The 115,343-nt window shown below is 64.9% G+C and carries 101 protein-coding genes and 2 pseudogenes (1 of these 103 cut by a window edge); 26 read left to right on the top strand and 77 right to left on the bottom strand.

Annotation, left to right across the window (positions count from 1 at the left end; all coding sequences use genetic code 11):
* From TSA1_RS25550 to TSA1_RS25540, 3 genes are all read right to left on the bottom strand, one after another.
* Positions 1-190, bottom strand: the beginning of a protein-coding gene (locus TSA1_RS25550) for a molybdopterin guanine dinucleotide-containing S/N-oxide reductase (protein WP_100178739.1). The gene continues 2,132 nt to the left of window position 1, outside the view; the window shows 190 of its 2,322 coding nt (coding positions 1-190); its start codon is at positions 188-190; its stop codon lies off the left edge, out of view.
* Between the two features lie 226 nt (positions 191-416).
* On the bottom strand, positions 417-599 hold the full coding sequence (locus TSA1_RS25545) for a hypothetical protein (RefSeq protein WP_145984367.1): 183 nt from the start codon (positions 597-599) through the stop codon (positions 417-419).
* Positions 600-725: 126 nt separating this feature from the next.
* The gene (locus TSA1_RS25540; protein WP_100178737.1) at positions 726-920 is read right to left on the bottom strand and encodes a hypothetical protein; all 195 of its coding nucleotides are present in this window, start codon (positions 918-920) and stop codon (positions 726-728) included.
* An 86-nt stretch (positions 921-1,006) separates the two neighbouring features.
* Between TSA1_RS25540 and TSA1_RS25535 the strand changes: the two genes are divergently transcribed.
* Positions 1,007-1,522, top strand: coding sequence for a YciE/YciF ferroxidase family protein (locus TSA1_RS25535; protein ID WP_100178736.1), 516 nt, complete (start codon positions 1,007-1,009; stop codon positions 1,520-1,522).
* A gap of 88 nt (positions 1,523-1,610) precedes the next feature.
* On the opposite strand, the gene ubiV is transcribed toward TSA1_RS25535, so the two are convergent.
* The 3 genes from ubiV to ubiT are packed head-to-tail and all read right to left on the bottom strand — an operon-like array spanning position 1,611 to position 4,095.
* On the bottom strand, positions 1,611-2,546 hold the full coding sequence (gene ubiV, locus TSA1_RS25530) for a ubiquinone anaerobic biosynthesis protein UbiV (RefSeq protein WP_100178735.1): 936 nt from the start codon (positions 2,544-2,546) through the stop codon (positions 1,611-1,613).
* A 27-nt stretch (positions 2,547-2,573) separates the two neighbouring features.
* Positions 2,574-3,551 (bottom strand): ubiquinone anaerobic biosynthesis protein UbiU, encoded by a 978-nt coding sequence (gene ubiU, locus TSA1_RS25525; protein ID WP_174719338.1) that lies wholly within the window; start codon positions 3,549-3,551, stop codon positions 2,574-2,576.
* Positions 3,552-3,555: 4 nt separating this feature from the next.
* Complete coding sequence (ubiT, locus tag TSA1_RS25520) at positions 3,556-4,095, bottom strand: ubiquinone anaerobic biosynthesis accessory factor UbiT (protein WP_100178733.1); 540 nt, start codon at positions 4,093-4,095, stop codon at positions 3,556-3,558.
* 100 nt (positions 4,096-4,195) lie between these two features.
* Here ubiT and TSA1_RS25515 point away from each other — a divergent pair, with 100 nt between their 5' ends.
* On the top strand, positions 4,196-5,725 hold the full coding sequence (locus TSA1_RS25515) for a UbiD family decarboxylase (RefSeq protein WP_174719066.1): 1,530 nt from the start codon (positions 4,196-4,198) through the stop codon (positions 5,723-5,725).
* Positions 5,722-6,318 carry a UbiX family flavin prenyltransferase gene (locus tag TSA1_RS25510; protein ID WP_100178731.1) on the top strand — a complete coding sequence of 199 codons (597 nt, stop codon included), beginning with the start codon at positions 5,722-5,724 and terminating at the stop codon, positions 6,316-6,318. Before TSA1_RS25515 ends, TSA1_RS25510 begins: the two co-directional genes overlap by 4 nt.
* A 37-nt stretch (positions 6,319-6,355) precedes the next feature.
* Here the strand turns inward: TSA1_RS25510 and TSA1_RS25505 are convergent, their stop codons facing one another.
* The 3 genes from TSA1_RS25505 to TSA1_RS25495 are packed head-to-tail and all read right to left on the bottom strand — an operon-like array spanning position 6,356 to position 8,544.
* Complete coding sequence (locus TSA1_RS25505; protein ID WP_100178730.1) at positions 6,356-6,679, bottom strand: metal-sulfur cluster assembly factor; 324 nt, start codon at positions 6,677-6,679, stop codon at positions 6,356-6,358.
* Positions 6,676-7,185 carry a DUF2249 domain-containing protein gene (locus tag TSA1_RS25500; protein WP_100178729.1) on the bottom strand — a complete coding sequence of 170 codons (510 nt, stop codon included), beginning with the start codon at positions 7,183-7,185 and terminating at the stop codon, positions 6,676-6,678. Before TSA1_RS25500 ends, TSA1_RS25505 begins: the two co-directional genes overlap by 4 nt.
* Positions 7,186-7,197: 12 nt before the next feature.
* Entirely contained in the window at positions 7,198-8,544 is a 1,347-nt protein-coding gene (locus TSA1_RS25495) for a hypothetical protein (RefSeq protein WP_174719065.1), read from the bottom strand.
* 33 nt (positions 8,545-8,577) lie between these two features.
* Between TSA1_RS25495 and TSA1_RS25490 the strand changes: the two genes are divergently transcribed.
* Together TSA1_RS25490 and mgtA are read left to right on the top strand one after the other, a co-directional pair.
* Positions 8,578-9,246 (top strand): hypothetical protein, encoded by a 669-nt coding sequence (locus TSA1_RS25490; RefSeq protein ID WP_347338554.1) that lies wholly within the window; start codon positions 8,578-8,580, stop codon positions 9,244-9,246.
* Positions 9,247-9,394: 148 nt separating this feature from the next.
* A complete protein-coding gene (gene mgtA, locus TSA1_RS25485) occupies positions 9,395-11,935 on the top strand; it encodes a magnesium-translocating P-type ATPase (RefSeq protein WP_100178728.1) in 2,541 nt (846 codons plus the stop codon).
* Positions 11,936-11,980: 45 nt separating this feature from the next.
* Here mgtA and TSA1_RS25480 read toward each other — a convergent pair whose 3' ends face one another.
* The 9 genes from TSA1_RS25480 to TSA1_RS25440 all read right to left on the bottom strand — a co-directional run bounded on the left by TSA1_RS25480 (position 11,981) and on the right by TSA1_RS25440 (position 55,674).
* Positions 11,981-12,199 carry a DUF6894 family protein gene (locus tag TSA1_RS25480; RefSeq protein WP_100181337.1) on the bottom strand — a complete coding sequence of 73 codons (219 nt, stop codon included), beginning with the start codon at positions 12,197-12,199 and terminating at the stop codon, positions 11,981-11,983.
* A 263-nt stretch (positions 12,200-12,462) separates the two neighbouring features.
* Positions 12,463-14,307, bottom strand: coding sequence for an ATP-dependent zinc metalloprotease FtsH (ftsH, locus tag TSA1_RS25475; protein ID WP_100178727.1), 1,845 nt, complete (start codon positions 14,305-14,307; stop codon positions 12,463-12,465).
* 175 nt (positions 14,308-14,482) lie between these two features.
* On the bottom strand, positions 14,483-48,703 hold the full coding sequence (locus TSA1_RS40950) for a tandem-95 repeat protein (RefSeq protein ID WP_100178726.1): 34,221 nt from the start codon (positions 48,701-48,703) through the stop codon (positions 14,483-14,485).
* The gene (locus tag TSA1_RS25465; RefSeq protein WP_100181336.1) at positions 48,700-49,371 is read right to left on the bottom strand and encodes a hypothetical protein; all 672 of its coding nucleotides are present in this window, start codon (positions 49,369-49,371) and stop codon (positions 48,700-48,702) included. The genes TSA1_RS40950 and TSA1_RS25465 overlap by 4 nt, the downstream gene beginning before the upstream one ends.
* An 88-nt stretch (positions 49,372-49,459) precedes the next feature.
* The gene (locus TSA1_RS25460) at positions 49,460-50,077 is read right to left on the bottom strand and encodes a toxin-activating lysine-acyltransferase (RefSeq protein WP_100178725.1); all 618 of its coding nucleotides are present in this window, start codon (positions 50,075-50,077) and stop codon (positions 49,460-49,462) included.
* Between the two features lie 573 nt (positions 50,078-50,650).
* Positions 50,651-52,114, bottom strand: coding sequence for an HlyD family type I secretion periplasmic adaptor subunit (locus TSA1_RS25455; RefSeq protein ID WP_100178724.1), 1,464 nt, complete (start codon positions 52,112-52,114; stop codon positions 50,651-50,653).
* Positions 52,111-54,300: a type I secretion system permease/ATPase gene (locus TSA1_RS25450; protein WP_100178723.1), complete on the bottom strand. Its 2,190-nt coding sequence runs from the start codon at positions 54,298-54,300 to the stop codon at positions 52,111-52,113. The genes TSA1_RS25455 and TSA1_RS25450 overlap by 4 nt, the downstream gene beginning before the upstream one ends.
* Before the next feature lie 367 nt (positions 54,301-54,667).
* Positions 54,668-54,982 carry a hypothetical protein gene (locus tag TSA1_RS25445; RefSeq protein WP_100178722.1) on the bottom strand — a complete coding sequence of 105 codons (315 nt, stop codon included), beginning with the start codon at positions 54,980-54,982 and terminating at the stop codon, positions 54,668-54,670.
* Between the two features lie 26 nt (positions 54,983-55,008).
* Positions 55,009-55,674, bottom strand: a complete 666-nt coding sequence (locus tag TSA1_RS25440) for a phosphoribosyltransferase (protein ID WP_100178721.1) — start codon at positions 55,672-55,674, stop codon at positions 55,009-55,011.
* A 101-nt stretch (positions 55,675-55,775) separates the two neighbouring features.
* On the opposite strand from TSA1_RS25440, the gene TSA1_RS25435 reads away from it, so the two are divergent.
* Positions 55,776-56,084, top strand: coding sequence for a hypothetical protein (locus tag TSA1_RS25435; protein ID WP_100178720.1), 309 nt, complete (start codon positions 55,776-55,778; stop codon positions 56,082-56,084).
* Positions 56,081-56,284: a hypothetical protein gene (locus TSA1_RS38990; protein ID WP_145984366.1), complete on the top strand. Its 204-nt coding sequence runs from the start codon at positions 56,081-56,083 to the stop codon at positions 56,282-56,284. The genes TSA1_RS25435 and TSA1_RS38990 overlap by 4 nt, the downstream gene beginning before the upstream one ends.
* Positions 56,285-56,292: 8 nt before the next feature.
* On the opposite strand, the gene TSA1_RS25430 is transcribed toward TSA1_RS38990, so the two are convergent.
* The 9 genes from TSA1_RS25430 to TSA1_RS25385 form a co-directional block, all read right to left on the bottom strand.
* Entirely contained in the window at positions 56,293-57,573 is a 1,281-nt protein-coding gene (locus tag TSA1_RS25430; RefSeq protein WP_100181335.1) for a family 4 glycosyl hydrolase, read from the bottom strand.
* 612 nt (positions 57,574-58,185) lie between these two features.
* Entirely contained in the window at positions 58,186-58,932 is a 747-nt protein-coding gene (locus TSA1_RS25420) for an SDR family NAD(P)-dependent oxidoreductase (protein WP_100178719.1), read from the bottom strand.
* Positions 58,933-58,983: 51 nt separating this feature from the next.
* Positions 58,984-59,946: a carbohydrate kinase family protein gene (locus TSA1_RS25415; protein ID WP_100178718.1), complete on the bottom strand. Its 963-nt coding sequence runs from the start codon at positions 59,944-59,946 to the stop codon at positions 58,984-58,986.
* A gap of 32 nt (positions 59,947-59,978) precedes the next feature.
* Positions 59,979-60,671: a class II aldolase/adducin family protein gene (locus TSA1_RS25410; RefSeq protein WP_100178717.1), complete on the bottom strand. Its 693-nt coding sequence runs from the start codon at positions 60,669-60,671 to the stop codon at positions 59,979-59,981.
* 19 nt (positions 60,672-60,690) lie between these two features.
* Positions 60,691-61,455: a hotdog family protein gene (locus TSA1_RS25405; protein ID WP_100178716.1), complete on the bottom strand. Its 765-nt coding sequence runs from the start codon at positions 61,453-61,455 to the stop codon at positions 60,691-60,693.
* A 21-nt stretch (positions 61,456-61,476) separates the two neighbouring features.
* Positions 61,477-62,046 (bottom strand): peroxidase-related enzyme, encoded by a 570-nt coding sequence (locus TSA1_RS25400; RefSeq protein ID WP_100178715.1) that lies wholly within the window; start codon positions 62,044-62,046, stop codon positions 61,477-61,479.
* 14 nt (positions 62,047-62,060) lie between these two features.
* On the bottom strand, positions 62,061-64,373 hold the full coding sequence (locus TSA1_RS25395) for a molybdopterin-dependent oxidoreductase (RefSeq protein ID WP_100178714.1): 2,313 nt from the start codon (positions 64,371-64,373) through the stop codon (positions 62,061-62,063).
* A complete protein-coding gene (locus TSA1_RS25390) occupies positions 64,370-65,128 on the bottom strand; it encodes a CoA transferase (RefSeq protein WP_100178713.1) in 759 nt (252 codons plus the stop codon). The genes TSA1_RS25395 and TSA1_RS25390 overlap by 4 nt, the downstream gene beginning before the upstream one ends.
* Positions 65,128-65,913: a CoA transferase subunit A gene (locus tag TSA1_RS25385; protein ID WP_210421902.1), complete on the bottom strand. Its 786-nt coding sequence runs from the start codon at positions 65,911-65,913 to the stop codon at positions 65,128-65,130. The genes TSA1_RS25390 and TSA1_RS25385 overlap by 1 nt, the downstream gene beginning before the upstream one ends.
* 269 nt (positions 65,914-66,182) lie before the next feature.
* Between TSA1_RS25385 and TSA1_RS25380 the strand changes: the two genes are divergently transcribed.
* The 4 genes from TSA1_RS25380 to TSA1_RS25365 all read left to right on the top strand — a co-directional run bounded on the left by TSA1_RS25380 (position 66,183) and on the right by TSA1_RS25365 (position 71,181).
* The gene (locus TSA1_RS25380; protein ID WP_100178712.1) at positions 66,183-67,337 is read left to right on the top strand and encodes an ABC transporter ATP-binding protein; all 1,155 of its coding nucleotides are present in this window, start codon (positions 66,183-66,185) and stop codon (positions 67,335-67,337) included.
* Entirely contained in the window at positions 67,334-69,130 is a 1,797-nt protein-coding gene (locus TSA1_RS25375) for an ABC transporter permease subunit (RefSeq protein WP_100178711.1), read from the top strand. The genes TSA1_RS25380 and TSA1_RS25375 overlap by 4 nt, the downstream gene beginning before the upstream one ends.
* 26 nt (positions 69,131-69,156) lie before the next feature.
* Positions 69,157-70,251 carry an extracellular solute-binding protein gene (locus tag TSA1_RS25370; RefSeq protein ID WP_100181333.1) on the top strand — a complete coding sequence of 365 codons (1,095 nt, stop codon included), beginning with the start codon at positions 69,157-69,159 and terminating at the stop codon, positions 70,249-70,251.
* Between the two features lie 114 nt (positions 70,252-70,365).
* Positions 70,366-71,181: an IclR family transcriptional regulator gene (locus tag TSA1_RS25365; protein ID WP_100178710.1), complete on the top strand. Its 816-nt coding sequence runs from the start codon at positions 70,366-70,368 to the stop codon at positions 71,179-71,181.
* 271 nt (positions 71,182-71,452) lie between these two features.
* Here the strand turns inward: TSA1_RS25365 and modD are convergent, their stop codons facing one another.
* The gene (gene modD, locus TSA1_RS25360) at positions 71,453-72,388 is read right to left on the bottom strand and encodes a ModD protein (protein ID WP_100178709.1); all 936 of its coding nucleotides are present in this window, start codon (positions 72,386-72,388) and stop codon (positions 71,453-71,455) included.
* A 236-nt stretch (positions 72,389-72,624) separates the two neighbouring features.
* Here modD and modA point away from each other — a divergent pair, with 236 nt between their 5' ends.
* The 4 genes and pseudogenes from modA to TSA1_RS41185 all read left to right on the top strand — a co-directional run bounded on the left by modA (position 72,625) and on the right by TSA1_RS41185 (position 75,433).
* Entirely contained in the window at positions 72,625-73,377 is a 753-nt protein-coding gene (modA, locus tag TSA1_RS25355; protein WP_100178708.1) for a molybdate ABC transporter substrate-binding protein, read from the top strand.
* 5 nt (positions 73,378-73,382) lie between these two features.
* Positions 73,383-74,069: a molybdate ABC transporter permease subunit gene (gene modB, locus TSA1_RS25350; RefSeq protein ID WP_100178707.1), complete on the top strand. Its 687-nt coding sequence runs from the start codon at positions 73,383-73,385 to the stop codon at positions 74,067-74,069.
* Positions 74,066-74,746 (top strand): annotated as a pseudogene (gene modC / locus TSA1_RS41190) (molybdenum ABC transporter ATP-binding protein); the annotation flags it as partial. The gene modB and the pseudogene modC, both read left to right, overlap by 4 nt.
* A 69-nt stretch (positions 74,747-74,815) precedes the next feature.
* Positions 74,816-75,433, top strand: a complete 618-nt coding sequence (locus TSA1_RS41185) for a DUF2478 domain-containing protein (RefSeq protein ID WP_430649804.1) — start codon at positions 74,816-74,818, stop codon at positions 75,431-75,433.
* Here the strand turns inward: TSA1_RS41185 and TSA1_RS25340 are convergent.
* From TSA1_RS25340 to nifH, 11 genes are all read right to left on the bottom strand, one after another.
* The gene (locus TSA1_RS25340) at positions 75,407-75,613 is read right to left on the bottom strand and encodes a TOBE domain-containing protein (RefSeq protein WP_100178705.1); all 207 of its coding nucleotides are present in this window, start codon (positions 75,611-75,613) and stop codon (positions 75,407-75,409) included. The genes TSA1_RS41185 and TSA1_RS25340 overlap by 27 nt on opposite strands.
* A 125-nt stretch (positions 75,614-75,738) precedes the next feature.
* Positions 75,739-76,035 (bottom strand): ferredoxin family protein, encoded by a 297-nt coding sequence (locus TSA1_RS25335; protein ID WP_100178704.1) that lies wholly within the window; start codon positions 76,033-76,035, stop codon positions 75,739-75,741.
* A 37-nt stretch (positions 76,036-76,072) separates the two neighbouring features.
* Complete coding sequence (locus TSA1_RS25330) at positions 76,073-77,380, bottom strand: FAD-dependent oxidoreductase (protein WP_100178703.1); 1,308 nt, start codon at positions 77,378-77,380, stop codon at positions 76,073-76,075.
* Positions 77,381-77,397: 17 nt separating this feature from the next.
* Positions 77,398-78,504, bottom strand: a complete 1,107-nt coding sequence (locus TSA1_RS25325; RefSeq protein WP_100178702.1) for an electron transfer flavoprotein subunit alpha/FixB family protein — start codon at positions 78,502-78,504, stop codon at positions 77,398-77,400.
* Between the two features lie 19 nt (positions 78,505-78,523).
* Positions 78,524-79,366, bottom strand: a complete 843-nt coding sequence (locus TSA1_RS25320; protein ID WP_100178701.1) for an electron transfer flavoprotein subunit beta/FixA family protein — start codon at positions 79,364-79,366, stop codon at positions 78,524-78,526.
* Positions 79,367-79,560: 194 nt separating this feature from the next.
* On the bottom strand, positions 79,561-79,890 hold the full coding sequence (gene nifW, locus TSA1_RS25315; protein ID WP_100178700.1) for a nitrogenase stabilizing/protective protein NifW: 330 nt from the start codon (positions 79,888-79,890) through the stop codon (positions 79,561-79,563).
* Positions 79,883-80,674 carry a serine O-acetyltransferase gene (gene cysE / locus TSA1_RS25310; protein ID WP_100178699.1) on the bottom strand — a complete coding sequence of 264 codons (792 nt, stop codon included), beginning with the start codon at positions 80,672-80,674 and terminating at the stop codon, positions 79,883-79,885. Before cysE ends, nifW begins: the two co-directional genes overlap by 8 nt.
* Before the next feature lie 7 nt (positions 80,675-80,681).
* The gene (gene nifV, locus TSA1_RS25305) at positions 80,682-81,863 is read right to left on the bottom strand and encodes a homocitrate synthase (RefSeq protein ID WP_100178698.1); all 1,182 of its coding nucleotides are present in this window, start codon (positions 81,861-81,863) and stop codon (positions 80,682-80,684) included.
* A 144-nt stretch (positions 81,864-82,007) separates the two neighbouring features.
* Entirely contained in the window at positions 82,008-82,493 is a 486-nt protein-coding gene (irr, locus tag TSA1_RS25300) for a Fur family transcriptional regulator Irr (protein WP_100181332.1), read from the bottom strand.
* Between the two features lie 2 nt (positions 82,494-82,495).
* Positions 82,496-83,212: a nitrogen fixation protein NifQ gene (locus tag TSA1_RS25295; protein ID WP_100178697.1), complete on the bottom strand. Its 717-nt coding sequence runs from the start codon at positions 83,210-83,212 to the stop codon at positions 82,496-82,498.
* Positions 83,213-83,288: 76 nt separating this feature from the next.
* Positions 83,289-84,179 (bottom strand): nitrogenase iron protein, encoded by an 891-nt coding sequence (nifH, locus tag TSA1_RS25290; RefSeq protein ID WP_100181331.1) that lies wholly within the window; start codon positions 84,177-84,179, stop codon positions 83,289-83,291.
* Between the two features lie 392 nt (positions 84,180-84,571).
* On the opposite strand from nifH, the gene TSA1_RS25285 reads away from it, so the two are divergent.
* Both TSA1_RS25285 and TSA1_RS25280 read left to right on the top strand, forming a co-directional pair.
* Positions 84,572-85,006, top strand: coding sequence for a response regulator (locus TSA1_RS25285; RefSeq protein ID WP_100178696.1), 435 nt, complete (start codon positions 84,572-84,574; stop codon positions 85,004-85,006).
* A 10-nt stretch (positions 85,007-85,016) separates the two neighbouring features.
* Positions 85,017-85,427, top strand: a complete 411-nt coding sequence (locus tag TSA1_RS25280) for an ArsC/Spx/MgsR family protein (protein WP_100178695.1) — start codon at positions 85,017-85,019, stop codon at positions 85,425-85,427.
* Between the two features lie 186 nt (positions 85,428-85,613).
* Here TSA1_RS25280 and TSA1_RS25275 read toward each other — a convergent pair whose 3' ends face one another.
* The 3 genes from TSA1_RS25275 to TSA1_RS25265 are packed head-to-tail and all read right to left on the bottom strand — an operon-like array spanning position 85,614 to position 86,551.
* Positions 85,614-85,967 (bottom strand): (2Fe-2S) ferredoxin domain-containing protein, encoded by a 354-nt coding sequence (locus TSA1_RS25275; RefSeq protein WP_100178694.1) that lies wholly within the window; start codon positions 85,965-85,967, stop codon positions 85,614-85,616.
* Complete coding sequence (gene grxD, locus TSA1_RS25270) at positions 85,964-86,299, bottom strand: Grx4 family monothiol glutaredoxin (RefSeq protein ID WP_100178693.1); 336 nt, start codon at positions 86,297-86,299, stop codon at positions 85,964-85,966. The genes TSA1_RS25275 and grxD overlap by 4 nt, the downstream gene beginning before the upstream one ends.
* Positions 86,300-86,317: 18 nt before the next feature.
* Positions 86,318-86,551: a BolA family protein gene (locus TSA1_RS25265; RefSeq protein WP_100178692.1), complete on the bottom strand. Its 234-nt coding sequence runs from the start codon at positions 86,549-86,551 to the stop codon at positions 86,318-86,320.
* 356 nt (positions 86,552-86,907) lie between these two features.
* Between TSA1_RS25265 and TSA1_RS25260 the strand changes: the two genes are divergently transcribed.
* From TSA1_RS25260 to TSA1_RS25245, 4 genes are read left to right on the top strand one after another with little or no spacing between them, the layout of a single operon-like run.
* On the top strand, positions 86,908-87,387 hold the full coding sequence (locus tag TSA1_RS25260; RefSeq protein WP_100178691.1) for a hypothetical protein: 480 nt from the start codon (positions 86,908-86,910) through the stop codon (positions 87,385-87,387).
* A gap of 7 nt (positions 87,388-87,394) precedes the next feature.
* Entirely contained in the window at positions 87,395-87,724 is a 330-nt protein-coding gene (locus TSA1_RS25255) for a DUF59 domain-containing protein (protein ID WP_100178690.1), read from the top strand.
* Positions 87,725-87,759: 35 nt separating this feature from the next.
* Complete coding sequence (locus TSA1_RS25250) at positions 87,760-88,527, top strand: dienelactone hydrolase family protein (RefSeq protein WP_100178689.1); 768 nt, start codon at positions 87,760-87,762, stop codon at positions 88,525-88,527.
* Positions 88,528-88,541: 14 nt separating this feature from the next.
* Complete coding sequence (locus tag TSA1_RS25245) at positions 88,542-88,787, top strand: hypothetical protein (protein WP_100178688.1); 246 nt, start codon at positions 88,542-88,544, stop codon at positions 88,785-88,787.
* Between the two features lie 12 nt (positions 88,788-88,799).
* On the opposite strand, the gene TSA1_RS25240 is transcribed toward TSA1_RS25245, so the two are convergent.
* The 20 genes and pseudogenes from TSA1_RS25240 to TSA1_RS25150 form a co-directional block, all read right to left on the bottom strand.
* Positions 88,800-89,228, bottom strand: coding sequence for a group II truncated hemoglobin (locus TSA1_RS25240; RefSeq protein WP_100178687.1), 429 nt, complete (start codon positions 89,226-89,228; stop codon positions 88,800-88,802).
* Positions 89,229-89,250: 22 nt separating this feature from the next.
* Entirely contained in the window at positions 89,251-89,418 is a 168-nt protein-coding gene (locus tag TSA1_RS39850) for a hypothetical protein (protein ID WP_174719064.1), read from the bottom strand.
* Between the two features lie 15 nt (positions 89,419-89,433).
* Positions 89,434-89,883, bottom strand: a complete 450-nt coding sequence (locus tag TSA1_RS25235) for a Rieske (2Fe-2S) protein (protein ID WP_100181330.1) — start codon at positions 89,881-89,883, stop codon at positions 89,434-89,436.
* A 45-nt stretch (positions 89,884-89,928) separates the two neighbouring features.
* Positions 89,929-90,126 (bottom strand): annotated as a pseudogene (locus tag TSA1_RS25230) (hypothetical protein); the annotation flags it as partial.
* Between the two features lie 16 nt (positions 90,127-90,142).
* Entirely contained in the window at positions 90,143-90,451 is a 309-nt protein-coding gene (locus tag TSA1_RS25225) for a 2Fe-2S iron-sulfur cluster-binding protein (RefSeq protein WP_100181329.1), read from the bottom strand.
* Positions 90,452-90,485: 34 nt separating this feature from the next.
* Complete coding sequence (locus tag TSA1_RS25220; RefSeq protein ID WP_100178686.1) at positions 90,486-91,694, bottom strand: DegT/DnrJ/EryC1/StrS family aminotransferase; 1,209 nt, start codon at positions 91,692-91,694, stop codon at positions 90,486-90,488.
* Complete coding sequence (locus TSA1_RS25215; RefSeq protein ID WP_100178685.1) at positions 91,691-91,960, bottom strand: DUF6129 family protein; 270 nt, start codon at positions 91,958-91,960, stop codon at positions 91,691-91,693. The genes TSA1_RS25220 and TSA1_RS25215 overlap by 4 nt, the downstream gene beginning before the upstream one ends.
* 10 nt (positions 91,961-91,970) lie before the next feature.
* On the bottom strand, positions 91,971-92,330 hold the full coding sequence (locus TSA1_RS25210; protein ID WP_100178684.1) for a DUF3024 domain-containing protein: 360 nt from the start codon (positions 92,328-92,330) through the stop codon (positions 91,971-91,973).
* 10 nt (positions 92,331-92,340) lie between these two features.
* Positions 92,341-92,580, bottom strand: a complete 240-nt coding sequence (locus TSA1_RS25205) for a nitrogen fixation protein NifZ (RefSeq protein WP_100181328.1) — start codon at positions 92,578-92,580, stop codon at positions 92,341-92,343.
* A complete protein-coding gene (locus tag TSA1_RS25200; protein WP_100178683.1) occupies positions 92,580-92,897 on the bottom strand; it encodes a nitrogen fixation protein NifZ in 318 nt (105 codons plus the stop codon). The genes TSA1_RS25205 and TSA1_RS25200 overlap by 1 nt, the downstream gene beginning before the upstream one ends.
* A complete protein-coding gene (locus tag TSA1_RS25195) occupies positions 92,894-93,667 on the bottom strand; it encodes a 4Fe4S-binding leucine-rich repeat protein (protein ID WP_100181326.1) in 774 nt (257 codons plus the stop codon). Before TSA1_RS25195 ends, TSA1_RS25200 begins: the two co-directional genes overlap by 4 nt.
* Positions 93,660-94,190 (bottom strand): tetratricopeptide repeat protein, encoded by a 531-nt coding sequence (locus tag TSA1_RS25190; RefSeq protein ID WP_100181327.1) that lies wholly within the window; start codon positions 94,188-94,190, stop codon positions 93,660-93,662. Before TSA1_RS25190 ends, TSA1_RS25195 begins: the two co-directional genes overlap by 8 nt.
* A 13-nt stretch (positions 94,191-94,203) precedes the next feature.
* Positions 94,204-94,512 (bottom strand): HesB/IscA family protein, encoded by a 309-nt coding sequence (locus TSA1_RS25185; protein WP_100178682.1) that lies wholly within the window; start codon positions 94,510-94,512, stop codon positions 94,204-94,206.
* Between the two features lie 12 nt (positions 94,513-94,524).
* Positions 94,525-94,749 (bottom strand): 4Fe-4S binding protein, encoded by a 225-nt coding sequence (locus TSA1_RS25180; RefSeq protein ID WP_100178681.1) that lies wholly within the window; start codon positions 94,747-94,749, stop codon positions 94,525-94,527.
* Positions 94,750-94,761: 12 nt separating this feature from the next.
* Entirely contained in the window at positions 94,762-96,321 is a 1,560-nt protein-coding gene (gene nifB, locus TSA1_RS25175; protein WP_100178680.1) for a nitrogenase cofactor biosynthesis protein NifB, read from the bottom strand.
* A 287-nt stretch (positions 96,322-96,608) separates the two neighbouring features.
* Entirely contained in the window at positions 96,609-97,475 is an 867-nt protein-coding gene (locus tag TSA1_RS25170) for an SIR2 family NAD-dependent protein deacylase (RefSeq protein WP_100178679.1), read from the bottom strand.
* Positions 97,475-97,696 (bottom strand): putative nitrogen fixation protein NifT, encoded by a 222-nt coding sequence (gene nifT / locus TSA1_RS25165; protein ID WP_100178678.1) that lies wholly within the window; start codon positions 97,694-97,696, stop codon positions 97,475-97,477. The genes TSA1_RS25170 and nifT overlap by 1 nt, the downstream gene beginning before the upstream one ends.
* The gene (nifS, locus tag TSA1_RS25160) at positions 97,693-98,889 is read right to left on the bottom strand and encodes a cysteine desulfurase NifS (RefSeq protein WP_100178677.1); all 1,197 of its coding nucleotides are present in this window, start codon (positions 98,887-98,889) and stop codon (positions 97,693-97,695) included. Before nifS ends, nifT begins: the two co-directional genes overlap by 4 nt.
* Before the next feature lie 28 nt (positions 98,890-98,917).
* A complete protein-coding gene (locus tag TSA1_RS25155) occupies positions 98,918-99,211 on the bottom strand; it encodes a NifU family protein (protein ID WP_100178676.1) in 294 nt (97 codons plus the stop codon).
* Positions 99,212-99,252: 41 nt separating this feature from the next.
* On the bottom strand, positions 99,253-99,573 hold the full coding sequence (locus tag TSA1_RS25150; protein ID WP_100178675.1) for an iron-sulfur cluster assembly accessory protein: 321 nt from the start codon (positions 99,571-99,573) through the stop codon (positions 99,253-99,255).
* Positions 99,574-99,907: 334 nt separating this feature from the next.
* Between TSA1_RS25150 and TSA1_RS25145 the strand changes: the two genes are divergently transcribed.
* Positions 99,908-100,498: a hypothetical protein gene (locus TSA1_RS25145; RefSeq protein ID WP_100178674.1), complete on the top strand. Its 591-nt coding sequence runs from the start codon at positions 99,908-99,910 to the stop codon at positions 100,496-100,498.
* A gap of 11 nt (positions 100,499-100,509) precedes the next feature.
* On the opposite strand, the gene TSA1_RS25140 is transcribed toward TSA1_RS25145, so the two are convergent.
* Positions 100,510-100,914 (bottom strand): Rieske (2Fe-2S) protein, encoded by a 405-nt coding sequence (locus tag TSA1_RS25140; RefSeq protein WP_100181325.1) that lies wholly within the window; start codon positions 100,912-100,914, stop codon positions 100,510-100,512.
* A gap of 254 nt (positions 100,915-101,168) precedes the next feature.
* Here TSA1_RS25140 and TSA1_RS25135 point away from each other — a divergent pair, with 254 nt between their 5' ends.
* The 3 genes from TSA1_RS25135 to TSA1_RS25125 are packed head-to-tail and all read left to right on the top strand — an operon-like array spanning position 101,169 to position 102,192.
* Entirely contained in the window at positions 101,169-101,615 is a 447-nt protein-coding gene (locus TSA1_RS25135) for a hypothetical protein (RefSeq protein WP_100181324.1), read from the top strand.
* Positions 101,612-101,875, top strand: coding sequence for a hypothetical protein (locus TSA1_RS25130; protein ID WP_430649775.1), 264 nt, complete (start codon positions 101,612-101,614; stop codon positions 101,873-101,875). The genes TSA1_RS25135 and TSA1_RS25130 overlap by 4 nt, the downstream gene beginning before the upstream one ends.
* Before the next feature lie 2 nt (positions 101,876-101,877).
* Entirely contained in the window at positions 101,878-102,192 is a 315-nt protein-coding gene (locus TSA1_RS25125; protein WP_100178673.1) for a hypothetical protein, read from the top strand.
* Between the two features lie 25 nt (positions 102,193-102,217).
* On the opposite strand, the gene hspQ is transcribed toward TSA1_RS25125, so the two are convergent.
* The 9 genes from hspQ to nifD form a co-directional block, all read right to left on the bottom strand.
* Positions 102,218-102,535 carry a heat shock protein HspQ gene (gene hspQ, locus TSA1_RS25120; protein WP_100178672.1) on the bottom strand — a complete coding sequence of 106 codons (318 nt, stop codon included), beginning with the start codon at positions 102,533-102,535 and terminating at the stop codon, positions 102,218-102,220.
* 19 nt (positions 102,536-102,554) lie between these two features.
* Positions 102,555-102,842, bottom strand: a complete 288-nt coding sequence (gene fdxB, locus TSA1_RS25115) for a ferredoxin III, nif-specific (RefSeq protein ID WP_100178671.1) — start codon at positions 102,840-102,842, stop codon at positions 102,555-102,557.
* Between the two features lie 13 nt (positions 102,843-102,855).
* The gene (locus TSA1_RS25110) at positions 102,856-103,056 is read right to left on the bottom strand and encodes a CCE_0567 family metalloprotein (RefSeq protein ID WP_100178670.1); all 201 of its coding nucleotides are present in this window, start codon (positions 103,054-103,056) and stop codon (positions 102,856-102,858) included.
* 9 nt (positions 103,057-103,065) lie between these two features.
* Positions 103,066-103,536: a NifX-associated nitrogen fixation protein gene (locus TSA1_RS25105; RefSeq protein WP_100181322.1), complete on the bottom strand. Its 471-nt coding sequence runs from the start codon at positions 103,534-103,536 to the stop codon at positions 103,066-103,068.
* Between the two features lie 11 nt (positions 103,537-103,547).
* Positions 103,548-103,943: a nitrogen fixation protein NifX gene (nifX, locus tag TSA1_RS25100; RefSeq protein WP_100178669.1), complete on the bottom strand. Its 396-nt coding sequence runs from the start codon at positions 103,941-103,943 to the stop codon at positions 103,548-103,550.
* A gap of 19 nt (positions 103,944-103,962) precedes the next feature.
* Positions 103,963-105,345, bottom strand: coding sequence for a nitrogenase iron-molybdenum cofactor biosynthesis protein NifN (gene nifN / locus TSA1_RS25095; protein WP_100178668.1), 1,383 nt, complete (start codon positions 105,343-105,345; stop codon positions 103,963-103,965).
* Positions 105,346-105,350: 5 nt separating this feature from the next.
* Positions 105,351-107,018 carry a nitrogenase iron-molybdenum cofactor biosynthesis protein NifE gene (nifE, locus tag TSA1_RS25090; protein WP_100178667.1) on the bottom strand — a complete coding sequence of 556 codons (1,668 nt, stop codon included), beginning with the start codon at positions 107,016-107,018 and terminating at the stop codon, positions 105,351-105,353.
* A 119-nt stretch (positions 107,019-107,137) separates the two neighbouring features.
* Positions 107,138-108,697, bottom strand: a complete 1,560-nt coding sequence (gene nifK, locus TSA1_RS25085) for a nitrogenase molybdenum-iron protein subunit beta (RefSeq protein ID WP_100178666.1) — start codon at positions 108,695-108,697, stop codon at positions 107,138-107,140.
* A 76-nt stretch (positions 108,698-108,773) separates the two neighbouring features.
* Entirely contained in the window at positions 108,774-110,276 is a 1,503-nt protein-coding gene (gene nifD / locus TSA1_RS25080) for a nitrogenase molybdenum-iron protein alpha chain (RefSeq protein WP_100178665.1), read from the bottom strand.
* A gap of 349 nt (positions 110,277-110,625) precedes the next feature.
* On the opposite strand from nifD, the gene TSA1_RS25075 reads away from it, so the two are divergent.
* Positions 110,626-111,078 (top strand): SufE family protein, encoded by a 453-nt coding sequence (locus TSA1_RS25075; protein WP_100178664.1) that lies wholly within the window; start codon positions 110,626-110,628, stop codon positions 111,076-111,078.
* A gap of 17 nt (positions 111,079-111,095) precedes the next feature.
* Here TSA1_RS25075 and TSA1_RS25070 read toward each other — a convergent pair whose 3' ends face one another.
* From TSA1_RS25070 to TSA1_RS25050, 5 genes are all read right to left on the bottom strand, one after another.
* Positions 111,096-111,449, bottom strand: a complete 354-nt coding sequence (locus tag TSA1_RS25070; RefSeq protein ID WP_245448408.1) for a nitrogen fixation protein NifZ — start codon at positions 111,447-111,449, stop codon at positions 111,096-111,098.
* Positions 111,446-112,687: a cysteine desulfurase gene (locus TSA1_RS25065; RefSeq protein ID WP_100178663.1), complete on the bottom strand. Its 1,242-nt coding sequence runs from the start codon at positions 112,685-112,687 to the stop codon at positions 111,446-111,448. Before TSA1_RS25065 ends, TSA1_RS25070 begins: the two co-directional genes overlap by 4 nt.
* Before the next feature lie 4 nt (positions 112,688-112,691).
* Positions 112,692-114,008 (bottom strand): Fe-S cluster assembly protein SufD, encoded by a 1,317-nt coding sequence (gene sufD / locus TSA1_RS25060; protein ID WP_100178662.1) that lies wholly within the window; start codon positions 114,006-114,008, stop codon positions 112,692-112,694.
* A gap of 4 nt (positions 114,009-114,012) precedes the next feature.
* Positions 114,013-114,771, bottom strand: a complete 759-nt coding sequence (gene sufC / locus TSA1_RS25055) for a Fe-S cluster assembly ATPase SufC (RefSeq protein WP_100178661.1) — start codon at positions 114,769-114,771, stop codon at positions 114,013-114,015.
* A 34-nt stretch (positions 114,772-114,805) separates the two neighbouring features.
* Positions 114,806-115,343, bottom strand: a 538-nt coding sequence (locus tag TSA1_RS25050; protein WP_174719336.1) for a SufD family Fe-S cluster assembly protein, incomplete at its 5' end; no start/stop codon positions are given.

Below are 115,343 nucleotides of genomic sequence, written 5' to 3'. Positions count from 1 at the left end.
GCGCCTGGTGGCGGAGTGCGCCCGGAAAATTGCCGATGATGCCGTTGGGATCGGGATCGCCCGCATAGGCCCGGACCTCGAGGCCAGCTGTGCCCTGACGCGCGGAAAACACGCCCCAATGCGAGGTGTGCGGCTTGAAGCCGTCGGACAAGTCCAGACCGGGGTCGGGGAAGCCAATCGTGTCGTCCATGTCTGATCCTCGTTCCGGCGGCGGCCTGCAATCGGGGTGGTACTATACCGATCCGTTGCGGATATCGTCGAGATCAGCCTTGTCGGAAACGCCGGGCTGCCCCGCGCGGAGCCCGGCGGACAGCCGAATCGCGGGGAACGAAGGCCCCGGCAATTTCATTGATGTTGCAGACGGCATGAGCCGGCAAAGCTATTCGGCGCCGGGCAGCTCGTCACCGGTGGCCGCATCACTCGCCGGCGCAGCAATCCACCAACAGCTCCCAGATCCGCTGCGCCTCGCCGCGCTCGTATCTGTCCGGCACCTTCTCCCCATTGCGTTGACCGTAGCCGGCGATGGCGCGGATGTCGCGAGGCACGATCCACCGCTCCGAGATCGGGTCGTACCATTTTCCAATGTTCAGCTCAGTCACGGCGATCAGCTCTCGGATATGATCAACGGTCGAGCGAGGCGCCGGCCGCGGCTTCGTGCGAGCCATTCGGCGAGGCGTCATCCAATTTACCAATCGTGAGCGCCCAGGATCGTTCCCCTCTTGGGCTCATCCCGGCCGGGCCGGATGCTGCGTGCGCGGATGCCGCTCGTGCAGCAGCCGCGCAAGCTCCTCACGCTCGGTCGCGCGTCCCTTCATGGCGGTCTCGAACAGCGCCTCCTGGATGTCGCGCGGCATGTCGCCCCACACATCCATCGCCGCGCGTCCGAGCAGGCCCGCAAGATGATCAACTCCAACACTCATTCGGCTCTCCTGGTCTCACCACGGAATGGAACAGCTGCCAGCGTGGAGCGTTCCAGTGCCATCATTGTGAAAAGGAGGCGTCCCTTATGGGTTTCTTCACCAAGGACATCAAAACGATGGAAGACCTGCTGCTGCATGGGCTGCAGGACATCTATTATGCGGAGCAGCAGATCCTGAAGGCACTGCCCGACATGATCGGGAAAGCGACCAACAGGGACCTCGTCGCCGGCCTGAAAGCGCATCTGGACGAGACCAACAAGCAGGTCGAGCGGCTCGACAAGGTGTTCGCCAAGCTCGGCAAGGAGCCCAGCGGCACGCAGTGCCCGGCGATCGACGGCCTCATCAAGGAAGCCGACGCGACCGCCGGCGAGATCGAGGACAAGGCGGTACTCGACGCCGCAATCGTCGCCAATGCGCAGGCCGTGGAGCACTACGAGATGTGCCGCTACGGCACGCTGATCGCCTGGGCCGAAGAGCTCGGCCACGACGACATCGTGCGCTTCCTCACGACCAATCTCAACGAGGAGAAGGCTGCCAACACCAAGCTGAACACGGTGGCGCTTCGCAAGGGTGTCAACGCCAAGGCGTCGAACGCAGCCTGATCGACGTGCGATCGACACGCGATCCGTCGATCGAGGTTGAGCTCGAGGACCTGGCGGCCCGGCGCGTGGGCCGCCATGGTCTATCGAACTAGACGGCGCCGATCTTCGGCGCCACGCCTTGCATGTCGCCTGCTCGGGCGCGATGGTAGAGGTGCCCCGGCTCTGCCCACAAGAATCCATTCGAGAACGGCACACCGGGATAGGCCGCGGCAAGGCGGCGGTTGCCGCCGTCGGCATCGTCACGCCCGTTCAGCACATCACGAAAGATCCTGGCGATCTCGACCATGTCGCAATCCTGCGGCGACAGGCGCAGCGAGCCGACCTTGCTCTCGTGCAAGAGGCCGGCCTCCCCGAGCAGATTGGCGCAGGTGTGCGACAGGGTCTGCACGCCGTTGATGGTCAGGAAGTCCTGCTGCTCCAGCGTGTTCAGAAGCAGGCCATCCGGGTCCTTCTCGCAGACGAAGCGGCAATTGTCCTTGGCGAGCTTGTGCAGGCGCGCATGATAGCAGCGGGCGGAGATGGCGAGCGGTACCCTGCCGAACGCAAACATTTCGGTCGTGACATCCGGAATGGCCTTCGCGATCGCCGCCACCGAAGCCAGCGGCAATTCCGGCGGCAGGCAGATGCGTTTCGCCCCGTGCGCAACGTGAAAGGCCGCGCTCGCCTCGTTGTAGATGTTGACGAAGGGCCCGATGGCGTGCGGCCGGCCCGCGAGCGCCCTGAGGCAGGTCAGATCATTCACCTCGACCATAGCGCCCTCGACGGCAGCGAGCTCTTCGGTCTGGCGGCGCTCGCGCCGTAGCGAGACCAGGATCAGCGAGCCCAGCAGCACCTGCTTGCCTGCGTTCTGCAACCGCTCGACCACGGCCGGGATGTGGTCTGCGAAGAACGGGGAACGCTTCGAGCAGACGATCTCGCCCACGGATACGACGTCGAGCGGCGCTTCGTCGGCGATCCGAAAATAGAAATCGCGCCAACGCTCCGGCGCCCAATTGTACAGAACTGGACCGAGGCTGAGTTGCATCTTCCGGATCTCACATGTTCGACAAGATTAGCGCCAGGTCTTGCGATAGGCGCCGAGCGTGGAGGCCTGCCCTTCGGTGAACGGCTTCAGGCTCGCGATATCGGCCTCGCTCCCGCTCTCGAGTGCCGCGAGCGCATGACGGAAGTGGCGCACGACGCTTTCGACATAGGCGCGGCCGCGCTGGCGGCCCTCGATCTTGAGCGCGGTCACCCCGGCATCGCGCAAGCCCTTGAGCAGCGTCGTTGCGTCCAGGCTGACAGGGTCCTCGAAAATGTAGCCGGCGCCCTGCGCGGTCGAGAAGCGGCCCTTGCAGAGGGTCGGATAGCCCGCGGGCTCGGTCGCGGCGAACCGGTTGATGGCGAAGCCGCCGAGACTGGACTTGGTCCCCTCCGCCGTCTGTTCGTAAGTGACATGGCTCGGCGGGGAGCAGACGCCCTGCATGTTCGGCGATTTTCCGGTCGCATAGGAGGATAGCGAGCAGCGCCCCTCGGCCATCACGCAGAGGCCGCCGAACACGAAGACTTCGGTCTCGCAGGCGGACTCCCGGGTGATCTCGGCGATCTCCGGCACGCTCAGAACACGCGGCAGCACGACGCGCTTTGCGCCGAAGGTTTCGGCGTAGAAGGCGATGGCATCGGGATTTGCGGCCGCAGCCTGGACCGAGACGTGCAGACGCTGGCTCGGATGGCGCCGCGCCGTGTAGTCCATCAAGCCGATATCGGCGAGGATCAGCGCATCGGCTCCGGCACTCACCGCATCGTCCACCGCGCGATGCCAGATCTCGACGGCGGAGGCGCGCGGGAAGGTGTTGATGGCGACCAGAACCCGCGCACCGCGTCCATGCGCCAGCGCGATGCTCTTGCGCATCTCGTCGCGGCTGAAATTCAGTCCCGGAAAGTTGCGCGCGTTGGTTTCGTCGTTGAAGCCGCAATAGATCGCATCGGCGCCGGCGTCGATCGCACTTCTGAGCGCCGCCGGCGTCCCGGCAGGGCAGATCAGTTCCATCATCTCAACTGCTCGCTTGCCCGGATGAACCGATCAACTGGCCGCGGGCGGCTTCGAAGGCGCGCCTCACCGGCGCGCCCAGCGGGCCGAACAGCGAGGACACTTCAGTGGCGAGATCGAGCTGGGCGTCGTCGATCGCATTGCGCAGCGCCAGCACCGCCTCGACATCGCCCTCGATGACGAGCTCGCGCGAGAACATCAGGGCATCGCCATCGACCCTGCCTTCGAGCAGAGCCAGCAGATTGACGAAGGAAGCCGAGATGCGCGCATCCAGTCCCGACGGCAGATCGCGGACGACGGACAGGCGCGGCGGCTTCGCCTCGACCACGAAGGCAAATGGCAGATCGATCGGCCTGATGCCGAACCGCGCGCGTGCGTGAGGGCCGAGCCGGTCGAATAGTGCAGGGTTGCGCCGATGGATCCGCTGCAGGACACCGCCGAGAACGAGCTGCAACGGCAGCAGCGGCAGGGGACGCATGGCCAACGCGACGAGCGGCGGAATCGTCGGCAATTGGCCGGGCGATGCGGCAGACGGATCATTCATGGCCCCACATCTGGACGGATTGCACGCCGCTGTATTTGAGCGGGAACAATGAAGACCAAAAACAGGCCGGCTAGCTGTGATTTTTTGGGAGCCTGCTCAATTGCAACGTGATGTACCGCGCTTTCGCGACTTGTCCGACTTCCTGCGCTTCATCGAAAGCCGGGGGCAGTTGCGACGCATTCGCGAGAAGGTCTCAGTCGTCCACGAGATCACGGAGATCCACCGGCGTGTGCTTGGGGCACACGGGCCAGCATTATTGTTCGAGCGGCCCGTCAAGGCCGACGGCCGCCCCTCGGAGATGCCGCTCCTCACCAATCTGTTTGGAACGGTGGAGCGGATCGCATGGGGCATGGGGATCGCGCCCGACCGTCTCGAGCAACTCGGCGAGCTGATGGCCGAACTGCGCGCACCGCGACCGCCGCACAGCATCAGGGATGCCTTCGACAAGCTCCCGCTTGCCCGCGCCGCGCTGGCGACGCGCCCGCGCACACGCGCGGCGGCGCCGGTGCAGGACTGCGTCACCATGGGGCCCGACGTCGATCTGGCAAGATTGCCGGTCCAGATCTGCTGGCCGGGCGAGCCGGCACCGCTGATCACCTGGCCACTCGTGATCACCGTGCCGCCGGACTCCGCAACGGCCGACCAGGAGGAGAATGTCGGCGTCTACCGCATGCAAGTGCTCGGCCGCGACCGCGCCATCATCCGCTGGCTCGCGCATCGCGGCGGCGCGCGGCATCACCAGCAATGGAAGGCGATCGGGCGCGACATGCCGGTCGCGATCGTCATCGGCGCCGACCCCGCCACCATCCTCGCCGCGGTGCTGCCGCTGCCCGAGACCATGTCGGAGCTGCGCTTCGCCGGCATCCTGCGCGGCGAACGGCCCGACCTCGCGCCCTGCCTCACGGTGCCCCTCGCGATTCCGGCCGAGGCCGAAATCGTCGTCGAGGGCTTTGTCTCTGCGACCGAAACCGCACCCGAGGGTCCCTATGGCGATCACACCGGATATTACAATTCCGTCGAGGAATTCCCGGTGATGCGGGTGACGGCCATCACCAGCCGGCGTCAGCCCGTCTACCTCTCGACCTTCACGGGCCGGCCGCCGGACGAGCCGTCGCGGATCGGCGAGGCGCTCAACCGCCTGTTCGTGCCGCTGGTCCGTCAGCAATTCCCTGAAGTGACCGACTGCTTTCTGCCGCCGGAAGCGTGCTCCTACCGGATCGCGGTCGCGGCGATCAGGAAGCGCTATCCCGGCCAGGCCCGGCGGCTGATGCTAGGCCTGTGGTCGATGCTGCCGCAGTTCAGTTACACCAAGCTCCTGATCGTGGTCGACGACGACATCGACATCCGCGACTGGCAGGCCGTGATGTGGGCGGTCTCGACGCGCAGCGACGCCTCGCGCGACCTCGTGACGCTCACCGACACGCCGATCGACTATCTCGACTTCGCCTCGCCGAAATCGGGGCTCGGCGGCAAGCTCGGCATCGATGCCACCACGAAGATTCCACCGGAGACGGATCGCGAATGGGGCATTCCGCTGGCCATGGATCCCGCAATCGTCGCGCGCGTCGATGCGATGTGGGCGAGGCTCGGCCTTGCCAGCACGGCGCTGCGCGCGCCGGTCCCGACATGAGCGGGCGGCAAGGCATCGTCGTCGGTATCAGCGGTGCCTCGGGCGCTGCGATCGGCGTGCGCATCGTCGAGCTGCTGGCGGGCAATCCGCACTACGCGGTCCACCTTGTGGTTTCGCCCGCGGCGGAGCGTACGCTAGCCGCGGAAGTGGGGCGCGATGCGCTGGCGCGGCTGCGCGCGCTCGCTTTCCGCCATCACCTTCATTCAGATATCGGCACTGCGATCGCCAGCGGCTCGTTTCCGGTCGCCGGCATGATCGTCGCCCCGTGTTCGATCCGCACGCTCTCGGCCATCGCCTGGGGGCAGCTCGACAACCTTCTGACCCGCGCGGCCGACGTGCAGCTCAAGGAACGGCGCCGGCTGGTGTTGCTGGTTCGCGAGAGCCCGCTGCATCTCGGCCATCTGCGGACGATGCTGCAGGCAACCGAGATCGGCGCGATCATCGCGCCGCCGATGCCGGCCTTCTATCTCAAGCCGCAGTCGCTGGACGAGGTGATCGACCAGATCGCCGCGCGGGCGATCAACCTGCTCGACCTCCCAGAGCTTCGCGCACCCGCAGGGATCTGGTCCGGCCCGGGCTCCGAAGGCGCATAGCCGGCGGCGCAGCTTCAGTCCCGGCCACATCGCCCGATCAGTTCACCTCGGCAAAACCGAGCGACGACTTCACACCCGGCGAGATCATCGAAGGCTGCCAGGGCGGCTCGAACGTCATGGTGACGTCGACCGTATCCACGCCGGGAACCAGGCTCGCGCTGTTGGCGACTCCTTCCTTGAGAAAGGACGCGGCGGGACAGCCGCGTGTGGTCGCCGTCATGGTGATGTGCGCGGCGCCGTCGTCGATGGACACATCATAGACGAAGCCGAGATCGACGATGTTGTGGCCGAGCTCCGGGTCGATCACGACCTTGAGCGCCTGCCTGATCCGGGCGACGAGGTCCTCATCATCGATCGTCATGCCTGCACCCTCACCGTCAGTTGATAGAATTCGTTCTGCGGCGTGAAGCCGCCGCGCCATTGATGGCCGCGCTTGGTCAGCTCCCGGAACAGGAAGACCGGCTCCCGGCTGAGCAAGGCGTGGAGCGTCTGGCCCGGTGCGAGCCGTTCCAGCGCCGCCAGAATCCGAACCATCGGCTCCGGCGGATCGAGGTCGCGATTGTCGAGACGAACCGCGGGCTCCGGCCAATCGTCATCGTTCGGCGCAGCAGAAGCTGGCCCGGCCGCTTCGACCGAGCCATCGTCCGGCATGAAGCGGATCTCCCATTCGCCGCCTTCGAGCTCGGCTTCCCGATGCGCAAAGCCCTTGCTCGCCATGACGTCGAACAGAGGAATCGGCTTGAAGGGCGCGTAGAGCCGCAGTCCCTCCCCGGGCGAGAGCCGCGCGAGAGCGGCCATGATGATCGAGAACGGCTCGCCGCCTGCGCGCAGGATCGGCCGGACATCGACGTCGATGAATTCGGTCATTGCAGTCTCCTTTCAATTCCGCGAGACCAGGAGGTGAGGCGCGGCTGCTCCCGTCGGCAGGCGCAGCGGCTCCGCCACGTCCGCAAGCCGCCTTGCCCTGATGAACTCCTCGCTCAGGCCAAGCGTAGCGAGCGTCACCACCGCCACGGCGAGACGGAAGCCGAGTGCCGCGTCGACCAAAAGCATCAGCGTCGCCATCCAGCTTCCGGCAAAGAACAGCACGAACCATTTCAACGCGCGGCGCTCGGCAACGAGATCCTGCACGCGAGGCGTCGGTACCCTGCCCATCACCGGACCGTAGGTCTCGAGCCAGGTCAGGAACGGCACGATCTTGTAGAGATTGGCGAGCACAAGGCCCGTGAGCCAGCCGAACGCGACCAGAAAGGCGAGCGCTCCGACATGGGACGCGAAAGAGCCGGCCGCAACGAACGCGGCACTGAGCATCGCTGCGGCGACGAAGCTCGCCAGCGCAACGAGACTCATGCGCGTGTTGAGCTCGAGCGCACGGCGCTTGCGGGCTCTGTAAAGGCCGAGCACGTCACGGCCGTGGGCGGCGAGCGACAGCAGCGCCGCTGCCGCCGCCAGCAGCAGCGTCAGATTGAGGCCCGTCATGCGCCAGAGTGCGAGCACGCCGCCGACCAGCCCGACAGCCAGCGCGGTGATGCCGGCAAGCCAGGCGAGCCGGCCGAGTCGCGCATCGCTATCGGGCGCGAGCATGAACATCGCGAGCAGGCGATAGCTGACGCCCATGGCCGTGAATGTCAGCCATCCGCCAAGCCCCGCGAGCGCGTGAATCGGCACGCCCGAGACCAGCAGGTCCGGCCATTGCGCACCGATGGCAGTTCCGGACAGCACCAGCGAGAACAGGCCGCCGAAGCTCGCCGTGACGCAGATGCAGGCAAGCCCGGTTGCGACGAACCGCGCCGGCCCCGGCAAGGGACGCGCCGACCAGAGCGTCATGCCGAGATTGGCTACGACCAGGGCGAAACCGGCGATCAGCAGGCTGGCGCCGACGGGAAGCAGCCAGCGTGGCCCGTTGAGGTGTCCGCCCAGTGTGAGAAAGCCTGCGAGCAGAACACTCAGGCCAAGCGTCAGCAGCACCAGAGCCGGCAACGTCCAGCGCTCCGCATAAAGCGGCCTTGCGACCAGCACCGGCACGAACTGGAACAGCGCGCCACACAGGGCCGTGCTCAACCAGCCGATGGTCACGATGTGAACGACGACGAGCGTGTCCGGACCGTCGATGTCGTGATTCGGAAAACCGAAGCCGGCGACGATCAACACTTCCGCGAGCAGCAGCCAGGCGATCGCGACCGCGAAGTAGCTGATAGCCCATCTAAAGAGGCTGGTTCCGATCACGGCTTCCTTCCCATCGCCCGCGCACGACGCCCCATGTCGGCACTCGACAACGGTAAGTGGCTGCAGTCGCTACCACGTTGTCGAGGCGCAAACTCCGGCGCCTTTCACGACAATGGGATCGGCACCGGCGCGGAGGCCCTGGAAGCATTGACGCAGCGCAAGAGAACGGCCCGCGGCGCTGATATTCAGGCCTTCAATCAGCAGGGAATGGTCCGGATGACGCTGAAGAATTGGTGTGCGGTGCTGGCGATTTCGGCGGGTGCGGTGACCTCGGCGATGGCCCAATCCAGCCTTGCCCCCTCGCCGAATGCAAAACAGGATGCACCTCGTCTCGTCGAGGTCATGAGCATGGCGCAGCTTCAACACCTCAAGCTTTGGTATGCAGGCAAGGCGAAGAACTGGGACCTCGCGGCGTACGAGTTGCGGCAGTTGACCAATAGCCTCGCCGAAGCCGCGATATTCTACCCTTCTATTCCCATCAGCAACGTGACCACGATGAAGGAGCCGCTGCTCTCGGTCGCCGACGCGATCGCAGCGGGGGATGATCGCAAATTCGCCGTGTCCATGCGCGGGCTGACCGATGGCTGCAATGCCTGTCACAGCTCGATGGGCCGCGGCTTCATTGCCATCGGCGTGCCGAACGGCGGACAACCGCCCGCCAATCAGATCTTTTCGCCGTCCGGAAACGGCCGGAAAAAGTGATACGGCCTGCGCTTAACGCCTATTAAGCATTGCGCCGCGCCACCACCTGATCACGCTGGGTGAGACTGGATTGAGTTGCATCAACCCAGGGATCGAGCAGCCACGTACCTTGGCCTCGCCCCAGTGTCAGCGACAGCCGAGCCCTTGCATGATCGAACAATCTATCCCGGCCAAGGCTTTGGCCGCGGCGTTCTGGCAAATGCCAAAGGACGACCTCTATCGCGCGCTCGGTTCCGGCCCGGACGGCCTGTCGCGGGGCGAAGCTATCAGGCGGCTGGCGATCCACGGGGCCAACCGCGCCGACGCCCCGCAGAGCCGATCGGTCTGGCGCAAGCTCGGCCAGCGCCTCTGGAATCCGCTGATCGCGATGCTGCTGGCGGCGGCGCTCCTGTCCGGGCTGAGTGGCGACATCGGCAGCTTTGCCATCATCTCAACCGTGCTCTCGCTGTCCATCACGCTCGATATCGTCCAGGAACATCGCGCCGAGCTCACCGCCGAAGCTCTGCGGGAATCGGTTGCCATCCAGGCTGACGTCGTCAGGGACGGCAAGGACATGTCGATCTCGGTGGCGGCTCTGGTCCCGGGCGACGTCGTGAAGCTCCGGATCGGCGATCTGATACCGGCCGATGGCATCGTGCTCGATGCGCAGGACTTGCAGATCAATGAAGCCCTGATGACGGGCGAGCCGTTTCCGGCGTTCAAGACCGACCGCCCCTGCTCCGCGGCATTGCCGGCGGACGCCACCAACGCTCTGTTCGCGGGAACCAGCACCGTCGGCGGAAGCGGCAGGATGCTGGTGGTGACGACCGGAGGCCGGACGCGCTTTGGCGCGATCGCCTCGGCGATGGCGGCCAACGCACCGCCGACGGCTCTTGAACAAGGCGTCCGGAAGCTCGGCCTGCTGATCCTTCGGCTGACGCTGTTTCTCACGCTTTTCGTGCTGATGGCTCATCTCGTCGCGCAGCGCAACGCAATGGAGTCCTTCCTTTTCGCGATCGCGCTCGCCGTCGGCTTGACGCCCGAGCTGCTGCCGATGGTGATGACGGTGACCCTCGCCCGCGGCGCCCTGCGCATGGCGAAGCGAAAAGTCATCGTCAAGCGGTTGTCGGCAATTCACGATCTGGGTGCGATGGACACGCTTTGCGTCGACAAGACCGGCACGCTCACCGAAGCAAGGATCACGTTGGCAGCTCATATCGAGCCGCAGGGGCAATCGAGCGATCGGGTTCTGAGCCTGGCGCGCCTGAACAGCACGTTCCAGGCCGGCGTCAGAAGCCCGCTCGACGATGCGATTCTGTCAGCGAGCCGCGATGGTCTCGGCGGCTGGGTTCGGCTTGCGGAAGTGCCGTTCGACTTCGAACGACGGTGCCTGTCGGTTCTGGCGGTCCGGAATGGCGAACACATGCTGATCGCCAAGGGAGCTCCGGAATCCATCCTGTCGCGCTGCGTGGCCGTGGAGATCGATGGCCTGGCTCATCCGCTCGACGCCGCCTGGCAACAGAAGATGGCCGATATCCAGGCGCGCTATGCCCGCGACGGCTTCCGGCTCCTTGCCGTCGCCATCAGATCCATTCCGGCCGCGCAGCAGACCATTGCCGTCAGCGACGAGACCAACCTGACCCTAATCGGCTTTTGCGTGTTCGCCGATCCGCCGAAACAGGATGCGGCTGCGGCCATCGGTGCGCTCAGCTCGCTCGGCGTGACCATCAAGATCATTTCGGGCGACCATGACGCCGTGGTCGCGCACGTCGCGCGCTCCGTCGGTTTGAAGGCAGACCGGATCATGACCGGCGCCGAGATCTCCGAGCTGACCGATGCCGCCCTCATCGCCCGGGTCGACCACGTCGACCTGTTTGCACGGATCGACCCAGATCAGAAGCGACGCATCATTGTCGCGCTCCGCCATCGCAATCACGTGGTCGGCTTCATGGGAGACGGCGTCAACGACGCCCCGGCGCTCCACGTCGCGCATGTCGGCATCTCCGTGACCGGCGCGACCGAGGTCGCCCGCGCGGCCGCCGACATGATCCTGCTGGCACCTGACTTGTCCGTGCTCGCGGCCGGCGTGCGCGAGGGCCGCAGGACCTTTGCCAACATCCTGAAATATGTCCGGATGGGAACGAGCTCGAATTTCGGCAACATGCTGTCGATGGCGCTCGCCTCGATCGTTCTTCCATTCCTGCCGCTACTGCCGCTGCAGATCCTGCTGAACAATCTGATCTACGATCTCTCCGAGATCGGCATCCCCTTCGATGACGTCGACCGTGAAGACGTTGCGCGGCCCGAAGCCTGGAACATGGCAAGCATTCTTCGCTTCACCATCATCATGGGAATTGTGTCGTCCCTGTTCGACGCCATCACTTTCGCCGTTCTCCTCAAGCTGTTCGATGCGGATGCGGCAATGTTTCAAACCGGCTGGTTCGTGGAATCGATCGCGACCCAGATTCTGGTGATCTTCGTGATCCGGTCGCGCAAATTGCCGTGGCGTGCGAACCGGCCCCCCAACATCCTGATCGCGACGTCCTGCGGCGCTCTGCTCGCCGGCGTGGCGGTGGCTCTCGGCCCGTGGCGCGGCGCGTTCGGCTTTACCGTGCTGCCCGCGGGACTGCTTGCGACGATCACCGCCATTGCCGCAGCCTATCTGATCTCGGCAACCATCGCGAAGCGGCTGGCGATCTCGGATCCGTAACGCCCGAAACCGAGGCTGGGTCACCCCAAGTGCCCCGGCCAATGCTCAGGTCGCGTCCGGATAGATCCGCTCTCGGTGGACTTCCCGGCCGCTTTCGTCGAGCACGACGATGCGGAGGCCCGGATGGCCTTTCGGCTTCTCCCGGCGCACCCGGTCGGCCAGATCCTTGCTATGCGCGATGGCGGCGCCGTCGCTCACGAGCTCCAGTCCGGATCTGTCCCGGACGGGCACGCCGTCCTTGATATCGAAATAATAGGTGCGCATGGACTCATTCCCGCGGTCTCGCGCGGCTCGGTTGAAATCATCATCCCGGAAATAGAGCGGCCGAAGCGGGGGATGATCCGCGGCGACGTCGGGAAACTGCATCTTAGGGAGGCAGGCATTTCGAACTCTTGACCCGGATCAAACACGGGAAAATTCGGCAAGTTTCCGACAGGGCCGCTCCAATCCTGCGGTATCATGACAGCGACTTCACGCCATCCCATGTCATCTGACGACGGAAATCATGCTGAACGCGCCCAGCGCCGTCAGGCGGCGACCTGCTCGCTTCCACCACCGCGCTTGCCGATCAGTGGCGCGAACTGCTCGGCCGTGACCGTTTCGTTCGCGATCAGCATCTCAACGCCGGCGTCGAGGTCTGCGCGCCGGCGCTGCAGGATCTCGCGGGCGCGGAGGTCGCCCTCCTCGACCAGATTGCGTACGGCGAGATCGATCTCGCGGCCGGTTGCCTCGGCCGCCGCGACGATCTTGTCCTGCGCCGCCATGAGAAACGCCTGCGGCTTGGCTGCATAGGTGCGTTGTCCCACCGTCTCGTCCATGCCGTATCTGGTCACCATTTCGATGGCGATCTCGGTCGCGCGTTGCAGATCATCGGCCGCGCCGGTCGAGATCGCCCCGTCGAAGATCAGATGCTCCGACGCGCGCCCTCCCATCAGCACCGCGATGCGGTTCTTCAGCTCCTCGACCGTCAGCAGGAACCTGTCCTCGGTCGGACGCTGAATGGTGTACCCTAGCGCGCCGATGCCGCGCGGAACGATCGACACTTTCTGCACGGGATCGACGCCGGGCAGGCTGGCGGCAACGAGGGCATGACCCATCTCGTGATAGGCGACCCGGCGCCGTTCGTCCTTGCCGAGCACCCTGCTCTTCTTCTCGATGCCGGCGACGATCCGCTCGATCGCGGTGACGAAATCGTCGAACGTGACCTCCTCACCGCTTCGCCTGGTGGCAGCGATCGCGGCTTCGTTGATGAGGTTTGCAAGGTCGGCCCCGGTAAAGCCCGTCGTGAGACCCGCCACCTTGTCGAGGTCGACATCCTTGCTGATCCGGATCTTGGGGGCGTGCACCTTCAGGATCGCAACGCGCCCGATCTTGTCCGGCCGGTCAACCAGAACCTGCCGGTCGAACCGGCCGGCCCGCAGCAGCGCGGGGTCCAGCACTTCGGGACGGTTGGTGGCCGCCAGCAGAATGACCCCGGCGCTGGGATCGAAGCCGTCGAGCTCGGACAGGAGCTGGTTCAGCGTCTGCTCCTTCTCGTCATAGCCGCCGAACGATTGCGGCCCGCGGCTGCGTCCGAGCGCGTCGAGCTCGTCGACGAAGATGATGCAGGGCGCTGCCTTGCGGGCCTGCTCGAACAGGTCCCGAACCCGCGCGGCGCCGACGCCGACGAACATCTCCACGAATTCCGAGCCCGAGATCGAGAAGAACGGAACCCCGGCCTCTCCCGCCACGGCGCGGGCCAGCAGGGTCTTTCCCGTTCCAGGTGGTCCGACCAGCAAAATCCCCTTGGGGACATGCGCGCCCAGGCGACCATAGCTTTTGGGATCCCTGAGGAACGACACCACCTCCTGGAGCTCGAACTTCGCCTCGTCCACGCCGGCGACATCGGCGAAGGTGACCTTGATGTCTTTCTCGACGTAAACCTTCGCGCGGGACTTGCCGATCGACATCAGCCCGCCCAAGCCCTGGCCGCCTCCGATGCCGCGGCCGAGCCAGAACCAGATCAGGAAAAAGGCTAGAAGCGGGAAGATCCAGGACAGCAACGTCTGCAGCGCGCCTCCGCCGGGGACGCCGGTCACACTGACGCCCTTCGCCGCGAGCTTGTCGGCCAGGGCCATATCGACCCGCGCGGTGATGAAGGCGGATTTGCCGCCCGGAAGCGGCTCTTTCAATTTCCCCTGAATCGTATCCGTGCCGACGGACACCTCGGCGACCTTGTCCTGGGCGAGCAGCTGCTCGAACTGGCTGTAGGGAATGGTTTCGGTCGAACTGTACGTGGCAAGGCCGAACTGCAGCATGACGAGCAGCAGACCACCCACAAAGATGGCCGCCATCGCGAGGCCCGGCTTCCGTGAACTTTGATCGGACTCCAACCTGCTTCTCCCATCACCATCAGCGCCAAGCCGAATGGTAATGAGGAACAGGCGGCGTCTGCTTGATTCAGCTCAACTGCGGCCAGCTCACATTCGTGCGACCGGAACAGGGGCAAAGCCATGGTCTTGCCCCATTTCTTCCGAGGTCCGCCATTCGGCGCGGCAGCCCGCGGCGTCAGGCGAAATAGTCCATGGGATGCGTGGCCGCGTCCTTGCGCCAGGCAAGGTCTGCGGCGCCCGCATTGGTGCCGAACGCAGACATCTCCTGCCGCATCAGCGCGAGCAGCGCCGGCGCCTGGTCCGTCCCCACTCCGTTCGCGACGTGGCCCGCCCAACTGTCCGGGCCGCTGCCCACCGCTGCAACCGGCTTGTCCGGCCCCGTCATCGCATCCATCGCGTGCCAGAACTGCTCGCCGATGGAGGGCGCGGGATCTGCGGACAGGATCTCGAGCGCCGAGGCCAGCGTCTTGGCTGAGCTTGCGGCGTTCGGGTCGGCGGCGGGCGGTTGCGGCGTCGTCGCCTGTGTCAATACGGCATCGGCATAGTCCATCGTGTGTCCGTCGGTGCGGGTGTAGCTGCCGCGATTCACGACCACGGTGCTGCCGAACTCCCAGGACCCGTCCGTCGCCGACGCCGTCAGATCGATCGAGCGCACGCCTGCCGCGGCCAGCGACAGGATCTCGCCGTCCTCGACCGTGCCGTCGCCATTGCGGTCCTGCCACAGATTGAAGTCGGAGAAGCGAATGTCGCCGGCCGACAGCATTCCGTCGCGGTTGCTGTCGAAGGCACGCAGCCCTTCGAGATCGGAGCGGGCGCCTGCCACATCGTCGGCGAAGCTCAGCTCCGAGATGCCGCTCACGGTACCGTTGCGGTCGCGATCGAGGAACAGGAAGGCCTCCGTGGCCCCGATCCAGCTGGTGTCGTCGGCGGTGCCGTTGCCATCGATGTCGAACCTCGCCGAGGACTGGCCGGCCGTCGTGGTTTCCACACCCCGCCCGTCGAGATCGAGGATGATCGGCGCTGCCAGCGTGACCGTCTCGCCGTTGCGGAAGATGAGCCTTTCGATGCTGGTGAGCGTGTCGACGCCGTCACTACCATTCGCCGTGGAATTGTCGGTGACCTGAACCGACCCGGCCGACGTGACGATCGAATAGGTCGACATCACACCGTTGTAATAGGCCGTGTCGGTGCCGTTGCCGCCGTTGATCGTGTCATTGCCGGCCATGCCCCAGAACGAGTCGTCGCCGTCATTGCCGTTGAGCGTGTCGTTGCCGATGCCGCCGGCCAGGCGGTCCGCGGCAGCGCCCCCGGTGATGACGTCGTTTCCACCGGCGCCATAGATGCTGTTCGGAGCGACCGCATCGCCGACCAATGTCTCGGAGCTGGCGGTGCCCACCACCCAGCCCTCGAAGGCGTTGGAGATGGTGAGGCTGACGGTGGCGGTCGCCGTGGCGACGCCATCGCTGATCGTATAGGTGAAGCTGTCGGTCCCCTCATAACCGAAATCGGGCGTATAGCTGACGCCTTGCCCATCGATGACGACAGTCCCCTTCGGCGGCGCGCCGACCGAGACGATGGTCAGATTGTCGCCGTCGACATCCGTGTCGTTGGCGAGCAGGCTTGCGCGCGCGATGGCAAGCGTGTCGCCGTGGGTGACCGAGAACGGACCGTCATTGGCCGCGACCGGCTTGTCGTTGACGGGCGTGATCGTCAGGGTGAACACGTCGCTGGCCGTGAGCGAACCGTCGCTGGCCGTGACCTTGATATCGATCGCCCCATTGAAGTTGAGCGGCGGGGTGCCGGCGAACCTGGTGCCGGTCAGCGTCAACCAGGACGGCAGCGGGCTGCCATCCGCCAGCGTGGCGGTATAGGTGAGCGTATTGCCGTCGGGATCGGTGAAGCGGCCGGTCGGGATCGTGAACGAGACCGCGGCGTCCTCGGCCGAGTTGACGTCGGACAGCGGCACCGAAACCACCGGCGCGTCGTTCACCGGCGTGATGGTCAGCGTGAAGATGTCGCTCGCGGTCAGCGCGCCGTCGCGGGCGGTGACCTTGATGCTGACCGTGCCGTTGTAGTTCGCCGGCGGCGTGCCGGTGAAAGTGGTGCCGTCGAAGCTCAGCCAGGTCGGCAGCGCGGCACCCGTGGACAGCGTCGCGGTGTAGGTCAGCGCATCGCCGTCGACATCGGTGAAGCTTCCGGGCGGGATCGCAATCGCCAGCGGCGTATCCTCAGGTGAGGTCACATCGGGCAGCGCCACTGCCAGTACCGGCGCGTCGTTCTTCGGCGTGATGTTGAGGGTGAAGACGTCGCTGGCCGAGAGCGACCCGTCGCTCGCGGTGACACGAATGTCGATGGCGCCGTTGAAGTTGAGCGGCGGGGTTCCGGTGAACTTGGTGCCGGTCAGCGTCAGCCAGGACGGCAGCGGGCTGCCATCCGCAAGCGTCGCCGAATAGGTCAACGTGTTGCCGTCGGGATCGGTGAAGCGGCCGGCCGGGATCGTGTAGGAGATCGCGGTATCCTCCGCCGAATTGACGTCGGACAGCGGCACCGCAACCACCGGCGCGTCGTTCACCGGCGTGATGGTCAGCGCGAAGGTGTCGCTGACCGCCAGCGCGCCGTCGCGCGCCGTGACCTTGATGTTGAGCGTGCCGTTGTAGTTCGCCGGCGGCGTGCCGGTGAAATTCGTGCCGTCGAAGGCGAGCCAGGCCGGCAGCGCAGCGCCGGTGGAGAGCGTTGCGGTGTAGGTCAGTGTATCGCCGTCGACATCGGTGAAGCTTCCGGGTGGAAGCGCGATCGACAGCGGCGTGTCTTCCGGTGACGTCACGTCGGGCAGCGGCACGGACAGCACCGGCGCATCGTTCTTCGGTGTGATCGTCAGGGTGAAGACGTCGCTGGCCGAGAGCGACCCGTCGCTCGCGGTGACCTTGATGTCGATGGCACCGTTGAAGTTGAGCGGCGGCGTGCCGGCGAACTTGGCGCCGGTCAACGTCAGCCAGGACGGCAGCGGGCTGCCGTCGGCCAAGGTCGCCGAATAGGTCAACGTGTTGCCGTCGACGTCGGTGAAGCGGCCGGTGGGGATCGTGTACGAAACCGCGGCATCTTCAGCCGAGCTGATGTCGGACAGCGGCACCGACAGCACCGGCGCGTCGTTCACCGGTGTGACCGTCAGCACGAAGATGTCGCTGGCCGACAGCGCGCCGTCGCTGGCCGTGACCTTGATGCTGACCGTGCCGTTGAAATTGGCCGGCGGCGTGCCGGTAAAGGTGGTGCCGTCGAAGGCGAGCCAGGTCGGCAGCGCGGCCCCGCTGGAGAGCACCGCCGTATAGGTCAGCCGGTTGCCGTTGACGTCGGTGAAGCTGCCGGCCGGGATTGCGACCGAGATGGCGGTGTCTTCCGGCGAGGAGACGTCGGGCAGCGGGATCGCGACCACGGGCGCGTTGTTCACCGACGGAATCGTCAGGCGGAACACGTCGCTCGCCGTGAGCGACCCGTCACTCGCCGTGACCTTGACGTCGATCGCGCCGGTGTAGTTGGTGGGCGGCGTGCCATTGAAGGTGGCGCCGTCGAAGGCCAGCCACGAGGGAAGCGCGCTGCCGTCCGCCAGGGTCGCCGTCAGGGTCAGCGTGTCGCCGTCGAGATCGGTGAAGCTCCCGGCCGGGACCGGGATCGTGACGCGGACGTTCTTCGGCGAGACGATGTCGGCCAGCGGCTGCGCCAGCACCGGCGCGTCGTTCACCGGCGTGATGTTGAGGGTGAAGACGTCGCTGGCCGAGAGCGTGCCGTCGCTGGCGACGACCTTGATGTCGATCGCGCCGTTGTAGTTCGACGGCGGGGTGCCGGTGAATGTCGTGCCGTCGAAGCTGAGCCACGACGGCAGCGCGCTGCCGTCGGCCAGCGTCGCGGCATAGGTCAAGGAATCACCGTCGACATCCGCAAAGCTGCCGGCCGGGATCGTGATCGACACCGGAGTATCCTCCGACGACGACACGTCGGCGAGCGGCTGCGCCACGACCGGCGCATCGTTCACCGCCGTGATGGTCACGCGGAAGACGTCGCTTGCCGCGCGCGCGCCGTCGCTGGCCGTGACCAGGATATCGAAGCTGCCGTTGAAGTCGGCCGGCGGCGTGCCGGTGAAATTCGTGCCGTCGAAGGCGAGCCAGGACGGCAGCGCGCTGCCGTCGGAGAGCGTCGCCGAATAGGTCAGCGGGTCGCCATTGGGGTCGGTGAAGCTGCCTGCGGGAATCGCGATCGAGAGCGGCGCATCCTCGGACGAGGACACATCGGCCAGCGGCACCGACAGCACCGGTGCCTGGTTGACCGAGACGATGCTCAGCCGGAACACGTCGCTGGCCGCCAGCGTACCGTCGCTCGCGGTGACCTCGATGTCGAAGTCCCCGGCCGCGTTCTGCGGCGGCGTTCCGGTGAAGTGCAAGCCGTCGAAGCTGAGCCAGGCCGGCAGCGGGTTTCCATCGCTCAAGCGTGCGGCGAACGTCAGCGTGTCACCATCGACATCGGCGAAGGCCGACCTGTCGAGCACAATATCGAGCGCCTCCCCTTCGCGGCCCGCCTGGTCGTCCAGCGGATGGGCCAGCACCGGCGCATCGTTGACCGGCAGCACGTTGAGCTGGAAGCCGGCGGAGGTCGACAGCGCGCCGTCGCTTGCCGTGATCGCAAGCGCCAGCTTGCCGTTGAAGTCAGCCGGCGGCGTGCCGATGAGGCGGCCGTTGGACACCGAGATCCAGGACGGCAGCGGCGAGCCGTCACCAAGCGTCACGGCGAAGGTCAGGGCATCGCCGTCGACATCGGCAAACGCGCCGGTCGGCAATGCGATCGAGAATGGCTGATCCTCGGTGACGTCGACATCGCCGATCGCGCTGACGATTGCCGGCGCGTCGTTGACCGGGGCGATCGAAACCAGCAGCTCGCGCACGGTCTGCGCGGTGCCGTCGGACGCCGCGATCTCGAGCTGGATCGTGCCGTTGAAGTTGGTGGGCGGATCGCCGCTCAGCAGCCGCGTCTGCGGATCGTATTGCAGCCAGGCCGGCAGCGCCGTGCCGCCCTTGCCGCGGATCTCGACCAACAGCGCGTCGCCGTCGACGTCGCTGACGAAGCCGGCCGGCAGGGTCACGCTGAAGCGCTGATCCTCGATCCCCTTGAGCACGGGTACCGCGGAGATGACCGGCGCGTCGTTGACTGCTGCGACATTGATGTTGACCCGCGTCGTCGCGGTCAGGCCGGTCGAATCCTCGATCTCGTAGTCGAACCACGCCGGACCGTTGAAATCTGCGCTCGGTGTGATCTGGAGCTGGCCGACGCCGAGATCGGTGACCGTCACGCCAGAGGTCGCGACGATCCGGGTGAGCACGAACGCCTGCTGGTCGGCATCGCTGTCATTGGCCAGCAGCTGGCTCGCAAACAGCGTCAACGGCGAATCCTCGCGCATCTCGAGCGAGTCGGGCCGCGCGACAGGAGCGTCGGCGACCGGCAGCACGTTGATCGTGACCGTGGTCGAGACCGCGAAATCCTGCTCGTTCTTGACCGAATAGTGCAGCACCAGCTCGCCGTTGAAGTTGGCGGCGGGCGTGACGCGATACTTGCCGTTGGCGAGCAGTTCGGCGCCTTCGAGCCCGACGAAGGTCAGGGTCGATCCATCGGGCGTGACGTCGTTCGCCATCAGCGCGGCGGGATCGATGTCGATGAAGCCGTCTTCGAGCACCTCGAAGCCGGCATCCGACACCGGGATCGGCAGCGGCACGTTGGGCGCGACCAGCAGCGTCACGAAGCCGACGCTGGAAGCGCCATGGCTGTCGGTGACGCGGTAGTGGAAGCCGGCATCGCCGATATAGCCGGCGTTCGGCGTGAAGACCGCGGTCGAGCCGACGCGAACCACCGTGCCCTGGTCGCCATCGAACACCTCGACGATCTCGAAGCTGTCGCCTTCGACGTCGCGGTCGTTGGCGATCAGTGCGGCGAAGTCGATCGTGATGGCCTGGTCCTGGGTCGTCCTGAACACACCCAGGGGATCGTTGGCCGTCCCGGCTCCGTCCGGATTGGCGATCGGCGCATCGTTCACGGCGGCGACGTCGAACGTCACGGTGCCGGTCGAGGTCTTGCGTCCGTCCGAGATCGTATAGCTGAAATTGACGGCGCCGCTGATGTTCTCGTTCGGCACGAACTGCCAGCGTCCGTCGGGCAGCTCGACGATGCGGCCGTTGGCGGCGCTGCGCGACAGCGACTGGAACGTGATCGTGTCGCCGTCGGCATCGCTGTCATTGCCGAGCAGATCGGCGGTGGTGAACTCGAACGGCGTATCCTCGACGGCCTCAAACACGTCGGTCGCGGCGATCGGCGCGCGGTTGGTCGAGGCGACGTTGATCGTGACCTTGCCCGTGCTCGAGCCGTTGGTGTCGTCGGTCACGATGTACTCGAACGTCGCGACGCCCTCGAAATTGTGGTCCGGCGTGAACACGATATGGGTGCCGTCGAAGCTGACGGTGCCGTGCGTGGCGTTGGCGACGTCGACGAAGCGGATCGGGTTGTTGTCGACGTCGTAGTCGTTGGCGATCAGCGTCGCCGGATCGATCAGCAGCGGTGTGTCCTCGATCGCCGCGACCGTGTCCTCGACCGTGGTCGGCGGATCGTTGACGGCGGCGACATGCACGATGGCCGAGCCGGTCGAGGGACCTTCGTGGTCGTCGGTCACGACATAGCTGAAGCCGTCATCGCCGGAGAAAGCATCCGCCGGCGTGTAGACGACGTAGGCCCCGGAATTGCCGTCGAAGCGCTGGCTCAAGGTCGCGCTCTGGCTGTCGCCACCGAGCGTCCGCGTGAAGCGGATGTCGAGGTTCGAAGCGAACGCCAGCGGGACGTCGCCGGAGAGCGCGCCGGTCGCGCTGTCGATCGTGAGCCAGCCCGGCAGTGCCGAGCCGTCCGCGAGCGTCGCGCTCCAGACCGCGCCTTCCAGCTGGCCGAGGCCGGCGGGCGGCGCGATATTGGCATGGGCGAGCTCGATGACGAGCGAGCCGTTGGCCGGCTGCCCCAGCGACAGGATGCGCAGGGCATCGCGATCGCGGTCGAAGTCGTTGCGCAGCAGGTCGGTCACCGCAAAGCGCGTGGTTTGTCCCTCGCGTCCCGTCAGATTGTCGACCGCTGTGTCCGGCCGCTCGCGCGTCGGCTTCACGTCGTAGAAGATCAGCGCCGGATTGGCGGAAACGCCGCCCTTCTCGTCGGTGGCGTCATAGCTCAGCACCACCGTGCCGTTGAAGTCGGTGGGAACGGTGACGTTGATCTGCCCGGGCGAGACGACCGTTGAGGCCGGGAACGGCGCAATCTTGAAAGTGTCGTCGACCACGGCTTCGGTGATGATCGACATCGCCGGATGACCGTTGCCGGCGGCGATATCGAGGCGGACCGGCACGGCGCCGACCCAGTTGGCCGGCGGCATGCCGGAGAAGGTGAAGGTGGCGGGGTCGAAGCTCAGCCAGTCCGGCAGCGGCGCGCCGCTTTCGCGGGTCGCGGTGATGGCACCGGCACCCTTCAGGTCGAGCGCAAACAGGCCCTGGCCCGCGAAATAGGCATCGCCTTCCAGCGCGTGGTTGATCGCCGTCATCTGGCTCGCGAGATCGCCATGCGGGTCAACGACGAACTCCAGCGTGAAGCCGCGATTACTCGACGCATAGGTCCCGTCGGGAAGCACGCGCGGCGCCGGCGTGAACACGACCTGCAGGCGCGCCAGCTGCGCATCCGCATCCGGCGCGAAGCCGCTCAGGCTGACCGTGCGCGTCGCGGCGTCGAAGGACAGCCAATCCGGCAGCGGGCGGCCGCCGATGATCGAGGCCGAAACCGTCCCGTTCTTGGTGTCGAGCAGCGCGAGCTGGCTGTCATAGGTGACGCCGGCCGGCAGCGCGGCCGGATCCAACGTCATGCTGTCGGTGAAGATCCCTGGATTGCCGCCGCCTGCGGCCGGATGCGAGAAGGTGAGCTGGACGCTAATCGGATCCGTCGTCCCCTCGGGCGGCGTTCCCGTGAACTGCAGCGTCTGGGCGTTGAAGCTGAGCCAGGACGGCAGCACGGAGCCATCGGCGAGCTTCGCCGTGACGGTCGTGTCCGCATCCAGATCCGAGGCATCGAATTCGTAGTCGACCGCGAAGGCGGAGCGAATCTCGTAACCCTTGAGGACATCGGTCCTGGCATCGAAGCCACCCGAGATATCGCCTGCCGTCAGCTCGAACCGGGTGTTGAAGATGCGTCCATTGGAGGGATCGCTCACCCAGACGTCGACGGAGAGCGGATCCATTCCGGCCGGCGGCGATCCCGCGAACCGCATGGTGGCCGGATCGAACTGCAGCCAGGACGGCAGGGCCGAGCCGTCGGCCAGGGCCGCGCTGACCGCGTAACCGGCCGACAGATAGCGGTGGTCGACCACACCGAGCACGGTGGAGCGCTTGAAGAACAGCACGTCGCCGTCGGCGTCGATGTCGTTGCCGAACGCCTCGCCGGGGATCACGAACAGCGGACCGTCTTCCAGGCCGCTGACATAGTCGTTGCGCAGGATCGGAGCTTCGTTGCGCGGCAGGACCGTGATCGCGACATAGGCGGTCGAGGTGCCGCCATGGCCGTCGCTGATCGTGTACTGGAAGCCGGCGGTGCCGTTGTAGTCCGGTGTCGGCCGGAACTCGATCATGCCGTCATCGCGCAGGCGGACCTTACCGCCATCGGCGAACCGGGCGATGCTGTCGAGCACCAGCGTGTCGCCGTTCTCGTCGGTGTCGTTGGCCAGGATCGTCGCCGGGTCGATCACGAGGATCTGGTCCTCGAGCGTCCGGTAGCCATAGTCGTTGTAGGCCTTCGGCGGGTCGTTGAGCGGCTTGACCTTGAAGTCGTAGGTCAGCGTCGCCGCGGCGCCGCGCGCATCGATCACGTCGTATTCGATGCTCGCCTGTCCGAGGGAGGCCGGCGTGAAGGTGATGGTGCCGGTCGCCTGATCGAACACCAGGGTGCCATTGTTGGCGGGGTTGTTGTCGAGACCGCCGTGCAGGCCGACGAAGGTGAAGCCGTCGCCCTCGATGTCGTAGGTGTTGGCCAAGAGGTCGGCGACCGTGACGGTGGTATCCTGGCCGAGACGGATCCAGCGATAGGTGTCGCGATCGCGCGGTGCGTCGTTGACGGGCGAGATCGAGATTTCGACCTTGGCGGTCGAGGTCGCGCCGCTGGCGTCGGCCAGCGTGTAGACGAACCCTGCCGCGCCGAAATAGTCCGGACGCAGCTTGAACTGGATGTAGTCGCCATCCAGCCGCGCGCTCACGTTGCTGGCTTCGAACTGGTAGTCGTTATCCTTGTAGCCGTCGATCGCCTGCCCGGACGTGTTGGTCAGCGGCGCGATCGAAACGATGTGCAGCCCTTCCAGACCGGCGTCGCCATCGACGTCGAAATCGTTGGCGAGCAGCGTGTCGATCCTGATCCGCAGGATCTGGTCCTCGACGCCATAGACCAGCGCATCATCGACCGCCGTCGGCGCGTCGTTGACCGGTGCGAGATCGACCTCGACCCGGGCCGTGGACTCGCGACCGAACTGGTCGCGGACGGTGTAGCTGAAGAAGGCATCGCCGTTGTAGTTCGGCGCGCCCAGGAACTCGATCTTGCCGTCTTCGCGTACGTGCACGGTGCCGTTCACGGCATTGCCAACGCCGGCGAGCGTCAGGTTGACCGCACTGTCGGCGTCGTTGGCGAACAGGGTCGCCGGATCGATCACGACCGGCTCGTCCTCGACGCCGAGATGCACGATGTCGTCGGCGGCATTGAAGCGGCCGAGCTGCTGCAGCTGATCGATGCGATCGCGATCCCAGACTGTGCCGTTAGCGAACACGATCTCCTCGATGCCGCTCTGGGCACCGAGGAAGTGGTCGGTCACGCGCACGGTGTCGACCAGGAAGCCGTCCTGCCGCTCGAATTCGAGCAGGAGGTCGTTGCCCTCGCGGATGACCGAGACGTCCTTCGGCGCGATCGCCGACGACAGCACCAGGCGGTCGGTGTCAGTCTCGGCCCCCTGCTCGGTGATGACGTCCTGGCCGTCGTCGAAGCCAAACACATAAGTATCCGAGCCGGCCCCGCCGGCGATGGCGTCGTTGCCGCGCAGGCCCTGGAACCAGTCGTCGCCGGCGCTGCCTGTGAACTGGTCGTTCCAAAGCGAGCCGACCACCATCTCGATCGAGGTGAGCTGGTCGCCCGCCGCCTCGCCGGCGGTGCCGAGGCCGGTCGCCAGATTGACCGCGACGCCCTCGTCGGCGCGGCTGTAATCGGCGATGTCGAAGCCGCCGCGTCCGTCGATGATGTCGGCGCCGCGGCCGCCGCGGATGCGGTTGTCGCCGGCGTCACCACGGATGGTGTCGTCCTGATACGAGCCCTGGACGATCTCGATCCCGGAGAAGGTATCTCCGAGCGCATCGCCGCCGCCGGCGGCGCCGTTGGCCATGTCGACGGTGACCCCTTCCGTCGACAGCGTGTAGTCGGCCGTATCGATGCCGTCGCCGCCGATCAGCTGGTCCGCACCGCGGCCGCCGATCAGGGTGTCGTCGCCGGCATTGCCGATCAGAATGTCGTTGCCGCGACCGCCCGACAGGATGTTGGCGAGCACATCGCCTTCCAGCGTGTCGTCCGCATCGGTGCCGGTGAGGTTCTGGATGTTGGTGAGGACGTCGCCCTCGGCATCGCCGCCATGGGCGGTGCCTGACGCCAGCGAGATCGACACGCCAGTCGCGCCGAAGCTGTAGTCGGCCGTGTTGTTGCCGAGGCCACCGTCGAGCACGTCGGCCCCCGCCCCGCCGGTCAGGACGTCGTCGCCCGCGCCGCCGAGCAGGATGTCGTTGCCGCCGCGGCCCTCCAGGATGTCGTTGCCATCACGGCCTTCGAGCCGGTTGTCGCCGGCATCGCCGCCGAGCTGATCGGCATATTGCGAACCAACCAACGCCTCGACGCCAATATAGACGTCGCCTTGGGCGTAGCCGCCCTGGCCGACGCGCGACTCGAGGTCGGCGCGCACCAGGAAGTCGGAGTTCTCGAAGCTGACGGTGTCGTAGCCGTCGCCGCCCGTGATGCGGTCGGCGCCGTCGCCAGCGTCGATCCAGTCGTCGCCGGCCCCTGCATCGATCTGATCGTCGCCGCTGCCGGCCTCGATCCGGTCGTTGCCGCCGCCGCCCAGCACGAAGTCGTTGCCGCCGAGCGCCTGGATCAGATCCGCGCCCTCGGTGCCGACGAGATAGTCGGCCTTCGCCGTCCCGCGCAGCAGGCCGTTATAGCTGTCAGCCACCGACGCCATCGCAAAGCCGGTGTCGGTCGCGCCATCGGTGTCGGCGATCCGGTACTCGACCGCGACCTGGCCGGTGAGGCCGGCCGAGAAATGCACGACGATGAACTTCTCGCCGTTCCAGTCGACCACCTCCGCGGTGCCGCGCGGCACGCGCTGGCCGAGCGCGAGCGCATCCGCGTCATAGACGCCGTCGACGCCAACGAAAGTCGGGCGGGCGCGGTTCGGATTGTCGAGATCGTCGTCGATCACGCCGTCGCCGTCGTGATCGGCCTGCTCGATGTCGTAGTCGTTCTTCAGGAGATCGGTGACACGCAACACGAGCGGCGCATCGAGCGGCGTGACAAAGCCCTCGTCCTGGCCGACGGTCGGATCGTCGTTGCTGGGGACGATGATGATGTCGACATAGCCTTCCGCCGAGCCGTCGGCATCGTCGGTCACCCCATAGACGAAGCCGGAGCTCTGGCTCGCGTCCCGGTTCGGCGTGAACACCAGGTTGCCATCGGCGTCGAATTCGATGGTGCCGTTCAGCTTCTGGCCGGCATCGCCGCCGAACACCAGCGCATCCAGCGTCGTCGACAGCCGCCATCCCAGGAAGCGGAGCGGGTCGCGGTCCACATCCGTGTCGTTGGCGAGCAGCGTGGCAATCGGAATGACGGTCGGGATATCCTCGTTCACATAGATCACGTCGCGATGCGCGACCGGAGGGGCGTCGCCGACGTTCTCGAACCACATCGTGACGGTGGCGCCGTCGACCGCGCCCTCGTTGTCGCGGACGAGATAGCTGAACGACGCCTCGCCCCAGAAATCGGCATCCGGCGTGAAGATGATCGTGCCGTGGTCGGTGACGGTGATGTCGCCATGCACCGCGTTGCCGGCGCTCTCGAACTGCACCGCGAAGCCTTCGGTGTCGCTATCGTTCTTGAGCAGCTCGATGATCGGAATCTCGATCGAATGGTCTTCCGTGCCGCGCAGGATCGGCAGGCTCTGGTCGGTGTAGCTGTCGTTGCGGGCATCCGGCAGGTCGTTGACCGGCTGATAGGCCAGCGTCGCGCGGGCCCAGGCGGTTCCGCCATGACCGTCGTCGACCTGATATTCGAACCAGGCATCGCCGTTGAAATTGGGCGTCGGCGTGAACAGGACTGTATTGTTCTCGAGCAGCACGGCGTTGCCGCCATGGCTGTTGCGGACGGCGGTGAGCGTCATCGTCTCGCCGTCGTGCTCGATATCGTTGGCGAGCAGCCGATCGGCGCCGATCACGATCGGGTTGTCCTCGCGGATCGGATCGCCGTTGTCGGTCGTCTCGAACCGATCGTCGTGCAGCTCTGGCGGATCGTTGACCGGCGTGACGGTGAAGTTGACCCGGCCGGTCGAGGTCGCCCCGCTGGGGTCCGCGACGATATAGTCGAAGTGCGCGTTGCCCCAGAAATAGGCGCGCGGGGTCACGTGGATCAGGCCGTCGTCGCCGATCGTCACGGTGACATCCGCGTTGGAGATCACCGACTGCACCGAGAGCCCGTCGTGATCGATGTCGCTGTCGTTGGCGCTCAGCGTGCTCGGATCGAGCGTGAAGGCGGTGCTTTCGAGCGTCGCGTCGACGGTATCGTCATGCGCCACCGGCGCATCGTTGACCGCGGTGACCTGGATCGTCACCTTGGCCTCGGCCCGGCCGCCTTCGGGCGTGTTCGCGACATAGCTGAACTCGGCGGTGCCGTTGAAATTGGCGTTCGGCGTGAAAGTGATGTTGCCGTCGCTGGCCAGCGCCACCGTCCCGTTGACGGCCTGATAGACCTGACCGACGATCATGCGGTCGCCGTCGAGGTCGTTGGCCAGGAGCCGCTCGACGCGGATCACCAGCGAGCCGTCCTCGGCGACGGTGAAGCCCGTATCCGGGTAGGCGGTCGCGACCGGGCGCACCTTGAGATCGACCGAGGCCGTGGCAAAGCCGTTATGGCCGTCGGAGATCGTGTAGCTGATCGAGGCGGAGCCGTAATATCCGTTGGTCGCGGTGTAGTGGATGTTGCCCTGGGCATCGATCGTGGCAACGCCGGAACTGCCGGCATCGACGCCGACGATGGTCAGCGCATCGCCGTCGGCGTCGAAGTCGTTGCGAAGCAGATCGGTCGCCTTGATGACGAGCTCGACGCCCGTCGTGACCGAGAAGAAGCCGTCCCCCAGGGCCGTCGGGGCGCGGTTGCCCAGCAGCTCGCGCAGGGTCTCCTTGGTCCAGACCACGCCGTCGGCGAAGACGTAACTCTCGATCCCCTTGGCATCGGTCGAGAGCGCATCGAACACGGTCAGGCTGTCGGCGCTGTTGCCGGTGAAGCGGATGACGACGGCATCCGAGCTGCGATAGAGCTGCTCGACATGGGCGTCCGTCGAGGCGAAGTCCGCAATCTGGATCCGGTCGGTGCCGCCCGTTCCGGAATCGACGACCGTGTCGTTGCCGGCTCCGCGCTTGAACTGATAGAGATCGTCGCCGGCCGCGCCCGAGAGCAGATCGTTGCCCGCCCGGGCGGCGAAGATGTCGTTGCCGTCGAAGCCGTAGACGTTGTCATTGCCGCTACCGTCGATATCCGACAGCGCGCGGGCGCGCATCGCGTCGCGATTCCAGACCGTGCCGTCGGCGAACCGGACCGACAGGCCGAACGCGGGATTGTTGGACGGACTGAGCGCGTCGGTCAGCACCACGCGATCGCCTGCACCCGAGAAAGTGAGCACGAGATCGTTGCTGTCGGGACCGGCGCGGACGGCGGAGACGATTTCAGCGACGTTGTAGTCGGTCAGGCTGAGGACGTCGGTGCCCTTGCCGACCGCGTTGATGCGGTCGTCGCCGTCGCCGCGGCGATAGAGATAGGTGTCGTTGCCGTAGCCGCCGTCGACGATGTCGTTGCCCTTGCCGCCCATCAGCGTATCGGCGCCGTCGGTGCCGATGATGATGTCGTTGCCGTCGGTGGTGAGGCTGGCGAGGATCGCCAGCTTCATATCGGCGACGGTGTACTGCGTGCCGTCGGCGAGCGCGATAGTCTCGACCCCGGCGGAGTTGGCGGCGAGCGCGTCGACGATGACGATCTGGTCGGTCGTCCCGGCAAAGCGGATCGCGACGTCGTCGCTGTCGGCGGCGATGCGGTGGAAGCTGATCTCCGCGGCGGTGTAGCCGCTGATCTCGAGCCGGTCGGCCGCGGACGACGCCTTGTCGTTGATGACGTCGCTGCCATCGCCGCGGGCGAAGCGGTAGATGTCGTTGCCGGCACCGCCGGACAAATGGTCGTTGCCGAGACCGCCGACCATGACGTTGTTGCCGGCATCGCCGGTGAGCACATCGTCGGCAAAGCTCGGCGCCCGCGCGATCAGATCGCTGGTTCCCCACACCGTGCCGTCGGCAAAGCGGATCGATTCGATGCCGCCAGCGCCGAGCGCGCCTTCGATGGTGATGCGCGCGCCGGTCGACTTGACGATTAGCGTGAAGTCGGCCCCGTCCTCGCTCTGCGAGACCGTGATGTCGTCGGGTGCGATATCCGCCGCCAGCAGCAGCGTGTCGTTGCCGGATGTATCGGCAATGCGATCGTGGCCGCCATGCGCCGCGAAGCGGTAGGTGTCGTCGTCGGCACCGCCTTCGAGGCGATCGTTGCCGGTGCCGCCGTCGAGATCGTCAGCTCCGCCATTGCCGATCAGCAGGTCATCGCCGGCGCCGCCAGCGAGCGTATCGTCGAGCTCGTCGCCGCGAATGACGTCGTCGCCATCGGTCGCCGAGCGGGCGAGTGCGATCAGCGTCGGCGCGGTCCAGACCGTGCCGTCGGTGAAGGTGACGCGCGAGACGCCCATGCCCGGCGCCGCCGGAGAGCCGAGATCGACGCGGTCACCGGTGCCGATGATTTCGAGCACCAGATTGGCAGGCCCTCGCACGACGCGGATGTCGCTCGCCAGGATCCCGGCCGCGAAGCTCAGCGTGTTGGTGCCCGATGCGTCGAGAATGACGTCCTGGCCGTCGCCGCGGGCGAACAGATAGGTGTCGTCACCGCCGGCGCCCTGCAGCACGTCGTTGCCGGTGCCGCCGATCAGCGTATCGGCGCCCGCGCTGCCTTGCAGGGTGTCGTTCCCCGCCTTGCCGTCGAGCGTAACGGAGTTACCCTGGAAGCTTGCGGGAATCGCGAGCACGTCGTCGCCGCCAGATCCCTGAAGGGATCGCGTCAGCACGTCGTTCCAGGTCCAATTGGTGCCGTCGGAAAAGGCGATCGTCTCGATGGCGCTGGCGCCGTCGAGCGCACCGGTTACGCGAATCCGGCCGCCCTCGTTGTTGATGCGCAATTCGACGTCGCGGCCGATCTGCACGACGCTGACGTCGGCGGCCGCGATGCCCGCGGCGAATTCCAGCCGATCCGAGCCGCCGAGGTCGGAGATGGTATCGCGGCCGTCGCCGCGCGCGAAGCGGTAGACGTCCGTGCCGGTGCCGCCCGACAGCTGATCGTCGCCCAGCCCGCCCTCGAACACGTCGGTGTCGGTCGCAAAGCTGCCGTCGCCATAGCCGGTGATCACGTCATCGCCGGAGCCGCCCGACATGATGTCGCTGCCGCCACCGCCGATGATCTGGTCGTTGCCTTCCTGGCCCGCAATCAGGTCGTTGCCGAGGCCGCCGTCAATCACATCGTTGTCGGCGCCGCCGGCCAGCCGGTCATTGCCGCCGAAGCCGCTGATGACATCGTTGCCACCATTGCCGAAGATGCGGTCGTCGAGCGCGCTGCCGTTGAGGACATGGCCGGCATCGTCGTCATTGATGCTGATCGAATTGTCGATCGCGATCGGAACGCCGTCGAAATTGGCCGCGGTCAGCGTCGTGGCATTGACGCCGAGCAGGCGTACCAGCTCCTGGTCGGGCCCGGAACTGGCCCGCATCATGACGACCGCATCGCTGCCCGATTGCGCCAGGAAGATGCTGCCGCCCTCGAACGGATTGGGATTGCTGGTCATCAGGCGGATGACGTCGCCGCCCGCGCCCGCCTGGAAATCGGTGATGACGTCGGCGACGATGGGCGCCGCACCTTGCCGGACCGGCAGGTAGTAATAGGTGTCGCGGCCGGCGCCGCCGGTCAGCGTGTCGACGGAACCATCGGCGGAGATGTCGGCGAACTGATCGTTGCCGGCACCGCCCGACAGGATGTCGGCCCCCTCGCCGCCCTTCAGATAGTCGTCGCCGGCGCCGCCGGTGAGCACGTCATCGGCGGCAGTCCCGGCCAGGAACTCGCCGGTGACGGAGACGTCCTCGACCAGACGGGCGCGCACATCGGCCAGCGACAGCGTGACGCCGTCGGCCACAATCTCGAAAGCGTCGACCAGATCGCTGACGCCACTGCCGAGGCCGTTGCGGACGACGATGCGATCGGCGCTTCCGGCGAAGCGGATGACCAGGTCCTGACCCACCGCGCCGAATCGGATCTGCGACAGGCCATAGCCTTCGATCCGCAACGTGTCGTTCGTCGCATCGCCGCCGTCGGTGATCGTGTCGTTGCCGTCACCGGCGGCGAACACGTAGGTATCGGCACCGGCGCCGCCCGACAGCGCATCGTTACCGGGACCGCCGACCAGACGGTCGTCTCCCGTTCCGCCGTTGAGCGTGTCGTCGCCGGCGCCGCCAAGCAGCACGTCGTTGCCGCCGAGACCGGAGAGATTGTCGTTGCCGCCGCGCCCGTCGAGGCGGTTGGCGTCGCTGGTTCCGGTCATGGCGTCGGCGGCGTCCTCGCCGATGTACGACTGATCCCTCAGATCGTTCATCGTCCAGACGGTGCCGTCGGCGAAGGCAATGCTCTCGATGACGTTGCTCGTGTTCGCGATCACATCGGTGAGCTTGAGCTCCTCGCCGGTGTCGCGAATCCGCAGGACGAAGCTGCGCCCATCCGGCGAGGTGACCTTGATGTCGCCGGGCGCGACGCCGGCGCCGATCTCGACGCGGTCGGTCCCGCCGGTGTCGGTGAGCGTGTCGCTGCCGTCGCCGCGGCCCCAACGGTAGACGTCGTCGCCTTGCCCGCCATTCAGCGTGTCGTTGCCGGTACCACCGACCAGGATGTCGGCGCCGTTCGCTCCGGTCAGGATGTCGTCGCCAGCTTCGCCGAGCAGCGTGGCTGCGCCGAAGGCGATCAGGCTGTCATTGCCCGCCCCGCCCGCGAGGGTTTCACCGTTCGTGGTGCCGAGAATGATGTCGGCGCCCGCAGTCGGCGTCTTCCAGCGCGCCGCGATGTCGGCGAAGGACCAGACGGTGCCGTCGGCAAAGGCGAATGTCTCTATGGCCCTGCCATCGCTGGCCGAGCCGTTGTTGATGGTGATGCGGTCGTCGCTGTTGCGGAAAGTGACGACCAGCGTCGAGGAATTGCCGACCAGCGCGACGTTGACGTCGGCCGGACTGATGCCCGCGCCGAATTCGATCCGGTCGGTTCCGTTCGCGTCGGTGATGGTGTCCTGACCGTCGCCGGCCGTGAAGCGGTAGACGTCGTTGCCCTGGCCGTCGACCAGATTGTCGTTACCCTTGCCGCCGACCAGGATGTCGTTGCCGGCATCGCCGTTGATGGTGTCGTTGCCGCCATTGCCGTTGAGCGTGTCGTTGCCGTTGCCTCCGGAGATCACATCGTCTCCGGCGCCGCCCCGGATGAGATCGTCGCCGTCGAGGCCGGACAGGACGTCGTTGCCGATCGCCGAGCTCGGAACGGCTTGCGCACGCGTGAGGCTCACATTGTCGAGGGAGGCGCCGACGCCGTCCTGGTTGCCGGTGCCGCGGAAGCTGAGCTGGTTGGTGCCGGCGGCTGCCGTCACCAGCACGCTGGAGCGCACCATCGCCGTGCCGGTATTGTTGAAGCTCGCGACCACCGTGCCGTTCCACAGCACGTCGAACGAGCCGTTCCAGTCCCAGGTGCGGTTGGCGTGGTCGAACTGCACCAGGAGCGTCTCGCCCTCGGTGAGGCCGGTCACGTCCTGGGCGATCTGTACGTCGGTGCCGCCGGAACCCGTCCCGTCGAGATCGAGCCAGTAATTGCCGTCGGTTGCGGTGACACCGTTGTAGCCGGACGTCATCTGCTCGATGCCCAGCGTCGTCCCCGGCTGCGTGCTGTTGATCCGGGTCCAGCCCGGCAACGTCGTCGCCGAATAGCCCCAGCTTTGCGGGCTGGCATCCGCGGCGAGCTGCTCGAAGCTGCCGTTGACGAGCAGGTTGGCGCCGACCGGCCGCCATTGGACCGATCCGCCACCGTTGATGTCGTCCGCGCCGGCCGTTCCGGTCAGGTTGTCGCTGCCGGCCGTACCGACCATCTGTGCGCCGGAGGCCGAACTCGTGATCGTGGGCCGGTTCGAATAGGTCAGGCGCGCCTCGATGTCGGCAGCGGTCCACACCGTGCCGTTGGCAAAACGAACTTGCGAGATCACGGCGTCGTGGGCGTAGCGCGAGACCCAGACCCGATCTTCACTGCCGGAAATGGACAGATAGTAATTGCCCGAGAGATTGGAGGCGTCCGACATGACGCTGACCTGCGCCGGGTCGATCGTGGCATCGAACTCGATGACGTTGACGTCCGCGCCGTTCACCGAGTCGTAGATCCAGTCCTCGCCGAAGCCGGCAGAGAAGCGATAGGTGTCGCTGCCGACGCCGCCATATAGCTGATCGGACCCGGTCCCTCCGACCAGGATGTCGCTACCGCCGTAGCTGATGAGGCTGTCGTTGCCGCCGCCGCCTTCCATGACGTCGGCGTCGACCGAGCCGTACATGGTGTCGTTGGTGGCGCCTCCGATCATCGGAATGCCACCTTGATAGGGATGCTCGATCAGGCTCCAGCGTGCCCTGATGTCGTTGGAATTCCAGACCGTGCCGTCGGCGAACGCGATGTCGAAGTCGGCGGAGCCGAAGCCGCCACCCCAGGTGATGCGGTTTTCGGTCCCCGCGACGCGCAGGATCACGTCGGCATAGGTGATGTCGCCGTTATAACCGGCCTCGTGCTCGATGATGATGTCGCTGGACGAGATCGAGGAGTCGAAGACGATGTGGTTGACCTCGGAACCCCACTCGTAGATCTGATCCTGGCCGAATCCCGCCGAGAAGCGGTAGGTGTCGGATCCCTGGTTGCCCTGCATCTGGTCGTCGCCGGTGCCGCCAACGAGGGTATCGTCGCCAATGGAGCCGTTGAGGATATCGTCGCCGGCAAAGCCCATGATGGTGGACGCGACGCCGTAAGTGGCCTCGAGCTTGTCCCAGCCGCTGGTTCCGAGAACGTCGGTGCCCTGGTCGCCCTGCAAATTGACGCCCAGCCACGGCGCGGCGAGCGCGGCCATGTCGTCATAAGTCCAGATCGTGCCGTCCGCGAAATGGATCTCGGTGGACGCGTGCAGCCCGTTCAGCATGATCTGGTCGGTGCTGCCGTCGATCGTCAGCAGCATGCTCGGCGGGTATCCATCTCCTTCGAAAGTGAGATGGACATCCGCAGCTGCAATCGTCGCGTCGAACTCGATGACGTCGGTATCGTCTGCATAGTACGGCGTGACGTAAACCGTGTCAGAGCCGAAGCCGGCCGAGAAGCGATAGACGTCGTTGCCGTAGCCGCCGTCCAGCTCGTCGTGGCCGGCACCACCGATCAGGATGTCGGCGCCGTCTCCGCCTTGCAGGATGTCGTTGCCGGCACCGCCGACGATGGTTTCGTTTCCGGCATCGCCGTAGATTTCATCGTCGAAGGCAGTGCCGTTCAGCGTCTGATCGGTCGCGTCGCCCTGGATCAGGCTGCCCGGCATTGCCACCGCCGCCGCAACGAGCTGGCCGCGGGTCCAGATCGTGCCGTCGTCGAAACGGACTTCATCGACGCCAACGGTTTCATCGACGTAGCCGCCGCCGATGGTAATGGAATCGTCCGAGTTGATCGACCTCAGGATCAGGTCGCCGGACTGCGAGTAATAGACCGCGATGTCGGCGACCGCGATGGTCGAATCGAAAACGATCGCGTTCATCGAGATTCCGTCGCGGAAATCACTGACGTAGTCGTTGCCGAAACCGCTGGAGAACCGATAAGTGTCCGAGCCGGCATCGCCGATCAGCGAATCTCGGCCTGCGCCGCCATCGAGGATGTCGTCGCCTTCCGCGCCCCAGAGATCGTCGTCGCCCGCGCCCCCGATCAGCGTATCGTTGCCGCCTCCTCCCGCGAAGGAATCGTTGTACGACGTGCCGATCAGCGTGTCGTCCGAGATCGCACCCTGCACGTTGATGCCCGGCGTCGGCACCGCGGCGTTGATGATGTCGGCCAGCGTCCAGATCGTCCCGTCCGCGAAGCGGATGCCGGCAATGCTCTGGTAGGGGTCCGTCGCCAGCGTATAGCGGACTTCGATGACGTCCTCGGTGCCCTTCACGTGCACGAGCAGATCGTCGGTGAGGCCGCCGCCCTCGTACCGGTCATAGGGACGCAGCAGCTCAATGTCATCAGGCGTCAGGCTGGAATCGAACTCGATCCAGTCGAGCCCGGTATCGCCGGTGTCGATCGTGTCGTGGCCGAAACCGGCCGAGAACCGATAGACGTCGGCGCCCGTGCCACCGGACAGGAGATCGTTGCCGGTCCCGCCGCTCAGCGCGTCAGCGCCGTCACCGCCGTAGATGCGATCGTTACCCACGCCGCCGAGGAGCGTATCGTCGCTGCCATGGCCTTCGAGCAGGTCGTCCTTCGCCGATCCGTTCAGAGGGTTCGGAATCGGCATATCCGACGGGGAGATGGACCTGTCGTTGCTGTAGAGATCGACCGCGCGGGCCAGCATCTGCTGCCTGTCGAGCACGGTGCCGTCGGCGAAACGGATCTGTTGGATCGTATCGAGATCGGCGATCGTGATCCGGTCGTCGCTGCCGTTGAAGCGCAGCCGGGCCTGACCGAAATCGGAATTGCCGTTGCCGTCGGTCGAGACATAGGCTTCCAGCACGAAATCATCGATCGAGAGCGAGGAATCGAACACGATGATGTTATTGCTGCCGTTCGAGGTCGATTCGTCGATCGTGTCCTGGCCGAAGCCCGCGGAGAACCGGTAGGTGTCCGCGCCGGCACCGCCCGTCAGCACATCGTTGCCGGCGCCGCCGGTCAGGACGTCGCCATAGACGCTGCCCGTCAGCTGATCGTAGCCGCCGCGGCCATCCAACATGGCGCCGGTCGCATAGGCTGACGCATTGAGGAGTTCGGCGGCGTCGGTCCCGACGATGCCGTTGCCGAGCACCGCTCCGATCTGGGTCAGTCCGCTGCGGTCGTTGGCGTCGGCCAGAGCGAGCATGTCGGTGTAGTTGAGCGTGCTGCCGTCGGCGAAGCGCAGCAGCTCGATCCGACTCCAGTCGGTATCGATACCTCGCTGGACAGTGATCCTGTCCTCGGTCCCCACGATGGCGATGATCAGATCCTGACCATTGCTGGCGCGCGTCAACGAGAGGTCGGCGGCGGTGATGCCGACCCCGAACAGAATCGTGTCGTTGCCGTAGTTCCAGTCGCTGATGGTGTCCTGACCGTCACCCCGGTTGAACACATAGGTGTCGTTGCCGTTGCCGCCCCGCATCCAGTCGTTGCCGGTGCCACCGATCAGGATATCGTCGCCGTCGCGGCCATCGAGGATCGTATCGTTGCCGGCGCCGCCCGATATCGTATTGGCGAACTGGTCCCCGGCAAACGTGTCGTCGCCGCTGGTCGGTGTCAGCGAACGGTCAAGCAGCTGCGCATAGCTGAGCGTGCTGCCGTCGCTGAAGCGCAGCAGCTCGATCCGGCTCCAATCGGTATCGATACCGCGCTGGATCGTGATCTTGTCTTCGGTTCCCGCGATGGCGATGATCAGGTCCTGGCCGCTATTGCCTTGCGTCACCACCACATCGGCGGCCGTGATGCCGGCACCGAGCTGGATGGTGTCGTTGCCATAATTCCAGTCGCTGATGGTGTCCTGACCGTCCCCGCGGTTGAACACATAGGTGTCGTTGCCGCTGCCGCCGCGCAGCCAATCGTTACCGACCCCGCCGATCAGGGTGTCGTCACCTTCGCGGGCATCCGAGATCGTGTCGTTGCCGATCCCGCCCGTCAGCGTGTTGGCAAACTGGTCGCCAGCGAACGTGTCGTTGCCGGCCGTCGGCGTCAGCGACCGATCGACCATCTGCGTGTAGCTGAGCGTGCTGCCATCGGCAAAGCGCAGCTGCTCGATCCGATTGTAGTCGGCGCTGAGGCCGCGCTCGATCGTGATCCTGTCGTCGGTCCCAATGAAGGTGATGACGAGGTCCTGGCCGCTGTTGCCTTGCGTGACCACGACGTCGGCGGCGGTGATGCCGGCACCGAACTGGATGGTGTCGGTCCCGTAATTCCAGTCGCTGATGATGTCCTGACCGTCACCGCGGTTGAACACATAGGTATCGTTGCCGCCGCCGCCGCGCAGCCAGTCGTTGCCGGTGCCGCCGGTCAGGGTGTCGTTGCCGTCACGGGCATCCGCGATCGTGTCGTTGCCGGCCCCGCCGGACAGCGTGTTGGCCGAATTGTCGCCGTTGATCGTGTCGTCGCCCCAACCGCCTTGAACGGGGGTCGCCCCGGTCGCGGTCAGGGTCTGGTTGGCAACCACGGTGAACGCGGCGCCGGCAAAGTTGACGCTGGTGAGGCTCGCAGGCGAGACGTTATCCAGTCGCAACAGCAGCCGCGCGTCGGCAAAGCTCTGCGTGCCCTGCTCCGCGAAATAGATCAGCGTGTCGGAGCCGGCCGCGCGGGCCAGCAGCGTCCCAGACATTCCCTCGGCGATGGCGATGTTGAGACTGTCGCCAGCGTCACCGCTCTTGAAGTTGGTGACGACGTCGACACGGTCGCCCCAGCGCGACAGCGGCACGAACACGTCGTATCTGTTCTGCGCGGCTGCACCGGCGAGTTCCCGCGCGAACAGGCCCGAGCCGATCTGCTCGATGGTCCCGACCGTCGACGGGTCGACGCCGGCCCCCTGCAGCGTGGTGACCGAGAGGATCTGGACCCGCTGGTCGTTGGTCGCACCGCCCGTGGCCGCGCCGAAGCCGTACCACACGTCGGAATCGCCGCCGAACAGGCTGCCGACGACATCATAGGTCTTGCGTCCGATCAGCGTGCCATCGACGCTGTAGCTGAAGGTCTTGCTTGCCGCATCCCAGCTGATGACGACATCGTGCCAGGCTGCATCCTCGAGCTGGCTGAAGTCGTGCCGGGGATCGAAATTGTCGTCGCCGGCCTGGCCATTGACGACGAACTGGCTGAAATCGGTCGCCTGTCCCCAGGTGTCGAAGATGATGCCGAACGAGCCGGAGACCAGGGTGCCCATCCCGCCGCCGCCCGACCCCGTCAGTTCGGCCGCGCTCTTGTTCTGAACGGCGAAGGAGAGGCCGTCGGCGCCGCCCTCGTTGGCCCCGAAGAACATCTTCGTGGTCCAGACCACGTTCTGCGAGAGGTCGATGCTGCCCCAGACCGCGCCGACCCTGCTGCCGGCATCCGGCGTCAATTGATAGGTGCCGCCGCCGATCTCCGAGGCCGAGCCGACCACCGCAAGGCCGGTGACCGGCCGCGAGACGGAATCGTAGCGGGCAAGGCCGACGGTCGAGGATCCCAGTGATCCTCCACCGCCGGGGCCCGACCCTGCGCCCGCGAAAACCGGGTCGGCGAACGGATCGGCCGAAGGATTGCCTGGATGCAGCACGTGCTCGGCTGCATCCGGCGTCAGCGCGCGCGAGAGCAGCGTCGCCGCACTCCATTGCGTGCCGTCGTTGAATCGCACGACGTCGATCGGCGGGGCACTTGCAATGGCCTGGCCGACGATCGTCAGCCGGTCGTCGCTGCCGACGAAGCGCAGCACGATATCGTTGCCGTCCCTGACGACGACGACATCGCTCGGCACGATCCCGCTGTTCAGGCGCAGCGTGTCGCTGGAGCTGGTTGCATTGGACGCTTCGCGGATCGTGTCGCGGCCATAGCCGCGTCCGAAGACGTAGGTGGTGTCGCCGATACCGCCGGCGAGCACATCGTCGCCCGCACCGCCATCGAGCGTGATCGCGACGTCGAGCTGCGGACCGAAATCGATCGCGTCGGCGCCCGCGCCGGTCGACGCCGCCGCATGCGAGACGATGTCGGCGAGCTGCCAGACCGTGCCATCGGCGAATTCGAACTGCTCGATCCCATAGTCGGTCGCGCCGCTCCCGGCGCGGAACATGTCCTTGAGCGTCAGGTGGTCGTCGCTGCCGACGAGGCCGATCACGAGGTCGTTCGGACCGACCGAGAGGAAGCGGATATCGCTCGGCAGGATGCCCGCCGCGAAATGGACCTTGTCGACCTTGGACGCATCGGAGATCTCGACATCGGCGATCGTGTCCTGCCCGTCGCCGCGGGCGAAATAATAGAGATCGGCGCCGCTGCCACCTTCGAGCAGATCGTCGCCCTTGCCGCCGGTGATGACGTCGGCGCCCCGTCCGCCTTCGATGTGGTCGTTGCCGAGACCGCCGGAGATGACCGAGCCGATGTCGGGATTGGCGAGATCGGAGGGAACGATGACGTGATCGTCGCCGTCGGTCGATGCGATCGCGGCGGCAAGCGCCCGGTAGCTGAGGCTGCGGCCGTCGGCAAAGACCACCTTCGCGATGACCGGATCGATGTCGCCGGCGGGATCGACCAGCGTGACGCGATCATCAGTGCCGCTGATCGACAGCACGATATTGCCATCGGCATCCCGCGTCGTGACGATGTCCTCCAGCGCGATACCGGCTCCGAAGACGAGCGTTCCCTTGCCGTCGGCCGAACCGTTGCTCTCGATGCGATCCTGCCCGTCGCCGCGTCCGAACCGATAGACGTCGTCGCCGCCGCCGCCGATGATGACGTCATCGCCGGTGCCGCCGCTGAACGTCTCGCTGCGCGCGGAGCCGACGATGCGGTCGTCCTGCCAGGTGCCGACGTCGGCCGCCATGTCGCGGAGCTGGTCGAGCGTGAACGAGGTGCCGTCGCTGAAACGAACCGCGTCGACGCCGTTCCAGCCCCAGACGTAGCGCAGCACGATCTGATCGGTCGAATCGGCAAAGGACAGCACGAGCTCGTTGCGCGCCGGGTCGATCTGCGAGACGCGCAGCTCCTCGGGCCGATACCCGGTGATGGCGAGCGTATCGTTGCCCGAGCTGTCGTCGATCACGTCGCGGCCGTCGCCGCGCGTGAAATTGTAGGTGTCGTCGCCGGCCCCGCCGCTCAGCAGGTCGTCTCCCGCGCCGCCGGCAATGACGTCCGCGCGGCCGCTGCCGACGATGATGTCGCTTCCCGCGCTCGCCTGCCCGGCAATTGCCGCCTGCACCAGCGCGGCCCCGTTCCAGGTGACGCCGTTGGCGAACTCGATGTTCGGCAGGCTGCCGTTGCCGAGCGCACCCCGGACGATCAGCTGGCTTCCCGACGAGAAGGAGACGACGAGGTCGGTCGAGTCGGTCGCGACGAGCCTGACCGTGGCATCGCTGGAGGCGTAGGCCTCGAGCACGACGGTCGCGCTGGTCACGCCTGATGGCATCTCGACACTGTCGATGCCTTCCGAGGCGCCGATGACGACGCGCGAATCCTGGGCCAGGATGAGGCGGTCATGCCCGGCACCGGGATGCAGGCTGCTGGCGGCCGGCAGCTCGCGGAGGTCGACGAGGTCCTGGCTGGCGTTCGACAGGCCGTCGCGGATGATGCCGCGCACGTCCTCGATCGACAGCGTGGTGCCGTCGGCGAAGACGAAACTCTCGACCGGCCGCGCGCTGTAGCCCGACAGGATGGCGAGCCGGTCGGTGCCGTTGCCGATCGAGATCAGCAGATCGCCGTCGATATTGCTGAAATGGACGAGGTCGGAGGTAATGCCCTCGCCAAACACGACCTTGTCGACGCCGCCGGCGTCGTAGACGCTATCACTGCCGTCGCCGATGCCGAACTTGTAGGTGTCGTTGCCGAATCCGCCCTCGAGCGCGTCCTGGCCGGCCCCACCCGACAGCGTATCGTTGCGGTTGTCGAAGCCGATCAGATGGTCGTCGCCGGCGGTGCCGGTCAGCATGCGGTCGATGATGGCTTCAATGGACAGAATCCGCCCGTCGGCGAACTCGAACTGCTCGACGCGGCTGGTCGACAGCCCGTCGACGATGGTCAGGACATCGAGGCCGCTACCGAGATCGATGACGAGATCATTGCCGTTGCGGCTGACGACGATGTCCTCGAAGCGGACGGAGGCACCGAACACCACGCGATCGACGATGCCCGCCGTATCAGGCCGCTCGATGATGCGGTCGAAGCCGTAGCCGGCCGAGAACGCGTAGGTGTCGGCGCGGTTGCCGCCGTAGAGCGTGTCGTCACCCTGCCGACCATCCAGCACGTTCTCCTGATCGAGCAGGCCCGTGATGATGTTGTCGCCGCGGTTGCCGCCGGCGATCTGCAGCAACTGCTCGACGTCCGAGATCTTGATGGTCGAGCCGTCGAAGAAGCGGAACAGCTCGACGCCGTCCTCGGCGTCGCGGAACTGGTTGCGGATGCGCAGCGTGTCGCTGCGGCCGGTGATCGAGATCAGGAGGTCGTCGCCGTCCTTGGTGAAGACGACGTTGTCGCGGGTGATGCCGCCGCCGAACTGAACGACGTCGTCCACCGGCACGTGCACGCCGCGCCGGTCCGACCAGCTCGCGCGCACGCGGCGGTCGATGATGACGTCCTGGCCGTAGCCGGCGTCGAACCTGTAGGTATCGCCGCCGTCGCCGCCGATCAGCGTGTCGTTGCCGCCGCGTCCGTCGAGCGTTTCGGCGAAATTCGACCCGGTGATGGTCTCGTCGCCGTTGGTCCCGACGAGGTCGATGTCCTCCGGGTTGACGTCGAGGAACGAGACCGTGCGGTCGGTGAAGACCAGGCTCTCGACAGCATTGGTCTGGCCGTCGTCACGGACATACTGGTTCTCCAGCACGAAGCGCTGGCCGGTGGCGCGGACGGTGATGATGAGATCGAGCGCGGTGCGGGAGAAGTCGACGTCGGTCGAGGCGATGCCGGAGAGAATGACCTGATCGTTGCCGGAGCTCTCGACGATGGTGTCGTTACCCTCCCCGAGCGCGACGTAATAGACGTCGTTGCCGCCGAAGCCGACCAGGCGGTCGTCGCCGGCGCCGCCGTCGATCGAATCGGACAGTTCGTCATAGCCGTAGATGGTGTCGTTGCCGGCGGTCTTGGCGATGTCGATGTAGTGCTGGGCCAGCTTGAATCCGGTCCACACCGTGCCGTCGCCGAACTGGATGTCCTCGATGACGTTGATGAAGCCGAGAATCGGAACGGTGGCCAGGAAGTCCTGCAGCACGACCTCGTCGGTCGTGCCCTTGATGCGCATGCGCAGCGTGTCGCTCGGGCCGTCGCGCAGGAAGTCGAGGTCGGTCCAGCGGATCTCGTCGATGAACTGCAGCTTGTCGTGCTGCGGCGGATCGAACAGGCCGGGAATGGCGTTGTCGAGCACGACGTCGCGGCCGTAGCCGCGGCCGAAGATGTAGGTGTCGTCGCCCTCCTTGCCGGACAGGAAGTCGTTGCCGGCGCCGCCGTCGAGCGTATTGGCATTGATCATGCCGAAGATCGCGTCGTCGTTCGCGGTCTTGGCGTTCTCCAGCACCATCTGTACGATCGCGGTGAAGTCGAGGCTGGAGCCGTCGTCGAAGACGAAACGCTCGATCAGGTTCGGCGCGACATAGTCGAGCCCGTCGCTCGAGCCGAGCGCGTCGGAGAACAGGCCGAGGCCGGTCTTGATGCCGGCGAACTGGCCCTTGATGACCAGTGTGTCGCCGGTCGGATTGCCGTTGTTGTCGAGGAAGACGATCTGCAGATCCGGGCTCTCGCCGTCGCGGATCAGCTTCAGGTTCTCGAGCTTGATGCCGCCCTTGAAGCTGAGGACGTCGATGCCGGCCTTGACCGGCCCGAACGAGAAATTGCCGAGGTCGTCGATGACGTCCTGCCCGTCGCCGGCCTGGAACACGTAGATGTCCCCGCCGGCGCCGCCGCTCATGTAGTCGTTGCCCTTGCCGCCCCAGAGGATGTCGGCCGAGCCCGAGCCCATCAGGCTGTCGTTGAACTGCCCCGCGGCACGCTCCCGGTCGAGCACCTCCATCGACATGCGGAAGCGGTCCCAGGCGACGCCGTCGGCGAACACGATGGCGCTGACGCCGGAATCGGCCCGCTTGCCATTGCTGAGGAGTTCGTTGTTCTCGCCGAGGAACTGGTCGGTCAGGCGGATAGTGTTGGTGCGGCCGCGAATCTGCAGGATCAGATCTTCGCCGTCGCGGATCGCCTTGACGTCGGTCGACAGCACGTCGGTGAGACGCAGCTCGTCGCTATCGCCAAAGTCCTTGTCGTCGATGACGTCGTCGCCGGAATTGCGCCCGACGAAATAGTAGTCGGCACCTTTGCCGCCGCGCAGGGTCTGGTTCCCCGCGGTCATGTAGAAATAGTCGGTCGCGTCGGTGCCGTTGACAATGGTATCACCGGCAGCATGCGTGATGATGCGCTCGTCGCTGATCCCGAGCGCATGCGCGACGCCGCGGATGTAGAGATCGACGCCGACGGTCTCGAAGGCCGGCAGCATCATCTGCATGATGAAGGCCTGGTTCACCGCGAGCGTGGAGCCGCCGAGATTACCTTCGCCGGAGGGATGATAGTCCGGATAGACCTGCGCCAGGATGCCGTTCCACTGCGCGAGGTAGTCGAACACGGCATCGTCCGTGTTGGCCGCCGGCGCGCCGGCGAAGATCGCCTCGAACATCGGGGCGAGCTCGCGATTGGTCGTCGGCTTGTAGCTGTCGGAGGCGAGATCGTAGCTGACGCCGCGGAAGAAGTCCTTCAGGCCGCCCTGCATCGCGATGCGCACCGCATAGCGGCGCGAGGTCGAGATGTACTCGGTCATGACCGGCTGCAGCATGTCGATCATGGTGGCGATGCCGGAGACGTAGTGCGCCGGATCGGTCGACAGGTTGGCGCTGCCGCCGGGGCCGACCGCATAGGCGATGTGCCCGGTCGTATTGTCGAGCTGCGCCGTCAGCATTTCGGGGCGGAAGTCGATGCCGCCGAGCGAGGTCGCGAAGTGGAATTGCGCCGGCGTCAGCATCTCGACGCGGTAGGTGGAGTCGTCGGTCGAATTCACCTCGTCGAGCGTAGCGAAGTCGATCGCGTAGTTGCGCAGGTTGAATTCCCGGGAATCGCCGGTCTTCCATTCCAGCTGCAGCGCGCGGTCGAGATTGCGCGCCCAGACGTAGAACGTGCCGTCCTGGTCGGTCACCTTGACGGTATAGTCGACCGCGATCCCGTCGGTGAAGCGCACCCCGATCTTGTCGACGGGAAGGTTGGCATAGGGGTTGAAGCCGAGCTGCTCGGTCCGCCACGCGGTGCCGGTGGGATGGGCGAGCGCGAGGATGGCGTCCTTGCTGGCGTAGCTGGTGGCGGCATCGGAGGCGAGCTTCCAGCTGCCGTCGGCCTGCTTGATGCCGTAGTCGAGGATGACGGCGCGCCCGTTGACGACGCTCATCAGATAGGGCGCTGCATCGCGATCCGTCAGCGCAGCGTCGCGGTCCGACGGCGACCAGGTCTGCTCCACGCGCCAGCTCGCGCCGGACGCGGCCGCCTGCGCCAGCACGTCCTGCATGGTGGCGCGCGCGATCGGTTGGCCCTGCGCGTCGAGCACCGGCGCGCCGGAGGCGAGCCTCCAGTACCCGCCCTGGCCGTCCTCGACATAGACGCCCCGGTCGAGCAGCACGGCCTTGCCGGCAGCGTCGGTGCCGACCAGCACCGGCGTCAGTTCGCGCGTCTGTTCCAGCGCCTCGCCCCAGGCGCCGAGCACGTCGCCGACCTGCGCCACCAGCGTGCGCAGCTTCGGCGTCGTCATCGCCGCCGCCGTGGAGGTCACGAGCTCGCCGAACGCGATGTCGTTGGCGGCAGCGACTGCAAGGTTGGTCACCCGCCCAAAACCCTTGACGTCGAGCGTCGAGCTCGACTGCCAGGCCGCCCGGCCGGCCTCGCCGGCATATCTGGTGTCGGTGTCGTTCGAGGCCAGGATGGCGTCGAACATGTGCCTGACGGGACCGCTCTGGAAGGTGACGTCGCCGACGCCGGTCAGCCGCGCGCCGTTGGGCGTGGTGATATCGATCGCCGTGACGCCGAGATCGATTGTGATGATGCCGAGCTGATCGAGCGTCTTCAGCTCGCCCGTATCGGTGATGCCGTCGCGGTCATAGTCCTGCCAGACCTTCAGCTCGGACCACAGCACGTCCGCGGCCGTGATCTTGCCATCGCCATTGGAGTCGAGCTGCGAAAGCTGGGCGAAGCCGGACCGCCCGACCCCGCCGAACATCTCCGAGATATCGTCGATCCCGCCATTGCCGTTGACATCGCGGACCAGAAAGCCGTCGTCGCCCTTCAGCCAGCCGGTGCGCTCGGCGAACAGGTCGTTGTCAATGTCGAAATAGACTTGCCCGGTCGCAAGCTCGGTCGTCTCGATGCCATCGCCGTCCAGGTCGATCACCAGTGGATCGGCGTCGTTGGACCATCGCATGCCTTCCGCAAACCGCGCCGCAGCCGCAGACAGCGTCAATGCCTGGTCGACCAGCGCCATGCCGCCATACTGCGCGGCCAGCGCCATGCCGATCACGCCGACCAGCGGCTGAACCTGCTCCATGAGGTCGGCGAGCGGATTGACCGCCTTGAACACCATGCCGAGGTCGCCTTCGCCGGCGAGCTCGGCCTGGTGCTGTCCGATGAAGCTGCCGACGAGATCGAAGTTCTCGACCTTCATCCAGCCCTTCAGGATGCCCTGCGCGTCCAGCGCCTGCTGCGCCTTGTAGGCATCGCTCGACGTGCCGCCGAACACCGCGGTGAACAGCTGGTCGAACTGGTTGGTCACATACATGTCCAGCCCGCCATTGGCATTGGGCCGGAACACGTAAGTCATCCACGGGAACAGATCATCGAAATAGACCGAGCGCGCCGGGTCGTATTTTCCGTTCTCGTCCAGGGAGTTGTAGAAATTGGCCATGCCGATGGTGGCGCCGAGGAGTCCGCCGAACGCGGCAAGACCCGCAATGCCGCCTTCAGCGTCGCCGCCCGTGAGCGTCAACCCATAGAATTTGAGGACGTCGTGGTGTTGCGCGTCCTTGATGACGGTATTGGCCGAATACCAGAAATTGTCCGCATTCTCCGCCGTGTCTTCGACCTGGGTCGGCGTGGTCTTCTGGCTGCCGTCCGGATTGAGCACCGGATTGCCATCCTCGTCGAAAACCGGCTTTTCATAATAGCCGCCGACGGCGTCGCCCCAGATGATGCCGCCGTTCGAGGTGTTGTAGATCCAGTCCTTGCCGAGGCCGCCGGCGGCTATGCCGCGGTCGCCGCCGACGAGCAGAATGTCGTCGTTACCTGCTCCGCCATCGACCGTGAGCGACAGCTCCTCGGCCGCTCTCGGGCCGTCGGGCTTGGAGGGATCGATGAGCTCGCCCGCATCCTTGTGTCCGGCGCCGTAGTAGACCATGAGGTCCTTGCCGTCGCCGCCGGAAATCTTGCCGAATCCATCGTGATTGGCGGTGCCGAAGAAGCCCTGCTGGACACCGAGAAGATTGGACAGATTGCCGCCGAAATAGACGTCGTCCTTGCTGGTGAGGATGACGTTCTCCGCGCCGCGGAAATGCAGCTCGGCCTCCGGCTTGAAGAACGCTCTCAGCAGCTTCAGCGCGACCGAATTCGTCAGATCGACGATGCCGCCGGCGCCGCCGGAATTGTCCGCGACGGAACCGTTGATCGTGATGACGCCGTTGGTCCGGGCCTCGAACGACACGGTGTCGAAATCCTGCTCGCCCAGGTCCCCGCTCTTGGGAGCGCTGAGGTCGACAATGACCGGCAGCTTGCTGAGGTCATCGCTGATGGAGACGAAGTCGGCTCGCTCGCTCAGCTCCACGATGTCGATATCGATCATGATATCGCTGCTGACCCGACCGGTATTGAGGTCGCGCACCGTCAGCTTGATGCCCTTGCTCGTTCCGTAAGTGACCAGCTCGCCGGAGACGATCTGGAGGCCCTTCGCGGCGAGCTGATGCGTAACGGGATCCTCGACGCTGTAGTGAACCTTGTCGATATCGCCGGCTCCGACGAGACCGCGCAGATAGTCCAGGAAGCCCTGCACCATCGACTTGTCGAGGGTATCGCCGACATAGATGTCGCTGCCGTCGTCCTGCGAACTGTGCACCTCGCCGATCTGGTCGACGAATTCGTCGTTGCCGGTGCCGCCGAGCACCATGTCCCGGCCGCCACGGGAATAGACGACATCGTTGCCGGCACCGAGGATCAGCAGGTCGTTGCCGGAGGTGCCGTGCACTTCGTCATCACTCTGCGTGCCGATGTAGACATCGACATGGACCTGATCGCCCTTGGTCTCGGGGATCTTGTCCTCGTAGGTACGTTCGCTGAGGGTGACTTCGTGATCGTCGTCGTATCTCGCCATGTGATATCGATCGAAGATCGATGCGGACGATGCCTCCCAGAAGGCGGCGAGCTTCTTGAGCGCCTCCTCGTCGACCTTGTCGGCCAGAACTCCCGTTATCCCCGTGAGAAGCCGCGCTATGACGGACGGGCTCGTCTCGGCGGACTGACTGAAGAACGCTGCGCGGAAGTCGTCCAGGTGGACCGGATCGAGTTTGGTATCGCGGCCTAGGACGTCTTTCCATAAGATGCTCGACGTATCGAGCGCCAGGGCACTGTTGTCGTCCGAGAGCGCCAGAACGCCGTCGGTCAGATCGGCAATGTCCTTCTTGACGGTGTCGTTGTTGAAGGCCAGGGCGCCCGCATATTCGACGAGCACGTCGCCGAGGTAACCTTTGACATCCTTGAAGGCCAAAGGATCCAGGATGGTGGGATTGTAGTACAGCTTCAGGTCAAACAGCGCGGAATGCGGTCCGCCGACAACTGTGCCAAGATCATTTGCATCGCTGAAGAAGGCGCGGATAGCGTTGGTGCCGAAAGGACCCGTCTCGTCGACAGCCGTGTACGCGATGTACACGTCCATCACGTTATGCTCGTAAAATTTGTTTGTAGGGACCTCGAGGACTGACGGCTTATAGCCGATGGTCTTCGCGATCGTATCGTCCACCCAGGCCGGCCAAATATATCTCATGGCGTCGTGCCAATGCTTGTCGTCGAGCGTCTCGCCGAAAAGCAATGTCACGAGCGTTGAGGAGGTGTGGCGCCCGCCGAGACCAAGAGTGGAACCGAGGCTGCCCAATATTCCGTCGGGATCGTAATCGGAAAATGGAGTCTCGAAACCATACGGGCGCGTGGTCGACATGTAAGCCGCGACGAGCGCCGTCAACGCGGGCGGTAGACTGGGGATGGCTGCCGTCAAGCCGACTGCGGCGGCACTCAAAAAGCCGACGAGCTGCTCGATGGCCTCTCCGGGGACATAGCCCCCCTTCATCTGGCTGAAGCTTGGAAGCGTTATCGTCCCGCTTGCGCCGTACAGGAACGTGGACATGAGTTGGTCGGTACCGTCACTGTTGTGCGGACCATTCCACCCCAATTGCGCGGCCGCCCACAGATCCAGCGCCGCCTGCTCGAAGGGAGCTGGGTTGTAGAGATAAGTGTCCAGGCCGTAGATTGCTCCGACAACGCCGGCGAGGCCGCCGCCCAATGACTGCCCGACAACGACAATCTTCTTGCCGCCGGCTTGCTGCTCAATCTCCTTGTAAAACTTGATGGCTGCGATCGTCTGGCTGTCGTCGTAGCTCCCGCCGAGGCTCGTAGCCAGCCCGATCGCCACGGGATAACCGTAGTACAAATCCTTCAGCGGCCCGTGGCCCTGCGACGTTAAAGTCTGGTACCCGTACGACGCAATATTGCCTGGCTGGAGCGAGCCATCATCCGTGCCTCGGTAAGAGATGTAGATTTCATCCCCGACCGTATATGCCTTGGCGAAGAAGCCGATGCGGGGATCATCGCTCTGGGCGAAAGGTGTAGCGGTGTCAATTGCCGTTGTCTTGTTCGTGAGTTCATTATACAGGCCGCCGGGGACGTCGCGATGATAGACGTCCATGGCCAGGAGAGACGGAAGGAGCAGTTCGGATGCGTCGGTCATAGGTTGGTCTCGTCCGTTTCAATCTGCCTCGTGCGGAGCGGCTTGAAAGTTCCGGCCCAGGTAGTCACCCGACCGCTTTTTTGATCGGCTCTGATCTCGTCTAGCCATGGGGCACTGATGGCCAGCCTGGTCACCAACGGTGCGTCGGGTGCGGCCTCGATCGTGACGGATCGCAATTCGACATTGGCACCGATCGCGCCGGAGAATTCTTCCGGGCAGAGCTGCTGCGCGCGCTCGTAGGATTGGCCGGACGGGAACCAGATGAAGGCAGGACAGGAGCCGTCCGTCAGGTCACGCTTGCCTTCGCGGAGATTGGCGAGGGCCGCGGGTGCGAGGCCAAATTTGCCGGGCAACGATTCCGCAGCGAGCGGTTGTTTGCAGGCCTTGCGGCGCGCCCACGCGTCGACGTCGTAAGCCATAGCCGCCACCAGCATGCCGTATTCGCCAAGATCGATGACTGGAGCAACACCGTTCACAACGGCGTAGGTCGCCTCACCGGTTCCCCAGGAAGCTCCTCCCTTCCAGTAGCGCACCGAGATGATGCTAGAGCCTGACTTCACGGCTCCATTGACGCTAACGGAGAAGGCCAACCGATAACGGAAGGTGACATCGCTCTTGCCGCAGGCCGAGAGCACTGACGCCAAGCCGCCTGTCAGAAGCGCCAGCATGCCGCGCCGTCCCATCATCTGCAATTCCCGGTCGACTATCGGTCCTCAGTATCCGCGCCATCTGCATTTCAGCGGCGCGGCCATCGGCTCAGCTGCGCTCTTCCTTTGGCTGCGCTTCGCTGACCGGCTTGACCTTCATCTTCTCGAGCACCTCCGGATCGACCAGCTGGCTCACGATCGGGTGGATGCGGATGGGCTTGTCCTTCACCACCTGCTTGAAATTCGCCAGCACGGCGGTGGCGACTTTCTGCGAGGGGGCGATGACGTCGAGCAGCCAGGTGGTCTCGCCGCTGGTCCAGTCCTCGGCCTTGAGGCGGACCGGAAACACGCGGGCCTGGATCTGCTCGCGGATCTTGGCGTCGACCTCGTCGGAGACGCTGGCCCAGATCGCGATGCCGGCGGTCTCCTCGACCTTGCCCTCGCCGCCGGCCTTGGCGATGGCGATGCGGTCGCGCGTCATCGGCTCGACGACGAGGTGCATGACGTCGGCCAGGGTCTGGTTGCGGTAGCGCGGCAGGTTGAGCATGGCGAGGACGACCTCGCCGACGCCGGCTTGGATCCGCATCTTGAACGCGGCAATTTGCGCCAGCACTTGCGGATCGAGCGCGCGCTCTTTCGCATCCGTCGGCCCGGCCGCAGCCCCGCCCTTGATCCCGTTCAATGCCGGCTTGGCGGCGGCCGCCGTTTCGTTCGCGCTCTTTGCCATGGCTCTCGCTCCCTAGTTTCGATCCGCCCAACGGGCGCATTGCGATCATGAGGAGTGAGCCTGCCGTGGCGGCCTGCAGCCCCGTCAGGGCCGCGTGTCTGCCGACGCAAAAAGACCGGTCATCTGCATACTACCCGCTCCGGTTGCACAAAAGTGCAATACGAGAGAGCGGATGTATAGTTCTGCCGCAGATAATCGGAAGCAGCCCCACTGCCCTCCTTCGGCATTCATAGAACGTTAACCCGCATACAACTTCAAGACGAAATCGCGATACGCCCAAAAAAATGTTTCGCGATGTGTCCGTCCGTTGCGATCGGCAACGATCGAAGTTTCGGAGAATGGAACTCGGCGCGGTTTCAGGAGATTGGCGGCGGACTGCTCAGCGCACATCGGCAAGGCGCGCTGCAAGCGAGCAACGGCCGCGAACGACACTGCGGCGTCACCGTGCCGTCATGCAAACGAGCCGGTCGCCGATTTGTATTCGGCGACGGAGACTTGGCTGCCATGGCTCGACGCATGCCGTGCGCGTCGGCTACGAGCCTATGATGTCAATTATCCAGCAAGCTCGCTTGGTCACCGCTCCCTCCCGGCCTCATCCAGCGACTGGGTGATCGGCGACAGCAGATACTGGATGATGCGCCGCTCGCCGGTCTTGATCTCGGCCTGCACGGAGAGGCCGGGGCCGAGCATCTGCTGGCGGTCGCGGATGCGGATGCTGGTCTGCAACAGGCGGATGCGCGCGGCGTAGACGAGGCCGGGCTGGACCGGCCGTCCCTTGTCGTCGCGCTGCGGCTGGCCGTTCGATTGCGACAGGTCGATCGCATCGCGGCTGATGCTCTCGACGATGCCCGGCACCAGCCCGTAATCGGTGAAGGGAAACGCCTCCAGCTTGACGCGGACCGGCTGGCCCTCGCGGACGAAGCCGATGTCCTTGTTGAGGACCTGGGCTTCGACCTCGATCTCGGCGCCGTCGGGAACCACGGTCATCAGCGGCTGGGCCGGCTGCACCACCCCGCCGATCGTCGCGACCACGAGCTGCTGCACCGTTCCGGCGACGGGCGCGCGCAATGCCAGGAACTCGCGCCGCCGCGTGGTCTTGCGCAGATCTTCGGCCGCGAGCTGCGCCTTGTCACGGGCCTGGACCATCTCGGTGACGGCGGTCTTGCCGAAGGTCTCGCGCAGCTTGCGGATCTCGGCCTCGAGCGCCGTCATTGCGGCGCGCGCCCGCGCCACATTGGCGAGCTGCACGTCGACGTTCTGGACGTGCTCAATGCGCTGCTGCTCGTATTCGAGCAGCCGCAGCCGCGCGAAATTGCCCTGCTCGGTGAGCTGCCGGCGCGCCTCGAGCGATTGATCGACGAGCGGGAGCGTGAGGCGCAGCTTGTTGATCTCGACCTCGGCGGAGGTCAGCTCGGCGGCGCGCTGCGCGATCTGCTGCTGCAGGCTGGCGACCTGCGCCTCGTATTCGGCGATGCTGGCGCGGACATATTGCTCCTCCACCGCAACCATCGCCGCCGGCGCGTCGTCAGGGGCGACGAAGCCGGTCGGCCGGCCGTCGAGATAAGCGAGGAGAGCTGCGTTGCGCGCCTGGATCAGCCTGGAGGCCTGCAGGTTCTGGCGCGCCTGCGCCTCGTCGGCGGTCGCGAGCGTCGGATCGAGCTCGACCAGGAGCTGCCCTTCCTCGACGTGCTGGCCGTTGGCGACATGGATGGCGCGCACCGAGCCGATCTCCATCGGCTGGATGGTCTTGACCTTGCTCGACGGGATGATCTTGCCGCTCGCCACCGCGACGACGTCGACGGTGCCGATGACGGACCAGACCAGCGCGGCCGTGAAAAAGCCGCAGGTCATCAGCAGCAGCATGCGCAGGCCCGGGCTCGGCGGCTTCTCCATGATCTCGAGCGCAGCCGGCAGGAATTCGTGGTCAGAGCGCGGCCGCCGGTTGCGGTCGGCCTCGTTCTGCATGGTCCAGCTCGCCCGCAGCACGGCCCAATGCCGGGCGAGGGTCGGGAAGCGCTCGGCGACCCAGGCCGTCACGTCGAGCGCCCCATCTGCTTGGTGTAGAGCTGGGCATAGCGGCCGCCCGAGCGCAGCAGCGTCTGGTGATCGCCGGTCTCGGTGATCTCGCCGGCTTCGACCGTGACGATGCGGTCGCACTGACGCACGGCGGAGAGGCGATGCGCGATGATGATGACGGTGCGGCCACGGGCGATGCCGGCGAGATTGTGCTGGATGATCTCCTCACTCTCGGCGTCGAGCGCGCTGGTCGCCTCGTCGAGGATCAGGATGCGGGGATTGCCGATCAGCGCCCGCGCGATCGCCATGCGCTGGCGCTGCCCGCCCGAAAGGTTGCCGCCGCGCTCGTCGATCACCGTGTCGTAGCCGTGCGAAAGGCCGAGGATGAACTCGTGCGCGCCGGCGAGCTGAGCGGCGGCGATGACCCGCTCCATCGGCATCGTGGTGTCGGCCAGCGCGATGTTCTCGCGTACCGAGCGGTTGAACAGGATGTTCTCCTGCAGCACGACGCCGATCTGCCGGCGCAGCCAGGCCGGGTCGACCAGCGCGAGATCGACGCCGTCGACCAGCACCCTGCCCTGCTCGGGAACGTAGAGGCGCTGCACGAGCTTGGTCAGCGTCGACTTGCCCGAGCCGGAGGGGCCGACGATGCCGATCATCTCGCCCGGCTCGATTGCGAGCGTGACGCCACGCAAGGCTTCCGGCGCATCGGGGCGATAGCGGAAACGAACCCGATCGAAGCTCACCGCGCCCTTGATCGGCGGAAGGCTCGCCCGGTTGGGATTGTGATCGGGTTCGGCCGGCGCGTTCAGGACGTCGCCGAGCCGGTCGACCGAGATGCGCACCTGCTGAAAGTCCTGCCAGAGCTGGGACAGCCGCAGGATCGGCTGCGCGACACGCCCCGAGAGCATGTTGAAGGCAACCAGCGATCCGACCGAGAGGTCGCCGGCGATGACCGCTTTCGCGCCGAAGAACAGGATGGCGACCGTGGTCAGCTTGGAGACAAGCTGGATCAGATGGCTGCCCCAGTTCGCGAGCGTTGCGACCTGAAACCCGGTGCTGGTATAGCCCGCGAACTGCTTCTCCCATTTCGCCCGCATCTGCGGCTCGACCGCCATCGCCTTCAACGTGCCGATGCCGGTGACGCTTTCGACCAGGAAGGACTGGTTCTCCGCGCCGCGCTTGAATTTTTCGTCGAGACGGGCACGCAGCGGCGGCGTCACGATCACCGAGATCGCCACATAGAGCGGGATCGACAGCGTGACGATCAGGGTCAAGAGCGGACTATAGGCATACATGACGCCGAAAAACACGATGGTGAAGAACAGATCGATCACCACGGTGACGGCATTCGAGGTCAGGAACTCCCTGATACGATCGAGCTCGCGCACGCGGGCCACGCTGTCACCGACGCGGCGTGCCTCGAAATAGGACAGCGGCAGGTTGAGCAGGTGCCGGAACAGCTGCGCCGAGAGCTCGCTGTCGACGCGATTGGTGGTGTGGGCAAACAGCCAGTTGCGCAGCGCCGACAGGCCCGTCTCGAAGATCAGCACCGCCGAAAGCCCGATCGCCAGCACGTCGAGCGTCGTCAGCGACTGATGGACCAGCACCTTGTCGATGACGAGCTGGAAGAAGATGGGCGAGATCAGCCCCATCAGTTGCAGGAAGAACGACCCGATCAGCACGTCGCGAAGCGGCCCACGGTATTTCACGAGCGCCGGAATGAACCAGCTGATGTCGAAGGGGCGCGTCGCCCCTGCCATCAGCTCGCGCGTCGTCATGAGAAGCAGCCGCCCGGCATACCGGTCGCCGAAATCCTCCGCCGTCCACACTTCGGGACGCCCGCCATTGCCGCGCTGGACCAGGAAGCGCGATCCGGCCTCCTGCTGATCGACCTTGAGCAGAACGAGGGCCTCGCCGTCCTGCAATTCGGCGAGCGCAGGCAATGGAACCTTGTGAAGCGCTTCAGCCGCCGCGGGCTTCACCTTGGCGACGATCTTCAGGCGCTTGGCGATGCGGGCGAGATCCTCAAGCCGATACCGCTCGCCCGGCGAGCCATGGTCATGGGCGATCTGGCCGGCGTCGGCGGGGACACCGAGGAATTTAGCGACCAGAATGAAGGAAAGCAGCGACGCCGAAAGTTCAGGATCATTGCCGCTCGTGGTGTCCGCGGTCTCGTCCGGCGCTTTCGCAATCGCAATGGTCATGACCCAAACTTCAAACCCGGCCGAAACAGGCCGGGATCCCAACCGGGAACCACGCAGGATTTGCCGGGTCCCCCAACTCGCACAGCAGATCGAGACAACAACTTAACCACGGACTACACGATCGCTTACATCTAACGTTGTTCAATGGGCAAGCCAAGCCCCCCTTCGTCGCTCCCGACGAAGGTCTTGTGTCGATCGCCCGGGGCCAATCGACCGCGCGCTTCGGACAATCCGCTTCGGGTTTCTTCAGCAAGCACCATGTTGCACGGAGGCGAACAGGCGATCGGGGTCGTCGTCCAACCGGGCCGGCATTGTCCGGACGGCGGCGGTTCTTCCCGGCCGCAGCGCCTGTCCTGGCGCCGGTTCGTCAGCTCGACGCGCTCACCGTCTTCGACGTGATCCGCTTTCGAAACAGGATCGCCGTGTCGGCGAAGCTCGCGACATAGTCGTGGCCGCGTGCAAAATTGCGCAGTCGGGCCGCCACGACGGCGTCATCGGAAAAGCGCAGACCTTGCAGATACTCCAGCGCCTGCTCCAGCCCCGCCGCCACGAGGAAATTCCGCTGGGACCGCAGCTTGCGGACGAAGAACTCGAAGACGGTAGTCTCGGTCTGGCCCGCTTCCAGATAGGCCTGCACCATGTTCAGCTGGTACAGGTCGGTCAGGAGCGCACTTGGCGACATATCATATCCATGGGCAACCCAGGGGATCAGGAGGCTGGTGTCGCCATCTTCCTGGCCGGGAACCGCTTCAAGATTGCGATGACCTCCTCGTCGCCGACCTGAAGAAAATCACGGTAGTAGTAACCGATCGCGCCGAAGTCCCGTGGTGTATCCAGGCAGACGATCGCGTCGACCTCCCCGTGCAGTCGCTGCAACGATTCCAGTGGCGCGACCGGCACGGCGAGAACCAATTCTTTCGGCCCCCGCTTTCGCAGCGCCCGGATCGCTGCGAGCGTCGTCGCCCCCGTCGCAATGCCATCATCGACGATGATCGCGGTCTGCCCTTTGATCTCGGACCGGACGCGATCGCCCAGATAACGTTCGCGCCGCCGCTCGATCTCAGCAAGCTCCTCCTTGCAGACCGCGTCGAATGCATCCTCACTCACGCCAGCCAGTTCGATGACGTCCTGGTTGCGGACGATGAGCGGCTGCGTCCCGTCCACCACCGCTCCCATCGCAAGCTCGGGCTGCATCGGCACGCCGATCTTGCGGACAATAACCAGGTCGAGAGGCGCTTCCAACCGTTCGGCCACCTCTGCCGCAACCGGAACGCCGCCGCGGGGCAGCGCCAGGATGACCGGATGGCGGCTCCTGTACTTCACCAAGGCTCTCGCCAGCTGACGGCCGGCATCTTCCCTGTCCTGAAAGAGCATATCGGCGGACCCGCTTGAATTTCGGCCAGACTATTGCGTCGCCGCTCTGGATCGTTGATCGACGTCAAACCGTCTCGCTGCTCGTTTGGCAATAGGCCGCTATGCTGGACCGCCAGAACGAGCTTTCGACCGGGGATGCCGAGAACGACAGCGTCTCTGCCCTTCCTCGCAAGGTGGCATTCCTGAGCCTCCCCGAGACCTACACCCCCGCTCCTGGTCGCCTCCAGGCACGCGAGAGCCATCTGTCCAGGGTCTTCATGAACGGCGCGAGGGTGTACAAGCTCAAGAAGCCGGTCCGTCTTCCCTATCTCGACTTTTCGACCCTGGCGCGCCGAAGGACGGCGTGCATGGCGGAAGCCAATCTCAATCGCCGGCTTGCACGCGACGTTTATCGGGCGTCGTACCCTTGACTGAAAGTGCCTCGGGGGTTCGCGATCGATGGTTCCGGTCCGGTGCTGACTGGCTCGTCGTGATGCGCAGGCTCGACGAGGACGAGACGCTGGAGGCCAAGTTGCGCAAGGGAAGCGCCCGGCGGGCCGATGGACCAAATCGCCTCGATGTCGTCCATGGTCGCATCCGATTCGGCTTGCTCGTCGAAGACGAATCTTGAGCTGGCCATCAGATACATCTGCGAATGTAGGGCCGGTTGATCTCCCACAATTCCTCGAGCAATCCTCGGGCCGCGTCCTCGGAATTGATTACGGGATCGACCAGCAATGCCTGCAGTGCAAGCTCCTTCGAGCCCTGCATAGCCGCCTCAACGGCCAGCTGTTGAACGTTGACCTGGATGGCCATCAGCTTGCTCACCGCATCTGGCAACGGTCCGAGGGAGACGGGGTGAACACCCGCCGCGTCTGCAACAAGAGGCACCTCGACCGCGGCGTTGGCGGGCAGATTCGGAATCACGCCCTGGTTATAGACCACTCCCGACTCGATCAGCTGTTTCCGGTCATGCAGTACAGAGCAAATGATCGTCGCGGCCCGCTCACCAGAGGGCTGCAACCACCAAGGCGGCATCGCGACTCGACCGGCAAGGACTTCATCAATCAATTGCAGGAGCTTCGCGCGTTCGCGGTCGTCCCAATCGAAGTTGTAGCCGTCCTCTCCCCCCTCCCATCCGAAGGAGAAATACTCGCCGACATGACTATCGCCGCAGCCTAACCAGTAGCCGAAGGCGCGCAGCAGCTTGCGGGTCAGCGGTGCAACAGACTCCTGAAGCCTCTTTTCCTTCTCTTTGAGCTGGGGATAGAGATCCGCGCCGGTGTCGCGATCGCGAATGTGCAGGAGACACTGGAAGTGGTTCAGGCCGGCGCCCCAGACGTCCACGCGCTCCTCAGGCAAGCCGAGGATCGACGCCACCTGCGCACGAGCCAGGAAAATGCCGTGGCACAAACCAAGGCTCCGGATCTTGGTATGCTGCCCCAGCGCTAGGACGATCCGACTTTCCGGGTTTGAGAAATTGATGAACCACGCCTCCGGGCAGCGACGCTCCATCTCCCGAACGAAATCGAAAACAACCGGCAGCGTTCTCAGGGTGAAGAACAAGCCGCCTGGTCCACCATTTTCCCCCAGCGTGTGGCGAATTCCATACTTGCGGGGAATCTCGAAATCCAGTCGCCAGAGCCGATTGCGGTCAATCGCGGTCGAATGAACGACAAAATTGGCACCATCCAGCGCCGCACGCCAGTCCGTCGTCGACTCGATCTTCAGCCCTGCCCCAGTCCTCTCATTGACCAGCCGCGCAACGCGCTCGGACCGGCCCAGCCGCTCGGCATCTCTGCCAACAAGAACCAGTTGGCTACCCGTCAGATCCAGCGTCGAGAACAAGTCCCGAAACATGCTCATGCCAAACGATGCGCTGCTCGCGCCTAAGAACACGATCTTGGTCACAGCAGACATGACTGTTTCCCGGTCTCGTTCGGAACGCTTCGGTGCTTCAAAATTGCATCTCTGCCGTATCCGAAGTTGAGAAAGATCAATTGCGGAGGCTTCCGGCAGCTGACCTGCGGCGATGACCGCCGGCAAGCAAATCCGCGCCGTATCGACCATGTGGAAAGCCTGCGCTCAGTGCCATTCAGCGCCATCCGATCCATTGATCGGCTTGATGTCGACGATGTCTCCATCACGCACATGGCCCCGGATAGCCTCGACCTCAGCGGAGTTGATTTCAAGAAGCCACTACTTCCACTCCTGGGGATGTCCCTCGGGAGCGCGCCGGCCGCATACCGGTATTTTGCCAGCGCCCCCATGGCCCGTTCCATCGCGCTGCCGTCTTTCAGTGTTACAATGCACCTCATCGCGAACCTCGTCCGCTTCAACAGGCGGAAAAGATTCCGTCGCCATCGGGCCTCGCGTTGACAGGGATCAAGCTGGAGCTGGGAAACGCGAAGTCTGACGCCAAGCCGATAGTGGCCGCCGCTTGCTAGACCACGCGAACCGTACCAGTTTCGGATCAGAAACAACGCAGTGGAACGGCAAGATAGCGAGTTTCTTATGGCGATCGAGCCGTTGCTAGCTGTAGAAGATACCTCCGTCCACGTTGAGGGCCTGGCCGGTCACAAACGCAGAATCATCAGACGCGAAGAACGCCACGGGCCCGACGACGTCCTCCGGCTGCCCGAGCCGGTGCAGGTCCGTGACCTTCTCGAAATAAGCGACCCGCTCGGGATCGCGAAGATTGTTCATCCCCATCTCCGTCATGATGATGCCCGGGCATACGGCATTGACCGTGATGCCGAAGCCTCCGAACTCCATGGACGAAACCCGGGTGAAGCCGACCACGGCCGACTTCGACGCGGCGTAGTGGGACTGTCCCGGACCGCCCGTTCGAGCCGCGAGCGAGGCGATGTTGACGATCCGCCCGTATTTGCGCTCCTTCATGTGCGGCACCAAGGCCTGGGTCATCTGGAACACGCCGCGCGTGTTGACGGCGAACGTCTGATCCCAGGTCTCGGTGGTCAATTCGTCGATGGTCGCCAGCCTGAGTATTCCCGCATTGTTGACGAGGACGTCGACGTGCCCGAGCCCCCGGACCGCCTCAGCCACGGCTCGCCTGCAATCGGCGGCGTCGCTGACGTCACCCAGCACCGGGATGCAGCGGCGGCCGAGCTCCTTGACCTCCGTAACGGTCTCGAGGAGGACCTTCTCCTGGGCCGCGATGTCAGTCAGCGCGAGATCGTAGCCGCGCCTGGCAAGACCAAGCGCTATCGCGCGACCAATTCCGCGGCTTGCTCCGGTCACGATCGCATGTCGGGCCATGTTGCGTTCTCCCCTGGTGTTCGGATGAATGTTTCTTGAGGTGTGAATGGATCAGACGCGAGCGGGCTTGCGGACCGGGAGGCTGTTCATGGCTTTCACGGTCTCGTCGAACGACACGAGATTGGCGCCCGAGCCCAGGCCCGTCGCGACGATCGCGGCCGTCGCGGTCGCGAGCTTGGCGCAGTCGAGCAGGTCCCAGTTGCGCGCGAGACCGGCGATGAAACCGCCCGTGTAGGAATCGCCGCATCCGGAGGTATCGCGGACCGCGACCTCGAAAGCCGGCACCGTGAATTGACGTCCGTCACGTGTCATCACGAAAGAGCCATCCGCGCCGAGAGAGATGGCGCAGGCCCCCGCTCCCCTCTCGATGAAGAACCGCGCGCACGCGGCGGGATCATCGGTCCCGACCATGGCATTGGTCTCGTCGATGCTCGGCATGAAGAAGTCGACGTAAGGCAATAGCGGCTCGACCAGCGCCAGCGTTTCGCCTCGCGCCTGGATCAGATCGAGCGTCGTCGTGCAGCCGGCCGCTTTTGCGTCCCGCAGCAAGGCAACGGATGGCGCTCCGTCCATCGCAAGCAGGGAGCCAACCCCGCCGAGATGCAGAATCTTGCTCCGGCAGGCGGCCACTTGCGTTTCGGGCGCGATCCGCCAGCGGGCGGACGCACCCCTTGCGTGCATGACCGGACGCGATCCGTCGGGCCGGATCGGCAGGATCGTGGCCGAGGTCGGACTGCCGGCCATCCGCTCCATGAGGGAGATGTCGATGCCTTCCCGCTCCAGCGCATTCAGCATCCAGTCGGCCTTCTCGTCGGAGCCGACGGCGCCGACCGCGAGCGCCTTCAGACCGAGACGCGCGCAAGGGACGACCGTTCCGCCGGCAGTGCCGGCGACTGCGAGCCGAATTTCCTCGATCAGCAAGCGGCCGCCACCGGGCGGAATCTCGGTGACCGGGACCCCCAGAATATCCAGAATATAAGTGCCGCAGACGCTGACGTCGTGAGAGTGAGCCATGATTTCTCGCAGGACAGTGGTTTGATCGTGATTTAGCTCGACCGCTGGGGAATCTCGGGCATGCGGTCGTTATCGCGCAGGCCGTACTGTCCCCATCGCTTCAGGATGCTGTCGATTTCCTCGTCCGGCAGCAGCGGAGGAGAGCCAAGCTGAAGACAGCCGTGATACTGCTTGGCGAGCACCTCGACCTCCACCGCAAGCCACATGGCCTTGCGCAGGTTGGGACCGATGGAGATCAGCCCGTGATGTGCGAGCAAGCAGGCGCGGCGAAAGCGAAGCGCGTCCAGGGCCGCCTGCGACAGCTCGGCCGTGCCGTATTGCGCATAGGGCGCGCAGGGGATGTCGTTGCCGCCAGCTGCGGCGATCATGTAATGAATCGCAGGGATCGAACGATTCATGATCGCGATGATGGTGCAGAAGATCGGATGGGCGTGAACGACGGCGCCGACCTCCGGCTTCGATCTCAGGATGTCGAGGTGAAAGCGCCATTCCGTCGACGGGACGTTGCCGGCCGGCGCGGTCCATGAGCCATCCCACTTCATGGCCACGATGTCCTCGGGCTTCATGCGGTCGTATGGAAGGCCGGACGGCGTGAGCAGGATACCGTCGCCGGTTCGGACGCTGATATTTCCGGACGTCCCCTGGTTGATGCCTTGCGCCGCCATCTCGCGACAGGCGTCGATGATGGACTGACGAAGCTCCAGCTCTGCTTCGCGTCTGGTCATGTGCTGCTCCCACTCTCGTTCATGCGATTGCGCCGCGCTGGACCTGCCGGTCGACCAGCAGCCACGTGGTTCGTGCGATCGCCAACACTTCCTGGTCCGAACTCAGCAAGGCGCTCTCTGCAAAGAGCTTGCGGCCCTCCCGCCCGGTCGGCCAAGCCGCCACCACACAACGATCGCCGGGGCGTGGCCGGCGATCGACCCGCGCCGCCATGCGTCCGAGCAGGGCCGTTTCGTCGCCCTTCAATCCCAGGTGACGGGCGCCCACGCTGCAATAGCCGGTCGGACAGTCGAGAGCGGCCCAGACGAATTCGGGCGCGACATGGCCATCGTCGCCGGACAGGCTGCCGTGAGGTATCCAGGACGCCGCAAACACCACGGGCTTGCCCGGGACTGCTCTCGCCCGCAGCGGACCTGCGAAGATGCGCAGACCATCGCCGTGGCCGCGCGCGGGGCCACAGACGAAGCATGTCGGCAGGTCGTGAGTTTGCTCGTCGTAGGGTGTTCTGGCGACGGCTTCTTCCGCCGCCTCGTAGCTCACCTCGGGAATATCCCGAGCGTCTATCCTCGTTGCGGACGCGGTCGCGAGCAGCCTGTCGTTCTCGCGCAACTCGATCCCGCCGTCGGCCCCCGTCAGGACGTCGAGCGGCCGCTCCAGCGGCGGCGGCGCACGCAACGTGACTTCGGCGTCTCCCGCGACGTGCCTTGCGAGACATCCGCATACATAGCCTCCGTTGCCGGAGTTCGGCGGTCCCCGGAAGCGTCTGTCGATGACAAGCGATACCATTGCAGTCTTCGTCCGAGGCGTTCAGCGGCCCATCGCGAAGAACTCGTCGTTCGGACGCATGCTGGCGACATTGGCGAGGCGGTTCGACATGCCGAAGAATGCGGCGATCGCGGCAATGTCCCAGACGTCCTCCTCCGTGAATCCGTGTCCTTCGAGATCCTCGATGTCGGCGTCGTCCACCTCATAGGCGCGCGCCGAGACCTTCATCGCGAAATCAAGCATCGCCCTTTGCCGCGCCGTGATATCGGCCTTGCGATAGTTGACAGCGATCTGGTCCGCGATCTGCGGGTTCTTCGCCCGTATGCGCAAGATGGCGCCATGCGCCACCACGCAATACTGGCATTGATTGGCACAACTTGTCGCCACGACGATCATCTCGCGTTCGGCCTTGGTTATATGACCGGGCTTGTCCATGAGGGCGTCGTGATAGGCGAAGAACGCCCGAAACTCGTCCGGACGATGCGCGAGCGTCAGGAAGACGTTGGGGACGAAGCCGGACTTCTCCTGAACCGCCTCAATGCGGGAGCGGATATCCTCGGGGAGCGTTGCGATGGCGGGGACGGGAAAGCGGCTGATGGCAGACGCAAACATGTTCCAAGCTCCTGTTAGACAGCCGCGAGCGCGACGAGCGTTTCCTGATAGGCCTCGAACGCATCGCGCCGATCGTCGGCGTGGGGCTCGACCCGCACGAGGCAGGTGTGGGCCGAGCAGCCCTGGCCGAATTGAGACGTGCCGATGTCGAGCGTGAGCACGTTCGGATTGCCGGCAACCTCGAGGCCGCTATTGCCGGTCGGCGTGAACCAGGCGCCGGTCGGGAGCACCAGCACGCTCCGGCGAACCTTGTCGGTAACCTCGGCCGTCGCAAGGCACTCCCCGCGGCCGTTCCAGATACGGATCGTCTGGCCGTCGGCGATGCCGAGAGCAGCCGCGTCGCCGGGATGCAGGTGAGCCCGTTCACGGCCGTTGCGCTTCATGGCCCTGCTCGATGCGCCGGTTTCGAGCTGGCTGTGAAGACGGCCGACCGGCTGGTGCGAGATGAGGTGCATCTGGCCGGCATCGGCGGCGTTGCCGAGCCATTCAGCCGGCTCGATCCACGCCGGATGCGAGCGACAATCGGCATAGTCCAGCCTGGCCAGAGTCTCGCTGCCAAGCACAATCTTTCCACTTTCGGTCCTCAGCGCATGGGCCTCCGGCTCGTTGCGGAAGTCGGCGAGGAACGTCTGCTCGGCTTTGACCGGGCAGCGGGCATAGCCGGCTTCCCAGAACGCGTCGAAATCAGGCATCGCGAAATCGAAGCGCTCCGAGGCGTCGCTGCGGCAGGCCTCATAGAGATGCCGGACCCAGCCCATCTCGTCGCGGCCTTCGTTGAAGCGATCGGCCACTCCGAGCTTGCCTGCAATGGCGTTGAAGATCTCGAAGTCGGAGCGGGATTCGCCCAGCGGCTCGATTGCCTGCTTCATCGCCAGAACGAAGTCGGAGCGTCTGTTGCCGGCAAGATCGTTGCGCTCGATCGACGTGGTTGCCGGCAGCACGATGTCCGCGCGCTGGGCTGTCGCCGTGAACATCGGATCCTGCACGATGATCGTCTCGGGCTTCGTCCAGGCCTCCGACAGGCGATTGAGATCCTGATGATGGTGATAAGGATTGCCGCCCGCCCAGTAGACCAGCTTCGTATCCGGATAGGTGCGGATCTCGCCTTCATAGCTGAATGGCCGGCCGGGATTGAGCAGCATATCGGTGATCCGCGCCACCGGGATGAAGCTGTCGATCGGTCTGGTCAGTTGCGAGATGGCCGGAGACCGGGCCAGGTTGAGCGGCGCTCCCACGCCCCCCAGGGAGGCGTAGCCGTAGCCGACGCCGCCGCCCGGCAATCCGATCTGGCCGACGACCGATGCAAGTCCGAGCGCCGCCCAAAACGGCTGCTCGCCGTGATGAGCGCGCTGCAGACTCCAGCTCACCGTCAGCATGCTGCGCGTGTCGACCAGGCGCCTTGCGACCTCAGCAATCTGGCTCGCATCGAGCCCGCAGATGCCGGCGGCCCACGCGGCGTCCTTGCGCACGCCATCGGCATGGCCTTCGAGATAGCGAAGCAGGCGATCCGCGCCGCTGGTGCAGCGCGCCAGGAAATCCCTGTCGTGCCGGCCCGCTTTCACGATCTCGCCGGCAAGGCCGAGCATCAGCGCAGTGTCGGTGTTCGGGCGGATCGGCCACCATTCGGCATTGACCCAGTCGGGCAGATCGTCCTTCAGCGGCGAGACATGAATGACCTTGACGCCGCGCGCGACGATTTTCCTGAGATAGGTTTCAAGCCGGTGGCTGCCGATTCCGCCGGCCTCGTTTTGCGCGGTTCGAGGCGAGAGCGCGCCGAACACCACCAGCGTCTCGGTGTGCTGCGCAATCGTGTCGAGCGTATTGGCGCGGCCGCCGCACGCATCGTCGCTGCCCAGCGTGTGGCGCAGGATCACGGGACCTGCCGCGATGGAATAGGTGTCGACGTGCCTGGTGAAGCCGCCAACCAGATTGAGCATGCGCTTCAGAAGCGACGAGGCATGGTGCAGGCGGCCCGAGTTGGTCCAACCGTAGGAGCCGGCGAATATCGACGCGTTGCCGAAGGTGCCGGCCACGCGGCGCACTTCATCCGCGACCAGCGTCGTTGCCTCGTCCCAGCTGACCTGCACGAACTTCTCCCGGCCGCGGCCCCGGCGATCGCTCTTCTCGCGCTTGTCCAGCCAGCCGGATCGGACCATCGGTCGCAGCACGCGGCGCTCCGGGTTGGCCCATTCGGCAACCGAATGGATGATCGGGGAAGGAGCCGGATCGTGCTCGAACGGCTCGACGCCCACGATGCGATCATCCTCGACGAGGATCGTGTACGCACCCCAATGGCTGCAATGCGGGACCCGCTTGACCTCACTCATGCGTCAACCGTCCCAAGCTCGCGCCGCATCTGCGCGGCGAATTCGGGATAGGTCTCAGCGAGTTCGTCGAACACGCGGCCACGGAGCAGGTCGAGTGTCGCTCGACCGGGCAGCGCGGTCTGCCGCGGCTCGGCGTCATGGGCGAACCGGAAGCCGGTCGCCTCTTTGATCTCCGCGAGATCATGCCCGGGATGGACACTCTCCAGCTCGAAGCCCGGCCGCGTCTTGTCGAAGCGGAAGAGGGCTTTGCCGGTCAGCAGGGCGATAGGACCGCCACTCCGGAACACCCCGTCCGGACTGACACCGGGGGCACTGATGAAGTCCACCTTCTCGACGAAAACACGCGGCGTATGCTCCTCGCGGAACAGGATGACGCGCGGTACGACGAAATAGAGATAGGCCGACCCGAACGAACCGGGCCAGCGCACGCTCGATCGCGGATAGTCGCCGGCGCCGACGAGATTCACGTTGCCGAAACCGTCGATCTGGCCACCGCCGAGGAAGAACGCATCGATCCGACCTTGACCCGCGCAATCGAACAGTTCCGCCGAACCGTTGGTGAAGAAATTATGCTCGACGGAGCCGAGGATGGAGATGCGTGGGCCGACCGCGCCCTCCGCTTCCTTCATTGCACGCAGCAGCATCGCGCCGGCGGCGGGAATCGGAGACGAGGCGCCGACCGCGACATGCCTCACGCCATCGAGCAGCCGCGCGATCGTGCAGATCAGCACTTCGCGAGGGAGAACCTCGGCCATCACGCTGACTCCATCTGCGCCTGGCCCATATAGGCGGCGAAACCGTCAGCCGTTCGCGCGGCCTTCGCGTAGCGCGCGATCTCCGCGCTGTCGGTCGGATACTCGCCCCACAGGCCATAGGGCCACGCCCCCTTCGGAGCAAGCGCCACCGCCGTGACGTAGAGCGCGGGGAGCACGCCGGCAGCGGTCATCTCGTCCGCAAGCAGATTCTCCTCGACGATGCGCTCCACCGTGACGAGAACGAGCTGGGAAGCGTAAGCCATTGCGGCAAGCTCGCGCCGCCGTCCGATCCAGACATTGCCGAAGCGATCGGCCATCGGCACGTGGAATATCGTGACGTCGGGCTTGATTGCGGGAATCAGCACAATCGGATCGCCGCCGTCCGCCAGCGGATTGTCGACGACGCGCCAGTCGTCGCGATGACGGAGCAGATCCGTTCCGATCAGCCCCCGCAGCGGCATGAAGGGGCTGCCCTTCTGGGCAGCCATCAGTCCGGCATGGATGGCGGGACACGTCGCGTCCTTCAATCGGATCGCGCCTTCCTTGACGGCAGCGTTGAACCGGGGGGCGCCACCCGCTTCGCCCAGCGAGACGGCGCTGGTCTCGACCGAGCGGACCAGACCCGCGCCGACGAGCTGGTCGACCTGCAATCCGCCGGTCGGCACGCACACGAGATCGAGATCGCCCGCGCCATGCTCGATGATCGGCCGCGTCATGGCCATGGAGACGCCGGCGTAATCCACCGGCAGCGCCACGCGCATGCCCGGCTCGATGTGCTTCGCCATTGCGCGAGGCTCGCTCAACACCACCATCCTCCCAAAGATTGTTCTATATTGTAGAACACTATTCCAAATAAATGTTAGACGGATTTGAACGCGACTGTCAATCTCGCTTCACCGGATAGGCCTTTGTTTGCAGGGGATGTCGCTTGCACACACGATCGCAGCGCGCGCGGCTTCGTCGCGGCTGAACGGCGCGACTTGACAAGTGCGCGCGCTGCGCCAACAATAATTGGAATAACGTTCTACAATATAGAACAAATGGGAGGAGAAGAATGGGTGAGCCCGCGGCTCTGCGCACAACGCGCTCCGGCGATGCAGGCGCTCGGACGTCGCCAAGCGGCCTCCCCCGCGAGCGTGGCACCATCGGATCGAGCATCGCCGTCCGCGACGCCGTGAAGCGATACGGCAGCTTTCACGCCGTCGACCGGATCAGCATCGACATCGAGCCGGGTGAATTCATCACGCTCCTCGGCCCTTCGGGCAGCGGCAAGACCACACTGCTCAACCTCGTGGCCGGATTCCAGAGCCTCGACAACGGCGAGATCCTCGTCGACGGCAAGCCCGTCCACAACGTGCCCACGCACAAGCGCGGCTTCGGCATGGTCTTCCAGAGCTACGCACTGTTTCCCAACATGACGGTGAGCCAGAACGTCGCGTTTCCGCTTCGCATGGCGGGCGTCGACCGGGCAGCCACGGACCGACGCGTCGCCGAGACGCTGGAGATCATGCGCCTGACGGAGCATGCGACGAAGTCCCCCTCGCAGATGTCGGGCGGGCAGCAACAGCGCGTCGCGATCGCCCGCGCCATCGTCAGGAGGCCGAGGGTCGTGTTGATGGACGAACCGCTCAGCGCCCTCGACCGGCGGTTGCGCGAGTCGATCCAGATCGAGATTCGCGATCTGCACCGGACCATCGGCAGCACGATCCTGTTCGTCACCCATGACCAGGGCGAAGCCCTGACCATGAGCGACCGCATCGCGGTGCTCAACGCAGGCAAGATCGTCCAGATCGGCCGCCCCCTGGACATCTATCGACATCCCACCGATCGCTTCGTCGCCTCATTCATCGGCGAGAGCAACCTGATCGAGGCCGAGATTCTGCAGAAGCGCGGATCGACGCTGACGATGAAGAACCGCGCGGGATACGTGTTCAACGCCGAAAGCCGCGACACGATCGACGTCGGGCGCGCAACCGTGCTGGTGCGCCCCGAGCGCATTGCCGTGTCGAACGAGCCGACTGCGAATTCCACGCCCGTCAGCGTCACGTCTGCGATCTTCCTGGGCGAGATCTTGCGGATCGAAGCTCACATGGAGGGCGGAGAGCCGCTCCTGATCAGGTGCACCGACATGGCGGACCGGCCACTGCCCTCCGTCGGGGATCGCCTGCACGTGAGTTGGGGTGCAGCGGATTGCTGGGTGCTTGCATGAGCTCGGCATCGATCAGCGTCCAGGCGCACCGTCCTGCGGGGCTTGATCTCGTCAGGAGATTGAAGGATCCGGCGCTGCTGCTGCTGCCGGCGCTTGCCTTCCTGGCCTTCATCTATCTCCTCCCGCTGATCGATCTCATCCGCATCAGCGTCAGCGGACCATCGTGGTCGTCGTATTTCGCGCGGGTGTTCGCGATACCGCTCTATTGGGATTCGCTCGTCCGCACGATGCAGATCTCGGTGACCGTCGCAGGCCTGTGCCTGCTGTTCGGATATCCGACCGCGCTGCTCATTCATCGCAGTCGCGGCATTGCCCAGGTCCTGATCGCGACTGCGATCGTGCTGCCCTATTTCATCGCCATCCTGATCCGGACCTACGCCTGGATGGTCCTGCTCGGCCGCAACGGGCCGATCAACAAGCTGCTGGTCTCGATCGGCATCTTGAGCGAACCGGTGCAGCTTCTGTTCAATCGCGGCACGGTGCTTCTCGGCATGACCGCGGTGCTTCTGCCATTGATGGTGCTGACGATCTATTCCAGCGTGGCGCGCCTCGACCAAAGCCTGGCCCGCGCCGCGCTTGCCAGCGGCGCCGGTCCCATTGCAGCGTTCTGGCGCGTGATGCTGCCGCTGACCTTGCCCGGGATGGGCGCCGGCTTCCTGCTGGTCTTCGTCGCCGCGATCGGCTTCTTCATTACACCGACCCTGCTCGGGGGACCCGGCGACCAGATGTTTGCCATGCATATCACCCAGCAGGCGGACTCGGTCACGTCCGAGGGATTCCTGCAAGCCTTGGGCGTGGTGCTGCTGACGATCACGCTGGCAGTGGTCGCGGTGGCCGGACGTTTCCTCGGCTTCGAGTTCATCTGGGGCGGCCGCAAGCTGACGGAGGCCGCGCCGAGAGCCACGGACCGCCACACGGGCGATGCCGGCCGCCGCAGCTTCGGCGCCTCGGTTGCCGATGCGATCGGCTGGCCGCTCCTGCGGCTGTTCGGGCGCCTGCCGGCGAGCTGCGGGACCTGGACCGTGCGCCTCATGGGCGGCCTGGTCATTGCCGTTCTCATCCTGCCAATCATTGTGGTGATGATCATCTCCTTCAGCAGCGCGAGCTATCTGACCTTCCCGCCGCCGGGATTCTCGCTGCGCTGGTACGAGCAGTTCTTCTCCGATTCGAACTGGATGCGGGCGTTCTGGACATCCCTGGTCGTCGCGGCGATGTCGGCCGCCATCGCGATCGCGCTGGGCGCCTCGGCGGCCCTCGGCATCGTCAGGAGCAACATTCGCGGCAAGTCAGCCATCATGCTGCTTCTCGTCAGTCCGATCATCGTTCCTCCGGTCGTGCTCGGCCTGTCGCTCTACAGCCTGTTCCTGCGTTTCGATCTCGTCGGCTCCGTCTTCGGCCTTGCCGCCGCGCATGCGATCGGCGGCCTTCCCATCGTCGTGGTGATCCTGTCCGCCTCGCTTCAGGGCGTCGATACCAGGCTCGAGCAGGCAGCCGCCGTCCATGGTGCGTCGTCATTGACGGTGTTCCGCCTGGTGACGCTGCCGGCCATCATGCCGGGCCTCGCCGCAGCGACGTTCTTCGCCTTCCTGCATTCGTTCGACGAACTGGTGCTGACGCTGTTCCTGTCGAGCGCGCAGCTGAAGACGCTTCCGCTCATGCTGTGGGGCGACGTCAACTATCGGCTCAACCCCGTTCTGGCCGTGGTCTCGACGCTGGAGGTGCTGCTGGTGATCGCCGGGCTCGTCCTTGCACGCCCCGTTCTCGCGACGTCGCGGAAGGCGACGTCACAATGATCGATTTCAACTGGAGGAAAGAAAAGATGCTGGGAATGAAACGCTGGCGGCTATCCGCTTCCGTACTGGCCTCGGCCCTGTTCGTCGCGATGGGAACGGGTCTGGCTCAGGCTCAGAGCAACGTCGTGATCATGCAGGATCCGGGCGGCGGGTATGGCGATGCATTGCGCAAGGTCATGTACGACCCGTTCGAGAAGGAGACCGGCATCAAGGTCGTCACCGTCCAGGAAGCCCGTAGCGGCCCGCGCATCAAGGCTCAGGCCGACGCCGGCAAGGCCCAATGGGACCTGACGTTCATCTTTGACCAGGAGACGAAGCTGCTCGGCGACTGCTGCCTGGCCGATATCGACTATTCCAAGCTGTCGGACGGCGCGAAGCAGACGCTGGCGGCGATGCCGGACAATCTGAAGCGCAAGAAGGGCGTGGCCCTGCAGGTGATCGGCGTCGGCCTCGTCTACAACAAGGACAAGTACAAGGGCGAAAACGTACCGACGAGCTGGGCCGACTTCTGGGACGTGAAGAAATTCCCCGGCCGGCGCTGCATGCCGGCATGGCCGCGTTTCGTGTTCGAAGCGGCGCTGATGGCCGACGGCGTCGAGAAGAGCAAGCTCTACCCGCTCGACATGGAGCGGGCGCTGAAGAAGGTCAAGGAGATCAAGCCGCACATCGCCAAATGGTGGACGACGGCCGCACAGCCGCCGCAACTCCTGCTCGACGGCGAGGCCGACATGTGCATGGCCTACACCGGCTCGATGAGCAAGCTCGCCCTGGAGGGCGCGCCGATCGAACTGACCTTCAACCAGGGCTTCGTCTACTACGACTTCTTCTCGATCCCCAAGGGCGCACCGAACTACGACAACGCGCTGAAACTGCTGTCCTGGCGGCTCGAGCCCAAGCGCGCGGCACAGCTGACGTCGACCTTCCCGGTCGCCCTGCCCTCCCGGGTCGTGTTCGAGGCCGCCACCGACAAGAAGCTCGCCCGCTACTGGGCCAACAACCCGGACAACATCTCGAAGGCAATCGAGTGGAGCCCGGATTACTGGGGCGGGCCTTCGCCGGCCGGAAACTCCACCAACGAAGAGTACGGGCAGGAGAAGCTCAACGCCTTGCTGGCCCAATAGGCCGGCTGATCGGCCCCGATCCGAGGAGGATCGGGGCCGATCCCAAACGCGGGCTATTGCCGATCGCGCGGCCATGCTAGATCGAGTGAAAGATCATCCTATTTTGGCTGGTGGATGGACAAGGCTTTTACCAAGGGACTGCGTCTCCTAGAAGCACTTGCTCTGAGCGAGCAGCCCCGCGGGGTCACGGACCTCGCGAGCGAGCTGAAGCTCACCAAGAGCAACGTGCATCGGCTGCTGACGACCCTGCAGTCCCAGGGCTATGTGCGCCAGATCCCCCCGCACAGCACCTACGAGCTCACGACCAAGATCTGGGCGCTCGGCAGCCATGTCATCCACCGCATGGATCTCATCAACGTCGCGCGGCCGGCAATGACCAAGCTCGCAGAGATCACCGGCGAAACCATTCACCTCTCCGTGCTCGAAGATACCGACGTCGTCTATGTCGACAAGATCGAAAGCGCGCACCATATCCGCGCCCATACGAGCGTGGGAATGCGCGCACCAGCGTTCACCATGGCGACAGGGAAGGCGATGCTCGCACATGTGCCTGATGACTACCTGGAACGGTTCCGACCGCATCTCAGGCGCTACACGGAGACGACGCGAACGACGATCGAGGAGTTGCGCGAGGACATCGAGTTGGCACGCGCGCAAGGCTACTCCTCCGTGCTGCACGGCGAGTGGCGAGAGGGCATTGCGGCCTGCGCCTGTGCGATCCTCGGTCGCTCCGGCGAACTCGTTGGAGCGATCGGCATGTCCGGGCCCGATACGCGCATCAAGCGCAAGCAGATCAGGGAGTATTCGGTTCACGTGATGGAGGCAGCCCGAACCATCGGCGCAGCCCTTGGCTATTCCAACAGGCCGACGGCGTACCCCGCCGTGAGAGGTGATCATGCGCCTTCACATCAATCACGACGCGCCCCCTGATCTTGCCGGCCACGACGTCGGCGGCACGCCGCGGCAGAGCCGACAGCGGCGCGGTGTATGACAGCCGGCTCATCCCGCTTCAAACCCATGAAAGACATTTTCCGATCTCTGCGACGGCGCGATGGGTCAACCACAAGGCGCGTCCGTCCGTCGGTCCGACCACGAGGAGAACTTGGCAATCACAGTATGATTGGCACGATCGATGAACAGGTTCTGGCCATGGACACCCATGGTGAACAGCACCTGCCCACCGTTTGAGCTACGCCAAGAATTAAGTTTCGTTCCCAATAATGATCGATCTGCCCGCGGTGTGGGCAGAGCGGTTCGAACGCATGTCAGGAATCCCAGTCTCATCCGCGGCGATGATGCGCACCTGCACGTCCTTCGGCTTAGCTAGATAGGGCGACGACGTGACCAGGAGGTCTGCGCCGGCCTCTGCATAGGCTGCAGCATTCGCGGCATTGACGCCGCCGGCGGCAGCGATCACGGGGCGTTCGCGTGCATAGGCCATCGATGCCATGCGCTTGACCAGCGCGGCGATCTCGGCCGGTGAAAACTTCTCCGCCTGGATCACGTCGAAACCGGCAACCGCCCCCGCAAGTGCAGCGTCGGCCGTCTTCACCTCGATCACAAGCTTCTTCTCCGGCGCGGCCCGTCGCAATCGTTCGACCGCCTGAAACAGCGGCAGCTTGCCGAGAAAGGCGCGGTGCTCGGGAAACACCAGCACGGTCTCGGACAAGCCGAGCCGATGCATCACGGCGCCGCCCGCCTTCACCGCCGCAACCGCAAAGCGCTTGGTGCCCGGCACGTTCTTGCGCGTGCAGGCAACCGGAATCTGCGGGGCGACTGCCCTCGCGGCCTCGACAATGGCGCGGGTCTCGCTGGCGACACCCGACCAGATTTCGATCAGGGTCTGCGCGACCTTCCAGCTCCGCAGCAGGCTGGCGGCCGGACCACGCGCCTCCAGGATCGGCGCGCCCTGCTCCAGCGTCGCACCGGATGCCGCGAACAGCTCGACCTCGCAGCCGGCCAGCGCGACGATCGCGGCGGCATCCTCGGCGAGCGCCAGCACCATCGGCGCGCGCGCGGCAAACTGCATGACGCCCCTGGCCGCGCCGATCCCGAGCGCGTCGGTGGTGAGATCGCCGTAAGGCACGTCGTCCTCCAGCAGACGCTCGAGCTCGGCGCGCGATGCAACGGTTGCCATATCGTGCTTTCCCTTCGTTGGTGTCGGCTTGCCGACGCGGTTGTCGCAAATCCGACAGGGATCGTCGGTCCCGCTGCCACACGGGGCAGCAAGTTCTGCTTTTGCCGCTGATTTCTGCAAGGCGCGCACCAGACTCCGGTCGCCGCATCCGGCACGCCGATTGCTGAGCCCTCATGGCCGCCGCCTCGCGACGATCAGGCTGACGCGGAGGCGGTTACCGTCCGCTGGAGTTCATCATGAAACTGTTTCGCACGATCGCCGTCGCCGCAGGCTTACTGCTCGCAACCACCACCGCACAAGCCGCGCAGACCAATGTTGCCGTCGCCGCCAACTTCACCGATGCCGCCAAGGAGATCGCCGCCATCTTCAAGCAGAAGACAGGACACGAGGCGGTGCTGAGCTTCGGCGCGAGCGGCCAGTTCTACACGCAGATCACGCAGGGCGCGCCATTCCAGGTTTTCCTGTCCGCCGACGATTCGCGGCCGAAGAAGCTCGTCGAGGACGGCCTTGCGGTCGCGGACAGCCGCTCCACCTATGCGATCGGCAAGCTCGTACTGTGGAGCAAGTCGCCGGGGATCGTGACCGGCGAAGCGACGTTGAAGGCTGCGTCCTTCGCAAAACTCTCGATCTGCAATCCGGCCGCGGCCCCTTACGGCCTGGCCGCCGTGGAAACCATGAAGTCGCTGAATCTCTATGACACGCTGAAGCCGAAGCTGGTGCAGGGCGCGACCATCACCCAGGCCTATCAATTCGTCGAGACCGGCAATGCCGAGGTCGGCTTCGTCGCGCTGTCGCAATTGACCGGCAGCGAGGCCGGCTCGCGTTGGGTGGTGCCGCAGGCGCTCTATAATCCGATCCGGCAGGATGCGGTCCTGCTGAAGACCGGCACCGGCAACGAGGCCGCCGCCGCGTTCATCACTTTCCTGAGGGGGCCCGAGGCGCGCGCCGTCATCGAGAAATACGGCTACGCGCTGGACGGACAGAGCTGACGCGCATGGAGGTCTGGTCAGCGGAGATCCGCCAGTCGGTGCTGCTCACGATCGAGCTCGCGACCATTTCGACCACGATCCTGCTGGTGCTGGCCACGCCGCTCGCCTGGTGGCTGGCACGCGCGCAGGGCTGGTGGACCGAGATCGTCGCCAGCGTGGTCGCATTGCCGCTGGTGCTGCCGCCGACCGTGCTCGGCTTCTATCTGCTGGTGCTGCTCGGTCCGGACGGGCCCGGCGGATGGATCGCACAATTGTGGGGCGGGCGCACGCTCGCCTTCACCTTCGAAGGCCTGGTCATCGGCTCGGTGGTGTATTCGATGCCTTTCGTGGTGCAGCCGATCCGGAATGCCTTCACTGCCATGGGCGAGCGGCCGCTCGAGGTCGCCGCGACCTTGCGCGCCTCGCCCTTGCGGACGTTCTGGACCGTCGCCGTGCCGCTGGCGCGGCCCGGCTTCCTGACCGGGGCCGTGCTCGGCTTCGCGCACACTGTCGGCGAGTTTGGCCTGGTGCTGATGATCGGCGGCAACATTCCCGGCCGCACCAAGGTGCTGTCGGTTGCGCTCTTCGACTATGTCGAGACCTCGCGCTGGCGCGAGGCGAGCATGCTCGCAGGCCTTATGGTGATCTTCGCATTTGCCGTGATCCTGACCATGACGCTGGTCGACAAGCGCGCCGCGAGGGCTGCGGCATGAGAACGTCCAAACCCGGGCGCATCAACGCCGGCTTCCGCGGCCGGCTCGGCAATTTCGTGCTGGATGCCGAACTCAGCGTGCCCGCCACCGGCGTCACCGCGATCTTCGGTCCGTCCGGCTGCGGCAAGACCAGCGTAGCGCGCTGCATTGCCGGCCTGCAGCATATGACTGACGGTTTTTGCGCGGTGGACGGCGACGTCTGGCAGGACCATCGTTCGTTCCGACCGGTGCATCGACGACCGATCGGCTATGTGTTCCAGGAAGCGAGCCTGTTTCCGCATCTGTCGGTGCGCGGCAATCTGCTGTTTGGTGCGCCGAGGATCGCAGGGGCGCAGATCGGCTTTGACGAGGTCGTAGAGCTGCTCGGCCTAGCCGCCCTGCTCGACCGTTCGCCGAACCGTCTCTCCGGCGGCGAACGGCAGCGCGTTGCAATCGGCCGCGCACTGCTGTCACAGCCGAAACTGCTGCTGATGGACGAGCCGCTCGCGGCGCTCGACCGCGCCACCAAGAGCGAGATCTTGCCCTTCCTCGAGCGGCTGCACGACCGCCTGTCGCTGCCGGTATTCTATATCAGCCATGACATGACGGAGATCGAACGCTTTGCCGATCATCTGGTGCTGATGGAACAAGGCCGTGTCGTCGGCGAAGGTCCGCTGCATACCCTCCATCCAATACCGCTGGCCGGACGCACTGGTCGGCACGGAGATTGCTCGACACGACGGAAGAGCGTAGGAAAAACGACGAGGATGCCCCCCATGCCCAAAGACTTCCACGACATCGACCCGAATCGCGTCGCCGCAATCCTCTACCGCACCCAGGACGACGTCGACACCTTGCTCGCCGACTTCGCCGAAACTCTGGCGCGATCGGGCGAGCGGATCGGCGGTATCGTCCAGCGCAACGTCAAGGACGGCACCGGCTGCCAGGTCGGCATGCAGGCGATCGATCTCATGACCGGCCGCGAGATCTCGATCTGCCAGCCGCTTGGCTCGGGCGCGATGGCCTGCAAGCTCGACGCCGCGGGACTGGCCGAAGCGGCGGTAGCCGTCGCCCGCGCGATCACGGCGGATGTCGACCTCGTCGTGATCAACAAGTTCTCCAAGCAGGAGGCCGCCGGCGAAGGCCTGCGCGACGAGTTGGCCGACGCGATCGCCGCCGGCATCCCGGTGCTGACGGCGGTGCCGGAAAAATGCCTGGACGCCTGGAACGATTTTACCGGCGGGATCGGCACCAGCCTGCTGTGCGAACGGAGCGCGATCGAAGGCTGGTGGCACGACCTGTCGTCGCGCATGAAGCGGGCGCGCGAGGCGCGCCTGCCCGCCGATGCATCTACCGCGCTACTTGCCGATCATCACGTCGGATGACTTGATCACGGCCGAGACGGCGTCGCCTACCTTCAGGGCGAGGTCGTCCACGGCCTCGTTGGTGATCGCGGAAAATACGACCAAGCCCGGCGCGAGCTCGATCTTCACATGGGCCGTCGTCGTGCCTTTGGTGACGGCGATGACTTTTCCGGGAAGAATATTGCGTGCACTCAGTTTCATTTTCTATTCCCTGCATTCCGGCAGTGCCGATGTTAGCCGCAAGGCGCGTTGCGCTCAACTCACCGTCTCGCGAATTCATGCACTTCCGACCGGCGCCGTTTCGCACATGGTCGACGCTGCAGGGGTCAGCCGAACTTGAACAGCACGCCGTAGCCACCGCGCGGATAGCTCCATTCGATGTCGCCGCTCTCCTCGCAGATTACGCGGCAGGTGCCGCACTCGATGCAGCCGTCGACAGTGATCTCGACCTGTCCCTTGTCGTTGAGCTCGTAGCAACGTGCCGGGCAGGCCTTCAGCATGCTGAGAAGCTCCGGCGACGGTTTGGTGTGCGGCCGCACCTTGATGTGGGCTCGTCCGGCATCGACCAGATAACGATTGTAGAACAGCTTGTCCTCGACACGCACGGATGGCTCGATCGACATGGTTTGGTCTCCGTCGTTGATAGTCTATGTCCTCGTCTCATCGCCAAGCGCGCGCGAGGCGGAAAGCGTCGCCGAACAGCCCGCTCCATGAGCGCGCCTTGATGAACGATCTGAACGTCGTCTTCTCCTTCTCCACCTTCGGCGTGCCGTCGACGCGAAGGAAGTTCTGCATCGCCCTGGAGACGAGTTCGGGATAGGTCAGGAAGAAGCTCTGCGACTGGGTGTGCATCAGCGCCGGCATGTCCTTGTACTTCTTCAGATCCTTGATGACGAAGGACTGGTCCAGCATGGTCTTGTAGAGCGACAGGTTGTCCGCCGTCATCGGATCCTTGCGCGACTTGACTTGGAAGATCGCCTCCGCCGCGATTCGGCCCGACGTCATCGCAAGGTTCGAGCCTTCGCGATGGATGGCGTTGTTGAGCTGGGCGGCGTCGCCGACCACGACCCAGCCTTCGCCGTAGAGCTGCGGGATCGCCTTGAAGCCGCCCTCGGGAATGAGATGCGCGGCATATTCCTTCACCTCGGAGCCTTCGATCAGCGGCGCGACCGACGGGTGCCGCTTGAAGCGGTCGAGCAGGCCGTACGGCGTCTCGCCGGTGCGCTGGAAATCGGAGACCAGGCAGCCGATACCAAGCGAAATGCACTCCTTGTTGGCGTAGATGAAGCCCATGCCGGTCATGCCGCGGGAAATGGTGCCGGCGGCTTCGATCACCACGCCTTCGTCACCTTTGAGGTTGAAGCGGGCCTCGATGGTCTCGCGCGGCAGGAAATGCATCTCCTTCACGGCAAGCGCGACCTTGTCGGGCTTGGGCCGCTCGCGCAGGTGAGCGCGGGTGCCGAGCAGGCCGTTGACGCCTTCCGCCAGCACCACGACGTCGGCGTGGATCTCGCCGTCAGCGCGGTCGGTCCGCACGCCGATCACCTTGCCATAGGCGTCCTGCGCTAGCTCGGTCACCGTCGTCTCGCACAGTACGGTGGCGCCGGCCTCGCGAACCTTCTGCGAGAACCATTTGTCGAACTGGGCGCGGATGATGGTGTAGCGGTTCGGCTTCTCCTCGTTGAAATCGTCGGAACGATAGTGCAGACCGGTGTGCGACCGGTCGTCCATCATCCAGAAGCGCTGCTCGACCAGATGCCGCTCCAGCGGCGCATCCTCGCGGAAATCGGGAATCAGCTTCTCCAGCATGTCGGCATAGAGGATCGCGCCCTGCACGTTCTTCGAGCCGGAATATTCCCCGCGCTCGAGCTGGAGCACCTTGAGCCCGCGCTGGGCCAGCGTGAGCGCCGCCGCGTTACCGGCCATGCCGGCGCCGACGACGATGGCATCGAATTTCTCCTCGATCATGGCGGGTTCTCCCTGTTCTAGCTTGCGATCCGGTCTCGCGAATGCGGTGACAGCCGGGCGCGGAACGCCGCGGTCAGGGCGGGAAGCAACCGGATGGCGTCGGTGACGATGCCCATATGGGCGAAATCGAAGATCGGCGCGTTCCTGTCAGTATTGATGGCGACGATGAGATCGGCGCCCTCGACCCCGACGCGATGCTGGATCGCGCCGGAAATGCCGGCGGCGATATAGAGCTTCGGCCGGATGGTCTTGCCGGTCTGGCCGATCTGCCGGTCCGATGTGACCCAGCCCTTCTGCACCAGCGGCCGCGAGCAGCCATATTCGGCGCCGAGGACGGTGGCGAGCTGGCGTACCAGCTGGAAATTTTCCGGCGAGCCAAGCCCCAGGCCGCCGGCGACGACGACGTCGGCATAAGCGAGATTGGATTTTGCGGAATCGCGATCAGGCAGGAACGACAGCACTTTCGTCACGATGTCGTCCTCGACGAGGCCGAGCGGATGGTTGACGACGCGGCCGACCGGACGCACGACGCGCTCCGGCATCGGCATCACGCGCGGGCGCACCGTGGCCATCTGCGGCCGGTAGTTCAGCGTGTAGATCGTACAGAGCAGCGAGCCGCCAAAGGTCGGGCGTGTCGCGGCGAGCGAACCGTCGGCATCGACATCGAGCTCGGTGCAGTCGGCCGTGAGGCCGGTGAGCAGCGTCGTCGCCACCGAACCCGCGAGGTCGCGGCCGAGCGTGGTGGCGCCGAGCAGGAGGATCTCCGGCTTGTAGGTGTTGACAACGTCGGTCAGCGCCTTGGTGTAGGATTCGTTGCGGTAGTCGGCGAGCAGATGGTCGGCGACCATGTAGACGAGGTCGGCGCCGTAGCAGAAGGATTCCGCGGCCGCGCTCTGTGTCGCCTCGCCTTCGGGTCCGATCACGACGGCCGCAAGGTCGACCTTGAGCTTGTCGGCAAGCTTGCGGCCGGCGCCCATCAGCTCCCAGGAGACGGGATGAACCTGGCCACGCTCCTGCTCGATAAAGACCCAGACATGCTTGTATGCCTTGAAATGCTCCGGCAGCTCCTTCTTGGTCGCGGCGCGGCCGGCGGCAGGAGCTGCGGTTTTCGGTGCGGTGCCCATGTGCTTGCTCCCTCTCGCCTCAATAGCCGCGCGCCAACGCCGCGAGCTCGGTTTCGAGTGCCGGCTGGCGCTTGAGGATGGCGTCGATCAGCGCCTCGGCCGGCTGTTCGCCCCCCTCGATCAGTTCCGCCTTCTCGCTGCGCGCCACGGGCGCGAAGACCCGCTTGACGATGGTGGGTGAGCCGCGCAGACCGCATTTCGAGATGTCCTCGACGCCGGCATCCTGAGCGCTCCATTTCACGATCGGCGCGCGCGCGGCGCGCAGGGCGTCCGCCATGGCGCCGCGCCGGATCTGGTTGGTCGCCTCCAGCATGGTGACGAGGCACGGCAGCCTGGTGCGCAACAGCTGGACGCCGCCCTCGGAACGCCGCTCGGCGTCGATGGTCCGGGCCGTCAGATCGAGTGCGCTGATCTTGGCGACATAGGTCAGCTGCAACAGGCCGAGCCGCTTGGCGATGCCGGGGCCGACCTGCGCGGTGTCGCCGTCAATGGTCTGCTTGCCGGTGAAGACGAGATCGGGCGCACCGAACTCGGTCGAGATCTTGCGGATCGCCGTTGCCAGCGCATAGGTGGTGGCCAGCGTATCGGCGCCGGCGAAGAATCGATCAGTCAGCAGCACGGCGCGGTCGGCGCCGAAGGTCAGCGCCTTGCGCAACGAATCCTCGGCCGAGGGGGGCCCCATGGTCAGCACCGTGACCTCGCCGCCGAACTGGTCGCGCAGCTCGAGCGCGGCTTCGAGTGCGAACAGATCATAGGGATTGATGATGGTCGGCACCCCCTGGCGCATGATGGTGTTGGTCACGGGATGCACGCGGATCTGCGCAGAGTCCGGGACTTGCTTGATGCAGACGACGATGTGCATGTGCTTCTCCAGGACTCGTCTTCAAAATTCGGTTCAGAGCAGGAACAGCAAGTGTCGTACCAACTGCGCGAGCGATGAAAATCGGATGTCGATGCAGCGACTTAGAAGAGCGACGGTATCGCTTGCATCCGCCTTAGGCAGTGGAGCCGACAACGCTGCTGCGACACGCGTCGCAAATGCGACAGAACACGGCTTCACTTCAGCGTGCCGATCTGCACCAATGTCGGCGTCTGCTTCGGCCGCGGCGCGACGGCGTCCTTCAGGACCTTGAAGACGCGCTGGTCGATCGGCGTCGAGGCGACGAAGTCCGCATAGGCGCGCTCCAGCACGGTTTTGCACCGTTCCGCCACGGTTTCGTCCGCTATTCCGGTAAAATCCTCTCCGGCGAGGTACTGACCCATGCGCCGCAGGATATGCAGCCGTGCCACGTTGACGATCTTCGGATCGTAGTCGACGCCGAGCAGCGCGAAGAACTCCTCGGCGGCCGAGGCCTTGTTGAGTTGGGTGAGAATTCCATCAGCCATTATCGGTCTCCATCGGGCTCTGCGGTACCATGCACGCAGTGCTCTGCGGCGCGGGGGCGCCGGCATCCCTGGCGCGCTTCTGCATATGGGTGAGCCGTGCCTCCAGAAACTCGACACGGTCGAGCAGCACGGCAATGGCATCGCCGACGGGGTCTGGCATCAGATGATGATCGAGGTCGATCCGGCCGACGACACGGCGATGACCGAGTTGCGGGCGCACGACGCGCGCGGGAATGCCGACAACGGTGACATCTGGCGGGGTGCTGTCGATCACGACCGAATTGGCTCCGACGCGCGAGCCGGCGCCGACCGTGATCGGCCCGAGGATTTTTGCGCCCGCCCCCACCACGACGCGATCTTCCAGCGTTGGATGGCGCTTGCCGGGGAACCACGACGTGCCGCCGAGCGTGACGCCGTGATAGAGCGTCACGTCGTCGCCGATCTCGGCGGTCTCGCCGATGACGACACACGCGCCGTGGTCGATGAAGAAACGCCGGCCGATGCGCGCGCCGGGGTGGATGTCGACATTGCTAGCAAAGCGTCCGAACCAGGACAACAGCCGGGCCGGGAAGCGCCAGCCGCCGGTCCAAAACCGGTTGGCGATCCGGTACCAGATCACGGCATGAATGCCGGGATAGGTCAGCAGCGTCTCGAGCTGGCTGCGCGCTGCGGGATCGCGCTGGCGCACGCAGCCGATGTCCTCTCGGATCAACTTCAGCAAGGACGGCTTAGCCGGTCCGGGGGGCGACGGCTCAACGAGCGGAATGTCGACGACACAGGCCATGATACCCTCACGCGCAATTGAGGAGAGAACGCTCGCGCACCTCGCGCCAGATCGCCGTCACCGTCTCCCGGCCGACGGCGCCCTTGTGCTCGACGGCGTGCTGGCGAACGCGGGCGAGCACAGTCCTTGCCTCTTCCGCATTGACGGACAGCTGTAGCTCGGCGAGCAGCGCGGTAATCGCCGCGAGGCCCGAATGCTTGCCGATCACGATGCGGTTGGAGCGGCCGAGCAGCCGCGGATCCAGCGCCTGATAGGTGCGCTGATCCTTCAAGAGGCCATCGACGTGAATGCCGGACTCGTGGGTAAAGACATGCTCGCCCACGATCGCCTTGTTGAGCGGGATGGCGCGCGCGGCCGCAGCAGCAACCACGGATGCTACCTTCTCCAGTTCGGACAGCACCACGCCGGTATCGCAGCCATAGAGTTGCTTGAGCGCGACCGCGACCTCCTCCAGCGGAGCATTGCCGGCCCGCTCGCCAAGACCGATCACGGTGACGGAAGCGTGCGTGGCGCCCGCCTTGATCGCGGCCAGCGTATTGGCGGTCGCAAGGCCGAGATCGTCGTGACCGTGGAACTCGAGCTCGAGATCCGTGGTGGCGCGAAGTGCCGCCAGCAAGGCGAAGGCGGCATCGGGGTCGAGCACGCTCAGCGTGTCGGCGATACGGAAGCGTCGCGCGCCCGTGGCCTTTGCGACTGCAATCAACTCGGCCAGGAAGCCGACATCGGCGCGGGAGGAATCCTCGCCGCCGACGGCTACGTCGAGGCCTTTGTCGCGGGCATAACCGACCACCCGCCTGACCTGCTCCAGCGCTGCCGGCCGGCCGCCGCCAAGCTTGGCGGCAATCTGCACGTCGGAGGCCGGGATCGAAACATTCACCATGGAGACGCCGGCTTCGATGGCCGCATCGACATCCGATGTCCGCATCCGGCACCAGCCGATTGCGGTCGCCGACAGGCCGGCCTCGACGATGGCGCGGATCGCGCTCACTTCGTCGTGGCCCATGGCAGGCGTTCCGGCTTCGATCTCCGTGACGCCGGCCGAGGCCAATGCGCGCGCGATCGAGACCTTCTCCGCGGTGGTGAAGGCGACGCCCGGCGCCTGCTCGCCGTCACGCAGCGTGGTGTCGTTCAGGACGACGTGTCGGGGCCGACCGCCATCCAGCCGCTTCGTCGGGTCGGAAAACACCATCCGCGCACTCCAATCATTCATTCCGATCAGGAATTCAGCAACCCTCGTGCCATCAGCAGATCGACCGCCAAGCACTTGAAATCCATCGACTTATCGGCCGCGCGAGCTTTGTCGCAAATGCGACAGCGTCGGACAGGCGACGTGTCAGATGTCGGCAGACTTGCGGCGAATATGGATGATGATGTCGAGCCGCGAGATCTCGTGACCCGGCAAAGGCTCGGGCATCTGCTGGAGGAGAAGCGTCTCGGGGACGTCGATCAGCGTGTCCTCGCCGTGAAGGTAGAAATGCGGATGAACCGTCGTGTTGGTATCGAAGAACGAGCGCGAGCCATCCGGGCCGATGCGGCGCAGCAGTCCGGCTTGGGTGAACTGGTTGAGCGTGTTGTAGACGGTTGCCAGCGAAAGCTGGATGTTCGCCTCGACCGACTCGGCAAACAGCGTCTCCGCGGTCACATGACGATGCCCCCGGCCAAACAGCAGTTCCGCCAGCAGCACACGCTGGCGCGTCGGGCGCAGGCCTGCATCACGCAGGCGGTGGAACGCCGAGCATTCGCCGTGACGGAGTTCGCGTTGCGCGGGCGGCTCCAAACCCAATGCATCGATGACGGATAGTTCCGGATACGCGTCCATGATCACCTTACGCCGTCGACATGATCGCTGGCGCCGCGCAAAAATTCCCGGCGACGCTCGGCCATGCGGCTCTCGCCGCTCTCCTCGCCGAAGCAGAGCTCGAAATCGTTGCATTGCGTGCAGACCGGCGTCGTGCACATCACGAAGCCGTCGTCCTCGCAGAGCATGCGGTAGAAGAAGCGTTTCCAGCGCATGTTCTTCGTGTTGCGGCTCGCCAGCGGCGCAAAATGGCGCATCAACAGGCGCGACAGCTCCGGCCGCTCGCGCAAGCCGAGATCTTCCCAGAGATGGTTCGGCTCCATCGCGCGCCGCGCCACCATCGCCGCCAGCCAATGGCCGACCTCGCCGTCGGTCGAGCGCTGCGCGCGCAAGAGATCGCGCACCATCATCGTCTCGTCGTCGATCTCGGAGACCGGCCTCGGCATCCAGGCGAAGGCACGGACCGTAGCCAACGGAAAATGGCGGGCGAGCAGATTGTTGAATTCCTGTTCCGAAAGGCCGGCGCGCTCCGCGATCGATCCGCCGTCCATCACTGCAGCGGCCAGGATCGAAGCCAGCACATGACGGTCGAAATCATCGTCGGCGCCGATGTCGGCTTCAGCCGGATCGCAGCCGGTTAGCAGGCGGTAGAACTCTATTCCCACATGCGGCCCATCGTTGTCGGACCCCGCCGGGAGTTGCGCCGTCGCTTCGATCGTCCTCGCTTGCACCGCAATCACGAAACGTTCCGCCGGTTATGCCGCAGGGGTCCTCGACATGTGCCGGCCTCCCCGATACGGGAGGCCGGCAGGATGGTCAGGCCGACATCGCGGCGAGCTCGGCGGCGGACTTGCCGATCTGGCTTTCGTCAACCGCTTTCATGATGCCGTGCTCCATCAGCATGTCCTCGAGCTCGTCCATCGTGATCGGAGTCGGGATGATGCCCTTGCCGCCGTTGTTGTGGATCTTGGCCGCGAGCTTGCGGTAGTGGTCGGCCTGCTGCGATTCGGGGGCATATTCCAGCACGGTCATGCGGCGCAGCTCCGCGTGCTGCACGATGTTGTCGCGCGGCACGAAATAGATCAGCTGGGTGCCGAGCTTCTTGGCCAGCGCCTCTGCCAGCTCCAGCTCCTTGTCGGTCTGGCGCTCGTTGCAGACGAGGCCACCGAGCCGGACGCCGCCGGAATTGGCGTATTTCAGAATACCCTTGGAGATGTTGTTGGCGGCGTACATCGCCATCATCTCTCCGGACATCACGATGTAGATTTCCTGCGCCTTGTTCTCGCGGATCGGCATCGCGAAGCCGCCGCAAACGACGTCGCCGAGCACGTCGTAGGACACGTAGTCGATGTCCTCATAGGCGCCATTCTCTTCCAGGAAGTTGATCGAGGTGATGACGCCACGGCCAGCGCAGCCGACGCCCGGCTCCGGACCGCCGGACTCGACGCAGCGGATGTCCCTGTAGCCGACCTTCATGACGTCCTCGATCTCCAGGTCCTCGACGCTGCCGGCGTTGGCCGCGAGGCTGAGAATGGTGTCCTGCGCCTTGGCGTGCAGGATCAGGCGGGTCGAGTCCGCCTTGGGATCGCAGCCGACGATCAGGATCCTGTGACCCATCTCGGCAAGCGCCGCAAGCGTATTCTGCGACGTCGTCGATTTTCCGATACCACCCTTGCCGTAAAACGCGATTTGTCTCAGTGAAGACATGTTGCTCTCCATCAACCGATTGCCAATGACTCCGCGCTTCTCGCGCGAGATTGCTTCTCTCTCAGAAGCGTGGGCCCGCGGGGTTCGGGAAGGAGAACATCGCTCGCCAGCGGCGTCGGCGTGCTCTCAGCCCTCACTCGTTGTTGCTGCATCCAAATAGCAACTGGCGTGCCATTCGCTGCGAGCGCTCTAAGGCGCTGATCACGCTCGCGAAATATTTCGATGCGAGCGGTCGACAGAAGCTGTGTCGAACCCTACAGAGGTACGGCCACTGTCAGAAACCGGACAAGAATCTCGGCGATGGCGGTGCAAATGCACCGCGATATCGGCGGCGCGGATGCGGAACGGAAATTGCTAACTCCCATGTCGAAGCGATGTGAGGAGAAGGACAGATGCAGATCGGTGTCGAGACAGCCAAGGCCGTCGACCAGCGGCGCGTGTTCGTGGTCGACGAGGATGAGATCACCCGCGCGGCGCTGCAGTTCATGCTGCATGACGAGATCGAGACCCACGAGCTCGCGACGCCGGAGGAGGCTTATGAAAAGGGCGTGGACTGGCTGAAGCCCGACGTCGTTCTGCTCGGCGTCTCGTTCCTGAAGGCCCGCGGCCCGGCTTTGATCGGCGAGCTCGGCGCGCAATTTCCTGGCGTGCGCGTTCTCGTCGTCACCGACAAGTCCGACGAGACCACCGCTGTCGAGGCCATGAAGGCGGGCGCCGCCGGCGCGGTGGTGAAACCGCTGACGCTGGAAGGCGTGCGCAAGAAGGTCGACACCATCCTCGGCCGCGGCGGTGCCGCACCGCTGGTCCAGCTCAGCATGATGAAATAGGAGCGCAGGCGTGGCAACCGTGCTGTTCTACCAGAAGCCGGGCTGCGGAACCAACGCCCGGCAGATCCGCGCGCTGGAAGCCGCCGGTCATCAGGTGGTCGCGAAGAGCTTGCTGGCCGAGCCCTGGACTGCAGCGCGACTGCGCGCCTTCTTCGGTGCGACACCCATCGCGTCCTGGTTCAACCCGGCCGCGCCGCGCATCAAGTCCGGCGAAGTGAAGCCGGCGGAGATCGACACGGCAGACGCGATCGCATTGATGCTCGACGATCCCCTGCTGATCCGGCGTCCGTTGATCGAAACCGATGGCGCAAGATGCGCCGGATTCGACCGCGAGCCGGTTCCGTCATTGCTCGGCGGAGAGCGTGGCGACCTTCAGGGCTGCACGCGGCCGGAGGCGATGCCGCGTTGCGCGGAGGCATAGTGTCACGCGATCTTTCCCTCTCCCCTTGTGGGCCCCTCGTGGGAGAGGGTGGCTTGCCGCGTCGTGGCGAGTCGGGTGAGGGGTTGTCTCCACGAACGCCTAATACGGTTGTGCGCGCGGAGAGAACCCCTCATCCGGCGCTTCGCGCCACCTTCTCCCACAAGGGGAGAAGGAAGAATGCATCATTCAGCTCCGTGCCAGCACCATGACCAGGCGATCGACGCGGCGGCCCTGCTTCAGGTGCTCCTCGACGATCTCGTCGATGTCCTCCGGCGTGGTCGGCCGGTACCAGACACCATCGGGATAGACGACCATCAACGGACCCGCTCCGCAGAAGCCGAGACAGCCGGATGCGGTGAAACCGATGTCGGTGAGCCCTTTCGTCTCGATCACCTTGCCGAGCCGCTCCCACAACGGGCCGCCGCCGGCCACGCCGCAGCTGCCGCGCGGGTGGCCCGGCGGGCGCTGGGTGTGGCAGGCGAAGACGTGATGGCGATAGAGCTGTGGCAGCTCGAACTCCTCGGTCATGCCGTCGCTCATGATGCCGCCACCGCAACGCCCTTGTCGTTCAGCACCGCGGCCAGCTCGCCCAGCTTGAACATCTCGCGCACGATGTCGCAGCCGCCGACGAACTCGCCCTTAACGTAGAGCTGCGGAATGGTCGGCCAGTTCGAGAACGACTTGATGCCGTCGCGGATCTCGGGATCGGCGAGCACGTTGATGCCGGTGAAGGGCACGCCGAGGCCATTCAGGATCTGCACGACGGTGCCGGAAAAGCCGCATTGCGGCGCGGCCGGAACGCCCTTCATGAACAGCACGACGTCGCTGCCCGCGATGATGTCCTTGATCCGTTGTTCGGTCGGTTCACTCATGCCTTCGTCCTTCCTTGTTCACTTCGGCACCGCCGTTTCGAGCGCGAGCGCATGCAGCGCCTCGCCCATTTGTCCCTTCAAGGCGGCGTAAACCATCTGGTGCTGCTGGATCCGGCTCTTGCCGGCAAATGCCTGCGAGACGACGCGCGCACCGTAATGATCACCGTCGCCAGCGAGGTCGGTCACGATCACATGGGCGTCCGGGAACGCTTCCCTGATCAATTGCTCGATGTCCGGTCCCGCCATCGCCATGTCGCACACTCCTGCTCTGCGAACACCTCCATGCAAGCGCCAAACCAGTTTCGGAACCCGTGTTTTCCGAGGGACTTGCACACCTCGTCGCCGGCAACATGTCCGACTTCCGACAACGCCGCGCGTGTCCATGTCGATGACGTGACGAACCCCGATGGCCTCGCCCCGGACGCGACGACGACGGCTCGCGACGCCTCGAATCGAAGCACTTTCGCAGCGTTTCTCGTCCGGCCCGGCTTTTGCTTCGTAGGGATGCGCCCGTATTCCGATACGCAAGACGAGGAACTCAGATTGTCCCATACAGATTCCGGCGGCCTCGACGTTCGGTGCCGCATCCCGACGACGGAGAGTGGCGTATGACGGCCGTCCTCGTCGATTCCGACGGCATCAATTTCGGTGAGCTCGCACCCGAGATCGACTCGCTGCTGCAGCAGGGCGTCATCAGCTATCGGCGCGACCCGCTCGAAGCCGACCGCATCTTCCGCCAGGCGCTGGAGGCCGCGCCGACGGAGCTCGCGGTCTATTTCTGCCTCTACAAGACCCACACCTATCGCGGCCGCCTCGACGAGGCCCAGAGCATCGCCGAGCGCGGATTGCGCGAGGCCGCGTACCAGGCCGGCTGGAGCCGCGATTGGCGGAGCTGGCAGCCGCAAGCCGAACTGCCCGAGGGTGCCGGCCGCTTCGCGCTCTACACCTTGAAGGCGCTCGCCTTCATCCATCTGCGCAAGGACGAACAGATACAGGCGCGCGAGATGCTCGCGGCCCTGCGCCGGCTCGACCCCACCGGTGCGGTGGGCTGGCCGGTCGTCGCGGCGCTCGCCGAAGGGCTCCAGTGAGGTAGCGATGACGACCATAGCGCTTGCCGACACCGATACGCTGATCGCCGGCATCATCGCCGCGCTGCGGACGGTTCACGATCCCGAAATCCCCGTGAACATCTACGACCTCGGCCTGATCTACCGGGTCGAACCGAAAGACGGCGGCCTGGTCGACATCGACATGACGCTGACCGCGCCGGGCTGTCCGGTCGCCGGCGAGATGCTGTCCTGGGTGGAGAAGGCGGTGAGCGAAGTCGGCGGTGTCGAAAAGGTTGCGGTGCAGCTGGTGTTCGATCCGCCATGGGATTCGTCGCGGATGACCGACGACGTCAAGCTCGAGCTCGGCCTGCTCTAGGAACAACCGGAGACCATCGGAGAGGAGAGGATGCAATGATCGAACTGACCGCCAGCGACGGAGCGAGTTTCTCCGCCTATCGTGCCGAGCCCGCAGATACACCCAAGGGCGCCGTCGTCGTCCTCCAGGACATCTTCGGCGTCACGCCGGAGATCCGCAAGGTGGCCGATGCCTTCGCGGCCAAGGGCTATGTCGCGATCGCACCGTCCCTGTTCGACCGGGTCAGGCCGGGAGTCAGTCTTGCTCACGATCAGGGCGGCAAGGCCGAGGGCGCCGCCATCAGCGCGCAGATCGGCAACGAGCAGGCGATCTCGGACATCCAGACGACCGTCGACGCGGTGAAGAACGCCGGCAAGGTCGCGGTCGTCGGCTATTGCTGGGGCGGCGACCTCGCCTACAGCGCGGCCAACAAGATCAACGGCATCGCCTGCGTGATCGGATATGACGGCAGCGGGACCGTCGCGGACTATCGCGAAAAGCGCAAGGTTCCGACGCTGCTGCATTTCGGTGCGAGCGATCCCGAGCTGCCGCTGGAGGCCATCACGCAATTCCGCGCCTGGCGTCCCGACGTCAGCGCCTTTACCTATCCCGACGCCGCCCAGGGGTTCAGCTGCAACGAGCGCGGCAATTTCCGCACGAAGGCGGCGGAGAAGGCGCTGGAGCGGACCCTGTTCTGGATCTCGCAATATGTCGAAGGACAGCAGCCGATCCCGTTGAAGAATGCCGGCGCCTATGCCCAGGCCAAGACCGAGAAAAAGAAAAAGAAGAAGGACGACGACGATCTCGGACCTCCGATGGATTGAGGGAGCCGCGCCAGATGCTGCCGACCACCATCCTCATCGACGACGCGCCGCGCTGCGTGGTGCGGCCGACCGACACCAAGGACCTCAACCGCTTCCTCCGCAACGGCAAGGAATTCCTGCTGGCCGAGCGGCCCGAGGGGAAGATCACGCATCGCGCGGCGAACGAAACCGAGATGGGCAAGTGGCGGAGCGGCCTCGCCCTGCACAAAGCGTGGGGCGGCGCCGAGGAGGAGTTCTTCGGCTTGCCGCTGTCGGACTGACGCTACGCCCCTTCAGCCGTGCCCGCCGCGCGCATCGTGCGGATTGCCGGCCTGGTTGCGCATCCAGTCGGCAAGCCTGGTGAGCGCGGCATCGAGGTCTTCCCGCGCCGCTTCGTCGACCACAGTCTCCGCCAGCGCACCGCGCATGCACAGCAGCCACGCATCGCGCTCAGCGCTGCCGATCGGAAAACCGATGTGGCGCTGGCGGAGCCGAGGATGACCCTTCTCCGGCGAATATAGCTTGGGACCGCCGGTCCATTCGGTGAGATAGCGCTTCAATACCTGCTTGGTCGATGTGAGGTCGTCCGCATGCATGGCGCGAATGCCGATCGCGTCGGGAGCCTCGTCCATCCGGCGATAAAAGCTCTCCACAAGGCGGTCGATCACCACAGGCCCGCCGATCCGCTCGAACATCGAAACAGTGACCACGGTATCGCTCATGCCGATCCCTTCCGCTATGCGCCTACTCGTCCATGCTCGGCGACAGGATAACTTCCGCCGGCGCCCCGGGGCCTTGATCGGCGACAAATTCCAACCCCGACACGCGCGAAAGTCCGTCGCCGCTTTCCATCAGCACCACAGCGTCCTCCGGCAGTTCCTTCAGTCGATCGAGCAGCTGCGCAACGGTCACACTCGCTTCCCCCCGCTAATCCGGATGGATCATGATCTCCATGGTCTCGTCATGGTCGTCGAAGGCGCTGAACGGGCGGTCGTCCTCGACCAGCCGCTCGCCGCATAGGCAAACTTCGCCGTCGACCACGGCCAGCGCGATCGGCTCCAGATTCTTGCCGCTGCAGGGCCCGCCGATGCAGAGCCCGCTGTCGATCTCGAACGTGGCGCCGTGACGGCCGCATTTCAGGAACGCGCGATCCTGCGTGAAGAAGTCGCCACTGCCGATATTGAGCCAGACCCCGTCATGCGGGCAGGCGTTGACATAGCCGACATAGGCGTTGTCGTGGCTCCGGATCACGACGATCGGGAACGGACGGCTCTCGCCGGATGCATCAAGGCGCGACAGGCTGAATGCCTTCGCGCCGCCGCGCTCGATCTCGTCGCTCGCACAGATGACGAATACGTCGATCTCTTCCGACCCCATGACGCGCTCCTCCGGCTGGTCAGGCCGCGACCGGCGCGGCCCCTGCTTCAGCGCCGTCAGCTCCTCGCGCGTCAACCGGAACACGCCCCGCCCGCCCGCGAGCGTCTGGTAGACGTCGCCGGCCTTGTCGCTGAGAAAGTTGAACCAGGCCTGCGGCGTGAGGCCGTCGGGCCGCTCGCTGATCTCGACCACGGTGCCGTTCGGCGCAAACCGCGCGTGGAGAATGACGTTCTGCGTGTCCATCGTCCCTCTCCCGCGCTCACAGGCCCGACGAGAAGCCGAGCAGCTCGATCTTGACGTCCTCGGTGCCGAGCACGGTGGCCTGGCAGGCGAGCCGCGACTTCGAGCCGACGCCAACGATCGAATCGAGCTTCTCGTTCTCGAGCTTTGCGATCTTCGACAGGCCCTTGCGCCCCTCCTGCACGAAGATGTGGCACGAGCCGCATTTGGCCTGGCCCTCACATTTGTGAGGTATCGCGATCTCGGCGCCGAGCAGCGCGGCGAGCAGCGTTGTGCCTTCGGCAACCTCGATGATCTTGCCTTCGGGCATCACGGTCAGTGTGGTCATGGTCTTCATCCTCCTTGTTGTGCGTGTCGGTGGTTCAGTAGATCGCCGCGCCGGCGCCCACATTGATCGAGGCGTCTTTCATGGTCTCGACGATGAATTCGATCTGGCTGTCCGTGAGATGGGTATGAAACGGAAGCGCGATGGCGCGATCGGCGATCTTCTCGGTCACCAGCAGATCGCCGCGCCGGTAGCCGAGATCGAAATAGTGCCGTTGCAGGTGCAGCGGATGGCTGTAGGCGGCGGCCTCGACCTGCTCGACCCGGAGATCCTCGGCGATGGCATCCCGGCTCGAGCGGGTGAAGCGGGTGCCGAGATGCACGAGATAGAGGAACCAGTTCACCTCGGTCACATCGGGCGCGACATAAGGCGGCTTGATGCCCTCGAAGGACTGCACATGCGTTGCATAGAGCTGCTCGACCAGCCGGCGGCGCTCGATGATCTCGTCGATGCGCTCGAGCTGGGCCAGCCCGAGCGCAGCCGCGAGATCGCTGAGTCCGGCCTGATAGGGCGCGGCCGAACCGACCACGACCGAAGAGCGCTCGCTCAGCCGGTGCGAACGGTGACGCCGCAGCGTCACGGCAAGGTCGATGTCGTCGGTCACGACCATGCCGCCCTCGCCGCAGGTCAGCAGCGACGGCTGCGCGAAATCGAACACGGCGACGTCGCCGAAGCTGCCGACCAGCCTGTCCTTGTAGCGCGAACCGATCGCCTCGGTGGAATCCTCCAGCAGGACGAGACCATTCCGGGTCGCGATGTCGCGGAGCTCCGACCAGGGCGCCGGGTGGCCATTGGTATTGGCCGCGAGAATGGCCCGCGTGCCCGGCGTGATGCGCTCCTCCACTTTCGCCGGCGCCAAATTGCCGGACCAATAGTCGATATCGGCAAACACCGGCCGTGCGCCGGCAAGGCTGATCGCATGTGCGGCTTCCCGGAACGAGTAGGCCGAGGCGATGACCTCGTCGCCGGCGCCGATGCCGTAGGCCTTCAGGGCGAGCAGCAGGCCGATCGTGCCGCTCGGTACCGCGACCGCATAGGCGCGGCCGACATAGGCGGCGAAGGCCTCCTCGAACGCTCCGGAAAGCGGACCATTGGAGAGCCGCGGCGAACGCAGCACGGCATCCACCGCCCCGATCTCGGCCAGGGTGACGTCGGGGTCGGACAGCGGAATGAAGTCATGGCCGGCGTCGACCGGTGCCTCGGCGGCCTCCGCCACGTCGTCATAGACGAGAGCCGGTTCGGTCATGGCTTGACCGCCCGCTTTGCCAGCACGATGCCGGTCGCGCGCGCCGGATCGTCGGTGATCTGGGCGCAGTGATCGGCGCTGTCGAGCAGATGCAGGTCGAACGCCCCGAGGCTGCAGTACGGCGTCTCCGTCACGTCGGAAGCGTCGCAGCGGATCCAGGCGAGGTGAGGAAATCTCTGACGAAGGGTCGAGAACACCTGTGGTGCCACGTCCGGCGCGGCGAGCGTCCGCTCGATCTCGGTCAGTTCGTGCATTGCCAGAGCCATCCTGCTCCCCCTACTGCCAGAATACGCGTTCGGGATCGGCGTTCAGCACATCCGTCACCGAGGTGAGCCGCTGGTGTGTCGAGTGCAGCATCCAGACGCCCCGTTCGTGATCCTTGCGGAGCAGATGCCAGGTTGCGCTCGCGCCATCGTAGTGCAGCAACGCGATTTCGATCACGCCGCCTTCGGCATCGATGTTCCGCGAGCAGCAGGGGCTCTGGATCAAATAGCCGCCAGCGACACCCTCGACGTTCGGCGAAACATAGCGATAGCGCTGCCGCGCTCTCAACGCGCGCCCGATTCGCCTGCAATCAAGCTCGTTCGGATGTACCGGCATGGCGGCATCGATTCGTCTGAGGACCGCGGCATTCATCGTGGTATCTCTACAGCGGACTGATTTCTTCTTCGAGGCAGCCGACCACCAGCCGCTCGCCGAACTCGACGAGATAGATCGGCAGATTGGCGTCGGTATGCCGGCCAACCTGCACGATCTCCCCGGTGTGGCCGACGCCGACGAGCAGGCCCTCGGCCGGCGCGTCGGGAAACGAGCCGTCGTTGTGCAGGTCCACCGCGGCCTTCACGCGCTGGCCCCATTGGTACTTCGGCAGTTTGGGCTCGATCATCATGATGCAGCCTCCGGCAGCGGAATGTCCTCGACCGCGTCGCGTGGGGTGACGGGGTCGAGCTCCTTGCGCTTCATCCCGACGCGGTTGCCGCTTTCGAGGAATTCGACGCCATAGATGTAGAATTGCTGCAGGAAGGTGCCGATCGAGACCACGTAGCCAATCTCGCCCTTCTTGGCGAGGATATCGCCGATCTCCTTGCCGGCATAGGTGCCGTCATTGCGGATAGTGCGCTTGGCCCGCACCTTCTCGCCGAAGCTGAAGAAGGGCGGTGCCGTCAGTTCGACGACGTCGCTGTCGCGGACGATGTTGCTCATGCGGATATCCCCGTTCCTCGTTCGAGCCGCACGGCGATGCGCGATCGCGCGACCTCGCGCACCAGGCTGTCCTGATCCTCGACGAGCGCCGTTAGCTCGCCGGTCGGGGCGCGGCTCGCGACCTCGTAGCGGATGCGCCAGTCCGGATCACGGCGCATGAGCGCCAGACGCTCGGGCGACAGGCGCTGCGCGACCTCGAGCCGCACAGCCGCGTCGCGGTCATTGATCATGCCGAGCAGCCATTCGTCCGGAACACGCCGGGCGACGACGCGGCGGACCTCCGCCTCCTCGTCATTGATCATCCGGCTTAGCAGCAGCGGCGACAGCCTGCGCGCGACGACCAGGCGCACGTAATAGTCCTGGTCGCCAGCCATCGGCAGCAACTCGTCGCCCTCGATCAGCGTCGCAACCCTCATCCTCACCTCGCGATGCGGATCCTTGCGCAATTGCAGGGCGTAGCGCTTGGGCAGGCGACGAACCACGTTCCAGCGCACGGTCTCGTCGGCGTCGTCGAGCAGCGGCGGCAGCAGGAACAGATTGGCGGATTTTGCCGCGATCGCGCGGACCTCGAAATGAGGATGGCCGAGATAGCCGTCGGCCAGACCGGGATTCCAGTTGAAGAACCGGTCGATCCGGCGGGCATAGCGATCGTTGACGCAGGCGTGCCGAATCCGGCAGCCGCCGGTGCCGTTCAGCGCCAGATGCGCGCATCCGGCGCAATCGACCTGGTTGCCCTGCCAGTCGAGGGCTTCATCGATGTCGTCACTCATCATCCTGCCCCATCCGGTCGAGCACGCCCAGGAGGACCTTGGCACCGATCTTGTCGGTGGGATCGAGATCGAGCAGCTTCTGCACCGCGATCCGCCCCTCTTCCGTCTGCCCCAGGCGCATCTGCAAGTAAGCGTAGCCCTTCAGTGAGAACAGGAAGAAGCGCGCGAGGATGTCTTCATAGCCGCCAAACTCGGCGTCGTCCGCCCGAACGCAGCGCCAATCGGCCGGAAGGCCGTTCTCCTGCGCCGCCTTGAGCAGACAACGCCGGGCAACATCGAGCGCCTCGGCGAGACGTCCCTTGTAGAAATAGAATCGATAGAGGCCGATCAGCACCGCGGCGTGGCCGGGCGCGAGTGCCTCGGCTTCACGCAAATGATGCTCCGCGATGTCGTCCAGGTGATAGGACAGACCGGCCTCCCACAAATGACGCTCGGCCTCGCTCGGCAGGCCGCGGCCGAGCAAGGCGCTGGTGACGAGCGCCTCGTTGATCTCGACTTGCGGGCTGACGAAATTGTCGGGCATCATTTGCGTCTGCTCAATGGTGGCTGCACGAAACCTGCTTCGGATCGCGGAACACGAGCCCGGTCTGGGTCGGCGTATCCGCGAAGTCGATGGTCACGCCGTCAAGCAGCAGCCGGCTTTCAGCCGGCAGGAACAGCTTGACGCCGTCGCGCTCGACCACGGCATCGCCGGCCCTGGGCTCGGCGAGCACGTGTATGTCGGCGGCAAGGCCCGAGCAGCCGCCGGGACTGACGGCAAGACGGAAGCCGCTGCCCGAGCCGCCGTCAACGCGGAGCATCATGCGCATGAATTTCTGCGCCGCCGGTGTGATCGTGAAATTCATCTCTTTCCTCCCTCAGACCGGTGCCTGGTAGCGCGGCAATGACGTGTCGATGACGCAAGTATTGTCGACCGGACACACCGCCACGCATTGGGGCTCGTCGAAATGGCCGATGCATTCGGTGCATTTCTTGGGATCGATCACGAACGTCCCGCCCTTCTCACGGATGGCGACGTTCGGGCATTCCGGCTCGCAGGCCGAGCAGCTGGTGCACTGCGAGGCGATGATCTTGAACGGCATCGAACTCTCTCCTCAAGCCGCCGAGATCAGCGCGCCCTGGCGGATGGCGGCATCGCCGCGCTCCACGTGCGCGATCTCGCCGCCGTTGACCTTGTCGAGATAAGCCTTGAACCAGGAGATCGCCGACTTCTCGATGAACTCATGGGCGTATTGATCGACCGGCTCGATACCCGCCTTGATCAGGTCGCCCTTCGGGCAGCCGCCGATCTTGGCGACGAACACCGCGTGGCAATCGTTGATGGCACGGATGATCGTCTCGAGACTGTCTTCTTCTCCGTAGCCACCCTGGCAGTAGAGGTCGACGCGGCGATGACCGACGAATTTCGCGCCTGCCGTGGAGAGCTCGTAGACTTGGAATTCCTTGGCGTGACCGAAATGCTCGTTGATCAGGCCGGAACCCTTCGTCGCGACCGCCACCAGCACCTTGATGTCGCTTGAAGCACCGGCGAGCTCGGCAAGCTCCTCCTGCTTGGCCGTGACCTTGGCGACACGCTCCTCCTCGACCTTGGCCTGATAGGCCTTACGGGTGTCGGCGTCGTACTTGACCTCCATCGCCATGATCTTCTCGGTGGTGAACTCGGCGCTGCGGTCTTCGCCAAGCAGACCGACGGCGTCGGCGCGGCACTGGCGGCAATGCCGCATCATGTTCATCTCGCCTTCGCAGGAGTCCTGAAGCGCCTTCAGCTCCTGTGCGCTGGGGCCACGTTGCCCGTTCAGGCCGAACACGGTGCCGTGCTCGGGCGCGGAAATCAGCGGCATGATGTTGTGCAGGAAGGCGCCCCGCGACTTCACCGCCTTGTTGACCTCGACCAGGTGCTGGTCGTTGATCCCCGGGATCATCACCGAGTTGATCTTGCAGAGGATGCCGCGCTCGGTGAGCATCTCCAGACCCTGGAGCTGCCGGTCGGTCAGGATCTTGGCGGCCTCGTAGCCGGTGTAGCGCTTGTGCTTGTAGAAGATCCAGGGATAGATCTTCGCGCCGATCTCCGGATCGACCATGTTGATGGTGATGGTGACGTGGTCGACATTGTACTTCGCGATGGTGTCGACGTGATCGGGCAGCATGAGGCCGTTGGTCGACAGGCACAGCTTGATGTCGGGCGCCGTATTGTAGATCAGCTCGAAGGTCTTGAAGGTCTTGTCCGGATTGGCCAGCGGATCGCCGGGACCGGCGATGCCGAGCACGGTCATCTGCGGAATGGTGGAGGCGACCGCGAGCACCTTCTTGGCGGCCTGCTCGGGCGTCAGCTTCTCGCTGACCACGCCGGGGCGCGATTCATTGGCGCAGTCGTATTTGCGATTGCAGTAGTTGCACTGGATGTTGCAGGCCGGCGCGACCGCGACATGCATGCGGGCGTAGTGGTGGTGCGCCTCCTCGCTGTAGCACGGATGGTTCTTCACCTTCTCCCAGATCTCGGTCGGGAGGTCGCCCTGCCCCGCCGACGATCCGCAGCTCGCCTTGCCGCTGCCGCCGGTGGTACCGCAGCCCTTGTGCTCGGCGATGGCCTGCATGATTTCGCCGACATCGGCGACATTGCTGCTGCTCGCGTCGTGTTGCGCTGAAACGTCCATGTGCTCAATTCTCCTTGCAAGCCGAACAGATTTTGCGGGGCTCGGATTTCGAGAAGCGTCCTAAGAGTCGTTCTAGAAAGGTATTAGCAACCCACATGCCATCGTCGCGTCCGCGACTTTCTTCGTTCGCTTCAATGAGTTAGCGGACTCACGGAACAGTGTCGGATTGCCAACGCGTGTTGGAAAGGTGACAGACGCGACATCGTCGACAGGATGCATCGATGCACGCGCGATCTCCGCGCGAAGATCGTTCGCGCGGAGATCGTCAGATCGACAAGTCGAGAGGATCAACCCGCCAGCACGATCTCCACTGCGCGCGCGAGCGGGATCGCAAGCGGAGTCAGGCCCTGGCTGACCAGGAAGCGCAGTTCGTTCTTCGACAGCGCGTCGGGCTCGACGACGGCGTAGTGGGTGTCGCTCGAACGCTTCGAGACCTGTCGCGCATAGGTGCGCAGCAGTTGGTCGTTGAAGCGGCAGCCGAGAAACAGAAAGCTCCGGCCGGTGCGCCGCACCTTCACCTCTTCCGGGATCGGCGTCTGGATGTCGATCTCGGTCAAGACTTCGACATAGTCGGCGTCGGAGATCAGAAAATTCTTCGCCGGCGCGACGCTGCCATGGGGCTTGTAGAGGATCGTGGTCCAGCCTTTGGCTTGCGCGCGATCGACCTCCTGGCCGCTGGCATCGTAGAACCGGTACCAGCGGTCCTCGCCGATTCCGGCGCGAGTGATGCCCTGGATCTCGCCCCAGTCGCCGCGCCCGGCGAGCGCGCTCCGCATCGCGCCATCATACCAGCTGTCGACGACCAGCGGCAGCGCCAGGGCGCCGAGGTGGCGATGCAGCGCCGTCGGCGCGACCGGGCTGGCAAAGGCGTCCGCCATCAATGCGGTCACGGTGGCGCGGTGCCTGGTGCTCTCGATGTGCTGCGCGGAGGCCCAGGCATTGCCGTGGGCGCGGCGCGGCAATGCCACCTTGGTGCCGAAGAAAGCCGCCAGCGCTTCCGGATTCATCGGCGCCGTTGGGGCGGCGAGCTCGGCTACGCCGGGTCCGAGATAGGGAATGACAGTGCCGCCGCGCAGCCGCGCGACGACGTCGCGAAGGACGGCCTCCGCGTCGGCGGGGTTGGCGAAGTCGATCTGCGGGACCGGCGCGTTCATCACTCGTCTCCCTCGCCGCCGCGCTTCTTGGCGTTGATGGTGATCGGCAGATTGGTATCGGCGGCCATCTGCGGCAGGTCGAGCACCCAACCATTGGCGATCTTGATCCAGCCGCCCCACAGGGTCTCGTGCTCAGATTCCACGATCGGCTCCTCGAGATCCTTTTTCGGCACGTAGATCGACAGGCCGGTCTCCGGGGAACGGCGAATCATGACTTTCATAGACTCATCTCCGCTGGACGAGAGGTGTCGCTCGCGCGCTCTTGCCACGAAGGAGACAATGCTCTCAGTTTGGACAGGATCTCCGGCAGCACCTGCAGGACTCGGTCGACTTCGTCGGCCGTGGTCTCGCGGGACAGGGAGAAACGGATCGCGCCGCGCAGCGCCTGCGGCGGCACATGCATCGCGCGCAGCACGTGCGAGGGCTCCATCGAGCCAGAAGCGCAGGCCGACCCCAGCGAGGCGGCAATGCCGGCGCGGTTCAGATGATGAATGATCGCCTCGCCTTCGAGATGCTCGAATGCGATGTTGGACGTATTCGGCAGCCGGCTCTTGACGTCGCCCAGCACCATGCAGTGGCCGAGCTGCAGAATGCCCTGCTCCATCCGGTTTCGCAGCACGGAGACCGCGGCCCGCTCCTGCTCGAGCTGGCTCGTGGCGAGCTCGGCCGCCTTGCCGAAGCCCACGATGCCGGGAACATTCTCGGTGCCGGCGCGACGGCGGCGCTCCTGCGGACCACCGAGGATCAACGGCTTGAATTTCGTTCCCTTGCGCACATAGAGCGCGCCGATCCCCTTCGGACCGTGCAGCTTATGGCCGGAGAGCGAGAGCATGTCGATCTCCGCGGCGCTCAAATCGATCGGAACCCGTCCGGCCGCCTGCACGGCGTCGGTGTGAAACAGCGCGCCGGCTGAACGGGCCATCTTGGCCAGGAACTCGACCGGGAAGATCGTGCCGGTTTCGTTGTTGGCCCACATCACGGAGGCGATCGCAGTGCGCGGACCGAGCGCGCGCCTGTAGGCCTCGATGTCGAGGCGGCCGCGCCTGTCGACGGGAATGAGATGGCTCCTGATGCCGCGGCAGGCGAGATCCTCGATCAGTGACAGCACCGCCGGATGCTCCACCGCGGTGGTGACGATCTCGTCGCGCCCGTTCTGCACGGCGAGCGCCGACTGGATCGCGGCGTTGTCGGATTCCGTACCGCCCGAGGTGAAGACGATCTCGTGATCGAACGCGGCGCCGATCAGGCCCTGGACGCTGCGCCGCGCCGCTCGCACCGCCTGGGCGACGTCGCTTCCAAACGCATGGGCTGAGGACGCATTGCCGAACTGCTCGGCGAAGAACGGCAGCATCGCCGCAACGACGGAAGGATCCGTGCGGGTCGTTGCGTTGTTGTCGAGGTAGATCGGCCGCACGGAATCCCTCTCTCGCTGTCGCGCCTGCTCAGTGACGGGGCTTGGCCGCTCCGGCAACGGGAATCAGGCGAACGAACTCGCCGAGTCGTTCGATCAGGCGCGCCTGGATGCCCTCCAGCGTCGCGCTGGCGAGCTTGCAGAACACGCAGGCGCCGGTGAGCCTGACCATGATCTTGTTGCCGTCGATCTCGAGCAGCTCGCAATCGCCACCGTCGCGCTTGAGATTGGGTCGAACCTCATCGAGCACCGCGCGGACGATCTGCTCGCGGCCCGAGGGTTCGGCGGCCGGCGACTGTTTCAGGTGTTCGGATTCGACGAGCATTTCAAATTCTCTCTGTAACGGATCGGATCGACGGACGCAGCTCAGCTGAACGACTTGCCACAGGAGCAGCTCGACTTCGCATTGGGATTGTCGAAGGTGAAGCCAGACCCCTCCAGTGCGACGACGAAGTCGATCGTGGTGCCGTTGAGATGCTCGTGACTCGCATTGTCGACGAACACCTTCACGCCGCCGCGCTCGATCACGGTGTCGTCTGGCTTGGCCTCTTCGGCGAGGCCCATCATGTATTTGAAACCGGCGCAGCCGCCGGTCTCGACCATGATGCGCAAGCCGCTCGCCGGCTGCGCCCCGGAGGAAATTGCCGTCTTCACTGCATTCACCGCGCTGTCCGTCAGGTTGATCATCGCTCGCCCTCGCTGTCTGGGTCTGTTGCAATGAGGATCGCAAGTCCCGTGCCAGAGCGCATATGTCTGAAACCGCTGCGTTTTCGCCCGGCGTACACCTGTTGCCTTTGCGACGCTTGTCGGGTTTGCGACAGGCGGTCGTGGCGAGCCGGGACAAGCGGAACGGCAACGTGATACCAGACAGCACGCCGCGACCACACCGAGCGGCGCGGATTCCCGCCGCATTCACACTCTCGGCGCATGCACGTGCGGTCGGCAAACTCCTTGCATAAGGACCATCGAAACCTTCGCGCCGGCCGACAGCCGCGCGGCAGATGAGACGAGGAGAGATTTCATGACGTCGATCGACAACACCGCCCTTGGCCGCCTGGACAAGGAGGGCCGGCTCCTGAACGCGGTGCTGAAAGGCGATACTACCAAGCCAGGACGCTTCGGCTTTCGCGGCGACATCGCGCTGAAATTCCAGGCCCAGGTCGCCGACGAGAAGCGTCCGCCGGACTATTCGCTCGAACAGGTGCTTACCGTGACGCAGGAGGGCGAGCAGACCATTCCGGTGCTCGCCGGTTACTTGCATTCCTTTGCCTATCTGGCCGACGTCGCCAAGGTGCTCGACGGCGCGCTCAGCCCGAAGGGCAGCTATTTCATGTTCTGCAACAACGTCGACTTCCTGGCGAAATATCGCACCAAGATCGGCGACATCGAGTTCCGTGTGCTGCCGTGCGATGAATCGACGGTCTGGAAGGAGATGATGGACCTCGCCGGCGTCGACAAGAACGACATCAAGAAGCTCGATACCGCCGGCAAGCTCGACTATCTGCTCGATGCCGCCAAGGATCTCGACGCATCCTACACCGAGATTTCCTATGAGGAGGGACTTGCCAGGATGGAGCCGGTGAAGAATCGCAACGAGAATCGCCCGGTTTGACGCAGCCCGCGTCAGGCCTCCTCGCGGGCCGCTTCGTCATCCTCCTCCACCAGCCTCACACCGGTGACGCAGATGTCGCCGTCGAGCACGGCAAGCGCAATCGGCGTCAGGCTTTCGCCCTTGCATGGCCCGTCCACGCAATGGCCGGTGCCGAGCTCGAAGGTGGCGCCGTGCTTGCCGCACAAGAGCCTGGTGCCATTGCCATCCAGGAACTGGTTGCGCTCCCAGTCGAGATTCACGCCGCCATGTGGGCATCGGTTGAGATAGCCGAACACCTGCTTGCCCCAGCGCACGATCACGATCGGCCAGGGCCGCGGCGCGCCGTCGTCACCGACGATCATGAGATGAAAGCCGATCGCCCGCTGGCTCGGAATGTCGTTGAGGGCGCAGATCGCGTAGGCGGTATTGTGGTCCATGCTGTCCTCGAATGCGGTCGACGGCTTGCCGAGGCTTTGCAAGAATCGCGCTAGACGCACGACAGACAGCCAGCCCGCTGACATGTCCGGAATCCGACACTCGGAGGCTTTCCCCGTGGCGCGGGTGTATTGTTCACGCGGCCTTTGAGGGCAGGTCGCAGGGTATTTCAGCCGCATTCGACGATCCGGCGTACAGCTCCGCGTGGCACGGAAATTGATGTTGTTCATTCAGGCCCGTTGGCATGGAGAATGACATGAACGTTGCATCGGAATTTGCCGCCTGCTCGGAAGACGAGATCAAGGCGCTGCTCGATGGCGGCACGCTGACCGTCTACTCGGTCGCGCGCCCGATCACTGCCGATCGCCCGGTCGATCGTAGCAGCGTGCTCGCCGCGTTCAAGTTCGCGAGCCCGGCCTTCAGCGGCGACGGCAGCGTAGGTCTCGCGGCCAATCCCGTGCCGGCGAGCAGCGTCGGCACGCCGGGCTTTGCCCGCGCCTGCAAGGCCGACGGCACCGTGGTCGCAGACTTTTCCGCAGGCCCCGGGCCGCGCGAGATCAAGTTCGCGGAGGTCTCCTGCTCGCAGGGCGCGCCGGTGAAGATCACCGCATTCAAGTTCATCGCCGAAGGCGGCTGGCCGGAGCGGCCGGACTATTACGATGCGCATCCCCGACCCGGCTTCGCCATGCCGATGGTGCCGTGATGCCCGTCTTGGCCGATGAGCGCCTCCTGTCCGACGGCGACAGGTTCGAGTTACGGATTGGCGCCGATCGATCGACCTTCGTGCTGCGGTCAAAGTCCGACTTTTTCACCGCCCGCCTCGAGGGCGAGCACGCTTCACGCTTCGAGGCCGACTATCGCGCCGTGCGGCAGCGACATCCTGCCTTGAAGCCCGACCAGGCGCTGGCTCAACTCTGGGACAATGACGGTTACATGTGGTACGCGGCGCAGGAGGCCGATTGACGATGGCTATACTGGTCAAGACCACGCAGGACGGTCGCAGGCTCGAGGTCGTCGGGCTCGCCATTACGCTGGGCGGCAGGCTCGAAGCCAACGAGCTGATCGAGGTGAAGGATCATCCCTATCGCCGCGCGATCCGCACCGCCGCACCGGAAGCGACCCACATGGCGGGCCGCGTGCCCCTGACGCCGGCGGAAGCCGAGATCGTGCTCACCGCGTTCAAACAAGCGGAAGCCGACATGCTCGCCAATCCCGTCGCCATCCACGAACGCTTCCGCATCGCTGCGATGATGAAGGCGCGGGAACAGGGGATCGAGTAAGGCGGATCGCTGCGTCCCCGGCGCGTCAATTCAACGCGTGCCGGCGCCAGCGATAGTTGCCGGCCTCGCCGACTTCGAACATGGTACCAATCCCGGGATGGCGGACGGGCTCGCCGGAATCGTCAGGTTCCAGGTCGTGCTCGGCAATGCTGGCGACATAGGGGATCTCGTCGTCATCGGCGAACAGCCGGTAGACCAGACCCGCCGACGTCCCGTCGGCCGGCGGTTCGCCATCCGTGCCGGCAAAGGACGTGTCGACGTCGAAGATGACGCCGCGCATCGCATAGAGCCGGTGACGGATCACCTGGCCGATATTGTATCTGGCGAACCTCGTCTTGCTCATCGCGGGTCCGCCACGGCAATCAGGCGATCGCGGGGGCGTGGGTCTGGCAGTTGGTCGGGCAGACCCGCGCGCAGGCGCCACAGCCGATGCAGGCGCCGTCGTCGTTCATCACCATGACCTTCTTCTCGACCTCGTCATCGTCGTCATCGAGATCGATCATCTCGCCGTCCTCGTTGAGGCCCTTGAGCGTCATGACCTCGCGGCCGCAGACCTTGTAGCAGCGGCCACAGCCGATGCACTTCTGGGCATCGATCGACACCAGATAGTCCGGCTTCCAGTCGCGGCCGTCGCGGGTTGCGTAGGACATGGTCGAGATCCGGTTATGCCTTTTCCAGCAACTTGAGATCCTCACGCTTGCGCTCGAGCTCGGCGAAGGCGTCGTGGGCCTTCTGGGCCACGCTCAGGATCGAGGTCCAGTTGATCGGAAGCTCCTCCGAGAGATCGTGGAGGTCCATCTTGGCCTGCGTGGCCTTGGCCGATAGCTTCTTGATCTCGGCCTTCAACGTTTCAAGATCGCTCATGCTCGAACCTCAGTAGTTTGCAACATCGGGAAACTTGCGGATCATCTCGACCCCGCCCGCGACATATTTGTCGCCTTCGGCTGCGAGCTTGCCCAGATGGTCGAACCCGAAGCGGTGCACGTCGCGGAGCTGCTTGTTGACGACGATGAGGCGCCCGCCGATCAGGACCATGCGGCCGAAGCCTTCATGATGCATCTTCAACATCGGCGAGATCATCACGCCGGTCTCCTTCTCGATCAGCAGCGCGACCGCGTTGAAGAACAGCTCCATCCGCCAGATCGTGTCCGGATCGGGATCGCCGACGATCGGCAGCGCGCGGCGTTTCTCCTTGTCGAGGATGTAGGGCTCCAGCAGGTCGAGATCTTTCTTGCTCTCCCAGGCGCCATGGGTGTCCTGGGCCCGCCAGACCTTGATGAGCTCCTTGACGAACGGCGCCTCGGTCGCGTTGTCCGATTGGATCAGTTCAGCCGCGTCAGTCATGCCGGTTTCCTTCAATCTTCGAAATCAAAGCTGCGTTCCTGTCCCTTGGCCAGCACCTTGCGCAGCCACGGCGGTGGCGAGCCCTTCAGCACGTCCTCGAGCTTGACGCAGAGGTCGTCGATCGCCTCGGGCTGCGCCACCTTCATCGGATGGATGTTGTTGGCGACGACCCGCGCGGCGCCGGAGCCACCGATCGCCGCGACGTAGAGGATGGTGCAATCCTTGATCGCCTCGATCTTCGGCGCGAGCTTGTCCTCGTTGCCGTCCTCCTTGAGGTCACCGTCGAACTGGATCGCCTCGACGAAGCGATGGCCGTCCGGATTGACGTCGTAGATGGCGATGTTCTTGGCCCAGCCGAAATGCGCATCGACGCGCTTCAGGTCCTGGGTGGCGAAGGCAACTTTCATCGATCTGATCCCTCTTCTTTCAGTGCAGCTGTGGCGGGACGACCTGAAGGCCGCTGTCGGTGGTCCGCCAGGTGTCAGGAGTCGGCTGATGGTTGGCCTCGCGGTCGGCGATGACGAGATTGGCGAGATCGAAGATCAGATCGCGCGTGCCGCGGTAGCCGACTGACATCTGATGCCCGGCGCCGAGCCGGTCGAACATCGGGAAGCCCGCCCGATAGAACGGGATCTTCAGGCGCGAGGCCGCCTGGCGGCCGTGGGAATGGGTGATGAGGAGATCGCAATCACGCGCCTTGGCGCGCTCCTCGAGGTCTTCGAGATCGCCGATCAGGACCTCTTGCGTCTTGACGCGTTCCAGCACGGGCGAGGCCGTGGTGGTGACCACGGCCTCGACCTCGGCGCCCATCTCATGCAGCATACTGGAGAAATCGAACAGCAGGTCCGGCTCGGCGCCGATCGCCAGCTTGCGGCCGCCGATGTGAAAATGCGCATCCAGCATCGCATCGGCGAGCTGGCCGCGCTGCCGGCGATACTTCGCCGGGACCGGCCGCCCGCTGATCTCGCTAAGGAAGGCCATGAACTCGTCATTCGGGATCAGCCCGCAGAGCCGCTCGAACAGCCGGAACGGCACACCGGTCCTGGCCTGCATCGCTTCCGCCGCACGCTTCATCTGCGCGCCCACCGCGATCGTCCAGGCGGACTGCCCCATGGTGGCGATCTCGTCGACCCCGATGCCGCCGATCGTGGTCGGCGTGAACTCGTCGGGGATGTGGCCGTCGAGCGAGCCGGCAAGGTCCGGCAGGAAGGACGGCTTGAGCCCGAAGTCCTCCAGGATCGTGCGCAGTTCGTCGAGGTCGCCGGGCGTGAGATGGCAGCCCGGCAGGATGTTGATGCGCGCGGGATCGCGCACGGCTCCGGCGTCGACCGGGTCCACGAGCACCTCGACCATGCGCGCGACCGTCTTCTCCCAGCCGTCCTGGAACGCATCCTTGAAATCGGGCGTCGAGACGTAGACCAGCGGGAGCTTTTCAAGTTGCGGATGTCTCTGCCGGATCAAGCGGATGAAGCCCTCGACGTCATCGCCCTTGGTCTCGGTGACACCGGTCGAATTGATGCCGATGATCTCCGGCTTGGTGCGATTGTGGATGTTGAGGATCGCCTGCTCGACATTCTCATAGCCGCCGAGCACGGTCGCGACCTCGCTCATCGCGGTGGTCTGCATCGGCACCGCTTCCTTGAAGTGCCGCACGAACAGCGTCAGGCCGAACGAGGTGCAGCCCTGCGAACCGTGCAGCAGCGGCATCGCGCCGCGTAGCCCCATGAACGCGAACGAGCCGCCGATCGGCTGGCTCATCTTGAGCGGATTGACCGAGCAGGCCTTCTTCGAGGTGGTGACGATCGCCATCCGACCTACTCCGCCGCCTGAAGCAGCGGCGCCAGCCGGGCCGCCAGGATGTCCTCGAGCCGGCCCTTGCAGGCTCCGCAGCCGCCGGAGGCGTTGGTGTGTTCCTTCACCCCATCGACGGTGGTGAGGCCATGCGCGGTGATGGCGTCCTCGATGCTGCCGAGGTCGACGGTCTTGCAGAAGCAGATCTTCTTGGCCCGCCGCGTGGTTTCGGCCAGAGACGGATCGGCGGCGATTTCGGCGGCCTGCGCGTCCATCTGCGCCATGGCCTTGGCCTGCCAGGTCTCGCCGCCATCGTCCCACGGCGCCGGCTTGCGGAGCTGCGCCCACATCGGGTTGTAGAGTGCCTTCTCGATCTCCTCCATCAGCTTGACCATGCCGATGTAACCCATATAGCCGTGGCAGCGCTCCTGGTTGATGTCGAGCCAGGGCATCGCGGCCTTCAGCGCGACGAACTGCGACTTGCCGCCCGACAGCATGATATCGGCGCGCGCGTCTTTCAGCATCTTGTACATTTCGCGCGGCGTCATGTCCTCGATCATATGGGCGTCCTGGCCCATCAGCTCCTTGATCCGCTCCTTGTCCTCCTTGGTGGACTTCTTCACGGACGTGCCGACGATCTCGAGCCCCGCCTCCTGCAGCGCGGCGACCACGGACCACGATTTCACCCCACCGGTGATCAGCAGCACCTTCTTGTCCTTGAAGCGCGGCTTGAAGCGCTCGATCGCCGCCCAGGCCTTGGCTTCCTCCCGCGCAATAACCGCCTCGGTGCGATCCATCAACTCGGCCTTCGCACCGCGCTCGATCAGCAATCGCGCGATCTCGCGCAGGGAATCGCTGGAATCCTGGATGCCGTAGAACGATCCCTCGAAATAGGGGATGCCGTAGCGCTCCTCCATCTTGCGGGCGACGTTGATCATCGCCTTGGAGCACACCATCATCGCGGCTTTCGCGCGATGCGAATAGGCGAGCTCGCGATATTTGCCGTCGCCGGAGATGCAGGAGAGGATGCGGATGCCGAGCTCGTCGAGCAGCGGCTTGATCTGCCAGAACTCGCCGGACAGGTTGTATTCGCCGATGATGTTGATGTCGTAGGGCGTAGTGTAGTCGGGCTCTTCGGTGCCGATCACGTGCTCGAGCAGCGCTTCGCCGGCGAGCTTGTTGCCGAGGTTCTTCGGGCCGACGAAACCCGGGGAATTGACCGGGATGACCGGCTTGCCGAACTTGGTCGCCGCCGCCTTGCAGACCGCGTTGATGTCATCGCCAATCATGGCGGGCACGCAGGTCTGGTAGACGAAGATCGCCGGCGGATCGTACTTCTCGATGACCTCCTTGATCGCCTTGTAGAGCCGCTTCTCACCGCCGAACACGATGTCGGTCTCGTTCATGTCGGTGGTGAAGCTGCGCCGCCAGAGATCGGAGCCCGACGAGGCGCTGCCGCGATTGTCCCAGGAATTGCCCTCGCAGGCGATCGGGCCGTGGACCAGATGCGCAACATCGGTGAACGGCTGGAGCGCGATCTTGGCGCCGTCGAAAGCACAGCCGCCGGCCGCGCCGCCCGGCTGGAGCTGTTTGGTGCAGCCCTTCTTACGCTCGGCCTCCGTCTTGTTGGCGTTCTTGCCGCAACCCGGCTCGTTGAAGACGTCCTGGATGGTGGCCGACAGCGAGCTCATTCGTCTCTCCCGTTCTTGGACCCGCTGCGCGAGCACGTCGCCCCGCAGTCTCGATCGCTCTGGCTAGACTGGTCGTCTGCCGCCGCCCGCAAATGAGGCGGCGGCAGGTCTCCCTCGCATCAACGGATGATGTCGAAGCTGTAGTCGGTCTTGGCGGGAACGTTGGTGTTCTTGTCGATCTCGTCGAATATCTTGTCGAGAATCTTGACCAGAACGTTCATACCGCCCTGATAGCCCCACACCGGATAGCGATGGTGATGGTGGCGATCGAACACCGGGAAACCGATGCGGATCAGCGGCGTGCCGGTGTCGCGCTCCAGATACTTGCCGTAGGTGTTGCCGATCAGGAAATCGACTGGCTCGGTGAACAGCAGCGAGCGCATGTGCCAGAGATCCTTGCCGGGATAGGCATGGCAGTTCTTGCCGAACGGCGAGCTCGCGAACAGTGCATCCATCTTCTCCGCCCAGGCCTTGTTGCCGTTGGTGGAGAGCACGTGGGTCGGCTCGGCCCCGAGCTCGAGCAGGAACGCCGCAAGTCCGTAGCAGAGGTCCGGATCGCCGTAGATCGCGAACTTCTTGCCGTGGATATGCGCGCTGGAGTCGGCCATGGCATCGACGAGACGGCCGCGCTCCTGCTCCAGGGCCTTCGCGATCGGCTTGCCGGTGATACGCGACAGCGTCATCAGAAAGTCGTCGGTGGCGCTGACGCCGACGGGATGGTTGAAGGCCGCAACCTCGTGACCATGCCCCGCGATGAACGGCAGCGTCTTCTCGGTGCAGTATTGCTGCATTGAGATGGTCGCCTTGGCGTGGATCGCGTTCGCGGCGTCCTCCAGCGTGGTGCCGCCGTCATACATGCGGAACTCGCCGTCGGTCGGGGTGTCGAATACGTCGCTGTTGTCGGCGAGGATGGTGTACTCGATCCCCATCAGCTCGAAGATGCGCTTGATCTCGCGGATGTTGCCGACGGTGTAGCCGTCGAAGCCGCCGATGAAGTTGACCTTGCCGTTCTCCTTCCGCTCCAGTTTCGGTGCAGTGCCGGCTTTGCCGTCCCAGAAGTGCTCCAGAATGCCCTTCAGCGCATTGTCATAGCCGGTGACGTGGCTGCCGACGAAGGCGGGCGTGTGGGCGAATGGAACGTCGAATTCGGCCGGGACCGAGCCCTTCTCCTTGGACGTCTTGATGAAGGCGTTGAGGTCGTCGCCGATCACTTCCGCCATGCAGGTGGTGGAGACCGCGATCATCTTCGGCTTGTACATATTGTAGGTGTTGGCGAGCCCGTCGATCATGTTGTTCAGACCGCCGAACACGGCCGCGTCTTCCGTCATCGACGAGGAGACGCAGGAGCTCGGCTCCTTGAAATGCCGCGACAGATGGCTGCGGTAGTAGGCGACGCAGCCCTGCGAGCCGTGCACGAAGGGCAGCGTGCCTTCGAAACCGACGGCGACGAACACCGCGCCGAGCGGCTGGCAGGCCTTGGCGGGGTTGACGGTCAGCGCTTCCCGGGCAAAGTTCTTCTCACGATATTCGGGCGTCTTGGCCCATTCCCTGATCCGCTCGACTTCCACCGGATCGTGCGGATTCTCGAACAGGGCTTTCTTGTTGGCCAGCATCTGCTGGTATTCCGGACCTCGGAACAGCTCGAAGTGATCGAGCACGTGTTCGGCATTCTGTGTCATCGTGGCACCTTTGTTGGATTCGTGTTCGATCGCCTGTCCGGGCTCCTCCGCAAGCCGGAGGAGCCAGAGCTTGCTGTTATTCCGCCGCCATCAGGCTCGGCCGCGGGGCATCCTTCCAGGGTGCCTTGGTCTTCTTCCAGATCGGGGAGTTGATCGCCATGTCCATGTCGCGGGCGAAGATCGCGAACCCGTCATAGCCGTGATAGGGACCGGAATAGTCCCAGGAGTGCATCTGCCGGAACGGCACGCCCATCTTCTGGAAGACGTACTTCTCCTTGATGCCCGAGCCGACGAGGTCGGGCTGGATCTTCTCGACGAAGCGCTCGAACTCGTAGCCGGTGACGTCGTCATAGATCAGCGTGCCGTCCTTGACGTAGTGCTGGGCGGTGCGCTGGTAGTCGTCGTTGTGGCCGAACTCGTAGCCGGTGCCGACCACCTCCATGCCGAGGTCCTCATAGGCGCCGATCACGTGGCGGGGACGCAAGCCGCCGACGAACAGCATCACGGTCTTGCCTTCGAGGCGCGGGCGATATTTCGCGATCACCGCATCCATCAGCGGTTGGTACTTGGCGATGACGCGCTCGGCGCCTTCCTTGATCTTGTCGTCGAAGAAGCTGGCGATCTTGCGCAGCGATTCCGCGATCTTGGAGGGACCGAAGAAATTGTACTCGCACCAGGGGATACCGAACTTCTCCTCCATGTGGCGGGAGATGTAGTTCATGGAGCGGTAGCAGTGCAGGACGTTGAGCTTCGCCTTGGGCGTCGCTTCGAGCTCGGCGAGGCTGCCGTCGCCCGACCATTGCGCGATCACGCGCAGGCCCATCTCCTCGAGCAGGATGCGCGATGACCAGGCGTCGCCGCCGATGTTGTAGTCGCCGATGATCGCGACGTCATAGGGCGTGGCTTCGAACGTGGGCTTGGCTTCCGGCGAGACCTTGTCGAAGATCCAGTCCCGCACCGCGTCGTTGGCGATGTGATGGCCCAGCGACTGCGAGACGCCGCGGAAGCCTTCGCAGCGGACCGGAACGATGGTCTTGCCGTCGTACTCCTTGGACTTCACCTTCGACACCGCCTCGATGTCGTCGCCGATCAGGCCGATCGGGCACTCCGACTGAATGGTGATGCCGTGGTTGAGCGGAAACAGCTCCTGGATCTCGTCGATGATCTTGGCGAGCTTCTTGTCGCCGCCGAACACGATGTCCTTCTCCTGGAAGTCGGAGGTGAACTGCATGGTGACGAAGGTGTCGATGCCGGTCGTGCCGATGTAGTAGTTGCGCCGGGCCGCCCAGGAATACTGGCCGCAGCCGACCGGGCCGTGGCTGATGTGGATCATGTCCTTGATCGGACCCCACACCACGCCCTTGGAGCCGGCGTAGGCGCAGCCGCGAATGGTCATCACGCCGGGAATGGACTTCAGGTTCGACTTGACGCCGCAATCGGACTTGCCGGCTTCGTGCACGTTGAGGTGCTTGGCGCGGCGCTTTGCGGTCTTCTCCGGATAGACCTTCAAGACCTCGTCGATCAGTTGCTTGTTGCGGGCCTTGATCTCGGCAACGCTCTCGGTGGTTGCTAGGCTCATACGAATATCCCTCGGTTATCCCTGTGTGAACGATCGGACGCCTCAACCGGCGCGCCGCTCTCGCGATCTCTCCGCGAGGTCGCCTTGCACAAGGACTTTTGCAACGAGTGTGCCAGCGTGTCCCCACGTCGAAAAACGAAGCGATTGGAGACAGATAGCTTGGAAGCTTTCTATTGTTGCAAACCCGACATCGCATCATGTCGACATGCGCGTACGCGGATGGCTGTCCGGAACGAAACAATGCGCCGCTGCCGGACGGCATCGAACATGCATTTTCCTGCACGGAGACGTCGATCGGGCCGCGGTATGGAGCTTGCTTGATGCATCTCACCAACGCATCGAGGCGAACATGCCGCTTGAAACCGCTTCCCGACCGACACCGATCGAGGACATCACCGAGAACTTCTCACTCCTCGAGGAATGGGACGACCGCTATCGCTATGTCATCGAGCTCGGACGCAAGCTGCCCGCCTTTCCCGAGGCGCAGCGCACGGACGCGAACAAGGTGCAGGGCTGCGTCAGCCAGGTCTGGCTGGCAACCACCGTCGAGCATCGGAACGGACGGCCGCTCCTCACCTTTGCCGGAGACAGCGACGCCCATATTGTCCGCGGCCTGGTCGCGATTCTGATTGCGCTCCTGTCGGGCCGATCCGCGGCGGAGATCACCGGAGAAAATCCCCTCGCCTTGTTCGAGCGGCTCGGCCTCGGCGAGCACCTGACGCCGCAACGCTCGAACGGCTTCCGGTCGATGGTGGTCCGGATGCGGGCGGATGCGGCAGCCGCGTTGGCGGAGGCCGTCTGACGCCCCGGGGGGGATCGTCAGCCGACGTCGAACGCCGTTCCGATCCGGACCATCTCGCGGCCGCGCATGATGACGAACACCGCTTGGGCCACGAACTCGACCGTGTAGTAAACCTCGCCGAGAAAGCGCCAGCTCTCGCGGACGATGCCGGCGTCGCCGGGATGCACCAGCGGCTCGCCGATATCCTTGTGCGGATACATGCCGTCGTTCCTGATCAGGGCCGCGGCGCGGACCGGCTCGCCGGGTGAAAACTCGCCGGTGAAGCGCCGTTCCATGTTTCGCGCCATCTGGCGCTGATGGGCATCGCAGACAACGCGGGCGACGGGCCGCGACTCGGCGGGCCGTCGCCTGGCGGCGATCTGGTCACTCATGAGAACAGCTCCTGCGCCCTGGTCAGGGCCTCGGCGAGCGCGTCGACCTCGTCCATGGTGTTGTAGAGTGCGAACGACGCACGGCAGGTCGCGGTCACGCCGAAGCGATCGAGCAGCGGCATCGCACAATGGGTGCCAGCCCGCACCGCAACGCCGGAGCGGTCGATGACGGTCGCGAAGTCGTGAGCATGGGCGTTGTTCATCTCGAACGACACGACCGGCCCCTTGTCGGCGGCCGTCCCGATGATCCGCAACGAATTGATCCCGCGCAGCCGCTCCTGGGCATAGGCCAGCAGGCTGTTCTCGTGCTTGCGGATCCGCGCCTTGCCGATGGATTGGACATAGTCGATGGCGGCGCCGAGGCCGATGGCCTGCACGATCGGCGGCGTTCCGGCTTCGAAGCGGTGCGGCGGCTCGCCATAGCTGACGGCGTCGCATGAGACCTCGCGGATCATCTCACCGCCGCCATTGAATGGCGGCATGGTTGCGAGATGCTCAAACTTGCCGTAGAGCGCGCCGATTCCGGTCGGTCCGTAGAGCTTGTGTCCCGTGATGGCGTAGAAGTCGCAGTCGATATCGCGAACGTCGACGTCCATGTGGACGGCGGCCTGGGAGCCATCGACCAGCACGGGAATCCCGCGCGCATGCGCCAGGCGCACGACCTCCTTGACCGGAACGACGCTGCCCAGCACGTTCGACATTTGGGTGATCGCGACCAGCCTGGTCCGTGCGTTGAGCAGCTTCTCGAACTCGTCGATCAGGAAATTGCCGTGGTCGTCAACCGGCGCCCATCTGATCACGGCGCCCTGGCGCTCGCGCAGGAAGTGCCAGGGCACGATGTTGGCGTGGTGCTCCATGATCGAGAGCACGATCTCGTCACCCTCGCCGATCCGCTCCCGGCCAAAGGTCTGCGCCACGAGATTGATCGCCTCCGTCGCACCGCGGGTGAAGATGATCTCCTCGCGCCGCTCCGCATTGAGGAACCTGGCGACCTTGTCGCGCGCGCCCTCATAAGCCTCCGTGGCCGCATTGGCGAGGTAATGCAGGCCTCGATGCACATTGGCGTATTCGCTGGTGTAGGCCTCGGTCAGCCGGTCCAGCACCGCTCTCGGCTTCTGGGCCGAGGCGGCGTTGTCGAGATAGACCAGAGGTTTGCCGTGGACCTGCATCGACAGGATCGGAAAGTCCTGACGGACACGATCGACGTCATAGCTTCCGTTGCTCACTGCCGGATGCATGGGATCATTCCCGCCCCTTGAGCCAGTCGAGCATCCTGCCCGATAGCGCCTCGCGCAGATCGTCGCGCGCGATGGCATCGATCACCTCGCCGACAAAGGCCTGGATCAGCAGCGCTTCGGCCTCTTTTTCCGGAATACCCCGGGCCATCAAATAGAATTTCAACTGGTCGTCCAGCGCGCCCGTGGTGGTTCCGTGCCCGCACTGCACATCGTCGGCGAAGATTTCCAGCTCCGGCTTGCAGTTGGCGACGGCCTCGTCGGACAGGAGCAGCGCCCGCGCCATCATCCTGGCGTCCGTCTGCTGTGCACCCTGCCGCACCGTGATCTTGCCCTGGAAAACCGCGCGCGCCTCGTCGTCGACCACGGCCTTGAACACTTCCCGGCTCTGCGAGCCGGCTGCAACATGATCGACGGTGAGCGTGATGTCCGCGTGCTGACGGCCGGCCAGAAGGCTCGCCTGGTGAACATTGGCGATGGTCCCCTCGCCTGCAAGCTTGAGAAAGAGCTGGTTGCGCACGACGGCGCCGCCGGTGACAAGGCCGAATTCGCTGTAAACCGCTTCCGCCCCGATCTCGGCCTGCAACGTTGCGATATGCAGCGCAGCGCCGCCTTCCGAGGTGACCTTGACGTGGTCGAGCCGGGCACCATCTCCGACGATCGTCCGAAGCGCGGTATTGACCTGATAGTCGGACCGATCCGGCCCCTCATGCGTCTCGATCAACGTGACGCCGGCGCCGGCCCCAATCTTCAGCGAAGACCGCGTGAACATCGCGGCAGGTGTGGCGGCCGTGGTCACGAACGCCAGATGGATCGGCCGCGTCACGACTACACCGGGATCGATCGCGATGATCACGCCATCGGCGGCGAACGCTGTATTGAGGGCGGTGGCTACGTCGTCTCCGCCGTCCAGCACGCCGTCCGCATCATCTGCATCGAGTCCGTTGACGGTGGCACGGATGCTGACGCCGGGTTCGAGATCGGCGAGATCCGACAATTCGGGCACGAAGGCGCCGTTCACGATCAGGAGCCGGCGAAAGCCGAGATTCGCAAAGGCAGCAGTGGCAATGCCCGCAGCCTCCTTGGCCGTTGCGTCGGGCCGCGACGCCAGCGGCTTGGCATCGCGCACCAGGCGCCGAAGGTCGGTATATCTCCAGGCCTCGACGCGGGAATGCGGCAGGCCTTGCGCCACGAAGCGTTCGAAAGCACCGCGCCGGACCGTCTCTATGTTGCGCCCACCGGGCAGACTCGCGCATGAGGCCGCGAACAGATCGGCCAGGCCGATCTCGGCGGCGGTCTTGACGGGACGGATCTCCGCATTCATGGGATCACGCTGCCTCGCTCTGATACTGCGCGTAACCCGTCGCCTCGAGCTCCAGCGCCAGCTCCTTGCCGCCGGTCTTGACGATGCGGCCCGCCGACAGCACATGCACGACGTCGGGCACGATGTAGTCGAGCAGCCGCTGATAATGCGTGATGACGATCATGCCGCGATCGGCGGCGCGCAGGCGATTGACGCCGTCGGCCACGATGCGCAATGCGTCGATGTCGAGACCGGAATCAGTCTCGTCGAGCACACAGAGCTTCGGCTCCAGCAGCGCCATCTGAAGCGTCTCGTTGCGCTTCTTCTCGCCGCCGGAAAAGCCGACATTGAGCGGGCGTTTCAGCATCTCGGGATCGATGCTGAGCTGCTTTGCCAGCTCGCGCACCCGCTTCAGCACGTCGGGAGAAGACAGCTCCTCCTCGCCGCGCTTCTTGCGCTGGGCATTCAGCGCCGTGCGCAGGAACGTCAAGGTGGCGACGCCCGGGATTTCGAGCGGGTATTGGAAGGCCAGGAACAGTCCCTTGGCAGCCCGCTCGTCGGGGTCCATGGCGAGCAGATCCTCGCCGTTGAAGGACACCTCTCCGCCGGTGATTTCGTAGCCCGGCTTGCCCGATAGCACATAGGACAAGGTCGACTTGCCGGCGCCGTTCGGGCCCATGATGGCGTGGATCTCGCCCTTGTTCACAATGAGGTCGAGCCCGTTGAGAATCTGGCGACCGTCGATCTCGGCCTTGAGCCCGCGGATTTCGAGGAGCGCCGTCATCACAAATCTCCCTGCTTGTTGGGTTCGAAGATGGTCATCCGACGCTCCCTTCCAGCGAGATCGAGATCAGCTTCTGCGCTTCCACCGCGAATTCCATCGGCAGCTGCTGCAGCACGTCCTTGACGAAGCCGTTGACGACGAGGCCGACCGCTTCTTCCTGGCTGAGGCCGCGCTGGATGCAGTAGAACAGCACGTCCTCGGAGATCTTCGAGGTCGTCGCTTCGTGCTCGAACGTCGCCGAGGAGTTCTTGGCCTCGATATACGGCACGGTGTGCGCGCCACATTTGTCGCCGATCAGCAGCGAGTCGCAGGCGGTGAAGTTGCGCGCGCCGGTCGCTTTCCGGTGCGCCGTCACCAGTCCACGATAGGTGTTCTGCGACTTGCCGGCGGCGATGCCCTTGGAGATGATGCGGCTCGACGTGTTCTTGCCGAGGTGAATCATCTTGGTGCCGCTATCGACCTGCTGGAAGCCGTTCGAGATCGCGATCGAATAGAACTCGCCGCTCGAATTGTCACCGCGCAAGATGCAGCTCGGATATTTCCAGGTGATTGCGGACCCGGTCTCGACCTGA

The sequence above is a fragment of the Bradyrhizobium nitroreducens genome (genome assembly GCF_002776695.1).
Classification (GTDB): domain Bacteria; phylum Pseudomonadota; class Alphaproteobacteria; order Rhizobiales; family Xanthobacteraceae; genus Bradyrhizobium; species Bradyrhizobium nitroreducens.
This window is presented reverse-complemented; position numbering and strand designations above follow the sequence as displayed.

Excerpts from the sequence above, each read along its gene's own strand:
- TSA1_RS25500 (WP_100178729.1), bottom strand. The coding sequence starts at position 7,185 with ATGACCGAATTCATCGACGTCGATGTCCGGCCGATCCTGCGCGCAGGC.
- TSA1_RS25365 (WP_100178710.1), top strand. The coding sequence starts at position 70,366 with ATGGACAAGGCTTTTACCAAGGGACTGCGTCTCCTAGAAGCACTTGCT.
- TSA1_RS25510 (WP_100178731.1), top strand. The coding sequence starts at position 5,722 with ATGAGCGGGCGGCAAGGCATCGTCGTCGGTATCAGCGGTGCCTCGGGC.
- TSA1_RS25105 (WP_100181322.1), bottom strand. The coding sequence starts at position 103,536 with ATGACTGACGCGGCTGAACTGATCCAATCGGACAACGCGACCGAGGCG.
- ubiV (WP_100178735.1), bottom strand. The coding sequence starts at position 2,546 with ATGCAACTCAGCCTCGGTCCAGTTCTGTACAATTGGGCGCCGGAGCGT.
- TSA1_RS25445 (WP_100178722.1), bottom strand. The coding sequence starts at position 54,982 with ATGTCGCCAAGTGCGCTCCTGACCGACCTGTACCAGCTGAACATGGTG.
- TSA1_RS25380 (WP_100178712.1), top strand. The coding sequence starts at position 66,183 with ATGGGTGAGCCCGCGGCTCTGCGCACAACGCGCTCCGGCGATGCAGGC.
- TSA1_RS25535 (WP_100178736.1), top strand. The coding sequence starts at position 1,007 with ATGGGTTTCTTCACCAAGGACATCAAAACGATGGAAGACCTGCTGCTG.
- modA (WP_100178708.1), top strand. The coding sequence starts at position 72,625 with ATGAAACTGTTTCGCACGATCGCCGTCGCCGCAGGCTTACTGCTCGCA.
- TSA1_RS25325 (WP_100178702.1), bottom strand. The coding sequence starts at position 78,504 with ATGGGCACCGCACCGAAAACCGCAGCTCCTGCCGCCGGCCGCGCCGCG.
- TSA1_RS25070 (WP_245448408.1), bottom strand. The coding sequence starts at position 111,449 with ATGAGTGACCAGATCGCCGCCAGGCGACGGCCCGCCGAGTCGCGGCCC.
- TSA1_RS25490 (WP_347338554.1), top strand. The coding sequence starts at position 8,578 with ATGTCGGCACTCGACAACGGTAAGTGGCTGCAGTCGCTACCACGTTGT.
- TSA1_RS25200 (WP_100178683.1), bottom strand. The coding sequence starts at position 92,897 with ATGAGCAACATCGTCCGCGACAGCGACGTCGTCGAACTGACGGCACCG.
- TSA1_RS25370 (WP_100181333.1), top strand. The coding sequence starts at position 69,157 with ATGCTGGGAATGAAACGCTGGCGGCTATCCGCTTCCGTACTGGCCTCG.
- TSA1_RS25065 (WP_100178663.1), bottom strand. The coding sequence starts at position 112,687 with ATGCATCCGGCAGTGAGCAACGGAAGCTATGACGTCGATCGTGTCCGT.
- TSA1_RS25375 (WP_100178711.1), top strand. The coding sequence starts at position 67,334 with ATGAGCTCGGCATCGATCAGCGTCCAGGCGCACCGTCCTGCGGGGCTT.
- TSA1_RS25540 (WP_100178737.1), bottom strand. The coding sequence starts at position 920 with ATGAGTGTTGGAGTTGATCATCTTGCGGGCCTGCTCGGACGCGCGGCG.
- TSA1_RS25450 (WP_100178723.1), bottom strand. The coding sequence starts at position 54,300 with ATGACCATTGCGATTGCGAAAGCGCCGGACGAGACCGCGGACACCACG.
- sufD (WP_100178662.1), bottom strand. The coding sequence starts at position 114,008 with ATGAATGCGGAGATCCGTCCCGTCAAGACCGCCGCCGAGATCGGCCTG.
- TSA1_RS25145 (WP_100178674.1), top strand. The coding sequence starts at position 99,908 with ATGACGTCGATCGACAACACCGCCCTTGGCCGCCTGGACAAGGAGGGC.
- TSA1_RS25225 (WP_100181329.1), bottom strand. The coding sequence starts at position 90,451 with ATGACCACACTGACCGTGATGCCCGAAGGCAAGATCATCGAGGTTGCC.
- TSA1_RS25480 (WP_100181337.1), bottom strand. The coding sequence starts at position 12,199 with ATGCGCACCTATTATTTCGATATCAAGGACGGCGTGCCCGTCCGGGAC.
- TSA1_RS25215 (WP_100178685.1), bottom strand. The coding sequence starts at position 91,960 with ATGGCTCTGGCAATGCACGAACTGACCGAGATCGAGCGGACGCTCGCC.
- nifW (WP_100178700.1), bottom strand. The coding sequence starts at position 79,890 with ATGGCTGATGGAATTCTCACCCAACTCAACAAGGCCTCGGCCGCCGAG.
- nifE (WP_100178667.1), bottom strand. The coding sequence starts at position 107,018 with ATGAGCTCGCTGTCGGCCACCATCCAGGACGTCTTCAACGAGCCGGGT.
- TSA1_RS25110 (WP_100178670.1), bottom strand. The coding sequence starts at position 103,056 with ATGAGCGATCTTGAAACGTTGAAGGCCGAGATCAAGAAGCTATCGGCC.
- TSA1_RS25410 (WP_100178717.1), bottom strand. The coding sequence starts at position 60,671 with ATGACCAGACGCGAAGCAGAGCTGGAGCTTCGTCAGTCCATCATCGAC.
- cysE (WP_100178699.1), bottom strand. The coding sequence starts at position 80,674 with ATGGCCTGTGTCGTCGACATTCCGCTCGTTGAGCCGTCGCCCCCCGGA.
- TSA1_RS25240 (WP_100178687.1), bottom strand. The coding sequence starts at position 89,228 with ATGAGCGATACCGTGGTCACTGTTTCGATGTTCGAGCGGATCGGCGGG.
- TSA1_RS25260 (WP_100178691.1), top strand. The coding sequence starts at position 86,908 with ATGACGGCCGTCCTCGTCGATTCCGACGGCATCAATTTCGGTGAGCTC.
- nifV (WP_100178698.1), bottom strand. The coding sequence starts at position 81,863 with ATGGTGTTTTCCGACCCGACGAAGCGGCTGGATGGCGGTCGGCCCCGA.
- TSA1_RS25395 (WP_100178714.1), bottom strand. The coding sequence starts at position 64,373 with ATGAGTGAGGTCAAGCGGGTCCCGCATTGCAGCCATTGGGGTGCGTAC.
- modB (WP_100178707.1), top strand. The coding sequence starts at position 73,383 with ATGGAGGTCTGGTCAGCGGAGATCCGCCAGTCGGTGCTGCTCACGATC.
- TSA1_RS25170 (WP_100178679.1), bottom strand. The coding sequence starts at position 97,475 with ATGAACGCGCCGGTCCCGCAGATCGACTTCGCCAACCCCGCCGACGCG.
- TSA1_RS25335 (WP_100178704.1), bottom strand. The coding sequence starts at position 76,035 with ATGTCGATCGAGCCATCCGTGCGTGTCGAGGACAAGCTGTTCTACAAT.
- TSA1_RS25150 (WP_100178675.1), bottom strand. The coding sequence starts at position 99,573 with ATGATCAACCTGACGGACAGCGCGGTGAATGCAGTGAAGACGGCAATT.
- TSA1_RS25195 (WP_100181326.1), bottom strand. The coding sequence starts at position 93,667 with ATGAGTGACGACATCGATGAAGCCCTCGACTGGCAGGGCAACCAGGTC.
- TSA1_RS25255 (WP_100178690.1), top strand. The coding sequence starts at position 87,395 with ATGACGACCATAGCGCTTGCCGACACCGATACGCTGATCGCCGGCATC.
- TSA1_RS25185 (WP_100178682.1), bottom strand. The coding sequence starts at position 94,512 with ATGAATTTCACGATCACACCGGCGGCGCAGAAATTCATGCGCATGATG.
- irr (WP_100181332.1), bottom strand. The coding sequence starts at position 82,493 with ATGGACGCGTATCCGGAACTATCCGTCATCGATGCATTGGGTTTGGAG.
- mgtA (WP_100178728.1), top strand. The coding sequence starts at position 9,395 with ATGATCGAACAATCTATCCCGGCCAAGGCTTTGGCCGCGGCGTTCTGG.
- TSA1_RS25125 (WP_100178673.1), top strand. The coding sequence starts at position 101,878 with ATGGCTATACTGGTCAAGACCACGCAGGACGGTCGCAGGCTCGAGGTC.
- modD (WP_100178709.1), bottom strand. The coding sequence starts at position 72,388 with ATGGCAACCGTTGCATCGCGCGCCGAGCTCGAGCGTCTGCTGGAGGAC.
- hspQ (WP_100178672.1), bottom strand. The coding sequence starts at position 102,535 with ATGAGCAAGACGAGGTTCGCCAGATACAATATCGGCCAGGTGATCCGT.
- fdxB (WP_100178671.1), bottom strand. The coding sequence starts at position 102,842 with ATGTCCTACGCAACCCGCGACGGCCGCGACTGGAAGCCGGACTATCTG.
- TSA1_RS25250 (WP_100178689.1), top strand. The coding sequence starts at position 87,760 with ATGATCGAACTGACCGCCAGCGACGGAGCGAGTTTCTCCGCCTATCGT.
- TSA1_RS25435 (WP_100178720.1), top strand. The coding sequence starts at position 55,776 with ATGCTGGACCGCCAGAACGAGCTTTCGACCGGGGATGCCGAGAACGAC.
- nifH (WP_100181331.1), bottom strand. The coding sequence starts at position 84,179 with ATGTCTTCACTGAGACAAATCGCGTTTTACGGCAAGGGTGGTATCGGA.
- nifK (WP_100178666.1), bottom strand. The coding sequence starts at position 108,697 with ATGACACAGAATGCCGAACACGTGCTCGATCACTTCGAGCTGTTCCGA.
- TSA1_RS25265 (WP_100178692.1), bottom strand. The coding sequence starts at position 86,551 with ATGGCGATGGCGGGACCGGACATCGAGCAATTGATCAGGGAAGCGTTC.
- TSA1_RS25235 (WP_100181330.1), bottom strand. The coding sequence starts at position 89,883 with ATGGGGTCGGAAGAGATCGACGTATTCGTCATCTGTGCGAGCGACGAG.
- nifT (WP_100178678.1), bottom strand. The coding sequence starts at position 97,696 with ATGAAAGTCATGATTCGCCGTTCCCCGGAGACCGGCCTGTCGATCTAC.
- grxD (WP_100178693.1), bottom strand. The coding sequence starts at position 86,299 with ATGAGTGAACCGACCGAACAACGGATCAAGGACATCATCGCGGGCAGC.
- TSA1_RS25220 (WP_100178686.1), bottom strand. The coding sequence starts at position 91,694 with ATGACCGAACCGGCTCTCGTCTATGACGACGTGGCGGAGGCCGCCGAG.
- TSA1_RS25140 (WP_100181325.1), bottom strand. The coding sequence starts at position 100,914 with ATGGACCACAATACCGCCTACGCGATCTGCGCCCTCAACGACATTCCG.
- TSA1_RS25275 (WP_100178694.1), bottom strand. The coding sequence starts at position 85,967 with ATGAGCGACGGCATGACCGAGGAGTTCGAGCTGCCACAGCTCTATCGC.
- TSA1_RS25460 (WP_100178725.1), bottom strand. The coding sequence starts at position 50,077 with ATGGCAAAGAGCGCGAACGAAACGGCGGCCGCCGCCAAGCCGGCATTG.
- TSA1_RS25420 (WP_100178719.1), bottom strand. The coding sequence starts at position 58,932 with ATGGCCCGACATGCGATCGTGACCGGAGCAAGCCGCGGAATTGGTCGC.
- nifD (WP_100178665.1), bottom strand. The coding sequence starts at position 110,276 with ATGAGCCTAGCAACCACCGAGAGCGTTGCCGAGATCAAGGCCCGCAAC.
- TSA1_RS25385 (WP_210421902.1), bottom strand. The coding sequence starts at position 65,913 with ATGGCGAAGCACATCGAGCCGGGCATGCGCGTGGCGCTGCCGGTGGAT.
- TSA1_RS25340 (WP_100178705.1), bottom strand. The coding sequence starts at position 75,613 with ATGAAACTGAGTGCACGCAATATTCTTCCCGGAAAAGTCATCGCCGTC.
- TSA1_RS25155 (WP_100178676.1), bottom strand. The coding sequence starts at position 99,211 with ATGCTCGTCGAATCCGAACACCTGAAACAGTCGCCGGCCGCCGAACCC.
- TSA1_RS41185 (WP_430649804.1), top strand. The coding sequence starts at position 74,816 with ATGCCCCCCATGCCCAAAGACTTCCACGACATCGACCCGAATCGCGTC.
- nifN (WP_100178668.1), bottom strand. The coding sequence starts at position 105,345 with ATGGCGATCGTCACCACCTCGAAGAAGGCCTGCTCGGTCAATCCGCTC.
- TSA1_RS25415 (WP_100178718.1), bottom strand. The coding sequence starts at position 59,946 with ATGGCTCACTCTCACGACGTCAGCGTCTGCGGCACTTATATTCTGGAT.
- TSA1_RS25430 (WP_100181335.1), bottom strand. The coding sequence starts at position 57,573 with ATGTCTGCTGTGACCAAGATCGTGTTCTTAGGCGCGAGCAGCGCATCG.
- TSA1_RS25440 (WP_100178721.1), bottom strand. The coding sequence starts at position 55,674 with ATGCTCTTTCAGGACAGGGAAGATGCCGGCCGTCAGCTGGCGAGAGCC.
- TSA1_RS25210 (WP_100178684.1), bottom strand. The coding sequence starts at position 92,330 with ATGAATGCCGCGGTCCTCAGACGAATCGATGCCGCCATGCCGGTACAT.
- TSA1_RS25180 (WP_100178681.1), bottom strand. The coding sequence starts at position 94,749 with ATGCCGTTCAAGATCATCGCCTCGCAGTGCACCAGCTGCTCGGCCTGC.
- TSA1_RS25285 (WP_100178696.1), top strand. The coding sequence starts at position 84,572 with ATGCAGATCGGTGTCGAGACAGCCAAGGCCGTCGACCAGCGGCGCGTG.
- nifB (WP_100178680.1), bottom strand. The coding sequence starts at position 96,321 with ATGGACGTTTCAGCGCAACACGACGCGAGCAGCAGCAATGTCGCCGAT.
- TSA1_RS25400 (WP_100178715.1), bottom strand. The coding sequence starts at position 62,046 with ATGTTTGCGTCTGCCATCAGCCGCTTTCCCGTCCCCGCCATCGCAACG.
- TSA1_RS25135 (WP_100181324.1), top strand. The coding sequence starts at position 101,169 with ATGAACGTTGCATCGGAATTTGCCGCCTGCTCGGAAGACGAGATCAAG.
- sufC (WP_100178661.1), bottom strand. The coding sequence starts at position 114,771 with ATGACGGCGCTCCTCGAAATCCGCGGGCTCAAGGCCGAGATCGACGGT.
- TSA1_RS25075 (WP_100178664.1), top strand. The coding sequence starts at position 110,626 with ATGCCGCTTGAAACCGCTTCCCGACCGACACCGATCGAGGACATCACC.
- TSA1_RS25505 (WP_100178730.1), bottom strand. The coding sequence starts at position 6,679 with ATGACGATCGATGATGAGGACCTCGTCGCCCGGATCAGGCAGGCGCTC.
- nifX (WP_100178669.1), bottom strand. The coding sequence starts at position 103,943 with ATGAAAGTTGCCTTCGCCACCCAGGACCTGAAGCGCGTCGATGCGCAT.
- TSA1_RS25205 (WP_100181328.1), bottom strand. The coding sequence starts at position 92,580 with ATGATCGAGCCCAAACTGCCGAAGTACCAATGGGGCCAGCGCGTGAAG.
- ubiU (WP_174719338.1), bottom strand. The coding sequence starts at position 3,551 with ATGGAACTGATCTGCCCTGCCGGGACGCCGGCGGCGCTCAGAAGTGCG.
- TSA1_RS25465 (WP_100181336.1), bottom strand. The coding sequence starts at position 49,371 with ATGCTGGCGCTTCTGACAGGCGGCTTGGCGTCAGTGCTCTCGGCCTGC.
- TSA1_RS25330 (WP_100178703.1), bottom strand. The coding sequence starts at position 77,380 with ATGATCGAGGAGAAATTCGATGCCATCGTCGTCGGCGCCGGCATGGCC.
- TSA1_RS25405 (WP_100178716.1), bottom strand. The coding sequence starts at position 61,455 with ATGGTATCGCTTGTCATCGACAGACGCTTCCGGGGACCGCCGAACTCC.
- TSA1_RS25245 (WP_100178688.1), top strand. The coding sequence starts at position 88,542 with ATGCTGCCGACCACCATCCTCATCGACGACGCGCCGCGCTGCGTGGTG.
- TSA1_RS40950 (WP_100178726.1), bottom strand. The coding sequence starts at position 48,703 with ATGACCGACGCATCCGAACTGCTCCTTCCGTCTCTCCTGGCCATGGAC.
- ubiT (WP_100178733.1), bottom strand. The coding sequence starts at position 4,095 with ATGAATGATCCGTCTGCCGCATCGCCCGGCCAATTGCCGACGATTCCG.
- TSA1_RS25390 (WP_100178713.1), bottom strand. The coding sequence starts at position 65,128 with ATGGCCGAGGTTCTCCCTCGCGAAGTGCTGATCTGCACGATCGCGCGG.
- TSA1_RS25190 (WP_100181327.1), bottom strand. The coding sequence starts at position 94,190 with ATGCCCGACAATTTCGTCAGCCCGCAAGTCGAGATCAACGAGGCGCTC.
- TSA1_RS25320 (WP_100178701.1), bottom strand. The coding sequence starts at position 79,366 with ATGCACATCGTCGTCTGCATCAAGCAAGTCCCGGACTCTGCGCAGATC.